Annotated in this window: 92 protein-coding genes, 2 tRNA genes and 13 pseudogenes (2 of these 107 running past the window's edge); 65 read left to right on the top strand and 42 right to left on the bottom strand. The window is 39.1% G+C overall.

The genetic code is table 11. The features are described from left to right. From P4S71_RS19335 to P4S71_RS19300, 8 genes and pseudogenes are all read left to right on the top strand, one after another. Positions 1–1,464 carry the 3' portion of a sugar transferase gene (locus tag P4S71_RS19335; RefSeq protein ID WP_337151317.1) on the top strand. It extends 342 nt beyond the left edge of the window, so 1,464 of the gene's 1,806 nt are visible here — the last part of the coding sequence; the start codon falls outside the window, past its left edge; it ends in the stop codon at positions 1,462–1,464. A gap of 166 nt (positions 1,465–1,630) precedes the next feature. Beyond that, positions 1,631–1,939: an STAS domain-containing protein gene (locus P4S71_RS19330; RefSeq protein WP_337151316.1), complete on the top strand. Its 309-nt coding sequence runs from the start codon at positions 1,631–1,633 to the stop codon at positions 1,937–1,939. A gap of 168 nt (positions 1,940–2,107) precedes the next feature. Further along, the gene (locus tag P4S71_RS19325) at positions 2,108–2,809 is read left to right on the top strand and encodes an OmpA family protein (protein WP_337151315.1); all 702 of its coding nucleotides are present in this window, start codon (positions 2,108–2,110) and stop codon (positions 2,807–2,809) included. A 3-nt stretch (positions 2,810–2,812) separates the two neighbouring features. Then, positions 2,813–4,894: an SLBB domain-containing protein gene (locus P4S71_RS19320; RefSeq protein WP_337151314.1), complete on the top strand. Its 2,082-nt coding sequence runs from the start codon at positions 2,813–2,815 to the stop codon at positions 4,892–4,894. Next, the gene (locus tag P4S71_RS19315) at positions 4,891–5,595 is read left to right on the top strand and encodes a ParA family protein (RefSeq protein WP_007375201.1); all 705 of its coding nucleotides are present in this window, start codon (positions 4,891–4,893) and stop codon (positions 5,593–5,595) included. The genes P4S71_RS19320 and P4S71_RS19315 overlap by 4 nt, the downstream gene beginning before the upstream one ends. After that, positions 5,582–6,004 (top strand): ATP-binding protein, encoded by a 423-nt coding sequence (locus P4S71_RS19310; protein WP_337120480.1) that lies wholly within the window; start codon positions 5,582–5,584, stop codon positions 6,002–6,004. Before P4S71_RS19315 ends, P4S71_RS19310 begins: the two co-directional genes overlap by 14 nt. Positions 6,005–6,066: 62 nt before the next feature. Then, positions 6,067–7,062 (top strand): SpoIIE family protein phosphatase, encoded by a 996-nt coding sequence (locus tag P4S71_RS19305; RefSeq protein WP_337151313.1) that lies wholly within the window; start codon positions 6,067–6,069, stop codon positions 7,060–7,062. A 79-nt stretch (positions 7,063–7,141) separates the two neighbouring features. Beyond that, a pseudogene (locus P4S71_RS19300) lies at positions 7,142–8,540 on the top strand (sigma-54-dependent transcriptional regulator). Between the two features lies 1 nt (position 8,541). On the opposite strand, the gene P4S71_RS19295 reads toward P4S71_RS19300, so the two are convergent. Next, a complete protein-coding gene (locus tag P4S71_RS19295) occupies positions 8,542–9,471 on the bottom strand; it encodes a glycosyltransferase (protein WP_337151651.1) in 930 nt (309 codons plus the stop codon). A gap of 101 nt (positions 9,472–9,572) precedes the next feature. Here P4S71_RS19295 and P4S71_RS19290 point away from each other — a divergent pair, with 101 nt between their 5' ends. Beyond that, positions 9,573–9,923, top strand: a complete 351-nt coding sequence (locus tag P4S71_RS19290) for an Hpt domain-containing protein (protein WP_007375197.1) — start codon at positions 9,573–9,575, stop codon at positions 9,921–9,923. On the opposite strand, the gene P4S71_RS19285 is transcribed toward P4S71_RS19290, so the two are convergent. After that, on the bottom strand, positions 9,902–10,774 hold the full coding sequence (locus P4S71_RS19285) for a gluconeogenesis factor YvcK family protein (protein ID WP_033037793.1): 873 nt from the start codon (positions 10,772–10,774) through the stop codon (positions 9,902–9,904). The genes P4S71_RS19290 and P4S71_RS19285 overlap by 22 nt on opposite strands. Positions 10,775–11,263: 489 nt before the next feature. On the opposite strand from P4S71_RS19285, the gene P4S71_RS19280 reads away from it, so the two are divergent. Next, positions 11,264–12,442 carry an IS4 family transposase gene (locus P4S71_RS19280; protein WP_337151312.1) on the top strand — a complete coding sequence of 393 codons (1,179 nt, stop codon included), beginning with the start codon at positions 11,264–11,266 and terminating at the stop codon, positions 12,440–12,442. A gap of 95 nt (positions 12,443–12,537) precedes the next feature. On the opposite strand, the gene P4S71_RS19275 is transcribed toward P4S71_RS19280, so the two are convergent. Beyond that, positions 12,538–12,699, bottom strand: a complete 162-nt coding sequence (locus P4S71_RS19275; protein ID WP_337151311.1) for a hypothetical protein — start codon at positions 12,697–12,699, stop codon at positions 12,538–12,540. Positions 12,700–13,145: 446 nt separating this feature from the next. Here P4S71_RS19275 and P4S71_RS19270 point away from each other — a divergent pair, with 446 nt between their 5' ends. Together P4S71_RS19270 and P4S71_RS19265 are read left to right on the top strand one after the other, a co-directional pair. Further along, entirely contained in the window at positions 13,146–13,553 is a 408-nt protein-coding gene (locus P4S71_RS19270) for a hypothetical protein (RefSeq protein ID WP_337151310.1), read from the top strand. 44 nt (positions 13,554–13,597) lie between these two features. Then, positions 13,598–13,942, top strand: a complete 345-nt coding sequence (locus tag P4S71_RS19265) for a DUF7305 domain-containing protein (protein ID WP_337151309.1) — start codon at positions 13,598–13,600, stop codon at positions 13,940–13,942. Between the two features lie 90 nt (positions 13,943–14,032). On the opposite strand, the gene P4S71_RS19260 is transcribed toward P4S71_RS19265, so the two are convergent. Further along, on the bottom strand, positions 14,033–14,761 hold the full coding sequence (locus P4S71_RS19260; protein ID WP_096793274.1) for an NUDIX hydrolase: 729 nt from the start codon (positions 14,759–14,761) through the stop codon (positions 14,033–14,035). A 364-nt stretch (positions 14,762–15,125) separates the two neighbouring features. Here P4S71_RS19260 and P4S71_RS19255 point away from each other — a divergent pair, with 364 nt between their 5' ends. The 11 genes from P4S71_RS19255 (at position 15,126) to P4S71_RS19205 (ending at position 27,517) form a co-directional block, all read left to right on the top strand. Continuing rightward, entirely contained in the window at positions 15,126–15,668 is a 543-nt protein-coding gene (locus P4S71_RS19255; protein WP_337151308.1) for an MFS transporter, read from the top strand. A 17-nt stretch (positions 15,669–15,685) separates the two neighbouring features. After that, positions 15,686–16,480: an MFS transporter gene (locus tag P4S71_RS19250; RefSeq protein WP_337151307.1), complete on the top strand. Its 795-nt coding sequence runs from the start codon at positions 15,686–15,688 to the stop codon at positions 16,478–16,480. Between the two features lie 62 nt (positions 16,481–16,542). Beyond that, positions 16,543–17,610, top strand: coding sequence for a glycoside hydrolase family 43 protein (locus tag P4S71_RS19245; RefSeq protein WP_096793272.1), 1,068 nt, complete (start codon positions 16,543–16,545; stop codon positions 17,608–17,610). A gap of 386 nt (positions 17,611–17,996) precedes the next feature. Beyond that, the gene (locus P4S71_RS19240) at positions 17,997–21,026 is read left to right on the top strand and encodes a TonB-dependent receptor (protein ID WP_337151306.1); all 3,030 of its coding nucleotides are present in this window, start codon (positions 17,997–17,999) and stop codon (positions 21,024–21,026) included. A 176-nt stretch (positions 21,027–21,202) separates the two neighbouring features. Beyond that, positions 21,203–21,946 carry a SapC family protein gene (locus P4S71_RS19235; protein WP_337151305.1) on the top strand — a complete coding sequence of 248 codons (744 nt, stop codon included), beginning with the start codon at positions 21,203–21,205 and terminating at the stop codon, positions 21,944–21,946. Positions 21,947–21,956: 10 nt separating this feature from the next. Next, positions 21,957–22,967, top strand: coding sequence for a cupin-like domain-containing protein (locus tag P4S71_RS19230; protein ID WP_337151304.1), 1,011 nt, complete (start codon positions 21,957–21,959; stop codon positions 22,965–22,967). Between the two features lie 22 nt (positions 22,968–22,989). Then, a complete protein-coding gene (locus tag P4S71_RS19225; protein WP_337151303.1) occupies positions 22,990–24,474 on the top strand; it encodes a tryptophan halogenase family protein in 1,485 nt (494 codons plus the stop codon). A 5-nt stretch (positions 24,475–24,479) separates the two neighbouring features. Then, complete coding sequence (locus P4S71_RS19220; protein WP_337151302.1) at positions 24,480–25,190, top strand: DUF6445 family protein; 711 nt, start codon at positions 24,480–24,482, stop codon at positions 25,188–25,190. Positions 25,191–25,197: 7 nt separating this feature from the next. Further along, complete coding sequence (locus P4S71_RS19215; protein WP_337151301.1) at positions 25,198–25,428, top strand: hypothetical protein; 231 nt, start codon at positions 25,198–25,200, stop codon at positions 25,426–25,428. Between the two features lie 56 nt (positions 25,429–25,484). After that, positions 25,485–26,024 carry a ThuA domain-containing protein gene (locus P4S71_RS19210; RefSeq protein ID WP_337151300.1) on the top strand — a complete coding sequence of 180 codons (540 nt, stop codon included), beginning with the start codon at positions 25,485–25,487 and terminating at the stop codon, positions 26,022–26,024. 212 nt (positions 26,025–26,236) lie between these two features. Next, on the top strand, positions 26,237–27,517 hold the full coding sequence (locus P4S71_RS19205) for a glycosyl hydrolase family 8 (RefSeq protein ID WP_337151299.1): 1,281 nt from the start codon (positions 26,237–26,239) through the stop codon (positions 27,515–27,517). A 171-nt stretch (positions 27,518–27,688) separates the two neighbouring features. Here P4S71_RS19205 and P4S71_RS19200 read toward each other — a convergent pair whose 3' ends face one another. Continuing rightward, positions 27,689–28,663, bottom strand: coding sequence for an SMP-30/gluconolactonase/LRE family protein (locus P4S71_RS19200; protein WP_337151298.1), 975 nt, complete (start codon positions 28,661–28,663; stop codon positions 27,689–27,691). A gap of 115 nt (positions 28,664–28,778) precedes the next feature. Between P4S71_RS19200 and P4S71_RS19195 the strand changes: the two genes are divergently transcribed. After that, complete coding sequence (locus tag P4S71_RS19195) at positions 28,779–29,912, top strand: endo-1,4-beta-xylanase (protein ID WP_337151297.1); 1,134 nt, start codon at positions 28,779–28,781, stop codon at positions 29,910–29,912. Between the two features lie 657 nt (positions 29,913–30,569). After that, positions 30,570–32,705 (top strand): endo-1,4-beta-xylanase, encoded by a 2,136-nt coding sequence (locus P4S71_RS19190; protein WP_337151296.1) that lies wholly within the window; start codon positions 30,570–30,572, stop codon positions 32,703–32,705. A gap of 345 nt (positions 32,706–33,050) precedes the next feature. On the opposite strand, the gene P4S71_RS19185 is transcribed toward P4S71_RS19190, so the two are convergent. Further along, entirely contained in the window at positions 33,051–34,148 is a 1,098-nt protein-coding gene (locus P4S71_RS19185; protein WP_096792602.1) for an ISAs1-like element ISPsesp1 family transposase, read from the bottom strand. A gap of 182 nt (positions 34,149–34,330) precedes the next feature. Here P4S71_RS19185 and P4S71_RS19180 point away from each other — a divergent pair, with 182 nt between their 5' ends. Together P4S71_RS19180 and P4S71_RS19175 are read left to right on the top strand one after the other, a co-directional pair. Further along, entirely contained in the window at positions 34,331–34,741 is a 411-nt protein-coding gene (locus P4S71_RS19180) for a restriction endonuclease (protein ID WP_337151295.1), read from the top strand. Beyond that, positions 34,732–35,145 carry a hypothetical protein gene (locus P4S71_RS19175; protein ID WP_337151294.1) on the top strand — a complete coding sequence of 138 codons (414 nt, stop codon included), beginning with the start codon at positions 34,732–34,734 and terminating at the stop codon, positions 35,143–35,145. Before P4S71_RS19180 ends, P4S71_RS19175 begins: the two co-directional genes overlap by 10 nt. Positions 35,146–35,446: 301 nt before the next feature. Here P4S71_RS19175 and P4S71_RS19170 read toward each other — a convergent pair whose 3' ends face one another. Then, entirely contained in the window at positions 35,447–35,884 is a 438-nt protein-coding gene (locus tag P4S71_RS19170; RefSeq protein WP_337151293.1) for a cupin domain-containing protein, read from the bottom strand. A gap of 14 nt (positions 35,885–35,898) precedes the next feature. Further along, positions 35,899–37,746: a DUF5060 domain-containing protein gene (locus P4S71_RS19165; protein ID WP_337151292.1), complete on the bottom strand. Its 1,848-nt coding sequence runs from the start codon at positions 37,744–37,746 to the stop codon at positions 35,899–35,901. A 157-nt stretch (positions 37,747–37,903) separates the two neighbouring features. Here P4S71_RS19165 and P4S71_RS19160 point away from each other — a divergent pair, with 157 nt between their 5' ends. Next, positions 37,904–39,052, top strand: a complete 1,149-nt coding sequence (locus P4S71_RS19160; protein ID WP_337151291.1) for an endo-1,4-beta-xylanase — start codon at positions 37,904–37,906, stop codon at positions 39,050–39,052. A gap of 68 nt (positions 39,053–39,120) precedes the next feature. Here P4S71_RS19160 and P4S71_RS19155 read toward each other — a convergent pair whose 3' ends face one another. The 6 genes and pseudogenes from P4S71_RS19155 to xylB form a co-directional block, all read right to left on the bottom strand. Continuing rightward, on the bottom strand, positions 39,121–40,098 hold the full coding sequence (locus P4S71_RS19155; RefSeq protein ID WP_337151290.1) for an aldose epimerase family protein: 978 nt from the start codon (positions 40,096–40,098) through the stop codon (positions 39,121–39,123). A gap of 13 nt (positions 40,099–40,111) precedes the next feature. Beyond that, positions 40,112–40,495: a hypothetical protein gene (locus P4S71_RS19150; RefSeq protein WP_197111317.1), complete on the bottom strand. Its 384-nt coding sequence runs from the start codon at positions 40,493–40,495 to the stop codon at positions 40,112–40,114. A gap of 107 nt (positions 40,496–40,602) precedes the next feature. Continuing rightward, complete coding sequence (tkt, locus tag P4S71_RS19145) at positions 40,603–42,621, bottom strand: transketolase (protein WP_337151289.1); 2,019 nt, start codon at positions 42,619–42,621, stop codon at positions 40,603–40,605. A 58-nt stretch (positions 42,622–42,679) separates the two neighbouring features. Further along, a complete protein-coding gene (gene tal / locus P4S71_RS19140) occupies positions 42,680–43,618 on the bottom strand; it encodes a transaldolase (protein WP_337151288.1) in 939 nt (312 codons plus the stop codon). A gap of 39 nt (positions 43,619–43,657) precedes the next feature. After that, a pseudogene (xylA, locus tag P4S71_RS19135) lies at positions 43,658–44,976 on the bottom strand (xylose isomerase). A gap of 30 nt (positions 44,977–45,006) precedes the next feature. Further along, a pseudogene (xylB, locus tag P4S71_RS19130) lies at positions 45,007–46,465 on the bottom strand (xylulokinase). Positions 46,466–46,627: 162 nt separating this feature from the next. Between xylB and P4S71_RS19125 the strand changes: the two are divergent. Next, complete coding sequence (locus P4S71_RS19125; protein WP_337151287.1) at positions 46,628–47,584, top strand: Gfo/Idh/MocA family protein; 957 nt, start codon at positions 46,628–46,630, stop codon at positions 47,582–47,584. Between the two features lie 137 nt (positions 47,585–47,721). Here P4S71_RS19125 and P4S71_RS19120 read toward each other — a convergent pair whose 3' ends face one another. Continuing rightward, positions 47,722–49,332, bottom strand: coding sequence for a glycoside hydrolase family 43 protein (locus P4S71_RS19120; protein WP_337151286.1), 1,611 nt, complete (start codon positions 49,330–49,332; stop codon positions 47,722–47,724). Between the two features lie 211 nt (positions 49,333–49,543). Here P4S71_RS19120 and P4S71_RS19115 point away from each other — a divergent pair, with 211 nt between their 5' ends. Both P4S71_RS19115 and P4S71_RS19110 read left to right on the top strand, forming a co-directional pair. Next, positions 49,544–50,584 (top strand): LacI family DNA-binding transcriptional regulator, encoded by a 1,041-nt coding sequence (locus tag P4S71_RS19115; RefSeq protein WP_007585144.1) that lies wholly within the window; start codon positions 49,544–49,546, stop codon positions 50,582–50,584. A gap of 72 nt (positions 50,585–50,656) precedes the next feature. Beyond that, positions 50,657–51,337, top strand: a pseudogene (locus P4S71_RS19110) (MFS transporter); the annotation flags it as partial. Between the two features lie 30 nt (positions 51,338–51,367). Here P4S71_RS19110 and P4S71_RS19105 read toward each other — a convergent pair. The 4 genes from P4S71_RS19105 to P4S71_RS19090 form a co-directional block, all read right to left on the bottom strand. Further along, positions 51,368–52,609 (bottom strand): hypothetical protein, encoded by a 1,242-nt coding sequence (locus tag P4S71_RS19105; RefSeq protein ID WP_290174034.1) that lies wholly within the window; start codon positions 52,607–52,609, stop codon positions 51,368–51,370. A gap of 423 nt (positions 52,610–53,032) precedes the next feature. Continuing rightward, positions 53,033–54,124, bottom strand: coding sequence for an AAA family ATPase (locus P4S71_RS19100; protein ID WP_337151650.1), 1,092 nt, complete (start codon positions 54,122–54,124; stop codon positions 53,033–53,035). A 9-nt stretch (positions 54,125–54,133) separates the two neighbouring features. Next, positions 54,134–55,314 (bottom strand): IS3 family transposase gene (locus P4S71_RS19095; RefSeq protein WP_096794087.1). Its coding sequence is split into 2 segments (ribosomal slippage): positions 54,134–55,056 and positions 55,056–55,314, totalling 1,182 coding nucleotides; the frame shifts between segments, so codons are not numbered across the junction. A 61-nt stretch (positions 55,315–55,375) separates the two neighbouring features. After that, entirely contained in the window at positions 55,376–56,638 is a 1,263-nt protein-coding gene (locus P4S71_RS19090) for an AAA family ATPase (protein ID WP_337151285.1), read from the bottom strand. Positions 56,639–57,393: 755 nt separating this feature from the next. Between P4S71_RS19090 and P4S71_RS19085 the strand changes: the two genes are divergently transcribed. Further along, entirely contained in the window at positions 57,394–58,542 is a 1,149-nt protein-coding gene (locus tag P4S71_RS19085) for a N(5)-(carboxyethyl)ornithine synthase (protein WP_096793245.1), read from the top strand. Between the two features lie 378 nt (positions 58,543–58,920). Here the strand turns inward: P4S71_RS19085 and P4S71_RS19080 are convergent. The 4 genes from P4S71_RS19080 to P4S71_RS19065 form a co-directional block, all read right to left on the bottom strand. Then, positions 58,921–58,997, bottom strand: a tRNA-Val gene (locus P4S71_RS19080). 253 nt (positions 58,998–59,250) lie between these two features. Beyond that, positions 59,251–59,327 (bottom strand) — tRNA-Val (locus P4S71_RS19075). A 113-nt stretch (positions 59,328–59,440) separates the two neighbouring features. Next, a complete protein-coding gene (locus P4S71_RS19070; RefSeq protein ID WP_337120452.1) occupies positions 59,441–60,493 on the bottom strand; it encodes a DUF3080 family protein in 1,053 nt (350 codons plus the stop codon). Then, entirely contained in the window at positions 60,471–61,826 is a 1,356-nt protein-coding gene (locus P4S71_RS19065; protein ID WP_337120451.1) for an MATE family efflux transporter, read from the bottom strand. The genes P4S71_RS19070 and P4S71_RS19065 overlap by 23 nt, the downstream gene beginning before the upstream one ends. A gap of 128 nt (positions 61,827–61,954) precedes the next feature. Between P4S71_RS19065 and P4S71_RS19060 the strand changes: the two genes are divergently transcribed. Next, entirely contained in the window at positions 61,955–62,581 is a 627-nt protein-coding gene (locus tag P4S71_RS19060) for a riboflavin synthase subunit alpha (RefSeq protein ID WP_096794117.1), read from the top strand. Position 62,582: 1 nt separating this feature from the next. On the opposite strand, the gene P4S71_RS19055 is transcribed toward P4S71_RS19060, so the two are convergent. Further along, positions 62,583–62,786: a CPXCG motif-containing cysteine-rich protein gene (locus P4S71_RS19055; protein ID WP_007375655.1), complete on the bottom strand. Its 204-nt coding sequence runs from the start codon at positions 62,784–62,786 to the stop codon at positions 62,583–62,585. Between the two features lie 115 nt (positions 62,787–62,901). Further along, entirely contained in the window at positions 62,902–63,774 is an 873-nt protein-coding gene (locus P4S71_RS19050; protein WP_337151284.1) for a fructosamine kinase family protein, read from the bottom strand. A gap of 124 nt (positions 63,775–63,898) precedes the next feature. Between P4S71_RS19050 and P4S71_RS19045 the strand changes: the two genes are divergently transcribed. Further along, positions 63,899–64,591: a hypothetical protein gene (locus tag P4S71_RS19045; protein ID WP_007375657.1), complete on the top strand. Its 693-nt coding sequence runs from the start codon at positions 63,899–63,901 to the stop codon at positions 64,589–64,591. A gap of 58 nt (positions 64,592–64,649) precedes the next feature. On the opposite strand, the gene P4S71_RS19040 is transcribed toward P4S71_RS19045, so the two are convergent. Beyond that, positions 64,650–65,009, bottom strand: coding sequence for a DUF3718 domain-containing protein (locus P4S71_RS19040; RefSeq protein ID WP_149614494.1), 360 nt, complete (start codon positions 65,007–65,009; stop codon positions 64,650–64,652). 248 nt (positions 65,010–65,257) lie between these two features. Here P4S71_RS19040 and P4S71_RS19035 point away from each other — a divergent pair. The 3 genes and pseudogenes from P4S71_RS19035 (at position 65,258) to P4S71_RS19025 (ending at position 68,780) form a co-directional block, all read left to right on the top strand. Continuing rightward, a pseudogene (locus tag P4S71_RS19035) lies at positions 65,258–66,043 on the top strand (hypothetical protein). Positions 66,044–66,143: 100 nt separating this feature from the next. Further along, positions 66,144–67,526, top strand: a complete 1,383-nt coding sequence (locus P4S71_RS19030; RefSeq protein WP_337151283.1) for an amidohydrolase — start codon at positions 66,144–66,146, stop codon at positions 67,524–67,526. 12 nt (positions 67,527–67,538) lie between these two features. After that, a complete protein-coding gene (locus tag P4S71_RS19025) occupies positions 67,539–68,780 on the top strand; it encodes an amidohydrolase family protein (RefSeq protein ID WP_337151282.1) in 1,242 nt (413 codons plus the stop codon). Positions 68,781–68,897: 117 nt separating this feature from the next. On the opposite strand, the gene P4S71_RS19020 is transcribed toward P4S71_RS19025, so the two are convergent. Together P4S71_RS19020 and cspD are read right to left on the bottom strand one after the other, a co-directional pair. Then, entirely contained in the window at positions 68,898–71,120 is a 2,223-nt protein-coding gene (locus tag P4S71_RS19020; protein WP_337151281.1) for an NADP-dependent isocitrate dehydrogenase, read from the bottom strand. A gap of 509 nt (positions 71,121–71,629) precedes the next feature. After that, entirely contained in the window at positions 71,630–71,848 is a 219-nt protein-coding gene (gene cspD, locus P4S71_RS19015) for a cold shock domain-containing protein CspD (protein ID WP_002962500.1), read from the bottom strand. 208 nt (positions 71,849–72,056) lie between these two features. Between cspD and clpS the strand changes: the two genes are divergently transcribed. Together clpS and clpA are read left to right on the top strand one after the other, a co-directional pair. Further along, positions 72,057–72,365, top strand: a complete 309-nt coding sequence (clpS, locus tag P4S71_RS19010; protein ID WP_002962498.1) for an ATP-dependent Clp protease adapter ClpS — start codon at positions 72,057–72,059, stop codon at positions 72,363–72,365. A gap of 93 nt (positions 72,366–72,458) precedes the next feature. Continuing rightward, positions 72,459–74,720 (top strand): ATP-dependent Clp protease ATP-binding subunit ClpA, encoded by a 2,262-nt coding sequence (clpA, locus tag P4S71_RS19005; protein ID WP_337151280.1) that lies wholly within the window; start codon positions 72,459–72,461, stop codon positions 74,718–74,720. 230 nt (positions 74,721–74,950) lie between these two features. On the opposite strand, the gene infA is transcribed toward clpA, so the two are convergent. The 4 genes and pseudogenes from infA to trxB form a co-directional block, all read right to left on the bottom strand. Continuing rightward, complete coding sequence (infA, locus tag P4S71_RS19000) at positions 74,951–75,169, bottom strand: translation initiation factor IF-1 (protein ID WP_002962494.1); 219 nt, start codon at positions 75,167–75,169, stop codon at positions 74,951–74,953. Positions 75,170–75,259: 90 nt separating this feature from the next. Further along, positions 75,260–75,963 (bottom strand): annotated as a pseudogene (locus tag P4S71_RS18995) (arginyltransferase). Continuing rightward, positions 75,956–76,672, bottom strand: coding sequence for a leucyl/phenylalanyl-tRNA--protein transferase (gene aat, locus P4S71_RS18990; protein WP_024595507.1), 717 nt, complete (start codon positions 76,670–76,672; stop codon positions 75,956–75,958). The pseudogene P4S71_RS18995 and the gene aat overlap by 8 nt, the downstream one beginning before the upstream one ends. 97 nt (positions 76,673–76,769) lie before the next feature. Further along, positions 76,770–77,720 carry a thioredoxin-disulfide reductase gene (trxB, locus tag P4S71_RS18985; RefSeq protein WP_165723628.1) on the bottom strand — a complete coding sequence of 317 codons (951 nt, stop codon included), beginning with the start codon at positions 77,718–77,720 and terminating at the stop codon, positions 76,770–76,772. A 286-nt stretch (positions 77,721–78,006) separates the two neighbouring features. On the opposite strand from trxB, the gene pssA reads away from it, so the two are divergent. Next, positions 78,007–79,332 (top strand): CDP-diacylglycerol--serine O-phosphatidyltransferase, encoded by a 1,326-nt coding sequence (gene pssA / locus P4S71_RS18980; RefSeq protein WP_337151279.1) that lies wholly within the window; start codon positions 78,007–78,009, stop codon positions 79,330–79,332. Positions 79,333–79,440: 108 nt separating this feature from the next. On the opposite strand, the gene ald is transcribed toward pssA, so the two are convergent. After that, complete coding sequence (gene ald / locus P4S71_RS18975) at positions 79,441–80,562, bottom strand: alanine dehydrogenase (RefSeq protein WP_007375670.1); 1,122 nt, start codon at positions 80,560–80,562, stop codon at positions 79,441–79,443. 142 nt (positions 80,563–80,704) lie between these two features. Here ald and lrp point away from each other — a divergent pair, with 142 nt between their 5' ends. The 6 genes and pseudogenes from lrp (at position 80,705) to serS (ending at position 87,767) form a co-directional block, all read left to right on the top strand. After that, positions 80,705–81,184 (top strand): leucine-responsive transcriptional regulator Lrp, encoded by a 480-nt coding sequence (lrp, locus tag P4S71_RS18970; RefSeq protein WP_033014887.1) that lies wholly within the window; start codon positions 80,705–80,707, stop codon positions 81,182–81,184. Between the two features lie 437 nt (positions 81,185–81,621). Further along, positions 81,622–84,122, top strand: a pseudogene (locus P4S71_RS18965) (DNA translocase FtsK 4TM domain-containing protein). Then, positions 84,106–84,744, top strand: a complete 639-nt coding sequence (gene lolA, locus P4S71_RS18960; protein WP_337151278.1) for an outer membrane lipoprotein chaperone LolA — start codon at positions 84,106–84,108, stop codon at positions 84,742–84,744. Before P4S71_RS18965 ends, lolA begins: the two are co-directional and overlap by 17 nt. After that, the gene (locus P4S71_RS18955) at positions 84,737–86,080 is read left to right on the top strand and encodes a replication-associated recombination protein A (RefSeq protein WP_337151277.1); all 1,344 of its coding nucleotides are present in this window, start codon (positions 84,737–84,739) and stop codon (positions 86,078–86,080) included. The genes lolA and P4S71_RS18955 overlap by 8 nt, the downstream gene beginning before the upstream one ends. After that, positions 86,073–86,453: a fluoride efflux transporter CrcB gene (crcB, locus tag P4S71_RS18950; protein ID WP_021032117.1), complete on the top strand. Its 381-nt coding sequence runs from the start codon at positions 86,073–86,075 to the stop codon at positions 86,451–86,453. Before P4S71_RS18955 ends, crcB begins: the two co-directional genes overlap by 8 nt. Positions 86,454–86,462: 9 nt before the next feature. Further along, positions 86,463–87,767 carry a serine--tRNA ligase gene (gene serS, locus P4S71_RS18945; protein ID WP_008133608.1) on the top strand — a complete coding sequence of 435 codons (1,305 nt, stop codon included), beginning with the start codon at positions 86,463–86,465 and terminating at the stop codon, positions 87,765–87,767. Between the two features lie 257 nt (positions 87,768–88,024). On the opposite strand, the gene P4S71_RS18940 is transcribed toward serS, so the two are convergent. Next, a protein-coding gene (locus P4S71_RS18940) for an IS3 family transposase (RefSeq protein ID WP_096794087.1) occupies positions 88,025–89,205 on the bottom strand; the annotation gives its coding sequence in 2 pieces (ribosomal slippage) (positions 88,025–88,947 and positions 88,947–89,205; 1,182 coding nt in all). A gap of 438 nt (positions 89,206–89,643) precedes the next feature. After that, positions 89,644–90,258 carry a hypothetical protein gene (locus tag P4S71_RS18935; protein ID WP_033040169.1) on the bottom strand — a complete coding sequence of 205 codons (615 nt, stop codon included), beginning with the start codon at positions 90,256–90,258 and terminating at the stop codon, positions 89,644–89,646. A 368-nt stretch (positions 90,259–90,626) separates the two neighbouring features. Here P4S71_RS18935 and P4S71_RS18930 point away from each other — a divergent pair. Continuing rightward, a pseudogene (locus P4S71_RS18930) lies at positions 90,627–91,127 on the top strand (aminoacyl--tRNA ligase-related protein); the annotation flags it as partial. A 606-nt stretch (positions 91,128–91,733) separates the two neighbouring features. Next, the gene (locus P4S71_RS18925; protein ID WP_096793227.1) at positions 91,734–92,375 is read left to right on the top strand and encodes a rhomboid family intramembrane serine protease; all 642 of its coding nucleotides are present in this window, start codon (positions 91,734–91,736) and stop codon (positions 92,373–92,375) included. A gap of 275 nt (positions 92,376–92,650) precedes the next feature. On the opposite strand, the gene P4S71_RS18920 is transcribed toward P4S71_RS18925, so the two are convergent. Then, positions 92,651–93,616: an IS30 family transposase gene (locus P4S71_RS18920; protein ID WP_096792504.1), complete on the bottom strand. Its 966-nt coding sequence runs from the start codon at positions 93,614–93,616 to the stop codon at positions 92,651–92,653. Between the two features lie 215 nt (positions 93,617–93,831). On the opposite strand from P4S71_RS18920, the pseudogene P4S71_RS18915 reads away from it, so the two are divergent. The 3 genes and pseudogenes from P4S71_RS18915 to P4S71_RS23200 form a co-directional block, all read left to right on the top strand. Beyond that, positions 93,832–94,146, top strand: a pseudogene (locus P4S71_RS18915) (integrase core domain-containing protein); the annotation flags it as partial. Positions 94,147–94,224: 78 nt separating this feature from the next. Then, positions 94,225–94,935, top strand: a complete 711-nt coding sequence (locus P4S71_RS18910; RefSeq protein WP_337151276.1) for a hypothetical protein — start codon at positions 94,225–94,227, stop codon at positions 94,933–94,935. Continuing rightward, on the top strand, positions 94,818–95,084 hold the full coding sequence (locus tag P4S71_RS23200; RefSeq protein WP_442961722.1) for an HNH endonuclease: 267 nt from the start codon (positions 94,818–94,820) through the stop codon (positions 95,082–95,084). The genes P4S71_RS18910 and P4S71_RS23200 overlap by 118 nt, the downstream gene beginning before the upstream one ends. Here P4S71_RS23200 and P4S71_RS18905 read toward each other — a convergent pair. Next, positions 95,030–95,227 (bottom strand): annotated as a pseudogene (locus P4S71_RS18905) (hypothetical protein); the annotation flags it as partial. The gene P4S71_RS23200 and the pseudogene P4S71_RS18905 sit on opposite strands and share 55 nt — an antisense overlap. 119 nt (positions 95,228–95,346) lie before the next feature. Between P4S71_RS18905 and P4S71_RS18900 the strand changes: the two are divergent. Continuing rightward, a complete protein-coding gene (locus P4S71_RS18900; protein WP_337120439.1) occupies positions 95,347–95,766 on the top strand; it encodes a hypothetical protein in 420 nt (139 codons plus the stop codon). 126 nt (positions 95,767–95,892) lie between these two features. After that, positions 95,893–96,315, top strand: coding sequence for a hypothetical protein (locus tag P4S71_RS18895; protein ID WP_337151275.1), 423 nt, complete (start codon positions 95,893–95,895; stop codon positions 96,313–96,315). A gap of 111 nt (positions 96,316–96,426) precedes the next feature. On the opposite strand, the gene P4S71_RS18890 is transcribed toward P4S71_RS18895, so the two are convergent. Further along, positions 96,427–97,617 (bottom strand): PQQ-dependent sugar dehydrogenase, encoded by a 1,191-nt coding sequence (locus P4S71_RS18890; RefSeq protein ID WP_337151274.1) that lies wholly within the window; start codon positions 97,615–97,617, stop codon positions 96,427–96,429. On the opposite strand from P4S71_RS18890, the gene P4S71_RS18885 reads away from it, so the two are divergent. Further along, on the top strand, positions 97,602–98,072 hold the full coding sequence (locus P4S71_RS18885) for a hypothetical protein (protein WP_096793222.1): 471 nt from the start codon (positions 97,602–97,604) through the stop codon (positions 98,070–98,072). The two genes, P4S71_RS18890 and P4S71_RS18885, sit on opposite strands and share 16 nt — an antisense overlap. A gap of 88 nt (positions 98,073–98,160) precedes the next feature. On the opposite strand, the gene P4S71_RS18880 is transcribed toward P4S71_RS18885, so the two are convergent. The 3 genes and pseudogenes from P4S71_RS18880 to P4S71_RS18870 all read right to left on the bottom strand — a co-directional run bounded on the left by P4S71_RS18880 (position 98,161) and on the right by P4S71_RS18870 (position 102,518). Beyond that, the gene (locus tag P4S71_RS18880) at positions 98,161–99,423 is read right to left on the bottom strand and encodes a valine--pyruvate transaminase (RefSeq protein WP_096793221.1); all 1,263 of its coding nucleotides are present in this window, start codon (positions 99,421–99,423) and stop codon (positions 98,161–98,163) included. Positions 99,424–99,552: 129 nt separating this feature from the next. Next, complete coding sequence (locus tag P4S71_RS18875) at positions 99,553–100,215, bottom strand: glutathione S-transferase (RefSeq protein WP_337151273.1); 663 nt, start codon at positions 100,213–100,215, stop codon at positions 99,553–99,555. Positions 100,216–100,225: 10 nt separating this feature from the next. Then, a pseudogene (locus tag P4S71_RS18870) lies at positions 100,226–102,518 on the bottom strand (peptidase U32 family protein). 305 nt (positions 102,519–102,823) lie between these two features. On the opposite strand from P4S71_RS18870, the gene P4S71_RS18865 reads away from it, so the two are divergent. From P4S71_RS18865 to P4S71_RS18850, 4 genes are all read left to right on the top strand, one after another. Next, a complete protein-coding gene (locus tag P4S71_RS18865) occupies positions 102,824–103,540 on the top strand; it encodes a hypothetical protein (RefSeq protein ID WP_337151272.1) in 717 nt (238 codons plus the stop codon). A gap of 38 nt (positions 103,541–103,578) precedes the next feature. Continuing rightward, positions 103,579–104,061, top strand: a complete 483-nt coding sequence (locus P4S71_RS18860; protein ID WP_337151271.1) for a histidine kinase dimerization/phospho-acceptor domain-containing protein — start codon at positions 103,579–103,581, stop codon at positions 104,059–104,061. After that, positions 104,058–104,378 carry an ATP-binding protein gene (locus P4S71_RS18855; RefSeq protein ID WP_337120431.1) on the top strand — a complete coding sequence of 107 codons (321 nt, stop codon included), beginning with the start codon at positions 104,058–104,060 and terminating at the stop codon, positions 104,376–104,378. Before P4S71_RS18860 ends, P4S71_RS18855 begins: the two co-directional genes overlap by 4 nt. Before the next feature lie 124 nt (positions 104,379–104,502). Next, positions 104,503–105,210 carry a response regulator transcription factor gene (locus tag P4S71_RS18850; RefSeq protein WP_033030387.1) on the top strand — a complete coding sequence of 236 codons (708 nt, stop codon included), beginning with the start codon at positions 104,503–104,505 and terminating at the stop codon, positions 105,208–105,210. A gap of 58 nt (positions 105,211–105,268) precedes the next feature. Here P4S71_RS18850 and P4S71_RS18845 read toward each other — a convergent pair. Continuing rightward, positions 105,269–105,939: pseudogene (locus P4S71_RS18845) on the bottom strand (hypothetical protein). Positions 105,940–106,235: 296 nt separating this feature from the next. On the opposite strand from P4S71_RS18845, the gene P4S71_RS18840 reads away from it, so the two are divergent. The 7 genes and pseudogenes from P4S71_RS18840 to P4S71_RS18810 form a co-directional block, all read left to right on the top strand. After that, complete coding sequence (locus tag P4S71_RS18840; RefSeq protein ID WP_337120429.1) at positions 106,236–107,351, top strand: endonuclease/exonuclease/phosphatase family protein; 1,116 nt, start codon at positions 106,236–106,238, stop codon at positions 107,349–107,351. Positions 107,352–107,397: 46 nt separating this feature from the next. Further along, on the top strand, positions 107,398–108,093 hold the full coding sequence (locus P4S71_RS18835; protein ID WP_337151270.1) for a L,D-transpeptidase family protein: 696 nt from the start codon (positions 107,398–107,400) through the stop codon (positions 108,091–108,093). A 340-nt stretch (positions 108,094–108,433) separates the two neighbouring features. Then, a complete protein-coding gene (locus tag P4S71_RS18830; RefSeq protein ID WP_096793216.1) occupies positions 108,434–109,438 on the top strand; it encodes an HlyD family secretion protein in 1,005 nt (334 codons plus the stop codon). Next, positions 109,438–112,250 (top strand): annotated as a pseudogene (rbbA, locus tag P4S71_RS18825) (ribosome-associated ATPase/putative transporter RbbA). Before P4S71_RS18830 ends, rbbA begins: the two are co-directional and overlap by 1 nt. A 2-nt stretch (positions 112,251–112,252) precedes the next feature. Continuing rightward, positions 112,253–113,374 carry an ABC transporter permease gene (locus P4S71_RS18820; RefSeq protein ID WP_096793214.1) on the top strand — a complete coding sequence of 374 codons (1,122 nt, stop codon included), beginning with the start codon at positions 112,253–112,255 and terminating at the stop codon, positions 113,372–113,374. A gap of 154 nt (positions 113,375–113,528) precedes the next feature. Then, positions 113,529–113,948 carry an MAPEG family protein gene (locus tag P4S71_RS18815; protein ID WP_007375694.1) on the top strand — a complete coding sequence of 140 codons (420 nt, stop codon included), beginning with the start codon at positions 113,529–113,531 and terminating at the stop codon, positions 113,946–113,948. Positions 113,949–114,456: 508 nt separating this feature from the next. Next, a protein-coding gene (locus tag P4S71_RS18810; RefSeq protein ID WP_337151269.1) for a hypothetical protein crosses the window boundary here: on the top strand, positions 114,457–115,343 show its 5' portion. The gene runs 433 nt beyond the window's last position; only the first 887 of its 1,320 coding nucleotides appear in the window; its start codon is at positions 114,457–114,459; its stop codon lies off the right edge, out of view.

The following is a 115,343-nucleotide window of genomic DNA, read 5'->3' as shown; positions in this document are numbered from 1 at the left end:
AATAAACAAAACCAAGGCAAAGCACATGGTATTAACGAGTTAATTACACTAACTAAATCAAATTACGACGTCTTGCTGTTTACCGATGTGAGTGCCTTATTAAGTATTGATGTATTAAATAAAATTGATACTGATTTTAAAGATCCTGATATTAAGGTCATTACAGGTGTTTATGTTCTAGATGAACACGCAACCCCAGAGCAACAACACTATTGGCAATATCAAAATAATGTAAAAAGCATGGAATCATCACTTGGTGCGGTGATTGGTGTGCCAGGAGCCATGTTTGCTATTCGTTCAAAATACACAGATATATTGGATGAAAATACAATAAATGATGATTTTATATTGTCTATGAAAGCCTTAAAAAATGGCGGCAAAGCGATCGTAAATAGCGATATTAACATTATTGAAAGAGAGTGCGATGAGCAAAGCCATGACTATGCTAGAAGAGTGAGATTAGGAGCAGGCAATTGGCAACAAATTAAAATATTATTTGAGCTATTCAATCCTAGATTAGGGTGGGTTAGTTTTAACTTTATTTCACATAAAGTTTTGCGTGGCGTAATGCCAATATTGCTTGCTTTAATTTATATTTTACTGTTTTCAATGGCATTTTTCTCGAACTTATTGTTAGTTAAGTTGTTGTGTTGCGTGATTGTAGCCGTCCATAGTCTCTTTGTGATTAAAAGTACCTTCAACATTAAGGCCAAGATCCCTATCGTTGATAAAGTTAATTATATTCTTAATGCTTATTTTTTAGCGTTATGGGGCATTATTAAATTTGAACGTGGTGATTATAAAAAACACTGGGAAAGGGTTCATGATAGAGAAGCTGAACCAAACGTCAGTATTAAAGTTATAAAACGTATAATTGATATTGTTGGCTCTGTGGTAGGACTAACTTTACTGTCTCCGATCATGCTTTTAGTGGCTGCAACAATTAAAGTAAGTTCACGTGGACCGGTACTGTTTAATCAACTTAGAGTGGGAGAGAGTAATGATAACTTTGTTGCCCTTTTTAATGTCCTTAAATTTCGCTCGATGGTGGTTGATGCTGAAGTAGCAAGTGGCGCGGTATGGGCAAGTAAGGATGACCCTAGAATTACACCTATAGGGCGTTTCATTCGTAAAACGCGTTTAGATGAATTACCTCAATTATGGAATGTGCTGGTAGGCGATATGTCACTCATTGGTCCTCGACCAGAGCGACCTGTATTTTACTCCAAGCTTGAAAAAGATATTCCTTATTTCTCTCAGCGTACCTACGGTATAAAGCCAGGTATATCGGGGCTTGCTCAAGTAATGAATGGATATGATGAAAGTATTGATGATGCAAGGAAAAAAATAGGTTGGGATTATGCTTATATGTTAAGTACATCATCTCCACGTAGTTGGTTTTATATGGAATTGACTATTTTTTTGAAAACACTCGTTGTTGTATTTACTGGAAAAGGGCAATAATTATTTTTGCATAATGCAATCCTACTTTTAAAAGGGAATTGCATTATGCTTTACTATCCTCAAGCGCTCCCACTGCTAAATTAAAAGATATTAATTATCAATACCTTAAAGTTGGTTCGTTTCTTGTAATAGTTATATTGAATTTAATATTTAATAGGTAACTACGATGATAAATTTAACCAGTGGAAATGAACATAAAATAGTATCGCTTCCAAATGACTTTTCAGGTTTTACTGTTGATGGATTTAAAGATGAATTTGAAGAGCTAGTTGATACAGGTACAGACTTTATTATCTTGGATTTTTCAAAGACTGAGTTTATTGACTCTTCGGGTATTGGCGCGATTGTCTTTCTTTATAAAAGAATAGAAAAAAGAAGCCATAAATTGTCATTACTCAATGTAACTGGGCAGCCGTTTAAGCTAATGAATCTTCTAAGAGTGGATAAAACCATTCCATTTATTGATTCGCTTTAACGATAAGGAGAGCGATATGAAAGCACACATTTTTTTCATCATAACCTTGCTTTTAAGTGGGTGTGCTTCTTGGCCTGATGAGGGGCAAGGGGTTGGGCCGAAAAATATCAAAACTATCCATTAAATGATGAGCAAACAGATAATAACTTTACACAACCCGAAGATGTGGTGAGAAGTGAATTTGAACACCTTGTTTTTAAATTAGAACTTTTAAAGTCACAAGATATAAAAGCATGTATGCCTGCACAGCTTTTAAAAGCTCAAATTTACGAAAATCGTATTCGAAGGCTTATAGCTGCGCAAATGTGGGAAGATGCAGAGCATGACTTATTGATTCACTACCATGGGCTCAATCAACTAACAAACCATTTTGATACGGTTCAAAAGCTCACTCATTGTGCAGTTAATACCACTTCAGAAACGACTGTATCTAGTGTTAAAAAACAAGTAGCGGATTTACTAAATAGTGATAATCAATTTGCATTTAATGCGTTTGAAATAACCCCTAAATATGCAGCAAGGCTTGCTCAAGCGGCTGATTTAGCTAAGCAACTAGATAGTATTTCAATTTTGTTAATGGGTCATACTGATTCAGTTGGTGAAGGGAATAATAATTATGAGCTTGCATTAAAAAGAGCCGAAACAGTAAAACATTGGCTCGTCGTTTATGGTGTTAAAACTCAAAGTATTACCACACTTACACAAGGAAGCTTAAAGCCCTATAGCAAGCAATCCCCAACGGAAAGTGTCCGCCATTCTGATAGGCGAGTTGAAGCGATAGTCCTCAATGCAAGCAATAATAATATGCAAGATGATAACGCTAAAGCACTTGTTAATTGGACAAAAATTATTAAAAGCAAAGAGGAGTAAACTATGAAATATATATTCGCGATTGCGGTGTTTATTTTATCATTCAATGTTTACTCAGCTTCTGATGAAAGTAATGCCATAGTGCAAGTGGGTAATAAGCTTTTTCTATATATTCCAGGTGAAGCAGAATTTGATACAACGTTTGAAGTGGATAAAAGAGGACAAATTAACCTCCCAGAAATAGGCCAATTTAATGTGGCTGACAAAACGACTATGCAAATTGAAAGTGAGTTAACCCCCGTACTTGCTGAACTATTTGTTGCAATGGATGATTTTTATGTGGCGATCCACAGCAGAGATATTCTTATTAATGTACTTGGTTATGTAGTGACACCATCGCAAGTGAGTATTCCTGATGATGGCAATATTCAAATGGTTATCTCTAAAGCAAACGGTTTAAAACCCGGTGCTCAGCTAGATAGAATACAGATAAGGCGTGGTAATGAGGTAATTGAATTTGATTATAAATCATATTTAGATACAGGAAATATTAGCCTGTTACCTTCTCTAAAAAGCAAAGATACTGTGTTTGTGCCGGTATCGCCTTTACTTGGTAATGTGCAAATAGACTTTGATGCGCAAACACTCAGTGCAACAGGGGATGCCAGTGATAGCAGCGCGATAACTATTTTAGGTGAAGTACATAATCCAGGGAGTTTTTCCTTTAAAGAAAATATGAGTATTTTAGATGCACTGATGCGCGCAGAAGGGGTCACTCGTTATGCTGATGTAACTAAAATAAGAGTCATTGTTGATAAAACACCTGTTATTTTTGATTTGAAAGGGTACCTAGATAAACCCTCAAATAGCACTATGCAACTGCTAAAACCTGGTTCTACAGTGTATGTGCCTATTATGGTTGATGACGTAAACACAACGTCACGTACGGTTTATATTATGGGAGAAGTGCAAAAACCAGGCGCGTACGAAGCGGCCGATAGCACAAACTTTTTAGATATTTTAGCCAATGCAGGCGGACCAACACGATTTGCTGAAACTCGCCATATCAAAATATTAACACCAGAAGGTGACAGTATTTTATTTGATTTACAGCGTTATAGCGAAGGCAGTGTAACGACCAAAGTACCAGATTTAAACCCTGGCGATGTAATTTTTGTACCTGAAAAAACAGATGTTAACGAAAAAAGCTGGCTTAAAATTCCGACTAAACGAGCTATCAAAATAATTGGTGCCATACATTCTCCAGGTCGATACGAATGGAGTAATGAAATGGATTTTACAGACTTAATAGCTCATGCCGGGGGGCCTACAAAAAGCGCTAATATCAATGATATAAAAATACTGCGTAATGGTGATGTTACACAACGCTTTGATCTTGAAAAGTATACTATTACTAATGGTGACACACCGCTGCCAAGTTTAGTTGCGGGTGATACAGTTATATTTGAAGAGCTACCAGTTGATCCGTCGGATAATAAATCCCAATGGATCCGCCAAGAGTCGAGTAAGTCTATTTATATTATGGGGCAAATAGGTTCGCCAGGTCGTTACTCGTTTAACGAAAACATGCACTTTATTGATATTTTAGCTGCAGCAGACGGCCCAACAGCGACGGCAGATATTCGTAATATTAGAATCACTCACCGTAATGGTAATCGAGCTAAAGTAAGTAAATTAGATCTCGCCATGTACTTTGAAACAGGCGATGAAACTTTGTTTCCTAATGTATTACCAGGAGACACCATATTTGTACCTGAAAAAGACAAAGATTGGCTCCGTACACCTAAAGAACGGGTAGTACGTATAATGGGGGCTGTGCAAAAACCGGGTCGATACAATTTTGACGATACAATGTCCATTTTAGATGTATTAGCTGAAGCAGGCGGCCCTTCTAACTCAGCATTGATAGATAAAATAGTTGTTGTTAATCATTCATGTTGTAAAGAACAGTCTCGTGTATTTGATTTAGAGGCGTTTATTAAATCACCAAATTCAGTAAATATTCCAGTATTAAGAGCGGGGGATACGCTTTACATACCAGAGAAAGGGCAGGATTTACTTAGTCAATTTAAAGATAACTTTCTAGATGTTATTACTATTCTTGCATTAGTGGTGGGCTTATGAAATTGATACCAAAACAGTATTATGAGCTGGAAGTTATATGTAACATGATGATTGATAATTCAGCTCGTTGTATCACTTTTATCTCTTTATCAGGTTCAGAAGGGTCATCTAGTGCATGTGTTAGTGTTGCTAAGCGATTACAAAGCCAACTTAAATCAGTACTAATAATTGATTTAAACCCAATCAATACATTTTGCTCAGATGATAAGTTACCAACAATTTCTAAACCATGGTGCTTTGATGATATTTCTTGTCAATTAGGCGTGACTAATTATGAAGGTATCAGTTTATTAACCATTAAAAACCTAGCTAGGATTGAACCGGCGAAGAACAAACATGTACTAAATGACGCAGTTGATCGGCTAAAGCAAGAATACGATTATATATTAATTGACATGTCACCGGTGTTAAAATTGAACAGGAATAATGTGCCACTGCATTCCTTAAGTTTATGCAGTGAATTAACCTTCGTTACCGTGGGGCTGGGGGTTAACGATGAAGAGTCGCTATGCAAAGGTGTGAGAGAATTAAAGCAAGCAGGGCATAGCAATATCAAAATATTGATAAGCCAACATAATTTTGCGCCATTAGGTGAGCGTATAGTTAAACTTTTAGAAAAGCATACGACAAAGTGGCCAAAGTTATGTACTACTCTTAAAGCAAGAATTAATAAACAAAGATGGTTGTTTGAACATCATTGAGGGTGCAATGGATATATTATTTGAAAGACGCTTTGAACTACTATGGCCAACATTGACTGAGATTCGCCTCATTCTAAAGCACGTTTTAAGAGCGCTCAATGTAAAAAAGGATGAGGTGGATGCCGCAGGCTTAGTTACTACAGAGTATTTAACAAATCTAATTAGACACAACCAAGGTTCTGAGCATCAAATTTTATTACGTATTAGCCAGCCTAGTAGCGACAGCTACATATTAACATTCATTGATGAGCTAGCCCCATATAACCTTTTTAAAAACAACAATTCATCGTGGAAAATAGACTCTGGAAAACTCGTTGAAGGAGGAATGGGAGTTGAGTTAATTCGTTATTATTTTAAGGACGCAGATTATATAACGAAAAATGGCAAAAACTTTTTTCATTCCCTTTAGAGCAAATAGATAGGCGTCCAACGATTATCTATGTTGATGATGATGTTACTCAGCTTGCCCTCATGAGCGCTTATCTAAATGATAAATTTCAAGTGATTGCCTGCGAAAGTATAGAATCAGGATGGCAGGCAATTTTAACCGCTGACGCAAGTATTTTATTACTGGATCATAAATTAAAAAATGGGACATGTGAGCCCTTATTAGAAAAACTTAATAAGTCTAATTTAAAGTCGCAACTATCAGTTGTTATGTTAACTGGCGATGACAGTGATGAAGTGATACATAAAATAAATCGCTTAGGTGTTGACGATTATTTAATTAAACCGATTAAAAAAAATAAGTTACTACAAAGCATCGAACGTGTAACTCATCGTTTTGCTTACTTGTCTTATCAAACTACTTTTGAGTCAGCGCCTTCTAAAATTCATTTACAAGATGAGAAAACCGCTCATATTTTTGGTTCAATTAGTTTGGGTAACGGCGGTGATTTTTTTATGCCCATTAATGATGAATGCAGTGCTTTTATTCTAGGTGATATGATGGGACACGGATTACAAGCATTAAAAGAAAGCTTTGCTATTAAAGGTTTTATAAGTGGCTTTTTGGCAACCGGTCTTCCTTATCAAAAAATGTTAGTGGCTTTAAATAACGCGATCTATAAACAACAGCTATGTAAATCTAGTTTAGTTACGCTTGTCATATTTTTCTTAAAAAATAATAAAATATATTGGTTAAATGCAGGTCATCCTCCACCTGTCGTTTTGCGAAAAACAGGCGAAATTTGTCAATTAAAAGGCACCGGTCCACTGCTTGGTCTCGCTCAAGATCATAGTTATACACTTTATGAAGCAGCGCTTGATAACGTTGAACATATTTTACTATACACGGATGGCTGGACTGAAAACCGCTTTACCGATAAAGATGAAATATGTGAATTAACTAAGATTATACCGTTAGATAAACACGCTCATGCTGAGTTTGCTAACACGTTATGGGAAAACTCACAGGTTACGCTTTCAAAAGAAATTGATGATGCTTCGCTTATTGTAATTAATTGAATTTGCTTTAATTAACCTTTTATAGTTAAATCATTACAGATTCACAGCTTCTTTTTGGCTTGCTAACAAGGAATTAACTATGCCACCAACAGTGTTAATTGTCGAAGATACTCAATCTCTTGCAATGATGTACCAATCATATTTATTACCGACAGGAGTAAATACACTCGTGGCAAGTGATGGTGCAACTGCAATAGCGATTATTAATAAGGTGCAGCCTGATCTAATCGTGCTCGACGTAATGCTACCGGATATGAATGGATTAGACATCCTTGCTACATTTGATCCAGAAAACTGTCCACAAGTTGTTGTATTAACAGGCCATGCTACAAAAGAAATAGCGATTCAGTCAATAAAGCTAGGTGCATGTGACTTCCTAGAAAAACCAATAGAAGCCGACCGTTTTCGGATTACAGTTAATAATGCGTTAAAAATTAAAAACTTAAAACAAACGGTTAGCCAATACAAAAACAAATACGAAAACGGAAAATACTTTGATTTGATTGGTAGTTCAAAACAGATGCAATCTGTTTATCAAATTATAAGTTCTGCTTCGGCCAGTAAAGCCACTGCATTTATTACAGGTGAAAGTGGTACGGGAAAAGAGCTATGTGCTCGTGCAGTTCATCAAGCTTCAAATCGCGCTGATAAACCTTTTGTTGCACTAAACTGCGCGGCTATCCCTAAAGATTTAATTGAGAGTGAAATTTTTGGTCATTTAAAAGGTGCTTTTACGGGGGCAATTGCGAATCGCGTTGGCGCTGCAGGTCAAGCCGATGGTGGAACATTGTTTTTAGATGAACTTTGTGAAATGGACATTAACCTACAAAGTAAATTACTTCGCTTTATACAAACAGGTAGCTATCAACAAGTTGGCAGTGAGAAAGTTGTAAAAGTAGATGTTAGATTTGTGTGTGCAACAAATAGAGATCCATTAGTTGAAGTGGAAAGTGGCCGGTTTAGAGAAGATTTATATTATAGATTACATGTTATACCTATTGAATTACCGCCACTAAGAGGGCGCGGCCAAGATATTATAGAAATTGCTGAAGCTTTATTTGTTAAAATAGCGAAAGACGAAGGTCATCCATATAAAGGCATGGCAGGGGGTTAAGCAATTACTTATGCAATATAGTTGGCCTGGTAATGTAAGGCAGTTAGAAAATGTGATTCGTAATGTATTGGTACTCCATCCTGAGGCATTTATAGATATTGATATGCTTCCCGCTTTACCTGAAAATTCAAAAAAAGCGATTGAACCAGCGCCAATGAGTATTCAAACTAAACCTGCGAATATATTAATTGACGATTTACCAAATACACAAAATGATGTTAAAGCATTATGGTTAGCTGAAAAAGAATATATTGAACGTGTAATAAAAATATGTTCATCAAATATACCTAAAGCCGCTTCACTACTTGATGTTAGCCCATCGACACTTTATCGAAAGATTAAAAGCTGGGAAGAAAATGAATAGTTTATTTTCCTGTATACGCTTGGTGAAGCAATAAAAATTGTTTTTTACCAGAGAAACGCTCCTCTAGCATGTTATATGCGTCATTTAATAAGTTAACTTTTGCTTGGGGAGGGAAATCAATTAATTGCTCTATGCTTTTTTGACAATCTTTAGCATCACCAACACTCATTAAAAAACCAGTTTTGTTATTTTTAATGATACTTGGTATAGCGCCAACAGCACTGCTTATAACCAGTTTATGCTGAGACATTGCTTCTAATAATGTCATAGGCAAGCCTTCTTCTCTAGAACAAATAAGTAAGACATCTATTTGATTCCATATATTATTGCGTTCAGTTAAGCCATGATAATGTAGGTTATTTATAACAGGTATTTTATTTTTTAGAGGGCCGTCACCAAAAATGTGAAATTCAACATTGTTAGACTGTTTCATGTTTTCAGCTAATTGAAAAAATATATCTGGTCCTTTTTCATAAGAAAGCCTGCCAACAAACCCAATCTTGATAGTTGATGTATGAATAACCGGTTTTGAAGGCGCTGGTAAAGAGATAAAATTTTCAAGTAATTTTACATTGCTAATTGTATTTTTTATTTTGTTTGAGACCGCAAAATTTATAGATAACGATGAAAGCCATTGATCTAGTTTATTATAAAATTTAACTTTTCCATTCCCAACTTCGCCAGCATGGTATGTGCTAATACAGCGTTTGTTGATAATGTTACATACTAATCGGCCTAATATACCTGCCTTATAGCCATGCGTATGAACGACAGTGTTGTTATCATAACTGAGTAGTTTATTAGCGAGGTTTTTAATTTTCCCTTGTAAAAAGTCATACCTTATGTTTTCTTTAATCAATAAATCATAAAATTTTTGATTGCCATGATTTTTATAAAATAAAATTGAGCTACGAACATTATTTTTACTCAGTAGTTTTGATAATTCAACGATGTGGGTTTCAATCCCCCCAACATGGAAGAGTCAACAAACAAAATAACTTGGTAATTCATAATAAACTCCAAAAGGTAGATATGATAGATTTAGCGGTAATAGAACAGCTCAAGAATGATATTGGCGACGACACAGCTGTTGAACTACTAAAATTCTTTGTCGACGAATCAAAAAAAACAATGGCGATAATACTTAATTCAAATGAGCGTGATGAGATAGAAATTAACGCACATAGTCTCAAAAGTAGTTGTTATAGCTTTGGTGCGATAGCGCTAGGTGATACATGTAAATATATTGAGGAACTTATAAAAACCGAGCACTCAAAAAAGGATTTACATAATCTTCTAGAAATAGTCGAAGTGCAAAGCAAGCAAACATTCAACGAAATGGCATTTATTATTGCAAGCAATCAAGATTGCTCACAAAGCTGAATTGGTACTTTAAGTAACTCCGAGAATATGTTTTTTAGTTCGTCAATATCGTGCAAATGTTCTCTGGACTGTAGTGCATTTTTATTGTCATTAAAAATCTCTTCAATTGCAGAAGGTGAAATACTTAAATCGTATATTTTAAAACCTAGGTGCTCTTGTAGCCAGTCGATCCCAGTAGTTGACGTGTGTTTCATGACGCTATTTTCTAGTGTTGTGTTCTCAATGAAAATACGACAGGCAGATGTTTCTTGAATAGCTAAAGAGATCTCTTCTACTAAAAAGGCAGGCATAACACTTGTAATAATACTGCCTGGACCAATTATGATTAAATCGGCTTCCAAAATAGCACTTACGCACCCTGGCGCTGCGGGCACATTTTTAGACAAATGCACTTTTGTTGGTAATGTGTCTAACGCATCAATAGCACACTCACCAAAGACCTCTTTATTATTTTTAAGGGTGGCGATTAGATCTGTAGGGATCTCTGTCATAGGCAAAACAGTTTCTGAATTACCAAGTATTGCATTAAAGTAAGCAACAGCTTTGGTGGGAGATTTGGTGAGCTCAGTTAAGCCCAACAACGTTAAGTTGCCTAAACAATGACCATCTAACACACCTTCTGAAAACCGGTGTTCATAAATTGAGTTAAGTGCCTTTCTATTTTCTGCAAGTTGCAGACAACAGCGCCTAATATCACCCAGAGCAATGCATTCTTGAGATTCCCTTATTTTTCCCGTACTTCCCCCGTTATCAGTTGTTGCGACAATTGCTGTTAAATTATTACACATTGGTTTAATTGCGCTTAAAACCTGCGCTAATCCATGACCGCCGCCTATACACACTATTTTCATTGTTATGCCTTTGTGTTTTATTTTCCTAACTTGATATAGCAGGAATTATTCCAAGGCACATAAATTTATAATCTATTGATTTATAATTATTTAATGAGTTCTAAAAGAAAAGGGTCCGGTTGTTATTGCTCTTTTTTGCAAAGTGCAATGCATTTTGATGAGAAAAACTACAATGCAGAGTCATTCAAATATAGGTATAGGAAGGTGTTCAATCTAGGGGCGATTTAATCGCGGCGTGAGGTTTGTAACCTAGTGGGCTCGGTAACTGCTTCTGCGTTACCCTAATGACTTACATCCATGTAAGAATAAGTAAAAACCGAGCAAAGCTTCCGTGTCCTGCTCACGCCCCTTACCTAAATCCATTTAGGTAACACAGAGTAAATTGCACCTAGGCAGAACCCTTCGGGCTGACGAATCCCCAAAACGTGACAGGCACAGCAATTTATGATCTTATGTAAATCACCACAACCCACATAAGTCACAACTGCTATGCCTGACACATCAGTTTGCCATAAGTACTTTAAACATGCATTAGCGCCATTCAATAATGCCAGAGTAAAAACATTACTAAGCTGCAGTAATGCATTAATTTCGGGCAATAAACTTACCTTAACTGAAATCGGCAGAAATTTGTCTGGCGCTGTGGATGTAAAACATAAAATAAAACGCGTTGATCGCTTCTTAAAAAATACTCACCTCTACAATGAAAGGGTCGCTATCTATAAAGCATTAGCTCATCCTATTATCGACTCTTTACCAATGCTTGCAATTGCCGTTGACTGGAGCGGTGCCTGTGGTCACGACTATCACTTACTGCGAGCAAGCTTACTTGTGGATGGGCGCTCTATCGTGATTTATAACATGATTGTTGAGCAGAAGAATTTTGATAGCCCAGCAACCAACAGCCTGTTTTTAGATGAACTTTATGAAGTGCTTGGACGACATCCTAGTGTCTATATTGTAACAGACGGCGGCTTTCTTACGCCTTGGTATAGTAAAGTACGCGAACTTGGTTGGCATATGATAGGTCGATTAAGAGGCTCAATGAAGTGTAAACTAGCCATGCAATCACAATGGCATACATTAAAACAACTTAGGGCTGGTGCCAGCGATATACCAAAGGCGTTAGGTCAAGCAAGACTAACTCAGTCCAGCCCGACAGCATGCGATGCATTTTTACACGTATATCATGGAAAAAATAAAGGAAGAAAAGGAAAAAGCAGATTTACGAAAGATACAAAAATGTATCAAAACTTAGCGAAAGAGCCATGGTTACTCGCGACATCAGACAATACAATGACGAGTAAGCGAGTAGTTGGTTTATATAGTAAAAGAATGCAAATAGAGCAAAATTTCCGCGATGACAAAAGTTTGAGATATGGTTTTTCGTGGCGTTTTAGTAAAAGCACCGGCATAAATAGAATAGGAATATTATGCTTGATAGCCACAATAGCGAGCACTGCGTTATGGTTTATAGGGTGTGAAGCAGAAAAAAGAAAGTGGTATATAAAATTTCAAGCAAATAGTGTTAAGAATCGCCGAGTTCTTTCATTTTTAACCTTAGCCAAGCAAGTCATAAAGCTATGTAAGAGACGTATTACACAAAGCTATATAGAAAAAAGTTTAAAAAACTTTATTTTTAATTATCAAAAAGAGGCCGCTGGATAAAGTGGGGATCCCTCAGCCCAAGGGGTTACAGGGTGCTCTGGTGTTGCAATTACTGGTAGTGGCTTAATTGATAGTTATGATTCGTCTTTAGGGGATTATAACGACACTCTAGATGATGGCAGTAAAAATATTTCAGAAGAGTCTTTCGTTAATACAGTTAACGATACTGGTGATATTACTCTAAATGGTAGCGGTACAATTGAAGGTGATGTTTTATCCTCTAGTAACTTATCAATTAGGCAAGGCGCAGATGTCACAGGCAATATTCATAGTAATGGAAATTTAATACTCTCTGGTGGCGTGGTCATTGGGGGGATGCATCAGCATATTTAAGCTTCACACAAAGTAGTGGTACTGTCTCGGGTAGTATTTCAGCAAACCAATCTATATCAGTAAAGCAAACTCAGGTTGGTGGTGATATTAGTTCATCAGGTCCAATTTCTATTACAGGTAATACCATTCAGGGAACTGTTCGCTCATATGATTTAGTCGCTCTTAATCAAACAACAATACGTAACGGCGTTTATACATCAGGTAATTATGAGCAAACAGGTGGCAGTGTCTACGGTGGAGTGCGTGTTCAAGGCAATGTGACGCTTAAACTGCAGGTAAAGATTTAAGGTATGCAGGTCGTGGCTCTTTTAAAGGTGATACTCCTGAATATGCTTTTTCACCTTACAGGGTATCAAGTACAGAAATATCAATGCCAACTATTGAGCCGGTTGAAAAAATAACACCAGAGAGTGAAAATAATAGAGGGTTAACTGCGTGTGATCCACTTGGTATTGCAACAGCAATTGATGGCGTGTCAGTTAATACAACAAGCCCTGACCTTTTTATAAATAACAATAGCAGAGCTGGTGACTTACTCGAGTTAGAAACTAACACGGCTAACTTTTTAGTAGATTTTGGTAGCACTCCAAATGGTACCATCAATGCTAAAACTGCTACTTTTCTTGATTCAGCAACTCAAATATTTTATTTTGATGATGTGACAATTAAAGGGCGAATGCAGGTAAAAAGTAATCATAATGCAGTTATGTTTGTTGCTGGCGATTTTACAATGAGTGGCGCAAGTTCGCTAACGATCCCTGATAACAGTAGCGCTTAACTATCATAATTAAAGGAAAGCTTAAGATAGGAAATGGGGCACAAGTGTACACCCCCGACAATGGAGTTACGGATCAAGGTAAGCCTGTTTTTAGCATTTATAGTTCATACAATGGAAATGACACTGGGATAGAGTTTTCAGGCGGTACACGAGAGCTTTACGCTGTTATATACGCACCACTTACAAAAGTAAAAGTTACTTCGGCTGTCGGTTTTAAAGGGTCTATTTTAGGAGACACCGTTATTGTAAGCGGCGCCGGTGGTATTCACTTTGACACGGCATTAAATGAAGCAAGCTTTGGTGGTTCTTCATCTGGTGGTAATGGATCTGCAAGTAAGTTAGTTTTCAAAGGGTGGCGCTTTACCCCTGTTGAACAAAGCAATGAATAACAAAGCTATTAGGTCGTTATTCAAAGCTCATTTCCCTAAGAGAATTTATCAAGATTGTTTAATTAATTGCTTTGACTAATATTTGCATACTTAAAACTCAAACGTAAAACCAAACTCTCTTAATTTTTCATACACGTTTATGTCAAAACGATACAAAGTCGCGGCTCTGTGAGCTACATTTGTTTGTTTTTCTTTGCAGTTTATTAGTAAGTTCATTTTTTGAAACTTACGTCTAAAGTTAGGTTTATCGAGTGATTTATTTAAAATCGACTCGTAAATTCCTTGTAGCTCAAGCAGGGTAAATTTTTCTGGGAGTAAGCTAAAACCAATAGGCTCGTGTCTTACTTTGTAGCGTAAGTAGTCTAAGCCACTTTTTAAAATATCGGCATGGTCAAACATTAAAGCGGGTACACTATTTACATCAAACCATTCACACTCTAAAGCATTGTCGCCACTCACAAGGTTGGTTTCTTCAAAGCGAACGAGCGAATAATAAACAATAGTAATAATACGTCTAGCAGGGTAGCGGTCTACGTTACCAAATGCACCTAACTGATCTAAATACAGGTTTTCAACACCGGTTGTACTTTTAACGACACGAAGTGCGGCTGAATCTAGGTTTTCATTCTTTCGAACCCAATGACCAATTAAACCCCACTGGCTTGTTGCAAGGCCGCGGTTATATTTAACCAGCAACACCTTTAACTTACCTTCATGAATAGCAAATACAATATTATCTACGGTTAGATTACTAATGCAGTCATCAGGAATCGATTCTTCGTCGATGTTGTTAGAAATGTTTGATGTTTTATAGTGCATAAATTACTCAGCCAAAGCTATACGTAGATATTGTTATAAAGACTATTAAGGGTATATAAAAGGTGGGTAAAGCGCAAATAAAAAGCTTTTATAATTCCTATTTAAAACAATCACATCTATTTAATTACTCACTTTATAAACTGTACCTGTTTTTACGCGTTCACGCCGATATTCGACTTTGGTTTGGTATTGGTTTTTTATTGAACGGATAATACCTTTGTATGTTAGTAAATTTAACGGCTAATTAGCGTCGTGTATTAAATACATTACTAGCAAATTAAAAATGTAACATAAATGTTTACATGCGCTAAAAATGCATATAGTATTTTTGACTATATCGATTTGCATTGAAAATTGAGCACACATGAACAACACAAAACACACACTCACAATTAAAGAAAAAATAGGGTACGGCCTTGGTGATACAGCCAGTAATATTGTATTTCAAATGGTCGCTAACTTTATGTTGATATTTTATACCGATGTTTACGGTTTATCTGCAGCCGCTGCGGGTACCTTATTATTAGCGGTTCGTTTATTTGATGGTTTTACCGACCCAATAATGGGCAGTATTGCCGATAGAACGCGCAGCCGTTGGGGCTCTTACCGCCCATATATATTATTTTTAGCCGTGCCTTACGGTGTGTTTGCTTGCTTAGCATTCATAACTCCAGATTTTGATTCTACGGGCAAGCTTATATATGCCTACTTTACTTACGGGCTATTAATGACGTGTTATACCGCCATTAATATACCGTACGGCGCACTTGGCGCAGTAATGACAAACGACCCTAAAGAACGTGCATCGCTTCAGTCATACCGATTTGCAATGGCAATGGCTGCACTGCTTGTAATTGTATGGGCACTGCCTAAGCTAGTTGCTTTTTTGGCGACGGTGACGATGTAGTAGGTTACCCGCTAGCAATGGTGTTTTTAGGCGGACTTGCAGCGGCTTGTTTTTTACTGTGTTTTAAAATGACCAAAGAAACCAAACAAGTTAAACCCGCGCAAAGTAAAAAGAATGCCTTCCTTGAATTTTTAAGCTTATTTAAAAACGATCAATGGGTTGTTATAGCCGTTATAAGCCTAGCAACATTAATATTAATTGGCGTTAGAGCCTCAGTAGCACCGCATTATATTAAGTACTACGTAGGAGAAGCCTCACTTACTTCTAACTTTTTAACACTCTCAGCAATTGGCTCAGTACTCGGCGCTGTGTCTACCAACTTTTTAACCAAATTTATTGAAAAGAAAACGCTATTTATAGTCGCTTTAGTTGTCGTAATTATTTCTCACAGCATGTTTTACGTACTTGAGAGCGACGCCATAGTCACCATTTTTATTGTCTACTTTATTGCTAACTTTGCTCACATGATAATTACCCCAATCATGTTCTCAATGGTGGCAGATACGGTTGATTACGGCGCATTAAAAATTGGCCGTAGATTAACCGCTGTTACGTTTTCGGGCCATTTATTAGCAATAAAATTAGGCTTTGCAATCGGCGGTGCGATTGCTGGGTGGATATTATCTGGCTATGCATACGTGCCTAATCAAGAGCAATCAGAACACACGTTATCAGGCATTTTACTCGCCTTTGCTGGCATTCCAGTAATTTGTACCGTGGCATGTTTAATTTTTATAACACGTTACAAACTTACCGAGCCTGAAGTAAAGCGCATTCAAACGCAGCTGGCTGATAACAAAACCATAAACTAATTTAGCAGCCCACTTTGCACCTTTTACAAGTGCAAAGTGGGCAGGCAATACTAGGAGTAAAAATGCAAAATACAGCGCAAGCAGCACCCCCATCTAATGGATTAAGTGACGCTGAACTTAAACAGTTAAAAGACCTACAACGAGCCAACTCGTTAATACAAAATCATAATGTGTTAGTTGATCACATGTATACAGCCGATCCGTCTGCGCATGTGTTTAACGGCAAAGTGTATATTTATCCATCGCACGACATTGAATCAAAAAATGAAATTAATGATAACGGCGACCACTTTGCAATGCGCGACTACCATGTGTTTTCCCTTGACGAAAGCTCAGGCAAAGCCATAGACCATGGCGTAGCACTTTGTGTAGATGACGTAAAATGGGCAAGCAAGCAAATGTGGGCACCCGATGCAGCGCATAAACTTGGTCAGTATTACCTTTATTTTCCGGCGCGCGATCAGCAAGGTATTTTCAGAATTGGCGTTGCAAAAAGTGACAGCCCAACAGGTCCATTCAAAGCCGAAGATGATTACATTCAAGGCACGTTTAGTATCGACCCAGCTGTATTTGAAGATGACGACTCAAGCCATTATTTGTATTTTGGTGGCTTGTGGGGCGGGCAATTACAAAATTGGCAAACGAGCGAATTTAACAAAGAAGACGCGTATCCCAAAAATGGTGAACCTGCAATCCCTGCGCGTGTAGCAAAATTATCTGAAGATATGATCAGCCTAAGCGAAGACGTAAAAGAGGTTGTTGTATTAGATGAGAGCGGCTCGCCAATTACAGTGTGCGATAATAACCGCCGCTTTTTTGAAGGCCCTTGGGTACACAAACACAATGGTGTTTATTATTTTTCGTATTCAACGGGTGATACGCACAAAATTGTATACGCAACAGGCGATAACCCATACGGACCATTTACCTATCAGGGCGTTATTTTAAACCCAGTACTAGGTTGGACCACGCATCACTCAATTGTTAAACACAATGGTGATTGGTTTTTATTTTATCACGACAGCACGTTGTCGGGCGGGCAAACCCATTTACGCAGTATGAAAATGGCTAAGCTCGAACACGACTCAAACGGAAAAATTCAAACAATAAGCCCATATGAACACGCTTAGTAAAAATAGTTACAAACAATGCAAATTATCTGCGTAAGCAAAGCTTAAGCTTTTATTTGCATAAAAAAGATATAGTCAATATGACCATTAATTTTATTGTTAATGGTCAAAATAAGAGGAAGCTGAGGACATATGACAAAATGAAAATATTTTAAAGCAAAAAATTAGCACAAAGAATTAGCATAAACGTACTGTTATTTAACGGTTTTTAGTTAAGTAGCACATGTTTAAAACTGGTTGTGGTCTTTGTAAAACGTTTAAAACATACACACACAATAATTATTTATTGACCGTAAAATGAAACAAATAGTTTACAATTATGTTTCGAGTAATTCTTAAAGTCTTGCAGTACGTCAATAATAATTAAATAAGAAAAAGGCATCATGATGTTTAAGAAAAAGATAATTTCAACAGCCATACTCGCTGCAATGGGTACCGTTACGCTTCCTCACCAAAGCTACGCTGCCGAAACTGTTGCCGATGAAGATGTAGAAATAATACAAGTAACCGGCATTAGAGGTTCATTGCAACGCTCTATGGATGTTAAACGCGATTCTTCTGGTATTGTCGATGCAATTTCGGCTGAGGATATGGGGAAATTTCCTGATACCAATCTTGCTGAATCGTTACAACGTATTACCGGTGTATCAATTGATAGAGCGGGCGGTGAAGGTAGCCGCGTAACAGTCCGTGGATTTGGACCTGCTAATAACTTAATTACTATTAATGGTCGTCAGCTTCCTAATACAACAGGTGACCGCACATTTGATTTTGCAAATGTCGCATCTGAAAGCGTATCGGGCGTGCAAGTTTATAAAACATCAGACGCAAGTGTTACCTCAGGTGGCATTGGCGCAACTATAAACTTAACAACAAATAGACCTTTAAATAGCCCAGGTATAAAAGCATCGTTTGGCGTAAAAGCTGTAGACGATCAATCAACCGACGAGGGCAGTATTACACCAGAGGTAAGCGGTTTATATTCGCAAACATTTGGAGATGACAAGTTTGGTATCTCGATTTCAGGTAGCTACCAAGACCGTGAAAGCGGTATGCAACAGTTTATTCAAGATCAAGGTTACAGAGCATCTGATTACACAAATACAGGGTGGGGCGGTGTACCTGCAGGCGCAGAGGGCGGAGCAAACAGGCCTACATCAGGTATTTACTCAAACCCGCAACAACCACGTTATGTGTTTGAAGAGCGCCAACGTGAACGTGTAAATGGGCAGTTAGTATTTCAATATCAACCTGTTGAAAATATTACAGCAACCCTTGATTACACGGGCTTTAAAACAACCGTTGAAGAGCAGCACACTGACGCCTCAGTTTGGTTTAACTACGCTGGCGACAGAAGTGAATCTGTTTGGGCGGGCGAGCCTAACGCGTACCCACTCATTTACTCAGAAATTTATGACATCCAAAGTGATGCCGATTACCGCGATACGTCGCTTACGGTAGGTTCTTGGGGTCGCGAAGAAAAAACAGATTCATTAGGCTTTAATTTAGAGTGGACAGTGTCTGATCAACTTAACCTAGAGTTTGATCACCACAGTTCAAAAGCCTCAATGAAAGCAACTGATCCACGCCACGGTACACGTAACAATATTCAGTTACCATCGTACACACGTTCACGTACCGGGCTTGATCTAACCGGCGACTTACCCGGTATTGCTATTGGTAACATTGAAAATTTTACCCCAGAAACCATGCGTTTATCGGGTAGCTGGTTTGCAAACGACAAATACGATTCAGAAATCGATCAAACGCAAATTTCAGGTAAGTACTTTTTTGACGACAGTTTAAGTATTGATTTTGGTGTTGCAGTTAATAAAGTAAATAACCATTACCGTCATATACAAGTGCAGCGCCCAGATTGGGGTGGGGTTGGTGTTGAGGGCGACTTTGCTGATATCGATTGGCGCCAAGATACTATTTTAGATAAGTTTCAAGCTAAAGCGGGTAACTTTGAAGGCACTGCAACACAAGGCGAATACGATTTATTTAATACAATCTTTTTTGCCGACTTTGATGCGATTGTAAATGCAGCAGAGTACGCAGATCCTATTGCCAACGTAGATAACCTTTATGGTGATTGTAAAGCAGCCGACGGCGCAGCGGCAGGACCAAACGGCGAAGGACAATTTTGTGCTTCAACCGACTGGGATGCAGCAACAAACCGCTTTACAGAAGAAAAAACGCAATCTGCTTTTGCACAAGTAAACTACAAAGGCGAATTGAGCGGCATGTTCTTCGACCTGCAAATTGGCTTACGCTACGAAAAAACAGACGTATTTTCTAAAGCAACCGCACCAGGTTACAGCCGCGTAGAGTGGAACGAAGATACAGCCACATCAGTAACCGGTGTTACCGGTATTGAAACGCTAAGCCAATCGGCAGATTACAGCCAGTTCCTGCCAAATATTAACTTTAATATTGAAGTTGTTGAAGATGTAATGATCCGTGCAGCAGCGAGTAAAACTATTTCAAGAGCGGGCTACGGTCAGCTGCAAGGCGGTACAACTATTAATACCGGTGGTAGTTTAAGTGGTTATTCGGGTGGCTCTGGTAATCCAGGTCTTAAACCGCTTGAATCAATTAACTACGATTTATCAAGTGAATGGTATTACGACGAAGGAAGCTATATTTCGTTTGGTTACTTTAAAAAAGACGTAACAAATTGGATCACTACAGGCACTATCGACTCAAATATATTTAACTTATATGACCCATTAAATGGTGAAAAATTTAGAGCTGCATCAAGTGCACTAGGTGGTAATGCATCTAACGAAGACATCAGAAATTACATTTTTGAAAACTTTGCTGATGATCCAAATGTGCAGCCTAATTTTGATGAAGATGGTGAATTAGACGGTGGCACAATTGTTGGTGACCCAGACTCAGATGATCCAATTAACTTTAGAATAAACGTGCCTGTAAATGGCGACCAAGAATACACTATTGATGGCTTTGAATTTAATATTCAGCATTTATTTGGTGAGTCAGGTTTTGGCGGTATTTTTAACTACACTATGGTTGACTCAGGCCTTGAATACGACAACGACTCACTAGAGGATACAGAAGCACTAGTAGGGTTAAGTGACACGGCAAACGTGGTGTTCTTTTACGATAAAGAAGGCTTACAAGCGCGTATTGCGTATAACTGGCGCGACTCGTTTTTAAATGAGCGTCGTGTAAATGGCGATTTAACCGCACCAATTTACACTGATGAGTATTACCAAATAGACTTTAACGTAAGTTACGAAGTACCGGCAGTAGAGGGACTTACCGTATTTATTGAAGGTATAAACATTACTGACGAGTACGTAACATCGTACGGGCGTAAGCAAGAGCTGATTTATAACATCACTCAAACTGGCTCTCGTTACGGTTTAGGTGTTCGTTATAATTTTTAATAAATTACCCTTGTAGCAACCTTATAAAAGCCGCATTTTGCGGCTTTTTATTTGCCTAAATTAACCTAGTAATAATAATACCCAGCTGTTATAGTCAATGTGAATTTAACCTATTTGTTACATTTAACTCGTAGCAGTAGGTAAAGGCACACAACAACAATTGGAGCACACAATCCATGGCCAATCATGCATTATTAAATAATGTTGAGCATCAGCATTTAAAAATAAACCCTGCACGCAGCACACACTTAGGTGACGGGGTTTGGTACAGCGATACATTTGTGAGCGAATTTAGAGTCGCTCAAGCACATTACCCAATATTTTTTACCAAAGACGATACAACAAATACATTTTCGCCGGTGTGTTTGTACGGCATAAATAAAGACGAAAATTTATTTTTAGTAAACCAGCAATGGCAAGCACACTACATTCCGTTAAGTATGCAGCGACTGCCTTTTGCTATTGCGACTCAAAATACAATGCAAAACGGTGTAGCAACGCAAGAGCGCATGCTTAGCATTGATTTAGATTCACCAAAAGTATCAACAAAGCAGGGTATTAACTTATTTTTAGAACATGGTGGAAATAGCGATTACCTCGAAAACGTAATAAATGTGCTCGACAACCTGCATCATGGTTTACAACAAAACCAGCCCTTTATTAAAACCTTAATTAAACATGGTTTACTTGAGTCGGTATCCCTAGAGCTTGATTTAGTAAACGGGCTTAAACATAACTTACTCGGTTTTTACACCATAAACGAAGACACGCTTAACCAACTAAGTAGCGATGCAATTGCGCAGCTGCATTCACAAGGGTATTTAGCGTGTATATACATGGTCATTGCCTCGCAAGTACATGTACGTGATTTAGTCGCGCTTAAAAACGAGCAACTTATGCTACAAAAGCACGCTGTGTAAGTGCTTAACTATGGAAAATTTAGAAAATAAAATTCAAACGCTTAATGGCTTAACTCCCAGCACCTTGCCCAAGGAGCTTTTAAACTCGTCTGTGCCTATTGTACTAAAAGGGTTTGTAAGCGATTGGCCCCTCGTTATTGCCGCTAAAAAATCTGATGCAGCTGCGATTGATTATTTAACACCGTTTTACGAAGGTTTTTTAGTTAACACTTGCACGATACCTGCCAGTCAAAGCGGGGTTGTAGGGTATAACCCCGATATGAGCGGTTTTAACTTTACTAATCAACAAGCGGCATTTATTAGTGCGCTTGAACAAATAACGCAAAGTGTAAATAACCCACAAGCCGACACTTTATACATTGGCTCTACTAGCATTGCACAGTGCTTACCTGGTTTGGTTAATCACTGCCAAGTTAACGCATTAAACGAAGGCTGTTTATTTAATGTATGGGCAGGCGGAAAAGTTACCGTACCAGCACATTACGACGTAGCGCAAAATTTAGCATGTTGCGTTGCAGGTAAAAGGCGTTTTACTTTATTTGCCCCCGATCAAATAGACAATTTATACATAGGCCCGCTTGATAAAGCACCCGGCGGTCAGCCAATAAGCTTAACTACCACAACTGCGCCCAACTTCACGCAATACCCTAAGTTTGAGCAGGCAATAAAAGCAGCAATTACCGTTGATCTTGAAGCCGGCGATGCCCTTATATTGCCCAGCATGTGGTGGCACCAAGTAGAGGGGCTTGGCAGTTTAAATATACTGTTTAATTATTGGTTTAAAAATACGCCTGCGGTTTATGGTCAGCCTACTAATGCGTTGCACCTTGCTATTTTAAACATACGTAATTTACCAAAGCATGAGCGCGCAGCATGGCAACGTTTGTTTAATTACTACGTATTTTCCGATAACGAATTTACTCACATCCCAGAGCCCGCACAGGCTATTTTAGCAAAGCCAATGGATGAGCTTGCAGCGCGTAAATTAAGAGCCGAATTACAAAATAAATTAAGACGCTAAGCGTACTTGTAAGGTTTGAAATATGAATCAAAATGCAATTAAAAAAATCGTAATAGCAGGTGGCGGTACCGCCGGTTGGATGTGTAGCGCTGCAATGGCAAAGCTACTAGGTAAAAATATTGAAGTGTGCTTAGTTGAATCCGATTTAATTCCTACCGTGGGGGTCGGGGAGTCAACTATTCCTACGCTGCATATATTTCATGATTTACTAAAAATCAGCGAATCAGAATTTATGGCAGCCACTAGCGCCACGTTCAAATTAGGCATATCGTTTGAGGGCTGGAAACAAAACCAGCAAAGCTACTTTCACTCATTTGGTTATGTTGGGCAAGGCTGTTGGGCTGCAGGTTTTCAGCACTTTTGGCTAAAAGGTATGCAACAAGGTGTTGCAGCCGATATTGGCGACTATTGCACAGAGCACGTAGCAAGTCGCTTGGGTAAATTTGCCGTAGTACCGAATCAAGACCGTAACCATGCTTATCAGTTAGATGCCGGTTTGTACGCTAAATTTTTACGAAATTTTGCAGAGCAAAACGGCGCTAAACGTATAGAAGGCATGATAAGTAAAGTTAATTTAGAGCCCACCAATGGCTTTATAAAATCGCTTACTTTAGGTGACGGGCAAATTATTGAGGGCGATTTATTTATAGATTGCACCGGCTTTAAAGGTTTATTAATAGAGCAAGCGCTACACACCGGATACGAAGATTGGAGCCATTGGCTCCCGTGCGACAGCGCAGTAGCAGTACAAACCGAATTAGTAAGCCCAATAGTGCCATACACACGTGCAATGGCGCATAAATATGGTTGGCAGTGGCAAATACCGCTGCAAAGCCGCCGTGGTAATGGTTTTGTGTTTTGCAGTAAATACATGAGCGATGATGAGGCCAAAACAGCGCTCCTCAATAACGTAGAAGGCAAACCTATTAATGAGCCGCGCGTTATTAAATACCGCACCGGTACACGGCGTAAACATTGGAACAAAAACTGTGTTGCTATTGGCTTGGCAAGTGGTTTTATTGAGCCGCTTGAATCAACCAGTATTCATTTAATTCAGCAAAGCATTATAAGATTAATGCAAAACATGCCAACCAAAGCAATCGAGTCGTGCTATCAAGATGACTTTAATAACAAAATGCGCTTTGAAGCCGAAAACATTCGCGACTTTATTGTGCTGCATTACCATGTGACGCAGCGCACCGACAGCGACTTTTGGCGCTACTGTAAAAACATGCCAATACCAGAGTCACTCGCCAAGCGCATTGAGCTATTTAAGCAAAGCGGGCATGTATATAAAGCAGAGCAAGAGCTATTTGGCGAAGCATCGTGGTTACAAGTGATGTTAGGGCAAGGGCTAATGCCGCAAAATTATCACCCCATTGTAGACAGCATGAGCGATGATGAGCTTAAGCGATTTTTAGAATCAATAAAAAATCATGTGGCTAAAAAAGCAAATAGCTTACCGAGTCACATTGATTTTATTAATCATTATTGCAAGGCTAAGTAAGTATTATGCTAACACTTGGCAATAACTTACAGCCGCAATATGAGTTTATAGGGCAAGAGCAAACGCCAATTATTATAATTGACGACTACCTAAGTGTGCCGCAAAAACTTATAAACCTAGCGCAAAGTGCTGCTCAAAGTAATGGGGAGTTTAAACCCGACGAACTCACTCAATACCCAGGTTTACGCATGCCGCTTCCAAAGCAATGTGTGGTTGATTACTTAAAGCCTCTTATACAGGGGCTTTATAACGTATTTAATATTGGGAAAACACTTACCCCATACCCAAAAGATAATACCTTATCGTTAATTACTAAAACGCAGCAGCAGCTATCACCAATACAAACCTTGCCACACTTTGATACAAACGATCCAAACTTAATTGCCATTATTCATTACCTTGGCGAAGGCGAGCACGGCGGCACTGGATTTTTTAGACATAAAAAAACAGGGTTTGAATCAATAAGCTCAAAGCGCAAAAACACGTATTTAACATATGCTCAGAAATACCTTGAATTAGATAATGCAAAGCCTAGTTATTGCACCACGCAGCACAGTGAATTTGAGTGCTACAAGCACATAGAATATAAGCCAAATAGGCTTATTGTGTTTCCTGGATATTTGCTGCACACCAGTTTACTTAATACATCTACCGATATTTCGTCGTGTCCACAAACAGGGCGGCTAACGGCCAATATGTTTGTTCATTTTAAATAGGATTACTATGTCTTTTTCTTTACCTCGATTCGCATATAAAGGTTGGCTATTAAGCTTTGTTGTATTGGCGCTGAGTATGGCAACAGTGCAAAAAAGTCATGCTACAGGGTTTGATACCCTCCCTAAAAAGCAATTTAATGTGCTGCTATTTACAAAAACTGCAGGGTGGCACCATAAGTCGCAAACCGAAGGCGTTAAAGCGCTAGAAGGCTTAGCCGATAAGCACTTTTTAACTTAATTTGGCACGAAGAAAGCCATTATTTTAACGACGATTACTTAAAAAATGTTGATGTAGTGGTATTTTTATCAACCACGGGCGATATTTTAAACCCAAAAGAGCAAGCCGCGCTTGAGCGATTTGTAAAAGCAGGCAAAGGCTTTGTTGGCATTCATAGCGCATCAGATACCGAATACGATTGGTCTTGGTACCAAAAGCTGGTGGGGCGCACCTTTAATATTCATCCTGTTATTCAAACTGGTGTATTAAGTAAAGTGCCTAATACTAACTTTATTGGCTTAAATCACATGCCGCAGCAGATGCTTTGGACAGACGAGTGGTACGAGTTTGGGCCAGAGCTCACTAAGTTAAACTACTTACTCACCGTTGATGAGCAAAGTTACAACCCAACTGCCGATTGGGGTAATAACAAAACAGGCTCAGGTATGGGGGCGTTTCATCCTATTTCGTGGTATCACAATTACGATGGCGGACGCTCGTTTTATACAGCCCTTGGGCATACTAATGCGGTGTATAAAAGTGAGTTTTTAACCGAGCATATTTATGGCGGAATTTATTGGGCTGCAGCAGGTAAAGGGTTAAAAAGCAGTAATTAATGAATAACTGATAAATGTACTTTTTAGTATTATTTACATCGACTAAGGCCGCTTTTTTAAGGGGCCTTTTGCATTTTAGGCACTGTTTAAACACCTTACTCATTTCATGTAGTTTATAAAACAAACAAATAGTTTTGAGAATTGCTTGATCAAATGGTCAAAAAGACTATATTAAATTGCACGCTGTTATAATTCAAATAAAGAGGATAAACATGAAAGTATTTTTTAAAATAACAACTTTATTGTTAACACTAATAAGCTATCAATCACTTGCTACATTTAATAATAACCCATCGAGTGTAGGCGCTGATAGTTCAGGGGCATACCGTAACCTCGCACAAGAAATGGGTAAAACAAACATACAACAAAAGGTGAATAGTACTTTTGACAATATGTTTGGCTATAACAATACACAACAACTTTACTACCCGTACACCGAAAACGGTGTTTATAAAGCACACTACATAAAAGCAATTAACCCTGACGAGGGTGATGATATAAGAACAGAAGGGCAATCGTGGGGAATGACCGCCGCTGTCATGCTTAATAAACAAGAAGAATTTGATAATCTATGGCGCTTTGCAAAAGCGTATCAAAAAAATCCAGACAACCACCCTGATGTAAAAAAACAAGGCGTTTACGCGTGGAAACTAAAGCTTAATCAAAACGGCTTTGTTTATAAAGTAGATGAAGGCCCCGCTCCTGATGGCGAAGAGTACTTTGCATTTGCACTACTTAATGCCTCTGCTCGTTGGGGTAATTCGGGTGAGTTTAACTACTATAACGATGCTATTATCATGTTAAATACAATTAAAAATAAGCTGATGGAAAACCAAATAATCCGCTTTTCGCCTTATTTAGATAACTTAACAGACCCTTCTTACCATATACCTGCGTTTTACGACTACTTTGCTAATAACGTAACTAACCAAGCAGACAAAAATTACTGGCGACAAGTAGCCACAAAAAGTAGAACCTTACTTAAAAACCATTTTACAAAAGTAAGTGATAATCCGCATTGGAATTTACCTACATTTTTATCGCGCTTAGATGGCAGCCCTGTTATTGGCTACATTTTTAACGGCCAAGCAAACCCAGGTCAATGGTATGAATTTGATGCATGGCGCGTAATTATGAATGTGGGTTTAGATGCGCATTTAATGGGTGCTCAAGCGTGGCATAAAAATGCAGTTAATAAAGCACTTGGCTTTTTAAGTTATGCAAAAACAAACAACAGTAAAAACTGTTACGAGCAAGTGTATTCGTACGGTGGTGCGCAAAACAAAGGCTGTGCAGGCGAAGGTCAAAAGGCCGCGAATGCAGTAGCGTTACTTGCTTCAACAAACGCTGGGCAAGCAAATGAATTTTTTAACGAGTTTTGGTCTTTATCGCAACCAACCGGTAGCTACCGTTACTACAATGGTTCGCTGTATATGTTAGCTATGCTGCATGTATCGGGCAATTTTAAGTTTTATAACAACACGTTTAATTAAAATAACACTACCTAAGTAGCAAAAGCCTAAGCGGCAAAAGCTTAGGTAGCAATAACTTAAATAATAAAAAACCGGTGTAACTAAGTTACACCGGTTTTTGTGCTTAACGAGTGAGCTTAACTTTCTCTTTAATACGTTGCTTAACTAATTTAACTAATTTAACTAATTTAGCTAATTAGCCAAACCCGCTACTTTTACATCAAGCGTAAACAAGCCCTTAGCGGTAGTTATTAATAACGTTTTTCGGTTTTTACCACCAAAGGCAAGGTTGGTTACATTAGGGCCCAGTTCAATTTTATCGATAAGTGAGCCGCGTGGCGTATAAATATTAATAACACCTTTTTTGTGGCTGCTTACGTAAATATTGCCAGCAGAGTCTACTTTTATACCATCTGGTGAGGTTACTTTAATAAAGTCTTCGCGCGGTGAAATATCACCGTTTTCATCAATAGTGTATTTGCTTACGCGGTTGCTAAAGTCGCCAATATAAAGGGTATGCTGATCTGGGGATAGCGCAACACCGTTAGGCTTTTCAAGCGTAGCGTCAATTAAACTAAGTACGCCTGTATTGCTTAACTTATACACACCGGTATAAGACATTTGCTGAGTGCGTTCGCCTAGTTGCCAGTTAGGATCAGTAAAAAATATATCGCCATTTTTATGCATAGTCATATCGTTTGGCGAGCTAAAGCTTAGCCCATCAAATTTATTGACTATTACGGTATTGGTCTTACTTTTTATATTAATTTTAGAAAGCGACTGAGTTTTATGGTTAAGCGTATAGAGGCTCTCTCCTTTGGCATACAAGCCGTTTGTACCACTGTGTTTTAAATAAGTGGTAAGGGTATTGGGCAGCACTAATTTATAAATGGTCGAATCAGGGCCAAGTGCTTGCGAGCTAGCAAAGTTCATTTCTGAAAAATAAAACGCATTGTCTTGGCTTGACCACGTTGGGCCTTCTAAAAATAATAAATTGTCACTAACAAGTGTGGGTGTTACGCCCTTTATTAATGGCGACTGCTCATTGCTTTGGCTGTTTACAGTGTTTAACAAAGGTGTATTTTCAGGTTGTTGTGCCAGCGCTGCTTTATTAAAACAGAGCATTAATACAACTAAGCTTAGCATTTTTTTGTGTGTTTTTAGCATGGACGTTTACTCAGGTTTGTTTAATTTATAATTAATGGTCATTTTGACTATATCATTTATTTTTTTCGTTGTATGATATTTATCGAAAATAATAACGATTCAACGGAGCACACACATGCATAAAACACACACACTCAGCCTGCTTTTACTTACAGGATCATTAAGCGTAAACGCTGCACAAGACCAAGCTCTTAAAAACACCTTTGCAGACTCATTCAAAATGGGGGTTGCTGTAAATCAAGATATAGTGACAGGCAAAAACGCCGCCGCGCAGTCAATTATTGCAAAGCAATTTAATACAGTCACCCTAGAAAACGCCATGAAAGCAGAAGTAATTTACCCACAGCAAGGTAAGGTCGATTTTAGTGGTGCAGATGCGTTTATAGATTTTGCCAAGCAAAATAATATGTTTACCGTAGCCCACACCTTAGTGTGGCATAACCAAACGCCTGATTGGTTTTTTACAAATAGCAAAAATGAGCCAAATACCCCAGCACAGCAGCTTGAGCAAATGCGTAAACACATAGAGCTTGTAGCAGGGCGCTATAAAAACAAAGTAGATGCATGGGATGTAGTTAACGAAGTGATTGCTGATGATGGCTCTTATCGCCCAACTGTGTGGGTTAACCGCGTAGGCGATGGCGATACTATGGTAAAAGCCGCGTTTAAATACGCCCAGCAGTATTCACCTAATACAGAGCTTTACTACAACGACTTTAATGCATGGCGACCAGAAAAAAGAGACGGCATTATACGCATGATCAAAATGCTGCAAAAAGAAGGTATTCGAATCGATGGCATTGGCATACAGGCGCATTGGGGGCTTAACTTTCCTAAAATGCAATACATTGAAAAAGCCATCGATGCATATGCCGCGCTGGGTATAAAAGTGATGATCACCGAGCTTGATATAGACGTGCTGCCTTTAACAAAAGAAGGGCAAATTACCGGCACCGATATGATGAAACCACAGTTTCAGCTAGAAGAGTTTGAAACCTACCTCGACCCTTACAAAAATGGCTTGCCAAGCGACGTAGAGGCGCAACTAAACGCCCGTTATAAAGCCTTGTTTGAATTGTTTTATGCAAAGCGCGACAAGATAGACCGCGTAACCTTTTGGGGATTACACGATGGTATGTCGTGGAAAAACGACTACCCAATCCCAAACAGAACAAACTACCCATTACTATGGGATCGTAATTTAAACCCTAAGCCAGTTATTAAAACCATTGCTGATGTAGTTAAGTAAATCGCATTGTGTAGTCAAAGCCGAGTATTTTTAAATACTCGGCTTTTTTTGTTTGCAAATTTTATATTGAGGCAAATAAAAGTTACGTTTGCTAAGCGAGGAGCTGCAAAACCTGATCTTACCTAAGTAATACAAGCACAAGTATCACTTACACCTTCTCTTTAATTATTTTTATCAAACTCAAAGCATACTCAATATTAAACGGGTCAAATTTTAGCCTTGATCCTTATTGTTAAATAGACTATAACAATGTTGGTTTTAGGTTAATTTTATGATTGCATATTCACACACACGATATAAAACAATAAATTTTAATTTAAACCTTAACTATAACTCAATGATTTTAAGTTTATATTTGTACCCTTGTACAAGGTAAATATTAACGTTTGAAGAGATATTAAAATAATAAATATAAATGACTGTTTGTTTTTCTAATTAGTTGTAGTCATATTGAATAATAGCTTTTGATGATGCAGTAGAAATACTCTTATCATATTTTATTCACTCAAATGGCTTTTACTGCACCTAGTTTAAAAACGACTCATTTATTGCTTTAGTCTAAGGAATAAAAATGAATAAATCGATTTTTCGTAACACCGGATTAGTGACCTTAGTATCACTATTAATGGCGTGCGGGGGAATAGTAAAGATACACCGGTGCCTGAACCTATACCGGAAGTAGTAGCCCCTGATTCTCCAGCGCCTGAAGCGCCAATAGCAGCTGAAATAACAAATGGTGGGTTTGAAGAAGACACTACAGGGCAAACAACGCCTGTCGGAAATTGGGTATTTAGACCAGATCAAGAATCAAGCGCTACTTCTACTATAGAGGTAATTGAATCGCAAGAAGGCGTTAATACTTACAAAGGCACCAAAGCAGCTGAGGTTATTGTTAATACATTGGGTGACAACCCTTGGGGAATTGAAATAGCTTATGAAGACCTTCCTATCACCGGAGGTAAAAATTACGAGTTTAGTGTTTGGGCCAAAGGTGAAGAGGGAACCAGTGCCGATTTTTGGATTCAAACACCTGCGCCAGATTATGGCCAACTTAGCCTAGTAAAAGAAACACTCACAGGCGAGTGGCAAAAAATAACATTAACAGCCGCAACAGCCGAAGCTGACTCTTTAGTTAGGCTGGCAATTCACTTTTCAAAAGAAGAGAACATTAACAAGTCTATATACCTAGACGAATTTTCAGGCTTTATTTTAGACGATGTACCAGCAGAAGAAATACCTGATGTTCAATACAGCGAAGTGACAGCACAAAGTTTAAAAGCATTAGCACCTAATTTTAATATTGGTGTAGCTGTTCCTGCGGGTGGATTTGGTAACAGCATAATAGACAGACCAGAGATTAAAACGATTATTGAACAGCACTTTAATCAGCTCTCTGCTGAAAACATTATGAAGCCTACCTATTTACAACCAACCCAAGGTGAATTTTTTTACGATGATTCTGATGAGCTAGTTAACTACGCCAAAGACAACTCACTCACGGTACATGGCCATGTTTTTGTTTGGCACTCGCAAATTGCGCCTTGGATGCAAAGTTTTCAAGGTGATAAAGCCGCGTGGATAACCATGATGGAAAATCATATCACTCAAGTTGCCACTCATTTTGAAGAAGAAGGTGATAACGATACGGTAGTTAGCTGGGATGTAGTTAACGAAGCGTTTATGGAAAATGGTAAATACCGTGGTGAAAAAACCACAAACGACAGCGCTGACGAATCTGTTTGGTTTGAAAATATAGGCGCTGAATTTTTGTCTTTAGCCTATAAAGCAGCAAGAGCAGCCGATCCTGATGCCGACTTATACTATAACGATTACAACCTAATTTGGAATGCAGATAAATTAGATGCTGTTATCAATATGGTTAACGATTTTCATAACAATGGCGTGCCTATTGATGGTATAGGGTTTCAATCTCATATTTCACTTAACAGCCCTGATATTTCAACCATTCAGGCACATCTTCAAAAAGTGGTCGATATTCGCCCTAAAATCAAAGTGAAAATTACCGAGCTAGATGTTCGTATGAACAACGAAGGCGGCATTCCTCTAACTTACCTAACAAGTGAAAGAGCGGATGAACAAAAGCAGTACTACTACAATATTGTTAAAACATACCTAGAAACGGTACCTGAAGATCAACGCGGTGGCATTACTATTTGGGGCGTAATAGACGAGGATAGCTGGTTACAAAACTGGCCAGAGCCAACAACAGAATGGCCACTGTTATTTTTTAATGACTTTACTGCAAAGCCTGCCTTACAGGGATTTGCTAATGCATTAAAAGAGCTAATTGAAGTAGTACAACCAGCACCTTCATCAGAGCTGCTAACTAATGGCGACTTTGAAGCCGGACTAGATTCATGGCAAGCCCGTGGCAGTGCAAGCATAACTCTTGAAACAACCCAAGCCCACAGTGGCAATAATAGCGCTTTAGTACAAGGTCGAACTGAAACGTGGAATGGCATACAAAAGGATGTAAAAGGCTTATTTACAGCAGATAAAACCTATAATGTATCTGCATGGGTTAAGTTATCTGACGACAGCACAACTGTGTCGCCAGATATAAAACTCACACTACAAATAGAGCACACTAGCACCGAGTACCTTGAGCTTACACCCGTTACTACCGTTAACGCGGGTGACTGGGTACAGCTTTCGGGCACTTACACACATTCAATTACAACGCAGGAAAGCGCCGCTTTACTTTATGTTGAGTCAAGTGAACTCACTGCAGATTTTTATGTAGATGATGTATCGGTCACTTTGGTTGAATAATAAACCTAACTAAAAGTAATTAACCCCGGATTAAATAGTCTGTATTTTTTATATAGACTATTTTTTTGCGCGGGCTTTAATTGTTTATACATGATGCAGCAGGGTAATCAGCATTACCTTTTGAGGTGGCTTAATAGCATGCCTTGATAAACGATTACCTAATACCAAACAAAGCGTCCAATACGATGGGATTGCGATTTAAATTCTCGGCTTTATTAGAACTATCACAAAAAGAAAAAGAGAAGTTCCTCATGAGTTTATTGCATCAGAAAAAGAATGCGGAGTTTAAAGTTAATAACTAGCAATACGTTATAGTCAGGGCGCGAGCATACTTTGTTAAAAATGTTAACCAAAAAGAAGTTCTTCTCTAAAAGCATCATCATAACAAGCTCTTACACACTTACTTCTTATTGACCCCTTGCTTTTCGTATGCTGCTTTATCATGTTCCTAACGACGCGTCTAAATAGTGCCATATGTTGCGCACTTAATGGCTCATTTATTTGACAGGCATCTTCTTTAAATACGACATCCAGTATCCAGTGTTGCTGATTTTCTATCAGCCAATGTTGTCTTATTGCTTTACTTATCAATATATTGTCTGTCAACGATGTTAGGTAGTAATGTGTGTCAATACTCGTTCTATTACCCTTCGTTCGCTCTCGCTGCACCGCAACGATTGTCCTAACTGATGGCCAGCTCTCTTTAATTTCACTCGGTAATAAACGCGCATCAAGACAATCTATCGTGCGTACTTCTTTTCGCCCATGCCCTGCATCTTGTGTTACATGACTAAGTATCTCTGAGTTTTCAGATTCATACTGGTGTGTAAATGCATCTTGAATCGCGCTATAAAGTTTCTTTTGATTACCCTTTGCTTGCACTAGATAATCTGCATGTCTGCTAATTAGCTGTTTTAGCGTTTCTTTTTGGCAGTGCAAAGCATCAAGTGTAATGACGGTGTTATTGATATCGAGTATTTTCAATAAATCCCGAACTGCCGGTATTTCATTCGTCTTACTGCCAACTGTTTGGTGGAATAATGTGAGACCTGCCTCACAATCAAATGCTGAGACGAGGTGTAATTTATCAGCAATGTGTTTACTTGCTCCGCGAATAGTTTTGCCATCGAAGGCAATGACAGGATGCGCTGATTTAACGCGGTTTTGATTGACCCAGCTATACATCGCGAGTAGTAATGAGTCAGTATCAACGGTTCTAAAAATCCGAGCAATACTATGTCGAGTGGGTATGCCATTTTTGAAAGAACGAAATCCTCTTAACCAATTAAGCTTACTTTCGCCATAGACTTCAATATCTTGCCAGTTTTCACACCCTGATGTAACGGCAGTAATAATAAGAAAAAGCACATCAACTAAGTTATGGTGTTGATTTATATGTGAACGATTATCTTTGACGAGTTCTAAATGTGAGAAGAGTGACATAATAAGTTTAAGGTGATTAAATTTATGGTATTAGATCATAAAATTTGTTTATTTACAAAGTGTGATCCCGCCCTGACGTTATAGTGTTTAGTACTAATATATGAAATAGACTAGGATAAGTTGCTATCAATTAGTTATGAAATTGTCCTTTACTAATATTGTTATGTTCAAGGAGATTGCTTTTGGAACTTTGTGAAACATCAAAAGATTATGAACTACTTACCCAAAAGATATATAAATCTATATTGGAGTCAGAAGGTGTTGAGAACCTTGAAGTTAAGCATGATCAGAAAATCAAAGGTAAGTCAGGGGTAGAACATCAAATAGATGTTTTTTGGGAATATAAATATGCAGGCGTTAGTCATAAAGTACTTATAGAGTGTAAATATTATTCTAAACCAATATCACTAATCCATGCTCGAAACATGTTAGGGCTACTTAATGATATCGCAAATAGTCAGGGATTAATTGTTACCACACAGGGATTTCAATCTGGAGTAGTTGATTTCTGTAATCACTATGAGATAAGTCTAAAAAGAATCAGACCCCGGAAGGCTCAGATTGGGATGGATGCATTCAGATTGTGGATATAAGCGGTGAGATTTATCAAAAACAATATTTACATTTAGCTGTTGCTTTTGATGCACGAGATCCTGAAACAAAAGAAATTTTTGAAGCTAATGAAATGGAAGTATCTTTCAATGTATATGATTCAACTATTGAAGATGGTGGTGAGGTATTATTTATTGGTGACTGGCTTGATAAAAATATTATTGATAATTTAATTGAGTGTAATGTTAAGAAAGAAGATGTAATTGAACCTACAGAAGCTCGAGTTATTTTTCCGTTTGGAGAAAAATTAAAACTTCGTAATGTGAAAGTTTTATGGGAGTTAACAAAACAGGATTTATTTGTTTCTGTTGATGCTAAAGATTTTGTACATGCTGTTTTAGAGGATTTTAGTTCTGGTAAAGTTGAATATACATTAAGCAAATAACAACACTAAAATTTAGCATAAGAAAATATAGTTGAAATTTCTCACTTTGTTCAACGTTTAGTTAGTTTTAGAATTTATATACAGACATGAGTTTAAAATTATATTCACCAAAGATCTTTTGACTTCATCATACCTAAATAATATATAGTAATAATCACAAAACAGCCTGATCTAATATCAGGCTGTTTTTTTCTTCTAAAAGCGAAGCGCCTCTTAACCTCTTTGTGCATAATTCACTTAGTCTATTTCACTAAAAAACTAAAAAACTAAAAAACTAAAAAACTAAAAAAGCCATTCAAAACTACTTAGCCTGATACCTCACGACTACAAACTTAAGTGGCACATCGCCATTGTTATAAATGCCATGTACGTCATTAGGCGCTGCAAATAAAATATCCCCAGTATGAGCAGGCTGGCTTTTGCCATTAAGCGTCCACGTGCCAGAGCCCTCAAGAATCATTAAGTATTCTTCATCGGGATGCTGGTGGGCAGGGTGTATTTCGTTATTAGGTTTAATAACCGCAACGCCCGTAATAGCGCCTTTGGTGAGTGGTGTATCGCCATAAAAGTAAGTATGAAAATCACCGCCTTCGTAATGAGTAATGTGCGCGTCTTTTTTACTCACAATAGCTGATGTAAGTTGTGTGGGTTTATCTTCTGCGTTTACAGGTAATGCTAAAGTGGCTGCGGTTGTAAGTAATACGCCGGTTATACAATGTTTAACTGTTAAATGATTCATGTTTGTTATCCTTATTATTTAGCGCTTAGGTTTATTAAATAAACCCAGTCGTTGTTAGGTGTGTAGGGTGGTGTTGCCAGTTGTGTACTCGTTGCGGTATTTACACAAAAGCGCTTGCCGTTTATATAGTTGTTAGTTCGTGGGTTAAACCAATCTAGTGTGTAACACGCATTTGGTAATGTGACCTGAGCTTGGCTTGCGTTACTAAAATAAAATAAGTAAAACGTTGAGTTATCACTTAACGCCCAGCCTGTTTTTGTAAGCTCTGGGGTGGGTGTAAGCTTTGTAAACGGCACGTATTTTTGAAAAAACGCAACAGCGTTGGTCATCGCTAAATAGTAATTTTTGTAAGGCGTTAAATCTTGCTCTGTTAAGTCGCCGCCACCGCCTAAATAAAACTCAATACCTGCGCCACCTGCCATAAATGAGGCCCACACGTTACTTTTACGCCACGTATCTACATTGTTTGCATACTCGTAAATATAGGCTTCGTCCATGGTGATCACCCACGGGTGAGGGTTGCTTTGAGTAAGATGGCGGTACTTTAAAACATCACTGTAAGTGGTGTTTGTTTTAAGTTCACCTTGTAAGCTTGCCCCTGTGTAGGCGGGGTAGCCCAAAATGTTGTCGTTTGGTTTATCGTAAATGTGGTAGTCGAGCGACGGGCCGTTATGGGCCACTATATGCTCAGGGTAGTAGGTGAGTGATTGAAAGTAATCGGCAAATTGCTTTCTTTGTTTTGTGGTATTAGCTTTTTGTTGTTTATCGTCGCCGCTTGGATCTTGCCAGCCGTTTTCTTCGCCTATATTCCACGTGGTTGCTAAATGATAGCCAAAGCGGGCAAATAACTCGCGATAGTAAATTTTGCGACTAACAGCAAAGTCGTTTTTAAGCTGGCTTTCGTTCCATTCAAACAGTGACTCGTTTTCGGTTTCGCTCATTACAAAGTGAGTCATTATGCCTTTTTGCTGCATGTGGCTAAATACAATATCCCACTGAGCTAATTTAGATACATCGTAGCGTGTGGTTTGGGTTTTGCTAAGCCATGGCCAAACTTGGTCGCCATCGCCGTAGGCGTTCATGGTTAAAAAGTAATACGCGTTAATGTTAAGCGACGCTAAATAATTTATTAGCCCAATAATGCCTTTAGAAGATTGATGACTACTGTTATCAGTCTCTGTATTGGTTGTTTGCCATGTAGGGTCGCTATTTTGCCAATGCTTTATGTGCGCTTGGTAGTTACGCTTTGTGGGAGTGGCATCAAACCCTGAAAAGCCAAGCAGCACTTCGGGGCTGTTAGCACCGGCTTTTAAAAAGTACTCTTTTGAGCCATTAAACTGCAAATAGGGTTTATTAACGTATTCAAGCTTACCTTTGCTTTTAAAGTCTTTACTGCTGGATGATTTAGTGGCGGCGGTAACATTAAACTCGCCTGTTTGTTTATCAAAAAATCCGGCTGATTGCTCATTTGTAACAGTATTTAATGGCACGCTTGCGATATTACGGCCTTTAACAAATGAGAGTGTATAGCGCCATTTGCCAAGTTCGTTGGGCGAAAACAAAACCTGCCATTTGTTGCCTGCTGTTGCATGTGTTTGAGCAGTGTTTGCATCGGCTGCATAATATCCAGGTACTGTATATTGCTTATTAGTGGGGCTGGTAAATGTGGCGTCTAAGCGGTAATCGGTAAAAGGGTTAGGCGTGGCAAGCTCGCTGGTGTGCGGGCCTTCAAGGGTTAAGCTTAATTTATGCCAAATAGGCACGTGAGTGCTGGTTTGATCTGCTCGAATTAGGGCGCTGAATATAAATGAGGCGAAAAATGCGCTAATTAGCAGAAGCCGTTTTATTGTTATTTTTTTCATGTGTATCCTTGCTAATTTTGTTGCTAGTAAAGTGTGTGATTAAGGAATGTGTACTGTGTTATTTTTGTTCAGTCTATTTTAATAAAACGTTGTTGTCAAAAAGACTATATGGTGTTAAGTTTACGTTGCACACTAAAAAACACACAACAGGTACATCATGCATAAAAATAAACTTACGATTGCTATTTTATTAGGAATGTCGAGCCTTGCACTTGGCTGTAATGACTCAGCAGAGCAAAGTAAACCGACATTAAAATCGCAAAAAGCGCCGGAGAAATTAACGCTTAAAGCGCAATTTAAAGACCACTTTAAAATTGGCACAGCGATTAGCCGCGACCAAATATTAGGGGCTTTGCCTGAAGATTTAAACGTAGCTAAAGCGCAATTTAATACCTTTACGCCAGAAAACTCAATGAAGTGGGAGCGTATACACCCAGAGCTAGAAACGTATGACTTTGAAGCTGCTGATGCGCTAGTTCAGTACGCACAAGAGAACAACCAAGAGTTAGTTGGGCACACATTAGTGTGGCATTCGCAAACTCCTGACTGGGTTTTTGAAGACGAGCAAGGCGAGCCGCTAACCCGCGATGCATTACTTAAGCGTATGCAAAACCATATTAATGCTGTTGCAGGGCGCTATAAAAACCGCATTTTTGCATGGGACGTGGTAAACGAAGCACTTAACGAAGACGGCACACTGCGTGAATCTAAATGGAGCACCATTATTGGTGACGACTTTATAGAATACGCGTTTAAATACGCTAAGCAGGCAGCGCCTAATGCCAAGCTATACTACAACGATTACAACTTATATAAGCCAGAAAAAAGAGCCGGTGCAATCGCGCTTATTAAAAATTTGCAAAGCAAAGGTATTCAAATTGATGGTATTGGTATGCAAGCGCATTACTCGCTTGATAACCCAGAGCTTTCGTTAATGGAAGACTCTATTTTGGCATACGCAGCCACTGGCATTGATGTGATGATAACCGAGCTTGATATTTCGGTATTACCGTTCCCTGAAGGTGAAGAACATGGGGCTGATATTTCGTTAGATATTGCGCTACAAGAGCGCTTTAACCCATACCCGAATGGTTTACCGAGTGAAGTAAACACCCAGTTAGGCGAGCGCTACAAAGCCGTGTTTGACATACTTAAAAAACATGACGATAAAGTAAGCCGTGTTACTTTTTGGGGTATAAGCGATGCACGTACTTGGCGCAACGATTGGCCAATGCAAGGGCGCACCGATTACCCATTATTAATTGACCGTGAGTTAAAACTTAAAAGCTTTGTAAGCGATTTATAATCGCACTAAACATTTAACCTCCCGCAAAGGATCGCTTAATAGCGATCCTTTTTTGGTTTATAAAATAGCTATTTTTTATTGGTTTTAGTTAAGCAGTAACTAATATGCGTTTGCAAAGGTACTTGTGGTGTTAAATAGCTAAATGGGAAGTGTGGGTTATTAGGGCTGTCGGGGCAAAATTGCGGCTCTAGGCAAATACCGTCAAATTGGTTAAACGGACTTTTTAAATGCTGCCCTGTATACACCTGAATAGCAGGGTAGTTAGAGAATACACTCAGCATTACTTTTTCATCGGCGCTAGTAAGCTCTGCGTGTTGCTTATTGGCTTGCAGATTAAGTACTTGCTCGGTTACAAAGTTATGATCGAGTTTATCGATTTTATTAAGCACGCGCATATTTGTGTAGTCAAAAGTGGTATTTGCTACAGGGGCTATTAAACCTGTGGGAATGGCGTTTGTATCTACGGGGGTATAATACGCGCCAGCCAGTTTTAATGTATGCCCTTGTGCGCTGTTAGTAATGCCATTTAAATTAAAATATGGGTGCGCTGTTGGCCCTGCAATGGTTTTTTTATTACTGGTAATCGTAAATTTAATATCAAGATTACTTTGGTTTTTACTGTTAGTGGTAAAGGTATACAGCACGTTAAATATAGTTTTACCGGGGTAGCCGTTGTAACCATCAGGCAGGGTAATACTTAAACTTAATGCATTTTTTTGATGATAATCGAGCTGCCAAAATAAGTCGCTTAATGCTTTTTGGCCGCCGTGAAGTTGGTTTACTCCTTCGTTTTTATTAAGTACATAGGTTTTATCATCAATGTTTATTTGGGCGTTACTTAGCCTGTTTGCATAAGGGCCGGCTATAGCGCCTAAGTAAAACGTGTCGTTCAAATAGTCATTAATATTAGAATAACCAAGTATAATATTTCGTTTTTTATTATCAATATGGGTAACCCAGCTGGTAAGCCGGGCACCGTAGTTAATAATAGAAATAGTATCGTTTACCTCATTACTTAGCGTGTATTGAACAAGTGAAGTTGTCATGATGGTTACTCTTTTAATTGTTCGCTCTAGCTTTTTTAATTTCTTCTTTTACGATTGGGTACAGATCGTAAGTTGGGTAAAACTCAGTGCTGTAAGCTTTCCAACCATAACGTTCAATCGATAAGTTTACTTTTGGTAACAGCGCTGCCGGAAAGCGCAAAGTGACTACTTGCCCTATGCCCATCATTACTTTCCAAGATTCTACCGTTGCGCCCTCTGGCGGAAAATGTTTGTAAAAGTTAGCGTTGTTGAGTATTTCTTTTATTTCAGAGAGATTTTTTGATTGGTCGTGTTTTAAAAAAATCGTTAGCATTAGTTCATCATTTTGCTCGTCATTTGCCCATGCGTTAAAACTAGTGCTTGCACTAAAAAGCATAATTAATAGTAAGTATTTCATAGTTCACCTTTGTTGGTTAATTGTAAAAATGCGCCGAGCTTTGGGAGGCTTAGCGCATTAATTGGATAAAGTTTGGATTATTTAGCGCATTACGCGTACTAAATATATTAAGCGTTGGCTTTAATTAACGCCTGCGCGGTGCTCACTACATTTTTGGTGGTAAAGCCAAAATGCTCTAATAACACATTACCTGGCGCCGACTCACCAAAAGTGCTCATACCAATTACTTTGCCTTGTAAGCCGACATATTTAAGCCAGTAATCTTGGTGTGATGTTTCAATTGCAATACGGTTTACAACTGAGTTTGGCAGTACACTTTGCTTATAATCGTCTGATTGCAGGTCAAACAATGTGGTGCTTGGCATTGATACCACACGCACTGCAACGCCTTGTGCTGTGAGCTCTTTAGCAGCTTGCATTGCTAAATCTACCTCAGAGCCTGTTGCAATTAAAATAAGCTCAGGTGCTTTATTGCTTTCGCTAAGAATATAGCCGCCTTTTTCTATGTCGCTAATTTGCTGAGCGCTGCGTGGCTGGTGGTTTAGCCCTTGGCGACTAAAAATAAGCGCAGTAGGTTGCTGCTGATTTTGTATCGCGTTTTTCCACGATACTGCAGTTTTTACTGCGTCACATGGGCGCCATGTGACTAGGTTTGGGGTCATACGTAGGTTGGCTAGTTGCTCAATAGGTTGGTGAGTTGGACCGTCTTCACCTTGGCCTATAGAGTCGTGGGTATACACAAATATATTTTGAATACCCATAAGTGCCGACATTCTTACTGCGTTACGGGCGTATTCCATAAACATTAAAAATGTAGCACCGTAATTAATAAAACCACTGTGCAGTGATATACCATTCATAATGCCGCTCATACCAAACTCGCGCACGCCATAAAACAGGTAATTACCGCTGGCGTCATCTGCGCTTATGCCTTTAGAGCCAGACCACAGCGTTAAGTTAGAACCAGCTAAATCGGCAGAGCCACCCAGTAACTCTGGTAAATGCGGGGCAAAGGCTTCAATGGTGTTTTGCGAGGCTTTTCGGCTGGCAATATTAGCAGCGTCTTTGTTGCACTGTGCAATGTAGTCGTTTGCAATAGCTTCAAAACTTTCAGGCAGGGTGCGTTTAATTACGCGGCGTTCAAATTCTTTGGCAAGCTCAGGGTGGCTTTTGGTGTAGTCACTAAACAGTTGTTGCCATTGTTTTTGTTTTTTATCACCGCTTTGTTTAGCGTCCCAATGGGCGTAAATATCATCACTGATACTAAATGCTTCATTTGGGAGGTTTAAAAATTTGCGCGCCGCAGTTATTTCGTCATTACCTAATGGCGAGCCATGGCAGTCGTGCGAGCCTGATTTATTTGGCGAGCCAAAACCAATCACGGTTTTACAACAAAGTAGAGTAGGTTTGTCGCTCACTTGTTTTGCTTGTGCAATGGCGCTGGCAATTTGCTCTGGGTCATGGCCGTCTATATCTTTTATTACATGCCAGCCGTAAGCGTCAAAGCGTTTAGCGGTGTCGTCGGTAAACCAGCCCTCAACGTGTCCGTCGATAGATATGCCGTTATCGTCCCAAAAAGCAATAAGTTTACCCAGGCCTAGTGTGCCTGCAAGCGAACATGCTTCGTGCGATATGCCTTCCATTAAACAGCCATCACCCATAAAACAGTAAGTGTAATGATCTACAATATCAAAACTCTCTTTGTTGAATTGCGCGGCGAGGGCTTTTTCGGCAATGGCCATACCTACAGCGTTTGATAAACCTGCGCCAAGCGGGCCTGTTGTTGTTTCAACACCTGGGGTATAACCGTATTCAGGGTGTCCTGGGGTTTTTGAATGCATTTGTCTAAATTGTTTAAGCTCGCTAAGTGGTAGTTCGTACCCGCTTAAATGCAATAAAGAATAAATAAGCATAGATCCGTGACCGTTACTGAGTACAAAGCGGTCTCGGTTTGCCCAATTTGGATCGTTTGGATTATGGTTTAAAAAATCGTTCCACAGTACTTCGGCTATATCGGCCATACCCATAGGTGCGCCCGGATGCCCTGAATTTGCTTGCTGTACCGCATCCATGCTAAGTGCGCGAATAGCATTTGCAAAAGGCGCACGAGAAGAAAGCTGAGTCATGTATTACCTCAAATAAAATTAAAAAAGCCTGCACATAATATGGCAGGCTTGAGGGAAATTAGTTTAGTAAGTCTTCAACCAATTTAGCCAAAATACGCTGATCTTTGGCAAAGTTACGAATACCTTCACCGAGCTTTTCGCTGGCCATTGGATCTTCGTTGTGCTGCCATAAAAATTGCTCGTGGGTGAGTGGGGTTATGTCGCTTTGCGGTGCTTTGTCAATATTTGCAGCGTCAAGTTTAGTAACCAGAGTACCTTCTTGGCTTTGTAAATCATTGAGTAATGATGGCGAGATAGTCAGTAAATCGCAGCCAGCAAGTTCGATTATTTCCTGAATGTTTCTAAAGCTTGCGCCCATTACCACGGTTTTATAATCGTACTTTTTATAGTACTGATAAATACCTGTAACCGACTGCACACCAGGATCTTCGTTTGGGGTGTATTCTTTATTATCGCGGGCTTTGTACCAATCAAGAATACGACCAACAAACGGAGATATAAGCGTTACGTTAGCTTGTGCGCATGCAATGGCTTGAGCCATCGAAAAAAGCAGGGTTAAGTTACACTTAATACCTTCTTTTTCTAACTGCTCGGCGGCTTTAATGCCTTCCCATGTTGAAGCAAGTTTAATAAGTACGCGGTCTTTTGAAATACCCGCTTGCTCGTAAAGCGAAATAAGCTTACGCCCTTTGGCAATACTTGCTTTGGTGTCAAACGATAAACGCGCATCTACTTCGCTTGATATACGCCCAGGTATTACCTTTAGTATTTCACAGCCAAAGTTAACAATAAGTTGGTCGCAAATAGCGTCAACGTCGTTGCCAGCTTTGCTTATAGCATCACTAATTAAATGTTTATACTGAGGTAATTTTGCAGCTTGTAAAATTAACGAAGGATTGGTTGTTGCATCAACCGGTTGTAGAGCTTTGATTGAATCTACATCGCCACTGTCGGCAACGACCGTGGTTACTTTTTTGAGTTGTTCTAACAAGTTCATAATGATGTACGCCTCGGCTTTAAAACCGAGGCGATGTCCTTATACGTAGCGGTTAACAATATTCTCAAGCAGTTCTTGGCGACCAGAAACTTGCTTAGGATCGATGTTGTTCTCGTGTACTAAGGCTGAAAGGCTCTCAAGTGATTGCTCACCATTTAGAATGCTTTGACCTAGGTCTTCTTTCCAGCCTGCGTAACGTTTTTCAACAAAGTCAGACAGCTCGCCACCTTCAATCATTGCTGCTGCATTGAGTAATGCTTTAGCCATCGTATCCATACCGCCAATGTGACCAATGAATAAGTCATCGCGTTCACACGATTGACGACGAAGTTTAGTGTCAAAGTTAAAGCCGCCCGTTGTAAAACCACCCATTTTTAAAATTTCGTAAACAACAAGTGTGCACTCAGCTACATCGTTAGGAAATTGGTCTGTATCCCAACCGTTTTGCATGTCGCCACGGTTAGCATCAATACTACCCATAATGCCTTCTGCGCAAGCAACTGCAATTTCGTGATGGAAACTATGACCCGCAAGTGTTGCGTGGTTTGCTTCAATGTTTACTTTAATTTCGTCTTGTAAGCCGTGCTTGTATAAAAAGCCTGCAACTGTTGCTGTATCGTAATCGTACTGGTGCTTAGTTGGCTCTTGTGGTTTTGGCTCAATTAATAATGTGCCTTTAAAACCAATTTTTTCTTGTGCTCTACAACCATTTTTAAAAAGCGTGCGTACTGTTCGCTTTCTTGTGCAAGGTCTGTATTTAGTAGCGTGTCGTAACCTTCACGACCACCCCAAAGTACGTAGTTTTCGCCGCCTAAACGATGCGTAATTTCCATTGCATGTTTAACTTGTGCTGCTGCATATGCATACGTATTAGGATTAGGGTTTGTTGCACCACCGGCACAAAAACGTTGATTTGAGAATAAGTTAGCAGTACCCCACAGTAGTTTTACACCTGTACGCTGCATTTCTTTTTCGATAATGTTAGCAATGTGCGTTACGTTATCGTGGCTTTCTTGTAGTGTTTTACCTTCAGGTGCAATATCAACATCATGAAAACAAAAGTAAGGAACGCCTAATTTTTCATAAAATTCAAAGGCTACTTTTACTTTTTGTTCAGCAAGTTCTAATTGATTGCCTACAGGTTGGATCCAAGGACGATCAAATGTACCTTCACCAAAAATATCAAACCCTGTAGAACAAAAGTTATGCCAGTAACAGGCTGCAAAACGTAAATGTTCTTTCATTGTTTTGCCAAGCACTACTTGGTTTTCGTCGTAGTAACGAAATGCAAATGGGTTTTTAGAGTTTTCACCCTCAAATTTAATTTTTTCAACGTTTGTAAAAAATTGCTCGCTCATATTGTGCTCCATTAATTTTATAATAGTGTATTAAAAGTATGTTTTTACACTTTGATAAAGTGCTTTGTATGTTGTGTATTGCTGTGCGTAAAAGTCTTGCATGATTGGGTCTGGCTCAATGGTTTGCGTTACTTTGCCGTTAACACACACTTGTTGTGCAGGGAGTTGTGTTACTGCTATTCGGGCAAGCCTTGCTGCGCCAAATGCGGGACCAACTTCTGAGCCTTCTCGGTAAATTAGGGGGCGGTTAAGTACGCTTGCGATGATTTTTCCCCACAGTGTGCTTTTAGCGCCACCACCAATAACGGTTACATCGTCAATTTGTGCGCCGGCATCAAGCAGTACTTGTTGGCCATCGGCAAAGGCAAAAGCAACGCCCTCAAGTACTGCGCGGCCAAGGGCTGCTGCATCGGTATCACTGTCTAAACCAAAAAACACGCCTTTGGCATCGGGGTTATTATGCGGCGTACGTTCGCCAGTTAAATAAGGCAAAAATATCACTGAGCTTGGTTTGCTAAAGTCGCATTTACTTACTTGTTCAAGCAATGCACCTTCGTTTTCAAAACCAGTTAATTTAGTGACCCAGGTTAAACAGCTTGCTGCGCTTAACACCACTGACATTTGGTGCCAGGTGTTTTCAATGCAATGACAAAAAGTATGTACAGCACCTTCTGGGTTAGGCAGGTATTTTTCGTTGGCAACAAAGTAAACGCCCGAAGTACCTAATGATAAAAACGCTTGTTTTGGCTTTTACTACGCCTACACCGGCAGCGCCTGCGGCATTATCGCCACCGCCTGCAACAACAGGTACTTGCTCCATTCCCCATTTAGCAGCAACTTGGGCTGTTAATTTGCCTGTAATTTGTGTGCCTTCAAAAAGAGTAGGCATGTGTTGCTCTGTTAAGTCGCAAGCACTAAGCATTTTTTGCGACCATGCTCTTTTTTCTACGTCTAGCCATAATGTGCCTGCAGAGTCAGACATATCTGATGCAAAATCGCCGGTCATTAAAAAGCGTAGGTAGTCTTTTGGTAATAATACTTTGGCTACTTTTGCAAAGTTTTCTGGTTCAAACTCTTTTAACCACACCAATTTAGGTGCAGTAAAACCAGGCATTGCTATGTTGCCGGTAATATTACGAGAATTTGGTTCGCGTTTTTCAAGCTCTACACATTGTGCAGCACTACGCCCGTCGTTCCATAAAATGGCTGGACGAATAATATTATTGTTTTTATCAAGCAGCGTAGCGCCATGCATTTGCCCAGAAAGGCCCACAGCCTTTACCGATTTTAGTAATGCAGGGTGAGTATTTTTAAGATCCTCGATTGCACTACATGTAGCAAGCCACCAGTCTGTAGGGTTTTGCTCAGAAAAAAGTGGTGCTGGGCGTGAAACGCTTAAAGATCCACTTGCTTGAGCAAGCAATTGGTCTTGCTCGTCTAAAATAATTACTTTTACACCTGAAGTGCCTAAATCGATACCAAGGAACATAAATGTGATGCTTAATGTTGTTTTAGTGTTAGCGCTAACATTAATGATTTGATATTGTTAAGTCAAGCTAGTTTTAAACTATGTTTAACAATTAATTTGCAAGTTTATTGCTTGGTTGTTGGAGTTCACTTAAATTTCTTTTTAAGATCATAAGGAAACACTATGAAAAAAATAAACTGGGGTATTGTTGGTTGTGGCCGAATTGCTGCACAATTTTGTGAAGACTTAGCACATACCAATAATGGTGTTGCGTACGCGGTTGCAGCAAGAAGTGGGGAAGATGCAAGCGCTTTTGCGAGTAAGTATGGCGCGGCAAATGCCTACGAAGGGTATCAAGCATTATTTGACGATAAAAACGTTGATGTAGTTTACATTGCGACCCCGCATAACTTTCACTTTAAAAATGCCAGTGATGCTATTAAAGCAGGCAAACATGTATTGTGCGAAAAGCCTATTACGGTCTCGGCTGAAGAGTGTAAGTATTTGTCTTTACTGGCTAAAAAGCACGACGTATTTTTAATGGAAGCCATGTGGACGTACTTTTTACCAGCAATACAAAAAGCAAAACAATGGGTGGAGCAAGGGCGAATTGGCACTATTAAACATGTTAAAGCTGACTTTGGCTATCCTGTGCCTTTTAATCCTGATGGGCGCGAATACAACCCAGATTTAGCGGGCGGTTGTTTACTTGATATGGGAATTTATCCGCTTGCCATTGCCAATTACTTTTTAATTAACGACCTTGAAAACTTACACGTAAGAGCAAATATTCGCTACAAAGGCGTGGAAGACGATGTACTTATTACTGCTAATTGTGGCGATGTAATGGTGAGCTTAGCAACGTCATTTCAATGCAGGTTAGGGAATGGTGCGTATATTATTGGTGACAAAGGCTATATAAAAATACCCGATGCATTTAGAGCTTATGAGTGCTCTTTGTATGAGCTTGATGACTTAATTGAGCGTTTTGAAGATGGCAGGCAGTCACAAGGTTACAGTTTTGAAGCGCAAGAAGTAGGGCGCTTACTGAGCGAAAATAAACGAGAGAGTGACATTATGAGCCACTCTCAAAGTTTACTTTTACAATCACAAATGGAACGTATTAAAGCCCTGTTTTAAAATGGTTTAAGAGAACTTTAAAAGAGCTTTAAAAGAGCTTTAAAAGAGCTTTAAATGAGTCTTAAGTGAGTTTTAAAAGGCTTTAAAATGTTTTTATATCAGCTTTTAATCAAATAATAGACTTAACTGGCGGCGATTTATTCGCCGCTAGGTTCGTCATAGTTAAAAAATGAAAAGTGAGCTTCTTTATTTTGTCCCGATAAGTCTTGGCACGCCATACCAATAAAAGCACCGGTAAAACACGGGCGATACCCTTGCGGTGATTGCTGCACGTAATCATCAGATAAAATGCTGCCATCGAGCACTGGGCCAAACTCTATCCAGCGGTTTTTTTCGGTGGCGTAGTAAAACTGCAGCTGAGCGCCATCAAAATCAGCTTTTAAGTAAACAGGTTTGTTTGTTTTAAGCAAAAGCGGTGCAACAGGCGTACTTGTTTGGTATTTATCGCAGCTTATTATATTTAAATAACGCGGTGTGGTTTCATCGCCTATATCGCCGCCGCTTATATGCAAATAGTAGTAATGTGCGGTGTTGTAATAACATACTAGCCCCGCCATTTGTTGAAAACTGCTTGGCGCAAAATCAACGCATGTGCTGCTAACAGTATGATGAGCTTGTACACGCCTGGCAATAAAACTTTGCTGATGCAATGAGCTTAAAGACTCTTTTCCCACTAGGGTGAGCGATGCTTTTTGAGTATTTTTATAGACCCAATTTTTGCACATAGGTATACGCAATGACTGAAAATCAATAGTCAGATCATCGTTACTAAAATCAATATGTGTTGTGGGTTGCGGCTGTGGATTTAGCGTTAAGCCCTCAACGGGTACGTGTATTCTCGGGGCTTTATTTGTGTGTTTTGCATAAGGCCAGCCATCGTCTTTCCAGATTATTTGCTCAATCCCTGTTTCACGCCCTGTAATGCAGCGGCCACGCTCAGATAGTGGTCTTGATGTTAAAAATACCGTGTACCAATCACCGGTTTGTGTTTGAAAAAAATCTCCATGGCCACATTTTTGTAGCGCATTACTCGGCTCGTGGGCTGCTGTAATAACGGGGTTGTACGGGTGTACTTGGTAAGGGCCAAATACGTTTTTAGAGCGCGCAATACTAATGCAGTGTTCATACCCTGTACCACCTTCAGCGGTAATTAAATAGTAGTATTCGCCGCGTTTTAAAATATGCGGGCCTTCAGTGCAACCAAGCTCTGTGCCTGCAAATATAGGTTTAACATCGCCTATTAACTTACTGGTTTTTAGGCAAAGCTCTTGCATTACTATGCCACCAAAGAGTGTGTTGTTGCGGTGATCAACCAGCATGTTTAGCAAATAACTTTTACCGTCATCATCGTGAAAAATAGACGGATCAAAACCGCTAGAGTTTAAGTAAGTCGCTTGTGACCAGTTACCGGTAATATCAGTGGTTGATACAAAATAGTTTGGTGTGTCTTTCCAAGGGCCATCAAAGCTTTTTACATTGGTATATACCAAATAAAAACGGCCATTATTGTAACTAAGTTGCGGTGCCCATACGCCGCAAGAGTCGGGCACTCCTCGCATATCGAGTTGCTCTACGGTGTTAAGTGCTTGGCCTATAAGTCGCCAATTTACTAAATCGGTAGAGTGGTGAATTTGCACACCGCCAAACCATTCAAAAGTTGAGGTGGCTATGTAGTAGTCGTTATTAACTCTGACAATGTTTGGGTCTGGGTTAAAGCCTCTTAGAATTGGGTTTTGCAACATGCTCATAATATAGGCCTTTTTAAGTTTTTTATATTATTGGGTGTGAATACTATAAATTTGTTGTTAGCGCTAACATTTTCGGTGTAGTATAAGACTTTGTCAATAAGTAATCATTTAAAACGCGCTGTAAACAATATCAAGCTTTACAATTATGTATAATGAAAATTAAGAAAGTTAATTATAACAATCCACTGATTGTGAGTAGGTAATAACAGTAATGGCCGATCCTAAAAGAGCAAGAATACAAGATGTAGCCGAGCAGGCTGGTGTATCAATGATGACAGTTTCGCGCGTGCTCAACCAAGACAAAAAAGTAAGCGACAAAACCCGCGAAAAAGTAATGGCGGTTGTTGAGCAGTTAAATTACAGACCAAATGTGTCGGCTAGGCGCCTTGCTAGCACTAAGTCATTCTTTTTAGGACTTTTGTACGATAACCCAAGTGACTCTTACATAAGCCAGTTTTTATTGGCTGCGCTTAAAAAATGCCGCGCATTGGGCTACCACCTTGTTGTTGACGAAGCGCATACCGATATTGACAAAACAATTGAATCGGTAAAGCAACTTATTGATGTTACACAGGTTGATGGCATGATTTTACTGCCTCCTATGTGCGACAACGAACAGGTTTTAGATGTGCTTACTAAAGCACAAGTACCATTTGTAAGAATAACGCCAGATACAAAATTAAATCGATCCCCTTATATATGCATGGACGATTACCAAGCAGCGTTTGATGTTACAGAGCATTTAATAAATCAAGGGCATAGCAAAATTGCACATATTATTGGCGACACTAAACAAGGTGTTAGCCGTTTGCGTTACCAAGGTTATTTAGATGCACTGCGCTCTAATAAAATAATAACGCCACCTGAGTATATAGAGCAGGGCAGTTTTACTTATCAATCGGGCATGGAAGCGGCAATAAAATTACTTTCACTTGATGATAAGCCTACAGCTATTTTTGCAGCTAACGATGACATGGCAGCCGCTGTAATCTCAATAGCTCAAAAACAAGGTATTAATATTCCAAGCGAACTGTCGGTTGTTGGCTTTGATGACACGCAACTTGCAACCATAGTGTGGCCAAATATTTCTACGGTAAAACAGCCCATTAATGAAATGGCTGAGCTTGCCATTACTTTACTAGCATCGGGACAGTATAACGATTTAAGCAATGTAAAAAGCTTAGACTTAAGACATATTTTAGATTTTGAATTAATAGAAAGAGAATCAAGCTCAACCAATAAAAATAACTAAATAAGTGAATACGCACATACTTTTGAGCTTCAAAATCTATATAAAATAACAACACACACAATATGGATACTTATGAACGAGAAAGAAAATGTACTTTTAATAGTACTGGTTTGCTTTGTTGCGACCATTGGCGGTTTTTTATTTGGTTTTGACAGCGGTGTTATTAACGGCACGGTTGATGGACTCCAAACGGCATTTGGCTCCAGTAGTGCGGGTACGGGGTTTAACGTATCGAGCATGCTAATTGGTTGTGCCATTGGTGCGTTTTGCGCAGGTCGATTAGCTGATAAATTTGGACGACGTCCAATTTTACTTTTTGCTGCAGCCTTATTTATTATAAGTGCTTGGGGCTCGGGTGTGTCAGTCACATCGTTTGAATTTGTTATTTATCGCATTTTAGGTGGCTTAGCGGTAGGGGCTGCATCGGTTATGACCCCAGCTTATATTAGCGAAATTGCCCCGGCGCGATACAGAGGCACGCTCTCTACACTTCAACAAGTGGCTATTATTTTTGGTTTGTTTAGCGCATTTGTAAGTAACTATTTTTTAGCCAACACTGCTGGCGGCTCTACGGCTATATTTTGGCTCGACTTTGAAACATGGCGTTGGATGTTTTGGGTTGAGTTATTACCTGCATGCTTGTTTTTAATCGCTTTGTTTTTTATTCCCGAAAGCCCTCGATACTTAATTATGGCTGGTAAAAAAGAGGCCGCCGCGCGTGTTTTATCGTCATTATATGGCGATGAAACTGCCAAGCGTTGCGAATCACTCTTAAATGCTTTGTTATAAATTTTGTCTACCATTGCCCAACGTGTAATCCTTTCTTATGCAATGAATAGCTAACCATCTAACAATTGGTAAAGCTATTTTGACCCGATTCGCTTCTTTTGAGTAAGGTTCAAAGATTGCGACATTTTTCCCTCTCCGAGTTTTTTTGGAGTGGACTATCGCACAGCGCAATTCGTAGAGCCACCTAGTCAGTTCAGCGGTTAAATTGCTGCTATTCACTTTTAAAGCATCAATCACAACACTTGAAGACGTTGTAATATCTTTCGATAACTCAGCGACTTCAGCTTGGGGTAAATTTGCTATATATGCTTTTATATCAGCTTCACAAACAAGGTACTGAACTACGGCTTTAAGTTGATCTCTTTCAACTCGAGCATTGATGTTAAGTAATGTCGGCGCTTCTTCAAAATAGTATTCAAGAACATTGTAATAGCCAACAAAACTACCCAATGGTTTTTTATCATTCAAACCCGAAAAGTAATACGATAGAAGCAGCGGATTATACAGCTTGGTACAAGTTACTTTTTCTATAGGTAAATCCACATCTAGCTCGCTACCATAAGAGCTAGATAAAGTGTGATAGTCAGCATTTTTGTCAAGATTTCTCAGCCAATCAAGGCGTTCGGCTTGGTGCAAATCTAGTAGTCCTTCACCTAACTCAAATATACGCTTCTTGCCAAAGTAGCCATCTCGATGCTCATTTGGCATTACTTGGATCATGACTTTTTTAAACAATAACTCATGCATCTGGTCAACGTAGCTTTCGATAATTGGGGCAGTATAGTTCTTAGGTATACACCAATCGCTCAACCCAACATTTTCGTCGATAGGTTCAACACTTTTTACCGTTGGATCATTCCCTTCATCTAAAATAAGGGCGCCAGTGTTGGCTTGGTCATAGTGATGATATATCTCGTTATAATCATCTTTCCAAAACACCACCTCACTTATCTTCGTGGTCATACGAGAGGTTAGGTTGATAGTACTATACTCGAATAAGTAGTTATCTATGAGGTACTCTACTTGATCATCCGACAACTGAGGAGCTGATATGTCGAACTTAAGAAGTGCGACTGAATCAAGGTTCTTTAGGTAATAAAAAGCTTGGCTTGTTAAAATAGGTTCCCCATGAATTGTAGGGTGAATAATCATCTCATGCTCTAAGCCTTCAAAATAGATGACTTTCTCAATCCCTCTCCCATTGGAAACAGCAAATTTTAAGTTTCTTGATGCCACAGTGGCTAACTCCGATAAATTTATAACAATTTAATATCGACCCAACGGGTCGTTTCCATGACTATAGAGGCAAGTTTCTAGTTATGAAAAAAAGAAGAGGAATTCAAAAACTTCAACGTCCGTTGTTCGCTCACAGCAGGCTTCAGGAAAGTGCCAAAAGCGGACTATGGTACATTACACCATGCACGGTGCAAAACTTGACTCCCTAGAGATATACGTGCCAGTGAGGTTTAACCCTTCAAACCACAGTGATGTGGTTAGTCTTACTTTATCTCAGACCTCAAAAGTGGCAATAGATTGGCCATAAACTGAACCTAGAACATGGAACAAAGAGTATAATGAAAAATAGCCAAACTTGCCATCTGTCCAGTGTAACTAATTGAATGGTATAAAAGCTGAGCATTTGCTCAGCTCTCTTATGCTTTACATGCGGTTATAAATCAAATCCATCATATTAGTTGCGGTATTTCGAACATCTTCAATATTCACCTCCATCAACTCGTGCATTGGTGGGTTTAAAGTTGTTCTAAAAGAATGAATCTCGTTTGCTACTGCCTCAGTTATAATGCCATTGTTCTTAAGGGTATCAATACAAGTTGAAAAATCTGTTTTCAAAGTGGCTCCATTGGCTCTGAGTTGCTCCTTGTATCGATGGCGAAGCTCTGTTTCTAAGAACGGTCTAAGTTTCATTATTTTGTTGTCTTGGGTTTCATGGTTTATAAACGTAGTGATTTCGTTGTATGTGTCATCATGCTCCGTCGCTGTCATCTCGGCTTCTGTAGTAGCAGCAAAGTCCGAACCATTCGTTACTTTTACAATTTTTAGTGCGCTCGTATTAGCGAATTTCTTAATTGCTGTAGCGGCCATTCCACGGTAGTGAGTTGTAATGAACAACTGCTTTATAGTTGGCGAAATCTCATAGAGCTTATTTAAAATGCTAGAGATTCGCTCATTATCAAAGCTGGTCACAGGGTCGTCCATTACCAATATGGCTTTGGCTTTATCCTCATTTGAAAGCTTGTTAATTTTAGCTAGGTAGATGCACAGCGCCAAAGCGCGTCTATCAGACTCGCTGAACAGGCAGGTCATCTTGTTTCTTGGAATAGTTGTGCCGTTGAAACTAACTTCTAAGTCATAGACTATTTTTCTACCACCATTATTTTGCTTTCTACTGATATTAAAGTTTCGAGAGCCAAGGCTTTGGAATAGTAAGTTAATCTCGTCAAAGTAGTTATCTAGAAACTCCTCTTGTGATACTTCTAATGTTTCCTTGTTGTTGTTGTATGTTTCTTGGTCTTGTCCCGCTTGAGTGGCAAGTTGCCTATAAGTTGCACATTTTCCTTCTAACGTATGACGTAGCTTTTTATTTTCAAGTACTTTCTGGTTCGTATTTTCAGCAGTTTTAGTAGCAGTTAGCGCCGCAGAATCAAGACCGTCTTTAAACTCAACAAGCTTTTCATTTATAGATTCGATTACGACCTTATAGGCTTCTTTGGCATCATTAAATGAGTCTATCTGTAGTGGTCAACTAATTTTGGCCACAGTTTTAGAATCTTGATATCTAACCTCAGATTCATTTGGTGCTAAACCGGCATTATAATGATGCGGCCTAACATTGTTGTAATATCCATTTATGTAATCACTCACGCTATATTTAGCGTCTATAAAGTTTCCATATCCAATCTTTGGCATCCATTCCGTCTTAAAGCTTCTAAAAAATCGCTCCATTGGCGCATTATCCCAACAATTTCCACGTCTACTCATACTTTGTGTGATTTTATAGCGCCATAAACGTTGGCGATATTTTAAACTTGTATAATGGCTACCTTGGTCTGAATGGAACATGAGTCCTGTCGGTTTCCCTCTGCTTTCATATGCGAGTTCAAGCGCTTTTAGCGTTAAATTAGTATCTGGTGACAACGACATTGCCCAGCCAACCACTTTGCGTGCAAATAAATCAATAACCACGGCTAAATAAGCCCAGCGATTGCCTGTCCAAATATACGTCACATCACCGCACCACACGGTATCCGGCTCAACAACATCAAACTGTCTATCAAGCAGGTTTGGGATTTCAAGGTGTTCATTACCACCACGTTTATATGAATGTTGAGGTACTTGGCAGCTTTCGAGCTTTAATTTAACCATTAGCTTAGCTGCACGATAACGGCTCAATTCAAAATCATTGTTCGTTGCTATCGCTGCGATTGTCCGTGCCCCTGCTGAACCACCACTCATCGCATGTATTGCTTTTACTTCAGCCTCTAACCTTGCTTGCTCAGGTGTCGGCGCTGTATCCCGTATGGCCCAGTACTTATAGCTGCTGCGATGCACATTGAATACGCTACACAGCAGACTAATTGGATAACGCTCTCGTTGATTTAACTTCTCGATTAACGAGAATTGTTCAGGGAGTCGGACATCAAGAGAGCGGTAGCCTTTTTTAATATATCCTTTTCTAATTCAATGCGTTGGATTTGCTTTTTAAGTTCGCGGATTTCAATTTGTTCGGGCGTCATTGGTGACGCTGATGGTGACTGACCATTGCGTTCTAGCTTTAATTGAGTAACCCACTTACTTACGGTTGATTTACCCACCCCCATCGCTTTTGCTGCGTCTTCTTGCGTATAACCTTGGTCTACTACAAGCTGAGCCGTTTCTAATTTAATTGCCGCTGAATATGTTGCGCGTTTTAATTTCGTCATTTTTTCACCCAAATTTGTATGCTTATTAGCATAACATTTCTTTCTTAATGGGAGGCCAAAATCACTGTACCACTACAATCGCCGACTGTAGAGGCGAGAAATCAATTACTTCAACAGGGTCGTATGCTGTTTCGATTTTAACATTTAGAAGCTCAAAAACTTGAGGCTTTAACTCATTGTGTTTTTTGCTTAACTGTTCAATCGATCCCTTAACTACATCATACATATCTTCGACAAGCGGAATCAGCTCCCCTATTTGCTCAGTCACGGATTGTTCAGGGTATAGCTCAAGTATTCCTTTATTTTCTTCGTGAATCCGATTAATGGCTTGCTCATCAATTGTAATCAATTGCTTAGTCAGTAGTTGTGTAGCACTTGCTTTGGTTTCCTTAAGGAAGTTAGAAAATGCTTCATTGAATGCAACTTTGTAGCTTTCGATTAGTTCTAATGAATCGCCTTGAAGCTCTTGACCGCAAAATGGACAATTTTCATCTAAATGAGTCAGACCACTAGAAGCCCAGCCTTTGAAACCGTTTTGCTCTTTTAGGTGTTCCATGTGTGCTTGCACTAAAACTTTTGCGTCGGTGTGAGCTTCTTCCATGCTAGTAGCTAAGCATTCATTGATTTCATCGCTTGTCGCTGTGATATCAAAAGTAGTAGAAATATCTTTTAAGTTCTTTCGTGCTTTAGATTGAGTGACACTACTAATCTGCACCGTTAATGATTCTTGCTCAGCGATAGATGCGGCAATTGCAATATTCAGCTCTTCAATAGACTCTGTTGGAAGTTCAGAAGCAACGAATGTTGCTACATCGGTGATACCGCACACTTCTAGTGCAGCCTTAGCTGTTCGTAAACTTACATTTATATTAGCCAAAGCCTCTTTCTCTGCTCTGAGGGCTTCAAAACGCTCGGTATTTTCTTCACCTAGAATGAAGTTTGAAATGTTCTCTGAGTTTTCGCGGTTATTAACCGTACCGCTCATTACATTTCGATGAATGAAGTTGTGGTCAAAGATATGCAGTTCGCAATCAGCAGGTAATCCTGGTGCCCAAGTTTCGTCTGCAAACACAGAGATTGGCGCGTTATCGAACTGAAATTCGACTTTCATTGCATTAGCCACTGCTCCTTGCCTTGGTATAGCTTTGCGGTCTTTGATTAGTTCTGGGTTGTTCGACGCTAGAGAATAAAAAATGTCACACAGCGTACTTTTACCATTTCGGTTTTCACCATAGATTATGTTCACGTCAGAAAATTGCGTGTTACCAGCTCTTGCGCTGTGATAGCTACCGATGCCTTCAATTTTTCGTATTCTTCTTAGCATTTTTATACCCATTTAGTGTGTGATGTTTCATGCTACCATAGAGTTATACCTAAGAAACTGTTCCTAAACATGTTCCTAAACATAAATTATCAATTTGAGCTTCCAGCGAAGCCGAGCAAATTCGTACCGTTGTGTAAGACGATTCTGATTTGATAGTAACTAGGTGATTTTTACATTTTACTAAGTGATATTGGCTTACTTACTCTAATCCAATCCTGTAGATTCTTGGTTGAAACTCTAGCTCACTTCTGTCCAAAAATGATTTTGTTCGACTGTCTGCTCTCCCCTCAAAGCCACCCTTAGAGCATTTACGTTAACTCGTTTTGGGGCAGAAATGAGTTAAACCGGAAAGGCAGCTTCTGGCACATAGCCGGAGTTGATGTTAAAGCCAAACGTTCAGCTAACCCAATACAAAGCAGATTAAACCTGCTCTACAGAGTAAATCACTAAGGTAAAACCTCAGTAATTAGCGAGTACTCCTTTTATTTCAGTCTGAGATACCCAAGTTAGCAATACTTATTTCTGATATACTCAGTCAGCACTTTTACTCAAAAGGTAATAGGCTTCAGCTTGCAACTCAATGCAAGTTAACTCACTGCTCTTCATTATTTATTGTCAAAATTACACCTTTGTAAAATAGAGTTGGTTCATCCGAGCCAAAAACGTACAGAAAAAAACACCGCCTAAGTTTATTGGCGAAGTATGATTATTCGCTGATGAACTCAAGCGTACTTACTTTATAAACAGGACTTAGCATGAGTGAATTAACTATCGGCGTTATCGGAACATCCCGCAAGACAGATGAAAGACGGTATCCTATTCACCCAGAGCATTTATTACGAATTCCCGAAAATCTTAGAAAACAAATGGTGTTTGAACAAGGCTATGGCACCGCTTTTAATGTTAGCGATGAATATATTGCAACATTAACGGGTGGCATTGCATCGCGCAGCGAAATACTTACCCATATTGGCACGGCCATTATTGCAAAGCCTGTACTTGCTGACTTAGAAGAAATGCGCGAAGGAGGCACTATTTGGGGTTATGCCCACTGCGTTCAACAGCATGAAATAACACAAGCGGCGATAGAGCGTAAACTTACCTTAATTGCTTTTGAAGATATGTATGTGTGGTCACCAAACGGAAATGTAGGGCGCCATACTTTTTATAAAAACAATGAAATGGCAGGGTATTGCGCTGTAATACATGCATTGCAACTTAAGGGTATTGATGGTCATTATGGCGATCAACGTAAAACGATTATATTTAGTTTTGGTGCAGTGAGTAGAGGCGCTATTTACGCTCTTAAAGCGCATGGCTTTAGAGATATTACAATTTGTATTCAGCGCCCTGATCACGAAGTGCGTGAAGAAATATTAGATTGTCATTATGTTAAGGTACGAGAAGGTGTTGAAGGAGAAGCTCGTATGATGGTTGTTGAGCATGATGGGACTAATCGACCACTTAGCGATCTTATTAGCGAAGCCGATATTATCGTTAACGGGACTTATCAAGAAACAGCTCATCCGGTTAACTTTGTAATTGAATCAGAGGCCGACTGCTTAAAACCAAACAGCTTAATTATTGATGTTAGCTGTGATGAGGGGATGGGATTCTTTTTTGCAAAGCCGACAACGTTTAAAAACCCTTTATTTCGATATAACAACACGGATTATTATGGCGTTGATCATACACCGAGTTATTTATGGGAAAGCGCGACGCGTTCAATTTCTGCGGCGCTCATAGTTTATTTACAAACGATACTTAAAGGTACTTTGCAGTGGCAAAAAGATGAAACCATTCGCCGTGCAATAAACATTGAGCAAGGAATAATTAAAAATACGGCTATTTTGGCATTCCAAAACCGCGAAAATATTTATCCTTATAACGTAATAACACAATGATTAAATCTATCTCTAATCTAATTTTACATAAGATTAATTAGGGGTGTGCACTTCGTCTTAATGTAAGTAATTTTAAGGCGAAGTGTTTGTTGACTGATAGTAAAACTGGAGAACTTAAATCTTAAAAGTTTTGATAAAAAGAACACCCACAATTTATAAGGCTACCTGATATGCTTAACAATTGTGTGGATTCGAACTGCTGATCTTTGGACTGGGTGATCAAGAGTAGGGAGTGCTTTTCTTCGGTTTTTTTAGTTTTTTTGATTACTTTGAAGTGGTACGACTGAGTGGATTCGAACTGCTGACCCTTGGACCGGGTGATCAAGAGTGGGTAGTGCTTTTTCTTTCAAATGTACTTTATTTATTTTACTTAAATGTTGGTACGACTGAGTGGATTCGAACCACCGACCCCTACCATGTCAAGGTAGTGCTCTAACCAACTGAGCTACAGTCGTACAATTTTTGAGGTTTAACTTAAATAGATTTACTCTTTAAGTTAAGAATAAATGTTGGTACGACTGAGTGGATTCGAGTTACTGACCCTTGGACCGGGTGGTCAAGAGTAGGTAGTGCTTTTTCCTTCAGATGTACTTTTATTTATTTTACTTAATCGTTGGTACGACTGAGTGGATTCGAGTTACTGACCCTTGGACCGGGTGGTCAAGAGTAGGTAGTGCTCTTTCCTTCAATTATACGTTTCATTAATGTTGGTACGACTGAGTGGATTCGAACCACCGACCCCTACCATGTCAAGGTAGTGCTCTAACCAACTGAGCTACAGTCGTATTACTTTATTTAAGTAAGTGTTAATTGCTTAACAACGGCGGCTAATATATAGCGTGGCGGGTGGTGAATCAAGCAAGTTTGTTGTTTTTAAGTTTATTTGCCGTTTTTTTATTCATATTGGGCTTATTTCACACGTTTTATAAAATTTTTGCCACCAAACTACATGCTCTACTGCTGAGCCTTTTAATTGATTTAGTAAATTGTTGGGTGAGTTTTCGTCTATTAAATAATTAATTTGCTTAACCGTTATATTTTCTTCAAACCAAAGTCGGTTGTAAAGTGGTTGTAATACTTCAAGGTATCCGGTCAGTTGTGCTTGGTATGGCTGAATTTGTTTTAAATAATATTTTTGAAATACATTACTTATTATTTTAGCTTCTTTTTTATTTTTACCCGTAGGGCAAAGATCGCCGAAGCTTATTGTTTTTACAAACTGTGTTGCGCTGTTGTTGAGTGCTATTTGTTGCCTAGCGGATTGAACAAGCGCTTGGTTAAATCTGTATTTGTTGAGTTGCTCTAATGCATTAAACAGGCTGTCAGTATTAACTTGACTAAATTGCTGAGATTTTATCTGTTTCTTTATAGTAACAAGTTGCGTAAGCGCCTCCACAGTGTCGCTATACCCTGCAGGTTGCATTGAAAGCTCGTTTGAAGTGAGTAACCAAGTACGATTAAGCTCAGGCTCTTTAAATAGCATGGTATTAAAGTAGTGCATTAAGTGTGCTTGCTTTTGATTTTTTGCGTCACTTATTTTGCTATAAATAGCGGTATTGTCATCAAGTGTATTTAAGCAATTATCAGCGCTTTGAATGAAATTAATTTGGTACTTTAGTTGGCTCGCCGCAGTTGCTGTTTTGCCAAGTTGATTATTGTGCTCGCTTATAAGTATATTAAGCCTACAGCGGGTAAGCCCAGCAAGTTCAACTATGCTTAGGGTAATTTTGCTCTCGCTGAGCACTGACGGTCTTGTTAGTTTTAATTGCTCAAGCACTACCGGTGTAATGGGTGAGGTGTTAAGTGTGTCACTTAAACGCGTTATGTAGGTATTATTTATTGAGCTAGGTGCTTTACTGCAACTAGTTAGCGTAAAAACGCTCACTAGCAGCAATATAACGACTGGTAGTGAGCGCTTTATTATTAATTTACTCGGTAATGAATGGTTCACGTTTAAAGCGCTTATTTACTGTGAGTATCAACAATACGGCGGCAACGGTTAGCCCGACTATTATTCCGACCCAAAAACCGTGTGGCCCCATTGCTGGCACTATTATGTCTGTTCTTGCCAATACGTAACCTAAGCTAAAGCCGATTAACCAATACGATATAAAGGTTATATAGGAAATAGGTGCTGTGTATTTTAAACCCCGTAATACACCGTTTGCGGCTACTTGCAGAGCATCAGGTAGTTGATAAACACAGGCTAAAATCATAATTGAGGTAGCAAGGGCAATTACTTCGGGACTATCTGTGTACAACTGGCTAATTAAATCACGACCTGTAAATGTAATAAGTGCTAAAAACAGTGCGATAACAATCGCTAAAATATAACTGGTCGATACGGCGATCCTTAATTGCTTTAAATGATTTTGACCATATAGATTACCAATACGGATACTAATAGCGATAGAAAGGCTTAGCGGCATCATAAACAATAATGTAGTTACACTGGCTGCTATTTGATGCCCCGATACAGCCACAGCGCCTAAATGCGCTATAAATAGAGGAATACAGGCAAATAAGGTTACTTCAAAAAAGGTGGCTAATGAAATTGGAATACCTAATTTTGTAATAGTTGCAATGGTGGCTAGGTTAGGTTTTTCAAATGGAGTAAGCAGGCCTTTAGCGTCTACTTTTTTACTTAGTTGGCAGTAAGTCACTTGTGCAATTGCCATAACAGTTAAAACAATTGCTGTTGCAATACCACAACCCGCGCCGCCGTAGGCAGGTAAACCAAACAAACCATTTATAAAAATATAATTTACCGGAATATTCACAGCTAAACCCAGCAAGCTTATGTAAAAAGCGGGCTTAGTCATGCCCATGCCTTCGGTCATGTTTCTATAAGTGGTAAAAATTAAAAAGCCGAATACACCCCATTTAACAAAATGAATGTAGTCAAAAGCAAGGCTTGCAATTGCTGGGCTGGTATCGAGCCTTAATATAATTATGTCAGCTAGATAAGTGATACCGAACCCTATAGCACTCAATAGTACGGTTAAATAAAGGGCTTGTTGAAAATAATGGCTAATACCTTTTTTGTCATTCGCACCTGCGTACTGTGCAATGATACCGGTGAGCGCTAATAAAATGCCTTGTAATGCAAGTAACAAAGGATTCCAAATACCTGTGGCAATAGACAGTGCCGCTAAATCTGTAGGACTTACTTGACCGGCCATAATAGTGTCGACCACCGACATTAAAACAAGGGTAACTTGAGCTAAAAAAACAGGAAGAGCAAGAGAGAGTAAGCGTTTAGCTTCCCAATTACAAAAGGTCATAAAAACAGCTATTTAATAAAACAGAACACAATTGTAATCTATTGTGTTTCAAATAAAAATCTCAGTAGTGAATGATTTTATTAGTTGATACGTTAAACTATCACTTTGTAATAATTTTAAGTGATTTTATGTTTACAGGAATAGTGCAAACGCAAGCAACAGTGGTTTCTAAAACTCAAACAGCCGGCGTTCTACGTTTAGTTATATCGGTAAGTGATGAATATGCAAGACACCTAGATTTAGGCGCAAGTATAGCTATTAACGGGTGTTGCTTAACTGTTGTGCAAGTTGAATTAAGTAACCATGATGTGGTGGCGCAAGTACATTTTGATGTGATTGACGAAACCCTAAAGCTAACTAATTTAGGGTTGCTTGAGCTAGGCAGCTTAGTTAATTACGAGCGCTCAGTTACGTTTGGTACTGAATTGGGTGGGCATATAGTGTCTGGGCATATTCATTGTACATCATACATATCTCAAATTGTGAAGCTTGAGAATAACTGTAAAATTCAATTAAGCTTGCCAAAAGAGTGGAAAAAGTATGTGTTATATAAAGGCTTTGTTGCTATAAATGGCGCAAGCTTAACCGTGGGTGAAATTGACGAGCAAGGATTTTGGTTACACCTTATTCCCGAAACGCTCGCTATTACAAACATTGGTGCAGCACAAGTAGGTGATAAGCTAAATATTGAAGTAGATCAGCAAACTTATACTATTGTAAACACGGTAGAAAATTACTTACGCCATCAGGTTTAAATTAAAATATTTGTTCGTCGTCGCTGTCTACGTGTAGCTCTAATTTATTGTTAGCATAGTCTATATGCATGTTTAAATGAATTGGGTTACAGCAGGCTGCACAGTCTTCTATATAATCTTGATCGCCCATACTTGCATCTAAGTCTAAATGAATGTGGTGTCCGCAATGTGGGCAGGCGATTCGTTGTGACAAAAAGTCTTTCATAATCACTCCAGTTATAAATAATTAAGTGGTTGCAAATAACTCTAGCAAAAACTTAATGGATCAAAGCTGAACTCCTTACTTTACTAAATATAGTCGGTCTGGAGGATTGTGACACTTATTTTACATTGGTTGCTGTGAGCATTTCTATATGTTGTTTTGCTTCAGTGAGATAGTGTCCAGCAAAAATGTTAGCGTGATTTAAAATTGGGTATAATTGATAAATCAATTTTCGTTTTTGATAGTTTTGCGAAAGCGGATATTGCTGATTGTAGGCAGTATAAAAATTTTCAGGGAGCGGGGCAAACAACTCGCTCATCGCAATATCAACTTCCCGATCACCATAATAACAAGCTGGATTAAATACGGTTGGAAGCATATTGATAAACCCCATGTTTCCGCGCCAAAAATCACCGTGCAGCAATGATGGCTCTACTTGATGGCTATGGAGTTGTTCTTTTACCGTATTTATTAAGCGTTCGGGTTCAACAAAGTTAATGCCTTTTTCAGCGAGTAACTGTAATTGCCAGCCGATACGTTCTTCGGCATAAAATACGTCCCATTTTTTATGCCAGCGGTTAGGTTGTATGGTTGTAGCTAAATAATTGTCTACATCAAAACCAAACATAGCCTGTTCATGTATGGAGTGCATTTTAGCCAAGTTTTTACCCATAGCAGACCACGTATCATGAGGTTGTTTATCAAGTACTAGCCATTCTAAAACGATAAACGAAAATTCTATGTTAGCACCTGTTACAATGCAATCGGGCACCATAAATACACTATTTTGTGCTAAAAGTTCTAAACCGATAGCTTCACTTTCAAAACGTTCCAGTTCATTTTTTAATGCTACTTTTACTAAGTAGTTTTGTGTACCGTTACTTAAATGAAATAGTTTATCGGAGCTGGAACTTTGTAGTTGGCGTTTGTGGGTGTGTTTAAAATCATAATGAATAGCTTGGCTGATGTGCTCGTTTACTGTTTTCCACATAACAATTGCTCACCTTTTAAACAGATAGTTAAACTATGGCAAAAAGGAATTAATTTAACAATCTAAACGTTGTAAAATTAACGGCTATATTGCATAAAACTACATTTACTGTAATGGAGTAAGAATGAACAAAAGTTTAATAACCAATTCGCTAGCAGGTTTATGTGTTGTTGTAGGTTTTGTGTTTAACCAAGCAATTGTGCTATCTGTTGGTTTATTTGCACTTTCTGGCGCGGTAACTAATTTATTGGCTATTCATATGTTATTCGAAAAGGTTCCGTTTTTATATGGCTCAGGCGTTATAGCACTTAAATTTGAAAGTTTTAAAGTGGCCATAAGAAACTTAATATTAACGGAGTTTTTTTCAGAGCAAAAAATTAATAATTTACTAAATAAAGCGCAACCAAATATTGATTTTGAGCCAATAATTAGCAATGTTGATTTAAACCCTGCTTTTGACAATTTGTTAGAAGTAATAGAGCAATCTCAGTTTGGCAGTATGCTAGGAATGTTTGGCGGTACAGCGGCAATAGAGCCAATGCGTGAAAAGTTTATTGAAAAAATGCAACTGTCGCTTGGTGAGATCTCTCAAACTGACGATTTTAAAGCATTAGTAACCCAAACACTTTCACAAGGTAACAGCGCAGAGAGTTTATATAAAACGGTACTTAAATTAGTGGATGAGCGCTTAGATGAGCTTACCCCTAAGATGGTGAAAGAGATTATTCAAACTATGATCCGCGAGCATCTAGGCTGGCTTGTTGTGTGGGGCGGTGTGTTTGGTGGTTTATTTGGCTTAATAGCGGTGATTATCTAACTTAAAATGAATTAAGCAAGTGGTTTAACAGCCTGCTTAATTGCTTTTTAGCTGCCATTTATTTAGGGCTTGTAATAATAGTTACTGTAGGCATGTTTACTTTGGCTAAATCTTTAATTGATGTGCGTGTTGTCGCTTCAATATTTAGATAATTAGCGCTTTTATTTAAATTATAGAGTGATACAAACTCTGTTATTGGTAAGTTATTACATTGCAGTTTGTTGATGGCGGCTTTACTGGTACGTAAATCACGCAGTGTTGCACGCAATTTATAGGCTTTATTAGACGCAACAGCCATACAAGCCTGTGTACCTGGGCTTGTATCTGCAGCAACAAATTTTGCTGCTAAAGTTGGTGTTGTAATAAGTGCCGCGCTTAATACTAAGCCGGTATATAAAGTTGCTTTTAATATGTTCATAATTTATTCCTCATTATTTTCGGGTGCAGGGTAAGTATTAAACGAATTGAATAAAAAAGCTGTTAACCAAATGCAACAAGCTGTAAGCAAGTATGTGATTAATACACACTTATAATTAGATGTATGAATTAATAGCAATTTAAGTATGTTTTTTGACACACTTATATAAATTTTTTTATTACAGCTGATTTATTTTTTCAGGCTGTTATTATCGCCCCCATAATTTAGTCGTGTTTTTAGGAGCAACGGTGAGCAAAACGTTAGCCAGTTATTATCAGCAAGCATACGCTTGCGTTCAGCAGCATTTTAACCAGTGTTTTTATTGTGGTTGTGAAGCAACAGAGCGCGACCATTGTCCGCCATTGCATATGCTACAAAGCATTGTTGATTTAGGTGAAGAGGCTGACTTTATCTCTATCCCTGCGTGTTATGAGTGTCATGCACTTTTACATAACGAAAGACTGATGACGATTGATGAGCGTTTTACCAAGCTTAAAAAAAGCTCTCAAATAAATATGCTAAACCACTGCGCGTTTATAACATGTGGGAAGAAAGCGAACTTGGCGACATGAGCGACGAGTTTGCCCATAGTATTAAAGCGGGTATGAAATTAGGAAAAGAAGCCGCTGAGCGTTTAGCCTTTACGGGTTTTAGCTACGCCACAGAAGATGCCAAAGTAGCAGTGCGTGAAAAAACGAAAGAGTTTGATGTAGAGGGCATGATATTTACCGACTTTAAAGAAGCGCTAAATTACTGCATTAATGATTTAAACGTACAAAAAAGTGACTTTTATAAAATTTTGGTTGAAGACTACCAAGGTGATTTTAATAAAGCATTGAGCCAGTATCGTCACCGTCATGACAAAGTAACTGCAGCTAAAGACGGTAATACACTTATTAAAGATTTTTCAAAGCTACATAAGCAAAACTCTGATTTTGTAACGCGTACGGTAAAGCACTTTATAAGCAAAGACCCCTCGCTTACCACCGAAGGTGCGCTTGAAAAAGTTGTATAACAATTATATAAAGAAATAATTACAGATATTCATCTTAATTAACTGCGTTTTCACCTGTTTTTTTGGCTTTATTCCTTAGCTTTCGCTAAAGTAGCAAAAAAACAGGAGATCCAAACAACATGCAAAAATTTGCACCTTCTTTATTAGCAGTGGGCTTAGCTGCTGCACTTGTAGGTTGCCAAGAAAACGGCCCGCAAGACGATAAAATAACAATTAACAAAAACCCTTACCCAAGTACTTATCAGCCAGTTTCTACATCTAGCACATTAATTACCAATGCCACCGTTTTAACAGGTACTGGTGAGCGTTTAGATGAAACAGATGTATTACTTGTTGACGGCAAAGTACAACAAGTCGGTAAAGACTTAACAGCCACTGCTGATATTACAATTGATGCACAAGGCAAATGGGTAACACCGGGTATTATTGACGTACATTCACATTTAGGCGCATACCCAAGCCCGTCTGTTGAGTCGCATCAAGATGGTAACGAAATGACCAGCCCTAACACTGCAGAAGTGTGGGTTGAGCATTCTGTTTGGCCACAAGATCCAGGCTTTAACCGCGCCCGCGAAGGCGGCATTACTTCTCTGCAAATTTTACCAGGCTCAGCTAACTTATTTGGTGGTCGCGGTGTTACGCTTAAAAATGTCCCTGCACACACTATGCAAGGGATGAAATTTCCAGAGGCGCCGTATGGTTTAAAAATGGCATGTGGTGAAAACCCTAAACGTGTTTATGGTCGCAAAGGCGTGCTGCCTTCAACCCGTATGGGTAATATGGCTGGTTACCGTATGGCGTGGGCTGAAGCCGCTGAATACAAACGCGCGTGGGATAAATACGATGCAGATTATGAAGCCGGTTTAAACCCAGAAGCACCAGTACGTGACATTAAACACGATACACTTCGCGGTGTGCTTGAGGGCGAAGTACGTATTCATAATCATTGTTATAAAGCTGAAGAAATGGCAATGATGATTGACCTGTCAAAAGAATTTGGTTATCACGCCGGTACTTTTCATCACGGTGTAGAGGCATATAAAATCGCTGACTTACTTGCCCAGAATGGTTCGTGTGCTGCACTTTGGCCAGACTGGTGGGGCTTTAAAATGGAAGCCTACGATATGGTACAAGAAAACGTGGCTATTGTTGATGCGGTTAAAAACTCGTGTGCAGTTGTTCACTCAGATTCAGATACTACTATTCAGCGTTTAAACCAAGAAGCGGGCAAGGTTATGTACCGCGCTAACGAAAATGGTTTTGATATTTCTGAGCAACACGCTATTAAATGGATCACGTCTAACGCTGCTAAATCGTTAGGTATTGATGACAAAACAGGTTCACTAGAAGCGGGTAAGCAGGGCGATGTGGTTATTTGGAATCAAAGCCCATTTAGTGTTTATGCTAAAGCTGAACAAGTGTTTGTTGATGGTGCAAAAGTTTACGATAGAAACGACAGCGCATATCAAGCAACAAGTGATTTTATGTTAGGTCAACAATAAGGAGCACCCAGAATGAAAAATTTATCACGTTCGTTTTCGCTTTCTCTGGTTGCTGCAGGATTATTAGCATCTGGTGCTGTAAGCGCACAATCGCTAGCAATTATTAATGCAACATTGCATACGTCTTCTGATCAAGGTGTATTAGAAGCGGCAAGCATTGTAATGACAGATGGCAAAATTACAGCGATTAACCCAACTGAAATTAAAGTAGATGAAATTATTGATGCAAAGGGCCAAATTGTAACCCCAGGCTTTATTGCAAGTATTAATCAACTTGGTTTAGTTGAAGTAAGTGCAGTTGCAGGCTCTCGCGATGCAGGCGAAGAAAAAGCAGGTATTGATTTTGACGTAAGCCTTGCTTACAACGCACATTCAAGCTTAGTTCCTTATGCTCGTAAAGGCGGTGTAACACGCGATGTAATTACCCCTCATGGTGGTGATAGCATCTTTTCGGGCCTAGCGAGTGTTGTTGATTTAAGTGGTAGTTTTGATAGCGACATGCAAAAACAAGCAGCTTTAATTGTTTACTTAGGTGAGCGTAGTAAAGGTTCTCGTGCTTTTACTTTGCAAACACTTATTAATAAGCTTGATGAGCACAAAACTAAAGCCGGTAAAAAAGCTAAAAAAGATGACGACAAGCCAAGTACTGAAGACAAAGTAATGGCAAAAATACTCAGTGGCGAAATGCCATTAGTGGTTGGCGTATCTCGTGCGGCAGATATTATTGAGCTTATTAAAGTAAAAGAGCAATTTGGTATTAACTTGGTACTTAATGGCGCACAAGACGCTGTTGTAGTAAAAGAGCGAGTTGCTAAAGCAAATATCCCAGTGATCGTTAGTGCAATGGATAGCTTACCAGCAAGTTTTGATTCGCTTCATGCGAGTTTAGATAATGCAGGTGTGCTTGAAAAAGCAGGGGTTAAAGTATTATTAACGGTAGGTGGCGATGCAAGCCACAATATTTATCAGCTGCGTTTTGATGCTGGTAATGCTGTATCGTATGGTATGAGCCAAGAAGGTGCGTTAAAAGCGGTTACATCAAACGTTGCAGATGTATTTGGTATCAATGCCGGTAGCCTTGAAGTTGGTAAAGCCGCTGATGTAGTAATGTGGAGTAATGACCCGTTTGAACTAAGCAGCCACGTGAGCAAAATGTTTATAAATGGCGTTGAGGTATCTACACAATCTCGCCAAGATAAACTGCGTGACCGTTATACAACTGATTCAAAAATGCCACGCGCCTATACAAAATAGTATTGCCTACTATTTTTATTTAGGTAAAAGAAAAGGCTGCAACTGCAGCCTTTTTTTATGGTTACAAAAAAGCCGCTTACTTTTACAAGTAAGCGGCTTTTAAATTTAAACCAATATTTATACTAATTTAGCAAGAATATCGTTAAATGTAGTGCTTGGACGCATCGCTTTAAAGGCTGCATCATCGTTAGGCTGGAAGTAACCGCCTAAATCAACTGCAGGGCCTTGCGCATCGTTAAGTTCACTTACGATTTGTTCTTTATTAGACTCAAGGTCGCTAGCAATTTGAGTAAACTGTGCTTTAAGTTCACTGTCATCATTTTGCTTAGCAAGTTCTTGTGCCCAGAATAAAGATAGGAAGAAATGAGAACCACGGTTATCAATTTCTTTCACTTTACGTGAAGGAGACTTGTTTTCTGCAAGGAAAGTACCTGTCGCTTTGTCTAGTGTATCAGCAAGTACTTGTGCCTTGTTGTTACCCGTAGTTACGCTAAGGTGCTCAAGCGATGCAGCAAGTGCTAAAAATTCACCTAAAGAATCCCAACGTAAGTGGTTTTCTTTTTCGAATTGTTGAACATGCTTAGGTGCAGAACCACCTGCGCCAGTTTCAAATAAGCCACCACCGTTCATAAGTGGAACAATTGAAAGCATTTTAGCACTCGTACCCAACTCTAAAATTGGGAATAAGTCTGTAAGGTAATCACGTAATACATTACCTGTTACAGAAATCGTGTCTTTACCTTCTTTAATACGCGCTAATGAGAACAATGTTGCTTCAAGCGGTGCTAAAATTTGAATATCTAGGCCAGCGGTATCGTGATCTGGTAGGTATTTGTTCACTTTTTTGATTAGCTGCGCATCATGTGCACGGTTTTCGTCTAACCAGAAAATAGCTGGAACGCCAGTTGCGCGAGCACGATTTACTGCAAGCTTAACCCAATCTTGGATTGGTGCGTCTTTAACCTGACACATACGCCAGATATCGCCTTGCTCAACACTGTGCTCAAGTAATGTATTACCATTTGCATCAACAACACGGATAGAACCGTCCGCTTTAGCTTCAAATGTTTTGTCGTGTGAACCGTATTCTTCAGCTTTTTGAGCCATAAGGCCAACGTTTGGAACGCTACCCATTGTTGTTGGATCAAACGCACCATTTTCTTTACAAAAATCGATAGTTGCTTGGTAAACACTTGAGTAACAGCGATCAGGAATTACAAAGCTAGTGTCTTGTAATTTACCATCGTTATTCCACATTTGACCGCTTGAACGGATTGCTGCAGGCATAGATGCATCGATGATCACGTCACTTGGTACGTGTAAGTTTGTAATACCACGGTCAGAATCAACCATAGCAATAGCAGGGCGGTTAGCGTAAACAGCTTGAATATCTGCTTCAATTTCTTCGCGCTTAGCATCGTCTAATGTTTGGATTTTAGAATATACGTCGCCTAAACCATTATTTACATCAACACCTAGCTCTTCAAAAAGCTCACCGTGTTTAGCAAATACATCTTTGTAGAATACTTTAACAGCGTGACCGAAGATGATTGGATCAGATACTTTCATCATTGTCGCTTTCATGTGAAGCGAGAACAAAACACCTTTCTCTTTAGCAGCGTCAATTTCTGCAGCTAAGAAAGCTTGAAGCTTAGAAGCGCTAATGCTTGATGCATCAATAACTTCGCCAGCTAAAAGAGGTGTGCTTTGTTTAAGAACAGTAACGTCACCGTTAGTTGCAACATGTTCAATACGCACATCAGTGGCTGTATCAACAGTTACTGATTTTTCTGAACCGAAGAAATCGCCTTCGCTCATACTTGCAACGTAAGACAGAGAATCTTTGCTCCACGCACCCATTGAATGTGGGTTGTTACGTGCATATTCTTTTACAGAGCCTGGCGCGCGACGATCTGAGTTACCTTCACGTAGTACAGGGTTTACTGCACTGCCTTTAATTTTGTCGTAAGCCGCTTGAATTGCTTTTTCTTCATCATTTTTAGGTTCCACAGGGTATTCTGGAAGAGCGTAACCTTTTGCTTGAAGCTCTTTAATTACAGCGCGAAGCTGTGGTACAGATGCACTGATGTTTGGTAATTTGATGATGTTTGCTTCTGGTGTTTTAGCAAGCTCGCCAAGTTCAGCAAGTGCATCACCAATGCGTTGTTCTTCTGTTAAATAATCAGGGAAGCTAGCAATTACACGACCTGCTAATGATATGTCGCGAGTTTCAACTTCAACACCGGCCGCATTTGTATATGCTTGGATGATCGGTAGCAACGAATAAGTTGCTAGTGCCGGAGCTTCGTCCGTTTTTGTATAGATAATTTTTGATGTCATCATCATTCCTAGATAGTCGACCGATAAGGTCTTATTCAACAATGCAAAGAAAATCATTACTTATGAGTGAGTACATATTATTAAACAAGTTAATAAACACGTACGCTCGTAATGAGTAGTTTGTTAGGTGTTGGTACTCAGCGTTGCTCTTTTATAAAAGCAGAATAGTCACACCTGACGAACTGGAATCGTATTTATAGCTAAAAAATTAACAAAAATAAATCAGCCTTTAGCCTAGTACATATAAAAGAGGCGATAAGGTGTTATGCGCAATTTTTAGCACCAAGAGTGTAACAAGCTTAAATAAAAAGGGCTAGAGTTTGAGCATGCCCAATAAGCAGTTAAACAATCAACTCTTAGAACATTGGGGTATATAAAATAAATTCAAGGAAAAGGGTTGAATTTGGGCAAAAAGAGGCAATAAATAAGGATGAAGAGATAAAAAGTATGCTTAAGGAATTAAGCGAGGATCTTAAAAGGTCGCTCGCTTTAGTCGAACAAAACAATCGTCACTCAATAATGTCACCATCTGGGGCAATATTTTTAGCGTGTAGGCCTTTAGGCCCTTGTTCTAATTCGAATGTTACATCTTGACCAGCTTTAAGCGTTTTATAGCCGTCCATTACAATAGTTGAGTAATGAGCGAAAATATCATTCTCGCAGCCGTCTTCTACGATGAAACCAAAACCTTTGGCGTTGTTGAACCATTTAACTTTACCACAAGCCATACTTCTACATCCTTCAATAAGTTGACTAATTTAGTTATTCTAAACCGTATAATTTGCTAGACTGACTAAGGTTTAATCAATCTATGTTTGACTGTAGTTTATTTAGCCAACCAGTCAAGTGTTTTGAGTTATTTTTTAACATTTTATTTATTTTTTATTCAAGTTTGCTTGAGTTACAAAGACAAGACTATATTTAATTATGAGTGGTATGAAAGATTCAGGTGTTATCGACACAGTTCGCGACAGTGAAAAGCAAAAGCTACAGCCGCCGCGAAAATATAAAGTTGTTTTAAATAACGACGACTACACGCCGATGGACTTCGTAATTGAAGTTTTAACGACGTTTTTTAATATGGATAGCGATAGAGCAACCGATGTGATGCTTCAGGTTCATGAAAAAGGTAAGGGTATTTGCGGTGTTTACAGCGCCGATGTTGCCCACACCAAAGTTGAACAAGTTAACCGTTACTCACGGGATAACGAGCATCCACTGCTTTGTAGTTGTGAGCAGGAATAATACCAATTTAATACAATTGGTATAAATACCAATTAGGGTGATCAAACATCCGATTGTTGTGGTATAAATTATTATCTCAGTAAGGGGTTGCCAATGCTAAACAAAGACTTAGAACTTACTTTAAATGCCGCGTTTCGTGAAGCGCGCACTCGTCGTCATGAGTTTATGACCGTAGAGCACCTTTTACTTGCGCTGTTAGATAATCCTTCAGCAGGAGAAGCCCTAAATGCGTGCGGTGTTAATCTTTCTGGCTTAAAAACCGAATTATTAGAATTTATTGACGAAACAACACCCGTCATCCCAGATCTAGAAGAAGAACGTGAAACTCAGCCAACGCTTGGTTTTCAGCGTGTATTACAGCGTGCGGTGTTTCATGTGCAATCGTCAGGTAAAAATGAAGTTACTGGCGTAAACGTGCTAGTTGCTATCTTTTCTGAGCAAGAGAGCCAAGCTGTTTATTTACTTAAAAAGCACGATGTATCGCGTTTAGATATTGTTAACTTTATTTCACACGGTATTTCTAAAGCCGATGATGAGTTAGGGGATGACACCGATGATATTCATGAAGAAGTGCAAGAAGTACAAAACGAAGAAGCAAGCAAGCTAGACAGCTTTACAACAAACTTAAACGTTCAAGCACGTGAAGGTAACATTGACCCACTGATCGGACGCGACAGCGAAGTAGAGCGCACGGTACAAGTATTGTGTCGTCGCAAGAAGAACAACCCATTACTAGTTGGTGAGGCGGGCGTTGGTAAAACAGCCATTGCTGAAGGCTTAGCGTATCGTATTGTTAACGAGCAAGTACCAGAAGTAATTGCTGATGCAGTAGTGTATTCGCTAGATATGGGGGCATTGCTTGCGGGTACTAAATACCGTGGCGATTTTGAAAAGCGCTTTAAAAGCTTATTAAAAGAGCTACAAGCACAACCTGGGTCTATTTTATTTATTGATGAAATACATACCATAATTGGTGCCGGCGCAGCGTCTGGTGGCGTTATGGATGCATCAAACTTGCTTAAACCACTGCTTTCAAGTGGAAAGTTACGTTGTATGGGTTCAACAACTTACAATGAGTATAAAAATATTTTTGAGAAAGATCGTGCACTAGTACGTCGTTTTCAAAAAATAGATGTACTTGAACCAAGTGTTGCCGATACCACCAAAATATTAAATGGCTTAAAAGAGCGTTACGAAGAGCACCATGGTATTCGTTATACTCAAAAAGCATTAAAAGCAGCAGCAGAGCTAAGTGCTAAATACATTAATGAACGCCACTTGCCAGATAAAGCAATTGATGTAATTGATGAAGCCGGTGCAAGTCAGCGCCTGCAACCTAGCTCTAAACGTAAAAAAACCATTGGCGTGGCAGATATAGAACTAATTATATCTAAAATGGCACGTATCCCAGCGCAAAGCGTATCGTCAACAGATAAAGAAACGCTTAAAAATCTAGACCGTAATCTTAAAATGCTTGTGTTTGGGCAAGATCAATCTATTGACGCGCTTACATCAGCTATTCGTTTATCTCGTTCTGGCTTATCGAGTGAAGAAAAACCCGTAGGTTCGTTCTTATTTGCAGGGCCCACTGGAGTAGGTAAAACAGAAGTCACTAAGCAATTGGCTAAGTGTATGGGTGTTGAGTTTATCCGTTTTGATATGTCGGAATATGTTGAACGCCACGCAATAAGCCGTTTAATTGGTGCACCACCAGGTTACGTTGGTTTTGAGCAAGGTGGTTTATTAACTGAAGCCGTTATTAAAAACCCGCATGCAGTTGTTCTTCTTGATGAGATTGAAAAAGCGCATCCTGATATTTACAACATCCTGCTACAGGTAATGGATCACGGTACATTAACCGATAATAACGGTCGTAAGGCTGACTTTAGAAACGTCGTGGTGGTAATGACGACCAATGCGGGCGTGCAAGAAACCACGCGTAAGTCGATTGGCTTTAGTGAGCAAGATCATACTCACGATGCAATGGGCGAAATTAATAAAGTATTCTCGCCAGAATTTAGAAACCGTTTAGATAACATTATTTGGTTTAACCACCTTGAACGTGATGTTATTTTACTTGTTGTAGATAAATTCATTGTGGAGCTTCAAGCGCAGCTTGATAAAAAATCGGTTAACCTTGAGCTTACTTCTAAAGCACGAGAATGGCTGGCAGATAAAGGCTACGACAAAGCAATGGGTGCACGTCCAATGGCACGTGTTATTCAAGAAGAGCTTAAAAAGCAATTAGCTAACGAAATACTCTTTGGTGAACTTGTTGATGGCGGTACGGTAAAAATATCGGTTAAAGATAAGAAAATTCGCTTTGATTATGAAAGCAATTTAACACCGGCTTAGTCACACCCTTTTTGCTCTGTTAAAATTAGTTCAAAAATAAAATGGCCCACTAAACTAATAGTGGGCCATTTTTTATCGCTATATTTTTACGAGCAACAAAAAACCCAGCACAAAGCTGGGTTTTTTGTTTATTAAATGTAATTGCTGGTTAGTATCCATCAATTACATTTAATAAACGCTTAAAGCTAGTTAAATACTAGCCAAAAACTAAATCTCGTTTACGCACTTACTTAGCGAGCACGGAATACGATACGGCCTTTCGATAAATCGTAAGGCGTCATTTCTACCGTTACTTTATCGCCGGTTAAAATACGGATATAGTTTTTGCGCATTTTGCCTGAAATGTGAGCCACAACTACGTGACCATTTTCTAGCTCAACTCGGAACATTGTATTTGGTAAAGTATCAAGGACAGTCCCTTGCATTTCGATTACGTCTTCTTTCGCCATGTTTAGCGTAACACCTCTTTAATAGTTAAACGATGCAGATTTTGCCCAAAATACGCCAATAAGTAAAGGCGCAGGGGCTATATTTGCAAATTAAATAGCCAGCCACTCATCATTGAGCTGTTTTTGAGCTGGTAAAAACTGGGTTTTGTACTTCATTTTATCGCATTCATCAATTTGATAACCTAAATATACATATTGCTTATTTTGCTCTTTTGCAAATTTAAGCTGCTCTAATATCATCACAGAGCCTAAACTATAGTGTTCAAAGTCGGGGTCAAAAAAAGTATAAATTGCAGAAATAGAGCTGTTCATACAATCAGTTACGGCAACTGCGGCTAAAGTATCTTGGTGCCATAGCTCAATAAATGTGATTTTGAGCCAACTGCAAAGTAAAAGCTTTGAAACTGTTCTTTTTCAGGAGGATACATACTTCCATCCTGATGGCGCATCGTTATGTACTTGCTATAAAGCGGATAATACTCAGGGCGTTCTTGCGTCGAGTATTTCACTTCAAACTGGTTTTTTGCTTTGTTTAGTTTACGTTTTTGCGATTTTGAAGGGATAAAGTCTTGTGCTAATACACGTACAGAATTACATGCACTGCATATTGGGCAGTGTGGACGATATATTTGGTTACCACTGCGACGAAACCCTAAGCCTAATAATGACTCAAATTTGTCTGTACTGTAGCAACTAGGATCTAGAATAACTAAAAGTTGCTCTTGTCTGTTGGGTAAATAACTACAGTCAAATTCTTGGGTTAAACCAACACGTGCAGGAAGTTGCTCATTCATAGATTGCGTCAAGTTCTTGTGGCTCCCACATAATAGGATTAATAATATAGTTATGTGCAGCTTTTAGTTTAGTCAAAAATGTTGAGCGGGGGATTACTTGTGCACCTAAGGTCATTAAATAAGGATTTTCTAACTGGCAATCAATAAAATGCGCATTATGACGTTTAAGCCAATTTACCAGTGCCCACATAGCAAGCTTGGAGCAATTGGTTTGATGATGAAACATCGACTCACCACAAAAAACACCATTTTGCATAATACCGTATAAGCCACCTGCAAGCTCTCCGTTGCTCCACACTTCTAAGCTATGGGCAATGCCAGCATTGTGTGCATTAACATAAGCGTTGAGCATGTCAGAGGTGATCCAAGTGCCATCGGTATCAAGGCGTTGATCGCGACAAGCTTCTATTACCTCCTCAAAGGCATTATTAATGGTTACTTTTACAGGGTGCTTTTTTAAATGTTTACGCAGGCTCTTACTTATATGAAAATCATCCAGTTCAAAAATCCCGCGTTCGCTCGGCGACCACCACATAATAGGCTCATCTTCGCTAAACCAAGGGAATATTCCGCTTTTGTAGGCATTACTTAGGCGAGGTAAACTTAAATCTCCGCCAATTGCTAACAAGCCATCAGGGGATTCTAATGCGTATTCCGGATTGGGGAATGCTATATCGGTTTCACTTAATTGGTATAGCTGATTTCTCATACAGTACTTATTTTATAATTGATCGTAAAAGTGTAACTATATTTTAGACATAAAAAAAGGGCTGAATAATCAGCCCTATTATAATTTATTTAATTGCTTATAAATTATCTAAAAAACGTTCTGCATCAAGGGCAGCCATACAGCCTGTACCCGCTGATGTGATTGCTTGACGGTAAATGTGGTCAGACACATCACCTGCAGCAAAAACGCCCTCTACACTTGTTTGAGTTGCGTTACCATTCAATCCAGACTCTACAACTAAGTAGCCGTCTTTCATTTCTAGTTGACCAACAAACATATCTGTATTTGGCTTATGACCAATAGCAATAAATACACCGGCTAAATCTAGCTCTTCTGTTGCATCAGAGTGTGCATCTTTAATACGAATGCCAGTTACGCCCATTTGGTCGCCTAATACTTCGTCAAGCGTACGGTTGTAATGTAAAACAACGTTACCGTTAGCTGCTTTTTCAGCAAGGCGGTCTGCAAGTATTTTTTCACTACGGAAACTATCACGGCGGTGAATAACATGTACTTCGTCAGCAATGTTAGATAAGTATAGCGCTTCTTCAACCGCTGTATTACCACCACCAACAACCGCTACTTTCTGACCTTTATAGAAAAAGCCATCACATGTAGCACAGGCTGAAACGCCACGGCCTTGGAAATTAGTTTCAGACTCTAAGCCTAAGTATTTAGCAGACGCACCTGTTGCAATGATTAACGCATCACATGTGTAAGTACCTTGGTCGCCAGTTAGTGTGAAAGGGCGCTTAGATACATCTACTTTATTGATGTGATCGAATATGATTTCAGTTTCAAAGCGCTCAGCGTGCTCTTTCATACGATCCATTAATGCAGGGCCCGTTAAGCCGTGTGCATCACCAGGCCAGTTTTCAACTTCAGTCGTGGTTGTTAATTGGCCACCTTGTTGAATGCCTGTAATTAAAACAGGGTTTAAATTTGCACGTGCTGCATATACTGCGGCAGTATAACCAGCTGGGCCAGAGCCTAAAATTAGTAGCTTACAATGTTTTGCTTCAGTCATTATTTTTTCCTAAACGTTTAATACGGTCTTTAATGCGCTCGATTCTAAGAAAATCAAGGCGGATGTAAACAAAATCCGCGATTATTTTTTTCGCAAATCGAAAAGCTGTGCAGTATTGTGTACTAGAGCTCAGTACTTTTACAGTTAAAACACCTAAGTAGCTCAATAAATAGACTAACAGGCAACAAAACAGCGTTAATTCATGACCCCTTTGATTTTTTTTGTTATGTTTTACCTAATTTTATTTGTCACTGATAGATTATGTGACCTAAGCGAATAGGCAACTATGTTATTTTGGCAGGAAAAACCCGCATTCGGGTTGACTTCAAAAGACGTTAACGTCTTAACCAATGCGCAAGATTACCGAACGCAATTGCTACGTTTGATAGCTAATGCAAAAAAACGAATTTATATCACAGCGCTTTATTTACAGGATGACGAAGCAGGTCGCGAGATTTTAGAAGCCCTGCATCGAGTATCATATGAGAACCCTGCGCTTGATGTAAAAGTGCTGGTGGATTTTCATCGTGCGCAACGTGGTCTTATTGGTGCAGAGAAGTCTGACGGCAATGCAAGTTTATACTGTGACGATTTAGAAAAGTTTAAATCGAACGTACAAGTTTATGGCGTACCTGTAAAAGCTAAAGAATTATTTGGCGTATTGCATTTAAAGGGGTTTGTCATTGACGATACCTTACTTTACAGCGGCGCAAGCTTAAACAACGTGTATTTGCAGTATAACGAACGCTACAGACTCGATCGCTACTTTTTAATATCGCAGAGCGAACTGTGTGACTCAGTGGTTGATTTTATTGAGACAAAGCTAATTAGCTCCGTTGCTGTGCCACGCATAGACACACGACCGCTTAAACGTTTACACGACTTCAAACTTGACCAAAAGCAATTAATGCGTGATTTAAAGGCCGCCAGTTATAACGCAGCAGAGCAACTAAATACGCAAGCATTAGGTATTCGTTTATTTTTGGGGCTTGGCCGTCGTAATAACGAATTAAATCGTTTAATAAAAGCGTTATTTGATACCACAGAGCAAGAGCTTGTGCTGTATACGCCATACTTTAATTTTCCGGCGCCGCTTATGCGATCACTGCGCCGTTTATTAAAGCAAGGCAAACAAGTGACTATTGTGGTAGGCGATAAAACAGCAAATGACTTTTATTTACCGCCAAGTGAGCCGTTTAGTAAAATAGGGGCACTACCTTATTTATACGAAACTATTTTGCATAAGTTTGTAAAAACGCAAAAACGCCATATCGATAACGGCAATTTAAATGTGTATTTGTGGAAAGATGGAAGTAATTCGTTTCATTTAAAAGGTATTTGTTCAGATAGAACAAAACATTTACTGAGCGGGCATAACTTAAATCCGCGTGCATGGGGCCTTGATATCGAAAATGGTATTTTAATAGAAGATCCAGAGCAAACAATTATGGATGCCATTGATAACGAAAAGCATGAAATTTTACAACACTGTCGCCGTTTAACAGGCCCAGATGATTTAGAAACGATGGATGATTACCCGCAGCCAGTTAAAAAACTACTTGGCCAAGCTAAGCGTGTAAAAGTAGATTTTATAATCAAGCGTTTTATATAAATTCATTTTAAATCAGACACAAAAAAAGCAGCTAATTAGCTGCTTTTTTTATGGGTTGTAGTTAAGTTACTATATTATTTAATACCAACCTAACTACAAAACGCTAAATTATGCGTTTTCTACCGCTGTGCGTGGGTCAACATATTCCATGTTGAACGCTTGTGCTACTTCTTTGTAAGTTACTTGGCCTTTAATTACGTTTAAGCCTTTTAAGAAGTGAGCGTCATCTAGTAGCGCCTTTTTATAACCTTTATTTGCAAGGTTAATGATGAAAGGCAATGTTGCATTGTTAAGTGCAAACGTAGATGTGCGTGGAACAGCACCTGGCATGTTAGCAACACAGTAGTGAACAACTTCATCAACGATGAAAGTAGGATCAGCATGCGTCGTTGCTTTAGAGGTAGCAATACAGCCACCTTGGTCGATTGCAACGTCAACAATTGCAGAGCCAGGTTTCATTGCTTTAATGTGCTCTGCAGTGACTAGTTTAGGTGCAGCTGCACCTGGGATTAGTACGCCACCAATTACTAAATCAGCTTCTAGTACGTGTTTTTCTAGTGCATCAGCAGTTGAGTAAATAGCTTTTACTTTATTACCAAATTGCGCGTCTAGTGCACGTAATACGTCGATGTTACGATCAAGAACCACAACTTCAGCACCAAGGCCAACAGCCATTTGAGCAGCGCTACGACCAACCATGCCGCCGCCAATTACAACAACTTTAGCTGCTTCAACACCTGGTACGCCACCTAATAGCATGCCACGACCGTGGTTAGATTTTTCTAGCGCTTGTGCACCAGCTTGAATAGACATACGACCAGCCACTTCGCTCATAGGCGCAAGAAGCGGTAAACCACCGCGTGAGTCAGTTACAGTTTCGTATGCAATACAAATAGCTTTGCTTTTTACAAGGTCTTCAGTTTGTGGAAGATCAGGTGCAAGGTGTAAGTAAGTGAAAAGGATTTGGTCTTCACGCAACATTGCACGTTCAACAGCTTGTGGCTCTTTTACTTTTACAATCATGTCGGCTTTAGCGAAAACATCAGCAGCAGTTGCTAAAATTTCAGCACCTGCTTGTGTGTAGTCTTCATTAGTAAAACCAATGCCCATGCCTGCATCAGTTTCTACAATCACTTGGTGACCGTGGTTTACTAATTCACGAACACTCGCAGGAACCATACCTACACGGTATTCATGGTTTTTAATTTCTTTAGGTACACCAATAATCATAACATTTGCCTTATTAAGAACGGATTAACATTTTTCACTATTATATTCATCATAAGCCAGTGTGTCTCACCTTTTTTAAAGTGGGTTCTAGTGTTATTATCTAAATAATAAAAATAAACAGCATAAAAAACTAGTTGGTACTATGCATCAGTTATTAGATAGAATTGACCGGAAAATTTTGATGGAATTACAACATGATGGACGCCTTTCCAATGTTGAACTGGCCAGACGAGTTGGCCTAAGCGCCACGCCCTGTCTCGAACGGGTAAAAAAACTAGAACGAGAAGGTTACATATTAGGTTACAAAGCAGTGGTCGACCCTGCTAAGCTTGGGCAAGGTTTATCGGTGTATGTAGAGGTAACAATTACCAAAACATCACCCGATGTATTTGATGAGTTCAGTGCTGCTGTAAAAAAGCATGAAGAAATTATAGAATGCCATTTGGTGTCGGGTAATTTCGACTTTTTACTTAAAACACGCGTAAATGATATGTCAGAATACCGTGGCGTATTAGGCGACATACTATTGAAACTTCCAAATGTAAGTGAAAGCCGTACTTATGTAGTAATGGAAGAAGTAAAAGGTGAAGAAGGTGTAATTATTCGCCCGTATATTGCTTAACAGTATTTATAATAGGCTGACATTTGCTTTTATCTGCCTAAATTATAAAAACGTGTTCATAATCAGGCCATCAAGGCTAGGGCCTGTTGACCTTTCAGGATTAAAATTTGTTCAATCTAGGGGCGATTTAATCGCGGCGCGAGGTTTGTAACCTAGTGGGCTAAGTAAAAACCGAGCAACAAAGAGTTAATTGCCCCTAGGTAGAACCCTTCGGGCAGCGCATGTTTGGCATTTATGCTGCGTTATCGCCTATTTATGGGGAATAACCACACTACATAGGCTCTGCCTTGCCTAAATACCAAACAGTCAGCTGCAAATTTAACCTCGAAAGATAAACAGGCCCTAAGATAAAGTGCAACAAATTGCATTTCCTGCTAAGGTATTTCACTGCTAAGTAAGTGTGAATAAAATAGAATAATAAAGAGGAATAGGGAACTATGCGCCTAAACGGTGTGCAAAGACTATTAGAAACAGGGCTGATTATCAGTACCTTTACAGCAATATTTATTTTATGTGCCTTAATCAGCTTTGATCCAGTTGATCCTTCGTGGTCGCAAACTGGTGAATTTAGAAACGTAAAAAATATTACAGGCACAGCTGGTGCATGGATAGCTGACATTTTATTACTTACTTTTGGTTGGTTGGCTTATTTAGTACCTGCTGCCATTCAATTATTTGGCTACTTGTTATTTAAACAACCTCACCGCATTTTACAGCTTGATTACACTACTTTAGCGCTGCGAGTTATTGGTTTTGCTTTATTTATTACCTCAGCTACCGCTATTAGCAGTATCAACTTTGACGATATTTATAACTTCTCTTCTGGTGGGGTAGTGGGCGATGTTATTGCATCAGCCATGATGCCTGCATTTAACTTTACCGGTACATCTATATTATTGCTGTGTTTCTTTTTGCCGGACTAACTCTATTAACGGGTGTATCGTGGGTTGATTTTGTTGATTATCTTGGCGATTTAATGGTTAGGTTTTATCGTTTTATCGTGTCGTATGCAAAAGGCTGGATGCACCGAGAACACGCTGCAGGTACAGTAAATAATAACGATGAAGTAGACGCCCATTTTGAAGACGATATAAAAGAGCAAATAGAGCTGCCTGCATCGGCTAAAAAAGCAGATAAACAAAAAGCAATTAACGAACCGCAAACGCTATTTAGCGAGCCACAAATTAGTGACGACTTTATGCCGTTTGATGAACTCGACGACATACTCGATCAAGAAATTGGCTTTAGCGCCATAGACGACGAGCCAATGGACACGGCTGCTGCATTAAATGCACTTGATCAAAGCCAAGTTGTAGAACCTGAAAAGCCAGTTACAACGGTTGTATCACCAGCAAGGCCAATGCCTAAGCCAAAAGCAGCCTATCAGCCACCACCAACAGCAAAAGAAAAATTTGAGCAATTATTAACGCAAGAGCCACCACCGGGGCCATTACCGTCACTCGATTTACTCGATAGACCGGACAAAGCTAAAAACCCAATTTCGCAAGAAGAACTCGATACAGTATCGCGCCTAGTAGAGACAAAGCTGCTCGACTTTAACGTACAAGCAACTGTTGTAGCGGTATACCCAGGCCCCGTTGTTACACGTTTTGAACTTGATTTAGCGCCAGGTATAAAAGTGTCTAAAATTACGGGCTTGGCTAAAGATTTAGCCCGTTCGCTTTCGGCAATTAGTGTACGTGTTGTAGAAGTTATTCCGGGTAAAACCTATGTTGGTATTGAACTTCCAAATAAACACCGTGAAATAGTTCGTTTATCAGAAGTTATAAACGCCCCTAAATTTGAGCAAAATCCGTCGCCACTTACCATGGTGCTTGGTAAAGACATTGCCGGTCAGCCGGTATGTGCTGATTTAGGTAAAATGCCACACTTATTGGTGGCCGGTACAACCGGTTCGGGTAAATCAGTGGGCGTTAATGTCATGATAGTAAGCTTGCTGTACAAATCGGGTCCTGACGATGTACGTATGATCATGATTGACCCTAAAATGCTTGAGCTTTCAGTATATGAAGGCATTCCGCATTTATTGTGTGAAGTAGTGACCGACATGAAAGAAGCCGCTAACGCACTGCGTTGGTGTGTTGGCGAAATGGAACGTCGTTATAAATTAATGTCAGCATTGGGTGTGCGTAACTTAAAAGGTTACAACCAAAAAGTGCTTGAAGCCAATGAAGCGGGTTACCCAATTCTTGATCCATTATTTAAAGACACTGATGGCATGAAAGAAGGCCCCGACGAGCTAGGTAAATTACCAAGTATTGTTGTAGTAATAGACGAATTTGCCGACATGATGATGATTGTAGGTAAAAAAGTAGAAGAACTTATTGCACGTATAGCCCAAAAGGCACGTGCGGCAGGCATTCACTTAGTGCTTGCTACGCAGCGTCCGTCGGTTGATGTAATTACCGGCTTAATTAAAGCTAATATTCCAACACGTATGGCGTTTCAGGTATCGAGCAAAATAGATTCACGGACAATACTTGACCAACAAGGCGCCGAAAACTTACTAGGTATGGGCGACATGCTTTATTTACCGCCAGGCACTAGCGTACCAGAGCGTGTGCATGGCGCGTTTGTAGACGACCACGAAGTACACGCCGTAGTAAACGATTGGAAAGCGCGTGCTAAACCAAATTATATTGATGAAATACTCAATGGTGATGCCAGTGAAGATATTTTATTACCAGGTGAAGCTAGCGAAAACGCAGATGAAGAATCAGACCCGTTATACGACGAAGCTGTGTCGTTTGTAATTGAAACCGGCAAAGTATCGGTATCGTCAGTGCAACGTAAATTACGTGTTGGCTATAACCGCGCAGCACGTTTAGTAGAACAAATGGAAACATCGGGTATCGTGAGTTCACCAGGTCATAACGGTGCTCGCGATGTATTAGTGCCTAATGGAGCAAATTCATGAAAAAGTTAACGCCTTATTATTAGTATTAGGCAGCGTACTTGCCGCACCAAGCTTTGCTGACGACAGCCAAGCATTACAAGACAGACTTGCCACTTTAAAAAGTTTCAAAGCGCAGTTTGCACAACAAGTAACAGACAAAGAAGGCCAAGCTGTTATGCAAGGCGAGGGCACAATAGCGCTTCAACAGCCTATGATGATTCGCTGGCAGCAAACAAACCCAGACGATACGTTATTTGTATCAAACGGTGATAAAACTTATTACTTCGACAGCTTTGCTGAGCAAGTAACGATTATGAAAACCAGCGGTTTAATCGATTCAACACCGTTTGTGTTACTTACCTCAAAAGATCCAGCACAATGGGAAAAGTACAGCGTACTTGCAACAAATACAGGTTTTAGCGTAACACCAAATAAAGGCGTAGAAAGCCAAGTTGAGCAACTTGATATAACCTTTGCAGGTAATGAGCAAGGCCTTGCTAAATTAGTAGTTACCGACAATTCAGGGCAGTTATCGTCATTTACATTTAATGATGCACAAGTTAATGCGCCGCTTGATAAAAGCACGTTTGAATTTACCCCTCCCGAAGGTGTTGAAATAGACGATCAGAGTAACGGTGAGTAATTTAGGTTTTAACTTTGGGCCTGATGTACGCCCACTTGCCGCGCGTATGCGCCCTACAACGCTTGATGAATACATTGGTCAGCAGCATTTATTAAGCGCTGATAAACCACTGCATCAAGCCATTGTCGCAGGGCGATGCCATAGTTTAATTTTATGGGGTCCGCCTGGTGTGGGTAAAACAACACTTGCGCAAATAATTGCCAACCATGCTGATGCCTCACTTATTCAAATGTCAGCGGTAACCGCAGGCGTAAAAGATATACGCGATAGCGTAACGCAAGCGCGGGACAACCTAGAAAGCCGTGGCCAACGAACCCTTATGTTTGTTGACGAAGTTCATCGCTTTAATAAATCCCAACAAGATGCCTTTTTACCGCACATAGAAGACGGCACCTTTATATTTGTAGGTGCAACCACAGAAAACCCATCGTTTGCCCTTAACAACGCTATATTGTCGCGTGCACGCGTGTATGTTTTAAAATCGCTTGCCGATACCGACTTATACACCGTAATAGAGCGCGCACTTAAACAAGACGAGCAGCTAAGCCAAAAACACATCACTATTGCCGACAACGCTAAAAAGGCACTGTGCCAAGCAAGTGGCGGCGATGCGCGTAAAGTACTTAATTTACTTGAACAAGCAGTTGATTTAACGTCCGAGCAAAACGGTCAATACAACGTAGATGAGCACGTACTTAGCCAAGTGCTACCAACGCATTTAGCTAAATACGATAAAGGCGGCGATGAATTTTACGATTTAATATCGGCCTTTCACAAATCAGTACGAGGTAGCTCCCCCGACGGTGCACTGTATTGGTATTGCCGAATTTTAGCCGGTGGCGGCGACCCTTTGTATGTAGCAAGGCGTTTACTTGCCATTGCTACAGAAGACATTGGTAACGCCGATCCGCGTGCAATGGAAGTGGCTTTAAATGCGTGGGATATATTTCAACGTGTTGGCCCAAGCGAGGGCGAGCGTGCAATTGCACAAGCTACACTGTATTTAGCCAGCGCACCCAAAAGTAATGCAGTGTATATGGCGTTTAATCAAGCCAAAGCAGATGCTCAAAATGAGCCAAGTTATCCCGTACCAGAGCATTTACGTAATGCCCCAACTAATTTAATGAAAGACTTAGGGTATGGCGCTGAGTACCGTTATGCGCATAACGAAGAAGGCGCATTTGCCGCAGGTGAAAAATATTTACCGCCAGAAATGGACGGCAAAGAGTATTACTTACCGAGCGAACGCGGACTTGAGCAAAAAATTAAACAAAAACTCGATTACCTAAAAGAGCGCGATGCGCAAAGCCCACTTAGACGATACGAAAATGATTAAACTTTATATGATGATCGCCCTTGGCGGAGCCTCAGGTGCGTGTTTACGGTTTTTTATTAGCGAAAGCATGCTAAAACTCCTCGGTAGGGGATTCCCTTTTGGCACGTTGACGGTTAATATTCTGGGTTCATTGTTAATGGGCATTTTGTACGGTTTGATAGATAAAGAAATTATCACCGCAAGCCCCGCTAAAACCCTTATCGGTATTGGCTTTTTAGGTGCATTAACCACCTTTTCAACATTCTCAATGGACTCGTTGTTGTTATTACAACAAGGTCACTTTATTAAAATGGCCCTCAATATCATCTTAAACGTGATGGTGTGTATTTTTATGGCTTGGCTGGGCCTTCAGCTAGTAATGCAAAAAGGTTAAAAAACTAACATGTTAGATTCTAAATTTTTACGTCAAGACATCGAACAAACTGCAGCACGTTTAGCGGCGCGCGGTTACGAACTCGATGTAGCGACGGTAACGGCACTTGAAGAAAAACGCAAAACATTACAAGTAAAAACGCAAGAACTTCAAAGTCAACGTAATGCAAGCGCAAAAGCAATTGGTCAAGCCAAAGCTAAAGGCGAAGACGCACAACCATTACTTGATGCAGTGGCTAACTTAGGCAGTGAGCTAGACGCCGCTAAAACAGAGCAAGATGAAGTATTAGCCGCAATTAACGACATTGCGTTAGCAATCCCAAACTTGCCAGACGAGTCAGTACCCGCCGGTAAAGACGAAGACGACAACGTTGAAATTTTAACGTGGGGCACACCTAAAAAATTCGATTTTGAAGTTAAAGACCACGTAGATGTAGGCCAAGACCTAAACGGTTTAGACTTTGAAATGGGCGTTAAAATTAGTGGTGCACGCTTTACCGTAATGCGCGGCCAAGTTGCGCGTATGCACCGTGCGCTAACGCAATTTATGCTAGATACACACGCTGATAAAAACGGCTACACAGAAATGTATGTACCGTACTTAGTAAATAGCGCAAGCCTTTATGGCACCAGCCAATTACCTAAATTTGCAGGCGATTTGTTCCACACATTAGGCCTTGTAAACGACGACGGCGAACAACAAGCCGGCTTTAGCTTAATTCCTACAGCTGAAGTACCGCTTACAAACAGCGCCCGCGACGAAATTTACGACGAAAGCGATTTACCAATTCGCTTAGTTGCCCACACGCCGTGTTTTAGAAGCGAAGCAGGCAGCTATGGCCGCGATACTCGTGGCTTAATTCGTCAACACCAGTTTGATAAAGTTGAATTAGTACAACTTGTAAAACCAGAAGACTCAATGGCAACGCTTGAAGAGTTAACAGGTCATGCAGAGCAAATACTACAAGCGCTTGAACTTCCGTACCGTAAAGTGATTTTATGTATGGGCGACATGGGCTTTGGCTCAGCTAAAACATACGATTTAGAAGTATGGCTACCTGCTCAAGACACATACCGTGAAATTTCATCATGTTCAAACATGGCAGATTTTCAGGCGCGTAGAATGCAAGCACGTTTTCGTCGTGAAGGTGTTAAAAAGCCAGAGTTACTACATACACTAAATGGTTCAGGCTTAGCTGTTGGGCGTACACTAGTAGCAATACTAGAAAACTACCAGCAAGCCGATGGTTCAGTAGTAGTACCAGAAGTATTACGCCCATACATGGGTGGACTTGAAGTAATTGGTAAGCAATAAAAATCAAGTTTAAGTTAAGCAAGCTTTAAGCTTGTAAATCTTAATTAGAAAGCCGCTGTTTGTAATGAACAGCGGTTTTTTTGTTTTAGGTTAAAAAAGGTAATAATAAGGTTCAGCTAATATGTAGGACGTGCTTTAGCGCGTTGCATTTATTTGACAAAAATATGCGCCAGTCCTTTTTATCAGTTTCTTGCGCTACATTTTGCGAATTTATTAAATGGTTTAAACATAACTTCACTTGAGTATCTCTGTAGTGGTCAACTAATTTTGGCCACAGTTTTAGAATCTTGATATCTAACCTCAGATTCATTTGGTGCTAAACCGGCATTATAATGATGCGGCCTAACATTGTTGTAATATCCATTTATGTAATCACTCACGCTATATTTAGCGTCTATAAAGTTTCCATATCCAATCTTTGGCATCCATTCCGTCTTAAAGCTTCTAAAAAATCGCTCCATTGGCGCATTATCCCAACAATTTCCACGTCTACTCATACTTTGTGTGATTTTATAGCGCCATAAACGTTGGCGATATTTTAAACTTGTATAATGGCTACCTTGGTCTGAATGGAACATGAGTCCTGTCGGTTTCCCTCTGCTTTCATATGCGAGTTCAAGCGCTTTTAGCGTTAAATTAGTATCTGGTGACAACGACATTGCCCAGCCAACCACTTTGCGTGCAAATAAATCAATAACCACGGCTAAATAAGCCCAGCGATTGCCTGTCCAAATATACGTCACATCACCGCACCACACGGTATCCGGCTCAACAACATCAAACTGTCTATCAAGCAGGTTTGGGATTTCAAGGTGTTCATTACCACCACGTTTATATGAATGTTGAGGTACTTGGCAGCTTTCGAGCTTTAATTTAACCATTAGCTTAGCTGCACGATAACGGCTCAATTCAAAATCATTGTTCGTTGCTATCGCTGCGATTGTCCGTGCCCCTGCTGAACCACCACTCATCGCATGTATTGCTTTTACTTCAGCCTCTAACCTTGCTTGCTCAGGTGTCGGCGCTGTATCCCGTATGGCCCAGTACTTATAGCTGCTGCGATGCACATTGAATACGCTACACAGCAGACTAATTGGATAACGCTCTCGTTGATTTAACTTCTCGATTAACGAGAATTGTTCAGGGAGTCGGACATCAAGAGAGCGGTAGCCTTTTTTAATATATCCTTTTCTAATTCAATGCGTTGGATTTGCTTTTTAAGTTCGCGGATTTCAATTTGTTCGGGCGTCATTGGTGACGCTGATGGTGACTGACCATTGCGTTCTAGCTTTAATTGAGTAACCCACTTACTTACGGTTGATTTACCCACCCCCATCGCTTTTGCTGCGTCTTCTTGCGTATAACCTTGGTCTACTACAAGCTGAGCCGTTTCTAATTTAATTGCCGCTGAATATGTTGCGCGTTTTAATTTCGTCATTTTTTCACCCAAATTTGTATGCTTATTAGCATAACATTTCTTTCTTAATGGGTGGCCAAAATCACTGTACCACTACACTCCCATAGAGCCAGGGTGGTAATCCGGCCTCACAAGCAAGTTACTGTGAAAATCTAAACCGGCATCATGCAGTCATTTTCATGCGTGTAATTTAGGTTTAAGAGTGCCAATGATTTATTTAATGAGTCAAATGAAAGTAATTCAGTGGTAGATTTTTATCTGTTCAATTAGAGTAGCTGTCCTGTTTAAATACTGTCTAAATACAAATACGATTGTGCTAGCTATCGACATCATGGGCATGATCCAAACCAGTACCGTATGAGTGACGAAACCATCGAACGCGCCAAAAATGCTACAGGAAGACACTTCGTAGAAGGTTAGAACAAGGGGCGAAATTCCCCTTGTTTAATTAATATATCATTAGAAAATATTTGAAAAGAAATTGCCTATCGACTTCGCAGCAGTTGCAAATTGATCTGTAATCCAGCTCCAAGCTTTACTTAGTGCGTTTATTACTTTGCCAACGACTTCAATTACAATATCTGCTACAAAATTTGCAGCACTCACGATTCCTTGTGTCATAGTGTCTGTTACTGACAATATACCATTTTGAAGGTTTGGGTGCTTTTCACCAAGTTCAGAAGCTTTATCAAATGCTGCATTGATTACTTTTTCACTTGCGGCTAACGCTTTTTTACGACGATCTTCCATTTGTTGTTTGAATCTAGCTTGATCACTTTCAGAGTTATTACTATTAATATATTCCTCTGAGGAAGCGTTAACACTAACTTGTGTTGTGGCTGAAAAGTCACTTGTCATAGCTTGTACATTGGAAACAGTATCTCCCATGACTTCTACTAACTCTTCATTTTCGCCTTCTGATCTTTCTGATGAAGATGCTACTTTTAGTCGAGATAAGCCAAACCCTGTTACCCGTTTCGTGTTGCCTAGCTGGAGTAAATAGTGCTTTCTCATTTCTTCTATAGTTGATTTAAAACTAATGTTTTCAACTTCATTATTTGCTGTGATTTCCATACAATAATCCTTTTAATTTTTGATTAGTTAGCTTTCGAATGACACCTTGTTTTTAAAGTGGTTAATAAATTCCACTGCATTAATTGGTAGCCGCTGTATTATTCAGATTTTTCTATTTTCCTGAACACTGCTCTGTGGCTACGGATAAATAATAGTTTTTTGTTTTGAATTATCTATTACACTGTATTACACGAAATCCTCGTTGTGATATTTAGAAATTCTAGGGTCAGATATTTAGCGAAATAACACAGACACATATGGTCACTCCGCCTGAGTCAAATTTTCGGGGGCTATTCTTTTACAGAACCCAAATAAACTAGATGCACATATAAACTAGACACATATAAACTAGACAACCACCTTGATTTTTTAGAAGTGAAGCAGGCAGTTATGGTCGCGATACACGTGGTCTAATTCGTCAACACCAGTTTGATAAAGTTGAACTTGTACAACTTGTAAAACCAGAAGACTCAATGGCAACACTTGAAGAGTTAACAGGTCACGCAGAGCAAATACTACAAGCGCTTGAACTTCCGTACCGTAAAGTGATTTTATGTATGGGCGACATGGGCTTTGGCTCAGCTAAAACATACGATTTAGAAGTATGGCTACCTGCTCAAGACACATACCGCGAAATTTCATCATGTTCAAACATGGCAGATTTTCAGGCGCGTAGAATGCAAGCACGTTTTCGTCGTGAAGGTGTTAAAAAGCCAGAGTTACTACATACACTAAATGGTTCAGGCTTAGCTGTTGGGCGTACACTAGTAGCAATACTAGAAAACTACCAGCAAGCCGATGGTTCAGTAGTAGTACCAGAAGTATTACGCCCATACATGGGTGGACTTGAAGTAATTGGTAAGCAATAAAAATCAAGTTTAAGTTAAGCAAGCTTTAAGCTTGTAAATCTTAATTAGAAAGCCGCTGTTTGTAATGAACAGCGGTTTTTTTGTTTTAGGTTAAAAAGGTAATAATAAGGTTCAGCTAATATGTAGGACGTGCTTTAGCGCGTTGCATTTATTTGACAAAAATATACGCCTGTCCCTTTTATCAGTTTCTTGCGCTACATTTTGCGAATTTACTAAATGGTTTAAACATAACTTCACTTGAGTATCTCCCATAGATCTAGGGCGTGTTGAATATTATTAAAGCGGATATAGGCAGTTATCCAAAACAGATAAGCTTCAATAGTGCTCTTTGTGCAGTTTGTAACAATAGTGATTGCTATACACATGGCCTTTAATTGTGGTTAGAAAGAGAGATTTCATAAAATAATAACCAACCTTTAAATGCGCTGTGTGCATGGACAGTGTTTGTCCAATGACATTATTAAAAGTCGTTTTGGTGTATTTTAACAACGAGCATTTTATAACATACGTAATTACTTGTTTACATTAGAGTTATTTAGTGGAATTATTGAGCCATGTAATATACGCCGTTTTGGGGTGTTATAAACCCCCGAAGTGGTGTTCTATATGACGTTAGCTTTCGGAAATAGTATGCAGATTAATCACAAACCTGTCGTTACCTTTTTAATATGCATAGTTACTGTTTGCGTATCGTTTTATGTCGCTTATCAAATTAGTGGCTCGGTCCTCGGTAAATCAAGAATAACGGAACTTACTAATTTTGGTGGATTAACTGTAGAGGGTATAAAGCACCTTGAAATATGGAGGCTAGTATCTTCTCAATTAATCCATGTCCATCAAAAGCATATGATCTACAATGTATTATCTATTTTATTCTTGGGTATTATTATTGAGCGAACCGTTGGTTCTAAGTACATGTTAATTATTTGGCTTTTTGCAGGTTCTATTGGAACACTATTTAGTACTCAATTTACACCTCCACCATGGAATGTAGGTACAGGTGCATCACAAGCTGCTTTTGGCTTGGCAGGTTTTGGCTTATTTTTGATTTTTAGTAAAATTCAACGAGGGTATATATTCTTATGTGCTATCGTTTTTGCACTTATACCAGCGTTATATTTAGATTTTAAATCCGTAGGTTATCCAAAAGCAGGGCACTCTCTAAGTTTTGTTATTGGTTTCGGTCTGGCTATCTATTATTTCTATAATGTTAAACAGAAACTCGTTCAAGTGGCACCAGAAAGCTAATCGGGTAGCCGGAGGTCTCTAATCTCCAGCCCCACACCACCCATCATGCGGGTCCGCAATGGGCGGTTCATCTCCCGTAATGAATACCGATCCAAATATCTCTCAATGACACTAAACCTTGTGATGCTAAATAGTCATTGCCTAGCGCAATGTTAATTCCTTTTTTTGAGCTTCGACAAGGCCCTTTACAGCCCGAATTCAGGTTCCAAGTGCACCAAACCTTAAATCACTAATTAACCCGAATTCAGGTTCCAAGTGCACCAAACCTTAAATCACTAATTAATAAAGACCTCTTCAGCTGTCTGATAATTTAGTATTTTCCTTGGGCGAGTATTAATTTTCATTACAACCTCTTGGAGTTGTTCATTAGTTATAGTTGAAAAATCAGTTTTCTTTGGGAAATAACGCCTGATCAGACCGTTTGTATGTTCATTTGTTCCTCGTTGCCACGAACAATAAGGATCAGCAAAGTAAATAATAAAATCTAGTTCTTCTTCCAAAGCTTTAAATTTCGAAAATTCTTTTCCATTATCCAAGGTCAGAGTTAACTGTTTATGCTCTGGAATCTCTTTAAACATCTCTACTGTAGCCGTATTGAATGACTCAGCTTGCTTAGTCTCTATTTTTTGCGCGATTAAATATCGAGAGCTACGGTCAACATGGGTTACAAAAAAACCAGAGCCCTTTTTGCCTTCAATTAAATCACCTTCCCAGTCACCTATTCGGCTTCTGTCTTCGACTATTTTTGGTCGTTCGCTAATACTTACTCTATTCTTAATTTGCCCACGTAAATCGCCATATTTACGTTGTTTACGTCTTTTTTTATGCCTCTTAGCTAAGTCTTTGTATAGCTCTCCACCTGCTTTAAAATCCTTAATCACCCATTGATAGATTGTTTCATGGCTGACATGCATTAATTCATCTGACGGGTTATCCTTCTTAAGCCGACCTGCTATAGCATCTGGAGACCATCCCATTGCTATCTTACTCAACACAAGCTCGTACAGTGCCTTATTGTTTCTTTTTCTTGCATGCCTGGAGACCTTCCTTCTTTCCATCGCTTTTTCGTGCGCTGCCTCATCGAAATAATCATAGTAGGGTGGCTTATTTCGCTTAACTTCACGCATGATAGTTGTATGGTGTCGATTTAATAGTTTACCAATGGATCGGCAGCTTTCGCCACTGTTGAATCGATAGTAGATAGCTTTTCGTTCGAAACTGTTAAGATGTTCATAAGACATTCTGAATTCCCTCGATAATGAGTTTGGTCGCACTTACTACATTAGCAAATACTTCAGAATGTCATATTTATTGGTGGGTTATGGTCAGTGGTGCACTTGCAAAATGAATTCGGGTAGTTTAATGTCCTAGTTTAATGTCCTAGTTTAATGGTTTCGTCTAGTTTAATGGTTTCTAGTTTAATGGTTTCTAGTTTAATGGTTTAGCGTGGTAAGCTATCAGGTGTGACAATGGGCCTGAATATATTAGCCATAAATTAGCAGAGTGGGCGTTAAATAATAATATTGAATTACGATTTATTCAACCAGGTAACCCGCAACAAAATGCTTATGTAGAGCGGTTTAATCGCACGGTTAGGTATGACTGGCTAAGTCATTATATTTACAGTGATATTAGTGAGTTACAAGATAAAGCAACCTATTGGTTATGGACTTATAATAATGAACGCCCTAAAATGGGTATAGGTGGCATAACACCCATACAAAAACTGGAAAAGTTAAACAACGGAAATTCTACAGATAGCCTCCATTAAAAATGGGGGATTATCAATAAAAACAAATAAAAAACGAGTTAATCTACAGGCTCGTTATAAGGCATAATCGAGGTTATAGTGAATCCAGATGTTGCAAAAAAACTATCATTAATTTTAGAAAAAACAACTAAAGAAAGTAATGATTTTCATCTTGTAAATTCGATCGAACAGGGCGTTATCGAAGGTTTTCATACTTTTTCGAATGGTATGAATTCATTTGGTGGTTTTTTAATAAGTAATGGAAGTGAAACGCTCTGGGTTCTAATTATTGATTGGAAGGGTGATAATAATTATTATCTTGTTTTATATCCAGAAAATAATAATCTACCTCCCCTAGCTGAGCTTCATAAAGAAACCACATCACAAGATGGTACTGATTTGACTTGGAGTTATATTCCAAGGAAAAAAGACAAAAAGAATGAAATACGTAAAGAGTTATTTCAAAATGTTTTTGGGGCGCTTAAAGCCGTAGTATCACTTCCAAATGATGACGTGACGTTAGATGATACTCTCAACGACCTATTTCATATTGCTGCTTGTAGAGTTCTTGCTGATAATTTAGAAGAGAACTTGAATTCATTAACACCAGTGTCATTTTCTGAAGGTAAAAGGCTAGAAAAGAAGCATTATTCCAGAGAGCGTTCTCAGGCATTGGTAAATCGGGCTAAAAAATTCACGCAAAGAAGCACAAGGGTGAATTACCCTGTGAAGTTTGTGAGTTTGATTTTAAGAAAAAATATGGTGAAAAAGGAGCTTTATATATTGAAGCTCACCACAAGGTACCTTTGAATGAGCTGGATGAAAATGAATCTAGAGAAACTCTAGTTGAAGATCTTGCCATGGTGTGTGCTAATTGCCATAGAATGTTACATCGTAGCCCTTATCAAACTATCAAAGAGTTGAAACACTGGTTAAATGCCTTTAACAGCAAGCGCTGAAGCTCACTTTCCACCACAAATTTTAATAGCGATGATCCCTTACTTTTCAATACAGTTAAGTAAGTTGGTTGATCGTAAGGCATATGTGTTTTCCAGCACCTAAATAGTATTCGTATCCACTTAAATGCGAGCTTTGATATCACGCGTAAACATTCAACAATCGATTGTACCCAGATAGAAACCCAGCTATGGTTTGTTTATCAAGATAAATAAAGCAGCTAATTTACAGGTTCGCTATGTCTCACGAAGGTTTTATCGCTCTATGAATATTTTTCTAATAATTGCAGGTACATTAAGTGCTGTTGTAGCAACTTTGCATTTGGGTTGTATCTATTTTGGAGGTTCTTGGTATCGGTTCTTCGGTGCAGGAGAGCAAATGGCATTACTTTCTGAGCAAGGAAGTATTAAACCAACTCTTATTACTAGTGTAATTGTTCTGATTCTGTCAACTTGGTCATTGTATGCATTTTCAGCTGCAGGTGTTATTTTTAAACTTCCATTCATCCGCCTAGCTCTTGTATTAATAACTTTTATTTATTTAGCCCGTGGTGTTGCAGGGTTCTTTTTAATAAATAACCCTATGGGGCGTTCGCCTGAATTTTGGGTTTGGAGTTCTATTATTTGTTTATCTTTTGGTATTGTTCACCTTGTTGGTTTAAAACAACAATGGGCAAGCTTGTGAGTAGAGTGTAATCTAATAAAGAATCAAACGAGGGCTATTACAATTGGCTTTTGGTAAAGCATTATATTTATAGTTAACTACTTCTCACCAATAATTGACTGAACAAGGAATATTAAAATGGATAAAATGTCAGTTCACATAAACTCTAAACCTTTAGAAATTTACCCGCAAAAACAAACTTTAAAGGTGGTAGCTGATGAAGTAACCGAAAAAGCGACTGTGCACAAAGTAGCTGTTCAAAGTGACCAAGTGGATATATCCGAAGAAGGAAAAGAAAAAAGTCTGGAAGATCAAAATCGAGAGGCGTTACGTAAGTTATCAGGCAATGAAGATGTAAATCAAGCATCACAATCTGAAGAAGATCCTATTGATGAACAGATTGCTGAAATACAAGAAAAGATAGAAAAACTACTACAGGAAACTGCATTATTACGCAGCAAAGAAGATGAAGAGTCGCAGGCTAAAGTGAAGGTACTAGAAGCCGAAATTACAGGGCTTAGCACTCAACTTATTGAGTTATTGAAACAGAAATTAGAATCGGGTAAATAACAAGCACAGTAAGTATATGGTACGCAGTTGAAAACTTAAAAACGTTATTAAGTACGTAATAAAGCCGCTACCTTACTCTAAAAGCGCAGCGGCTCTTACTCCCTTTGTGAATTAATTTGATGTCATCAACATTAGCTTTGCCTCTTTGCCGTCTGTTAATACCGCGACGTTACCTTTATCAGTTATAAACACATCTCTTAACCGGCCTGCGGCCTCAGGGAAGACGTGAGACTGCGTAAACTTACCACTTACCAGATTAACGCTGTAAAGCTTTTTATCGACTAGCGTTGTGATTAGCACATGTTGTTGTAATGAAGGAAAAGCTGCATGTTTAGAGCCGTAATACGCCATACCTGATGGCGCTATTGATGGCGTCCAATTAACGCTTGGTTTTTGCATGCCTTTATATTCGGTAAATGGTGAAATACGCGCTTGCGAGTAATCTTTGCCATAGGTGATTACCGGCCAGCCGTAATTAGTGCCAGCGTTTAAGTAGTTTAGCTCGTCACCGCCTGCAGGGCCGTGTTCGTGGCTTACAATTTGCTGCGTATCGTAATCATAAACTAAGCCTTGAGGGTTACGATGACCAAGTGAGTAAACAGCATGTGCATTTAGGTTTTTGTGATTAATAAATGGGTTATCTGTTGGAATGGTGCCATCTAGGTTTATACGTAATATTTTACCAAGTTGGCTGATGATAACCTGTGCTTGCTCTCTAAAATCAAACCCATCGCCTGTTGAAACTAATAACGTATTGTCAGGTAGGACAAGGGCGCGTCCTGCGTAATGTTGCGGTGTGTTTTTATCAGTCGCTACTTTATAAATAACGTTAGGCTTTGAAAAGTCAGTACCATTAAACGTGGCTTTGGCAACAACAAGCCTGTTTGCGCTTGCATCACCTTGGGCATAAGTAAAAATAACTTCTTTGGAGTTGTTATAATCTGGTGATAATACAATGTCGAGAAAACCACCTTGGCCTGCAACGTATAAACCTGTTAGGTTTAATTTTACTCTTGATTGCACATTGTTTTTAACTATAACGACGTGACCATCACGCTCTGTAATTAACCACGTGCCGTTTGGTAGTTCAACCATGCTCCACGGAGACTGTAATTGCGTAGCCAGTGTTTTTGTACTGTATTGCTCCTTTGGTAACGCAACATCTGCATTAACAGAAAACGAAAAAAGCGAAAGCAAAGTAAAAAAAGAGATACATTGTTTACGGGGCAAGCCTTTGCTAGCATGGCTAGTATAAGAAAAAAGCTTTATTTTAAGTTGAGATAACCATGTCGTTTTTAACACGTATATTGCCTTCATTTTTAGTTTCTTGGTTACTTACATTCACACTTGCTAGCTTGTTTCATAGCCAATACGTTGTCAATCAATTAGTTAATGTAGGTGTGGTGGTGGGCTTTAGTGATCGTGCTAGTTTAACGCTTGATGATTGGTTAGGCTTATTACCTACCTACGGCGCTATTATTGCCGTAGCACTTGCCATCGCTTTTTTTGTTACCGTAAAGCTTAACAAAAAGGTTCAAAAATACAGTACTCAGCTATTTGTTATTGCTGGCATTGTGGCGTTTGTTATTGTTTTAACTGCCATTGAATCAATTATGAATATTCATATTATAGCGGGCGCAAGAGGCTGGGGTTTTTATGCTCAACTGCTTGCAGGCGCAATAGGGGGCTTTGTGTTTGCGATGCTTACTAAGGCCCTAAAAAATAAGGCAATAAAAGAGCCTCAACCTTCTACTTAATAAAGCTAAGTGGCCTTATAGTAAGTGGGGGGCTTATAAAATGTGATTAAAGCCTACGATAGTAGACTCTTACCACAGCTTTATAAATTCACGCCATAACTGCTTTAATCGCTTCTAAGCCTTTTTTTAGGGTATCTGCATCGGTAGCATAGTTGATACGAATACACTCGTGCTTGTGCGCCCAGCTGTCGTCAATACCAATAAAAAAGTTGTGACCTGGGATCACATACACGTCTTGCTCTTTAAGTTGTTGGTATAACACCTCGCTTGTTATTTTTGCATCTTTAAACCACAGCCACATAAAAAATGCGCCTTCAACTTTGTGTAAATAAACAGGTAGTTCGGCAAATACTTCATCAAACAACTCAATCGCTATGTGTGCTTTATTGCGATAAAAAGGCAGTACAACGTTGCGGCACAGTGGGAGTAGTTCGTTGTCGTTAATTAAGCGTGTCACTAAGCTTGGGCCAATACTATTTGGCGATAAAACCATGCTGCCGTTTACGCGGCCAATTGCTTTAATAATCTCATTATTGGCAACCACAATACCGCTGCGTAAACCCGGTAGGCCCAGTTTTGAAAGTGACATACATAAAATAATGTTTGAGTTCCACGTTAGGTTTGCATCGGTGTAAATACAACCTGGGAACGGATCGCCATATGCGTTATCAATAATGAGTGGAATACCATATTGCTTAGCAAGCAAATCAAGGTGTTTTACTTCATCGTCAGTAATTACATTACCTGTTGGGTTGGTAGGGCGTGATACGCACAGCGCGCTTATGCTGCTGTCGTTTGCTAATGTGTTTTCAACCGCTTTAAAATCAATGACGTATTTAAACTGTTTTGATGTGCTACCTGTATTTAAAATTTCGATATCAGGCTTTATGGCAACAAACATATCAGCCGATAAACCTTGGTCGGCATAACCTATATACTCTGGCGCGAGGGGGAATAAAATCTTTTTGTGGCTGCCATCCGGCATTTCGCCTGCCAACATATTAAACAACACAAAAAAGTTAGCTTGGCTGCCATTGCCAAGTGCTACGTTATCGGCGCTAATATCCCATGCGTACTCTTTACTTAGCTGGCCTGCTAATGCAGCTCTAAACTCGTCGTTACCGGTTGGGCCATCGTAAAGCCCAAACACTTGCGATACCTTATTACTGGCAACAAGTTTTTGTAATTCACTTAAAAAAACCTCATTTACTTGTGGTACTAATGCGGGGTTACCGCCACCTAGCATAACAATATTAGGATTGTTGCTGTTTTTAGCACCACCTAAATCTTCCATTAATTGGGTAATGCCGTTGGGTTGTGTAAATTTAGTGCCAAAGTTGGAGTAGTTCATATTGCATAGCGTTTATTAATAATGGGGAGGGCAGTATAGCGTAAATAAAGGGCTTAAATTCGATGATGAGAATAATTCAATGCTTAGCTTTGTAGCTAGCTATGACAATAAAATTTCTATAAAAAAAGGCTAAGTTAATTTTTTAACGCCGTATAAAAACTCTTCACCACAATCCATCCACAAATCAAATTTGGTCATGACTTTGGTGAACATGGGGGCGTGCAAAAATTCGTTTAACCATGCGCGTACATGCGTGTATTCACTTTGTAAGTACCAATGTTTATCTACGCGAGCAAACTGCCTAATAAATGGCAGCAGGGCATAATCGGCTAGACTTTTTTCATCGCCCATTAAGTATTTATGCGTGGTTAGTTTTGCTTCAAATTGCTTAATAAACTCTTCGCAGAATTTTTGGTAATAAAGGTGTGCCATGTCTTTTGTGCGAGCATAAAATTTGTACTTTTCGAGCACGGGTTTAAATTGCGTGTCGTTTAGCTTAATTAACTCAAGCATGTGCTCAAGTGCTAATGGGTCTTGAGTATGCAGTAAATTATGCGGATCGTTTTGCTTTAAAGCCCACAGCATAATATCTAGGCTTTCATCTATAACTTGATTATTCGGCAGTAATAAAACAGGCACCGTGCCTTTTGGCGATATTTTCAAAAGATGCGGTGGCTTGTTTTTAGTTTTAATAGCGCGAAGTAAAACGTGTTGCTCTGCCATTAAAATACCCATTCGTGCACGCATTGCGTATGGGCAGTGTTGTAATGAATATAATAATGGCAGTGTCATTTTACTTACCTTAGCTATTTAAGCCTTCAACATATTGCTGACGTGTTTTTACTTTTACCATGTGATTTAACTGATCAGCAGCGTGTGTTTGCCCACTAATTAAATCTTGAAAATGCGCAAGTAACACGGCTTTATCTAGTTTTTCTTTATCGCCTGAGCCAATGTCGGTTAAATCAATCATAAACTCGTCAAACTTGTCGGCGTAATCGGTTACGATATCCATGTTTAAAAATTGCTCATGGTTATAAATGCTCGGGTAGCCGCCTTTTTGTTTATCAATGGCAAAGCTAATGCCTTTTACATTGGTAACGGTTGTTTCTTTTTTACAGCTCAGCATACAGCTTGCATCAATACGTGGCTTTTTACAGCCAACGGTTTGCTGGAAAAAACACTGTCGGCTGGTCATCATTAGTATTGGGTGATAAATGCTGTACATCATTTTTAAAGTTGTTAGGGCGTTTAATACTACGCATTTGCTGTTTGTTTATTTCGTTTGAAATAAACGCGCCTTTCGCATTTAAATCTTCTTGTAGTGTTAGTAACGCGTAAGAGTTTGTAGTGTTTAATAATGGGCCGGCAATCCAGTCGATGCCCATTTGCACTGCTTTAAATGCAACGCCTGTGTTATTACTTATAATAAGCCTAGGTTTTACAACCTCGAGTAAACGTACAGCTTCTTCAAAATCTTTACCAATTAACACCGCCGGAAACCACGGAATTAACTGCGGGTGCTCTAAAAATACGTTGATGTATTTATCGTTATCGGTTCTAAAGCTCTCAGGTAATTTAAAGTAAACATCGCCATCTGTTAAATCACAAAGGTGAACGTCTTTTATGTCCGATATTAAAATGGAGAGTGTTGTTTTATTCTCTGCTTTTTCGTGGTTTACTAGTTTTGGTAATTCAACAGGGGCAATTACGTCTTTGCCTTCGTTTAATAAAAACGCGACTTGCTTTTTAATGCGCGCTAGCTCTTTAAACGGAATGCTTAAGTTGTTGCCTAAGTTTGAGTAATCCATATTTTTAATTTCAAAATTGGCATTACTAAAGCTTTTAAAGCGTTTATCAATAGCAGCAATATCAACAACCGATTTATCGGCGGTTTGCATAGGCATTTGCGATTGAACTTCAAAGCGTAGAGGCTCTTTTTCGTTTTTACTCGAAAGCGTAATATCGTTTTTATCTTCAATAACTATGTTTACAGTGAATGGCTGATTTAATTGTCCTGAAAATTCTAATGTAAGCTCGCGTTTTGAAATATCTAAAAATTCAATTTTCTTTTTAACTAACGAATCAATTTCACTTTTTTGGGTAGAAAGCTCTTGCTGTGCATCGTAAATTTGCACGACCGAAATTGCGTTGTTTTTTTCGTTAGCGTGATCAAAACTATGGTCACGCGGGTTATCGGTAAACATGTTTTTGGTCATGTCACCGGTTAAAAATTTATTAGTAAAGTTACGGTTAAATACTTTGTATAAGCTTGAGTCGTCTTCAATTAGGTTACCGGTTTGCACAAAAGTGTCTATCTGTTTGCGCCAGCTATCAATAACCGTATGTACGTAGTTAGCACCTTTAATGCGGCCTTCTACTTTTAGCGAGTCAACGCCTGCGGCTACCAACTCAGGTAAATCAAAATAGGCTGAGTTGTCTTTTAAGTTTAATGGGTGTTTGTTACCCATCGCCGTTGGCTCGTATTCATCACGACACGCTTGCGAGCAGCGACCACGGTTACCCGAGTTACCTACACTCACTGAGCTTGAATAACATTGCCCTGAAAATGCAATACATAATGCGCCGTGCACAAATACTTCGGTTAATACGTCGCATTTATGCGCTACGTCGGTCAGTATTTTAATTTCAGTTAAGTTAAGCTCGCGCGATAAATTTACACGTGTAGCGCCAATGCGCGCTAAAAACTCAACCTGTGATTCGTTATGCGTAGTTAACTGAGTTGATGCGTGAATATGCAAAGTAGGAAAGTGCTTTTTAACTATATTGAATAACCCTAAATCTTGCACAATAATGCCATCAAGGGTTGTATTCAGTAGCTGATTTAATAGCTTAAATAGCGCACCCATTTCGTGCTCTAATATAACTACATTTAGCGTTAAAAATATTTCACAGCCGTATTCATGGGCCAAGCGAAGTGCGCCGTTAAGCTCATCAAACGAAAGATTAGACGCTCGGTTACGTGCATTAAAGGTATCTAACCCACAATAAACCGCATTAGCACCGGCTACAATGGCGGCTTTTACCGCGTTTACATCACCGCCTGGGGCTAATAGTTCAATCTTTCTACTCATGACAACTTCACTTCGCTCATATTTAATTGCCGCGAATTTTATCTGGTTAGTAGCATGAATGCTATTTATTGAGAGATATAATGATTTTAAAATGTAGAATCAAGCTTTTAAACGAGCAGCTTTAAACTTTGCTATAGTAAAGTATGCTTATAGGTACACATTCAGCTAACACTTAACTCAATTGCTCACGTAATCAACAATAGTATTTATATAAATGTATGATAAGGTTTATGTTTACTTATTGACCTCATATAACACATGAAAAAATCGCTACTTTTTTACTAATTATTATTATCTCTTCAGTGGTGAGTATTCAGTTATTTATTATTCCGCAATTTGAAAACAAGGTGAGGCATCCCACTGAAAAATGGGCGTTAGAGTTTTTAACATCGGGTTCTACCGATTTACTTGCCGACCAACTTAAAGGTATACCTAAAAACGACAGATTAGCTTATTTAAACAATATACAGGCTAATTTTGGCTTTGCGCTTTCTTTGCAAGCATATAATCAACGTGATTTTTCGAGCGAGCAAAACACCTTACTTACAGAAAATAAAATTTTAGGCGACCCATTTGCTGATTTAGTTTATCGAAAAATTGATGACAGCCAGCTCTTAGTTATTGTTAAGCCAAACTCTGTGCCTAAGCATTTAGTAAATGAAGCACAGCGTTGGGTGATGGGCACTTTTTATTTACTTAATAATAGGTTAATACAGTACCCTAAAAAAGAGTGGCCGCAGGTTATTGATTCGCTAAGCCATGAATTTGCATATCCCGTGTTGCTCAAAACCTTGAGCGAATTAAATTACACATCGCAGCAAATGGCTGAATTAGAACAGGGCGTGATGGTTTCTATATCATCAAACGATTCTGATTTTATAGGGTATCCCGCCGATATAGTGATGCAACGTATTGGCAATAGCGATCAGGTTATTGTGCTAGGCCCATTTAGCCCTGAGCTAAAAAGTAAAGTTGTGTATATGTTGAGTGTGTTTTATTTTATATTCGGCTTTTTTTACTGATCCCTATTATTATTTGGTTAATTCCTGGGTGGCGTTCTATGCGATCTCTTAACAAGGTTGCTGCGCTGCTTGGGCAAGGTAAGTTTGAAACGCGGGCTAAGCTTATTCGTTTTAGTCATTTAAATAACTTATCTAAAACATTTAATATAATGGCCGAAAAAATACAACGTTTAATTTCTTCACATAAAAATTTGGTTAATGCGGTGTCGCATGAGTTACGCACACCTATTGCGCGTATCGAATTTAACTTAGAATTACTTCGTGGCAGTACAACAAACGACTATCAGGTAGGGCAGTTAGATCGTATTGAAATTTCGCTAAATGAATTGAATTTACTTGTGTCTGAAATGCTTACCCACGCTCGCTTTGATAGAGAAGCCCCAACATTAGCATTAGAAACTGTTGAGCTTAATCAATGGATAAAACAAGAGCTAATTGTTTGGCAAGAAGCAAACCCAAAAAAACAATTACATTACTTGAAAATGCTGAGTGTGAAGCACTGCTTGATAAGTTTTATATGAGCCGAGCTTTAAGTAATTTGATTCGAAATGCGATTGCTTATGGGCGAGATGTTATTCAGATCAGTTATCAAAAAGTGGGGAAAGGTTGGTTAATATATGTAGAGGATGACGGCGATGGCGTTGCTAACTCAGCTCGAAGAAAGATATTTGAGGCATTTTACAGAGAAGATGAAAGTCGTAATTTACAAACAGGCGGAACCGGTTTAGGCCTTGCTATTGTGAAGCAAATATTAGATTGGCATGGTGGTGAGGCGAGTGTTGATGAGTCTTCTTTAGGTGGCGCACGTTTTATTTTGCGTTGGCCTACTAACATGTAAGTCACGGATAGGTTTGCAATTAGTTAAAATGATTAGACACATAACTCTGCTTAGTAAGAGATCAATCTTATAATCGTTAAATAGAGCCTGTATATAAGCCGATAGGTATGACATGGAATACGTTATGAAACCAAAAATTTTAGTTGTAGAAGACGATTTGCCGTTGGCAGAGTCTATTGATGAGTATTTAACGCTTGAAGGGTATGAGGTTAAAATAGCGGCTAATGGGGAGGATGCGGTTACAACTATTCTACAGTGGCAACCTGCATTAGTTATTTTGGATGTTATGTTGCCCAAAAAAGATGGCTTAACGGTGTGTCGTGAGGTTAGGCCTTTGTACAATGGTTATATTGTTATGTTTACCGCACGGGAAGAAGAAATTGATCAAATTGTTGGGCTTGAAATTGGCGCAGATGACTACTTACTCAAACCGGTAAAACCTCGTTTATTACTTGCTAAAATTAAAGCGTTTTTAAGGCGTGAGCAACCTATGCAAGCTGCAGGGATAAACACACAAGCTAAAGGTTTTATAAGCTTTGGAGAACTCGTTATCGCATCCCACAATAGAACGGTTACGTTAGGTGGTTTGCCAGTGCAACTTACCGATGGTGAATACGACCTTTTAATATTGCTGGCTAAAAATGCTGGCACGGTTTTGTCTCGTAATAGTATTGTTGAACAGTTAAAAGGTTATTATTATGACGGTATTGAACGTGGTATAGATAACCATATTAGTCAGTTACGCAAAAAATTGGGCGATGATGCGCGTAATTCTTTAAAAATTAAAACGGTACGCTCAAAAGGGTATTTGTTTGTTGTAAGTGCATGGTAAATAATAGGGTTTGTAGCAGTAGCATATTAAAGCTACTGCATTTAAGGCGCTATAAATGTTATTCCTCAGCCATTACTCGTTTACCGTTTTTATCAACAATAAGTAAATAAGAAGCGCCAAAATCACCAGTGCATAAATCAATAAATTTATCATCAATTTTTAAACCATTAGCGCAGCTGTTAACGCTTAAGTAGTCGGTGACTTTGCCTTTTTCAGTGGTTATTGTTTTAGTATTATCGATTAAAACAGTGTAATTACCGTTAGCAAATAAACGTACATTAAATACGTCTGCATTATTGTTTTGCTTTTTATTAAGCACCGAAACAGTTTGTTCGCCCGATGCTTTCCAAGCAATAACCCATAGGTTATCGTTATTGCTTAAAGTTTTGGTTATACGCTCTTCTTGGTTTGTGGTAATGCTGTTTTTAACACCTAAATTGATCATATTGTTAATTGCTTTATAGCTGTAACGATAAGTTGTGCTTACTGTGTTACTTGCTACATCGGCTGAAATAATAGTATCGTTATCAAATAGGCCGCTATAACCTGTGCTAATGTTCCTTTTTTAAGATGAAGATCGGCCATGTAGTCTAGTGAATTTACAAAAGATACTCTTGCCTCATGAGTTAATTTATCATCTAGCTCATCTGAGCTTTCACCACAGCCACTTAAAATAGTTGCAAAGCCAAACAACAATGAAATACGTAGTCCTTTATTACTGGTGTTCATAATAATCTCCATAATTTTTAGTTTTATTGCATTTAGTAACTGATTCTAGAAATGAGGTATTTAAGTCGTAAATTTATAGCTCAAAGGCTAACATATCAGTAGACATGTAATTCTCAGGGCTTGTCGGGTATTGTCATGAATTGTAAGAAGCTGTTAATTTTTTATGTGTTTATCAATTTCGCAGTGGGTTACTTCTTATTTTTATTAATTTTATACAGGCTAATTTTATCAGTAATCTTCCCCCGTTATGTACGCAAGAAAGTGCAAACTCTATTCCTGCCATTGAGTCAGAAATCATGAACACCCAACTAAAAATAGCCACATTTAACCTGTTTAACTACCTTGAGCCGCCCAATGCATACTATGAATTTGAGAAAATTTATACCGCGCAGCAGTGGGCTAAAAAGCAGCGTTGGGTTGTTGATTACTTAACAGATCATGCCCCTGATGTGATTGGTTTTCAGGAAGTGTTTAGTATTGATTCGTTAAAAGAGCTAGTTGCTGAGCAAGGCTATAATTACTTTGCAGTAGTTGATACGCCAGAGGTGATTGATGATTTTATTTATAAACGGCCAGTAGTAGCGATTGCCTCTAAATATCCCATAGTTGAAGTAGCAGCGGTTGAGCATGACAGCGAGCTTGCAAGTACGCTTGGCCTTAATAGTGAGTTTACTTTTAGTCGTAAGGTATTGAGAGCGACCGTTACTTTGCCGCATATAGGCAATACTGATTGTTACGTGGTGCATTTTAAATCTAAGCGCCCAATGATTAATGTTGATGAGCATAATAAAGAGCTTACACCCGAGCAAAACATAATTGAAATTTTAAAAGCGAACGTAGCGGGTGGGTGGGGCTCAACGATTCAGCGTGGCAGTGAAGCTACATTACTAATGATACAAATGATTACTCGCCGTGAAGCTACGCAACAACCCATGCTATTAATGGGGGACTTTAATAATGAACTTGCGGATGGTGTATTAAGTCATTTACTGACGAGTACGCTACGCTTTGCACCTGCGTTTGACGCTAAAACCTACCTTGCTAAATATTGTTTAAATGATTCATGGGATTTGTTTGTTAAGTCGCAGCTAAGTAATGATGAAGTGATTAGCGATGAAGCAATAACAAACGATGTACAAAGCGATTGTGATAGCAGTAACAGCCAAGTAAAAAATATAAACATAACAAAGGCAGCACCGTTAAGACCGGCAACACATTATTATGGCGCGAGCAGCTCTGTGCTTGATTACATTTTATTGTCGTGTGAGTTTGATGCTAGTTACGATGACAGCTTTTTTGAAGTCAGTGGTTATGACACTTACGACAGGCACTTAATAAATCCCGAGTATGATCGAGACGATCTAAGCACCGACCACGGTGTTGTGTTGATCACACTAAAATTAAGGTCTTAAAGGGTGTTTTTATTATGAAGAAATTAATTACATTCTTGGTTTTTTTATGTTTAATTCTTTTGCTGCAGAATTTCCTACCAGTGCACGTTCTGAAAAAGCGATATCAATGGTTGCACCCACTTTAAAAAAGCAACTATCTGATAAAGGGCTTGAATATGGTGCACCTATATTTATTCGAATATTCAAAGACCCAGGTATTCTTGAAGTCTGGCTGGAGTCGGATGATGGCACATTTATACACTTCAAAAATTATGAAATTTGTACTTTTTCAGGTGATCTTGGCCCTAAATTAAAAGAAGGCGACAACCAAAGCCCTGAAGGCTTTTATTATGTTGATGCTAGTGGGCTTAATCCTTGGAGCAATTATCACTTATCATTTAATTTGGGCTTTCCAAATAAATATGACCGGACACACAACCGAACTGGCAGTGCACTGATGGTGCATGGCAACTGTGTTTCTATTGGGTGTTATGCGATGACTGATGAATATATAAATGAGATTTACGCGTTGGGTGCTGCAGCGTTAAAATCGGGGCAATCTTTTTTAGGGTTCATTCATTTCCGTTTATGCTTGAGGATGAAGTTTTATCAAAGCATAAAGCAAACCAATGGTACCCTTTTTGGTTTAACCTTAAAGAAGGTTACGATTACTTTAACAACTATAAAAAGCCACCAAATGTTGAAGTTTATAAAGGAATGTATACGTTCGAAAATAGATATTAATGGTAAAAAATATACGTAAATAATCGGGCTGTTTAATTATATTTTTTGTCGTTTAAAAATATTAACCGTTTTGATTGGTTGTTAGCTTATTTGAAATCTTTATTATTGAGTTGAATGTTTTTTGATCTACATCAAGCTTATAAGCGGCGGTAATGATAGATTATTAATAGGGATACTGACATTTAAAATTCATTAAAATAATCTACTATCGTGAAGTAACAAAGTAGAGTCACACCTATATTACAATTAACTCATACAGTGATAGTTAATACCAAAAATAGTGCAGTATTAGCCTAATCTTATAAATAGGCCAAGACTGGCTACATTTACCTACTTTTATATACATGGAGTTTTACCGCATGACGATTAAATCGACACTCAAATCTCTCAGTACAATCGCTGCTGTGATCATATTGGGTGGGGGTGGTTGGTATGTTTGGCAAACTCAGCAACCTGCACTGCTATCTGAACAATTGCCAGAGAGCGTAGCCTATGGAAATGGCCGCATTGAAGCGACCGAGTACGATATTGCAACAAAATTGCCGGGGCGCTTGATTGAGGTTTTAGCACAAGAAGGTGACATGGTCGAAGCCGGTCAAACATTGGCGGTTATTGATACTGACGATTTAAATGCACAATTACGTGAGGCTAATGCTGGGTTACGTGTTGCTACTGAGTCACGTAAATATGCTTTGGCAATTGTAGAACAACATAAAAGTGAACTTACTTTTGCAGAAACCGAGTTACGTCGCTCTGTAGCACTGCTCAAACAAGGGCATATTTCAAAAGAAGTAGTTGATCAGCAACGAACAAGCGCTGCAACAGCGCAAGCGGCTTTAAAAGCGGCAAATGTAAAAGTGGTGCAGTCGGATGCAGAAATAGAGGCAGCACAAGCGCGTATTGAGCGATTACAAAGTAATATTGCCGATAGCACCCTTAAAGCGCCTATTAGTGGCCGAATATTATATAGATTAGCAGAGCCAGGTGAAGTGCTTGGCAGTGGTGGTAAGGTTTTTTCTTTGCTTGATTTAACCGATGTGTACATGAGCATTTATTTGCCAACAGCGCAAGCTGGCAAAGTGACAATAGGCTCTGAGGCACGCATTGTAATAGATGCAATTGCGCAATACACGTTACCCGCTAAAGTTACTTTTGTATCAGCGCAAGCACAATTTACGCCTAAATCGGTAGAAACACGTAACGAGCGTGACAAACTGATGTTTAGAGTAAAAGTGAAGCTAGATTCAAAATTATTAAACGATCATATTGAACAAGTTAAAACAGGCGTGCCTGGACTTGCTTATGTTTTATTAGCACCAGAGCAAAATTGGCCTATGCAGTTGCAGGTTAGAGTGCCTGAATAATGGCTGATGAAAACAATGGCAAAAAGCAGAGCAACAAAGCTAAAAAGCCTTTTAGTGTGGTTAAGCTTACTCAGGTTACGCATCGCTATGGCAATAATTTAGCGTTGGATAATATTAATCTGGAGTTACCTGCGGGCAGTATGGTGGGTTTTATAGGCCCTGATGGCGTAGGTAAGTCGAGTTTGCTTGCACTTATTGCAGGAGCACGTGCCGTTCAAAATGGTGACGTTGAAGTGTTAGGGGGCAATATGCGTAGTAGCCGCTTTCGTACTTCAACTTCGCCACGTATTGCTTATATGCCACAAGGATTAGGCAAAAACTTATACCCGACACTCTCTGTTTTTGAAAATATTGATTTTTTTGGTCGGCTTTTTGGGCAAGAAAAAAAGAGCGTCAGCACCGAATCAAAAACTTATTAAAAAGCACTGGACTCACTGAGTTTGCCGATCGTCCTGCAGAAAAACTCTCAGGCGGTATGAAACAAAAACTCGGTTTATGCTGTGCGTTAATTCATGACCCTGAGTTATTAATTTTGGATGAACCAACAACGGGGGTCGATCCGCTTTCTCGTCGCCAATTTTGGCAATTGATTAACCATATTCGCGCTCAGCATAATGGTATGAGTGTGCTCGTTGCGACCGCTTATATGGAAGAGGCAGATGATTTTGATTGGCTAATCGCCATGGACGATGGCAAAGTTATAGGTACTGGTAGCCCAGAGGAGATTAAGGCTCAAACAGGGAAAAAATCCCTTGATGAAGCATTTATATCATTGCTACCTGAAGAAAAGCGTCATGATCATCACGTACTTGTGGTTCCTCCTCGTCAGAATAATCTAAAAACTGATGAAGCCGCTATTCAGGCTACAGCGCTTAGTAAAATATATGGCGATTTTACAGCGGTTAACAATGTTAGTTTACGTATTGAACAAGGCGAGATTTTTGGCTTTTTGGGATCAAATGGTTGTGGTAAAACCACAACTATGAAAATGCTGACAGGCCTTCAACCGGCAAGCAGTGGCGAAGCTAAGTTATTTGGTCAAGTTGTTGATGCTAACAATATAGAAACTCGTAAGCGCGTTGGTTTTATGTCGCAAGCATTTTCACTTTATAATGAATTAACCGTTGAGCAAAATATGGTGTTGCATGCGCGCTTATTTCATTTGCCAACAGAGCAAATTTCGCCGCGTGTTGATGAATTAATTATACGGTTTAACCTTAAAAAATACCGTGATGATTTTCCTGTCGATTTACCGTTAGGTATTCGCCAGCGTTTATCGCTTGCGGTTGCGGTAGTGCATAGCCCTGAAATGCTTATACTTGATGAACCTACCTCGGGCGTAGATCCTGTTGCACGTGATGACTTTTGGGAATTACTTATTGAGTTATCGCGTGAGCAGGGCGTTACTATTTTTATTTCGACTCACTTTATGGATGAAGCCGCACGCTGCGATAGAATTTCGTTGATGCATGCAGGAAAAATACTTGCCAGTGATACACCCGCTGCACTTTGCAAAGCGCGCAGTGCAGATACGCTCGAAGATGCCTTTATTGCTTATTTAGAAGAGGCGGTGCTTGAGTCTCAAGCGAGTTCTGCTTTGTCTACAACGATGGCTAAAGAGCCAGAGTTGTTACCTGAAAGTGAACCTAAAACGGTGCCAATCGGTAAACAAAAAGCGAATACCGCTTTTAGCTTTTTACGCTTGTTTGGCTATGCTCATCGCGAAACGCTGGAGCTATGGCGCGATCCTATTCGTTTAACCTTTGCGCTGTTAGGCTCAATTATTTTAATGTTTATTTTAGGTTATGGGATTACCTTTGATGTTGAAGATTTGAGCTTTGCGGTGATGGACCAAGATCAAACCCCTGAGAGTCGCGATTACGTTCAAAATATTGCCGGATCGCGCTACTTCATACAAAAAGCTGATATTAAAAGCCCTTCAGAGCTAGATAAACGAATGCGCAGCGGCGAGTTAAGTGTGGCCGTTGAGATCCCACCTAATTTTGGCCAGCAATTGAAACGCGAGCGCACGCCAGAAATTGTAGTTTGGATTGATGGTTCAATGCCTTTTAGGGCAGAAACTATATCGGGTTATATGACGAGTTCGTATTACAGTTACCTAACTGACTTATCATTGCGTACTTATGGGGTCATACCCAATTTAGTACCGGCGAATATTGAATCACGCTATCGTTATAATCAAGACTTTAAAAGTATTGAGGCCATGGTGCCTGCTGTTATTCCACTTTTGTTAGTGTTTATTCCTGCAATATTAATGGCGTTGGGTGTTGTACGTGAAAAAGAATTAGGTTCAATCACTAATTTATATGTTACACCGGTTACGCGACTCGAATTTATTATTGGTAAACAACTGCCTTACATTTTAGTTAGTATGGTAAGTTTTTTTGGCTTAGTTGCCCTAGCTGTCACTGTATTTGGTGTTCCGCTAAAAGGAAGTTTATGGGCGTTGAGCTTGGCTGCTTTATTGTATGTAACAGCAACAACTGGTTTAGGGCTGTTAATTTCGGCTTTTACTAAGACACAAATATCGGCATTAGCGGCATCAACTGTGGTTGTATTGATGATTGCTGTTAATTTTTGCGGGTTGATTGACCCCGTTTCATCCTTAGAAGGCTTTCCTGCAATAATCGGAAAACTATTTCCAACTACATACTTTTTAGAAGCATGCCGTGGTGTGTTTAATAAAGCACTTAATTTTTCTGATTTATCGGCGCAGTTTTTACCTTTGCTTACTTTTATACCAGTGCTGACGTTAGCCAGTGTATTTTTACTTCCAAAGCAGGATAAATAGCCATGCAATGCCTTAGTAATATTCTTAATTTAGGTATCAAAGAACTGCGTAGCTTATGGCGCGATAAAGTGCTGTTATTATTTGTGTTTTTTGCTTTTACAGGATTAATTTATGTTGTGTCTTCGGCAACTTCCATTGAGTTAAATAATGCACCTATTGCAGTTGTTGACGGCGATCAATCACAACTATCTAAGCGTATAATTAATGCATTTTACGACCCTTACTTTAAAACGCCTGACGTTATTGCATTAAGTGCAGTGGATCCCTCGCTTGATAACGGAAGTTATACCTTTGTGCTAAATATTCCGCCACACTTTGAGCGTGACGTTCTTGCAGGTAAGCAACCTACATTACAAGTGAATATAGACGCTACACGTATGTCGCAAGCATTTATTGGTGATAATTATATTCAAACAATTATTAGTGCTGAAATTAATGAATTTGTTCAAGGCTATCGATCGGTATACACACTGCCTATTAAGCAATCGGCGCACATAATGTTTAATCCCAATATGACCAGTGTGTGGTTTGGCAGTGTGATGGAATTAATGAACGTTATTACCATGATTTCGATTATTTTAACCGGAGCTGCGGTGATACGTGAGCGTGAACACGGTACGCTGGAGCATTTATTAGTAATGCCATTAACGCCATTTGAAATTGTAATTGCTAAAATTTGGGCCAATGGTTTAGTTATTTTATTACTGACCACTTTTTCACTTTTTATTGTAATTGAAGGCTTTTTACAAGTGCCTATTCATGGCTCAGCAGCGTTGTTTTTATTGGGCGCCGCCATTCATTTATTTGCGACAACATCATTGGGAATATTATTAGGAACGCAGGCGCGTACCATGCCGCAATTAGGCTTACTGATGATCCTTATATTATTGCCATTGCAAATGTTGTCGGGCGGGGTTACCCCTCGCGAAAGCATGCCTGATATAGTACAAAATATTATGTTATTTGCACCTACGACTCATTTTGTAAAGTTTGCTCAAGCCATCTTATATAGAGGAGCGGGGTGGGATGTAGTTTGGCCTTACTTTTTGGCTTTATTCGTAATCGGCAGTGTATTTTTTATATTTGCATTATCGCGGTTTCGTAAATCAGTCGCGTTTGGATAATAAGGTTTATCTAGTCGGTAATTTTTATAAAAAGGTGGAATTACTTACATTCATAAATAATTTTACTAAATTAAACTTATATTTATCAATAAACTAAGTGCGGCCTAAAACTTGCTGGATAATACCAATTAAAAACACAATAAGGGATTTAATAATGACTGAAGTTACACTTTCGGCTTACTTAGCGTTTTACCTGTATTTAATTATGTTGGTTGTACAATGGGCAGTGGCTACGTTTAGTAAAGCAAAAGAGCCTAATGCGGTGCCAGGTAAAATTGATGAAGATTTATCGCACGACAGCTTTATATTCAGGGCGCATCGTACATTTCATAATACGCTTGAAAACAGCGCATTATTTATAGGTACTGTGTTATTTGCATTTGTAATTAATTACCAAAGCCCAATATTTGCAATGTGTATTTGGGTGTACTTAATTGCGCGTTTAATTCACATGGTGCTGTACTACGCTATAGCTACAGAGAAAAACCCAAGCCCGCGTAGTTACTTCTTCTTAATTGGTGTGATTGCAAATGTGGTTATGCTAGTGATGATTGGTTTGAGGTTAATTGTATAGCTTATCTATTAAAGTAATAAATATTGTTCATCACAATATCTATAATCAAAGCGAAGTGATTTTATAATTACTTCGCTTTTTTTGTAAAGGGAGTGGGTCTCATTAAAATGATAGGGCTATTTTTAATCGTGAGCATTTTGATTAGATTTTATTCACCTTTGTTTGTGTGTATTTGGTGTTAATTTAATGTATTTATTATATTAATTGACGCGTGATAAATAGGCAGGCAATATCTAACTATCTTAGTAAATTATTTACACTACCTTTATGTATTATCCAGACAATTTACTTTTTGCTGTTTGGTTTTTACTTAGCCCGCGAGGTTACAAATCTTACGTCGTGATTAAATCGTCTCAGATAGAGCAAATTTAATCTAAAGAGGTGAACAGGGCCTGCATAAGACGTATTATTTACGGTATTAAAATTGGTATAAGGAGGCACTTATTAAAATAGTTTTAGCTTTGTCGATTGCCGCACTATTTGTTTTTTATCTACGTGCCGAGTTTTTTTGCTAAGTCCAGATGCCTCTGATACTGATGACTCACCCGAAAGTGAAGTTACTTTAGAGACAACACGCTTTGTTTCAACTAAGGCGGATCAGCACTTGGTAGTTGTGTTTGATAGCTGTGATACGAAATTAAGCGATATGAAAGTCAATGATGAGTTTTCTATTTGTATTGAACTACTTCTTATTGAATTACGTGATGAAACGGTAGAGATTAAACTTGCAACAACGCAACCTCTTTATTTGGCATGGATTAAGGTAAATTGGCCATCAGCCTTAGAGCATATGCTTGGGCTGGATACCATAATGCGTAATCGCTTACTAAATAGTGTTGTTCCTGTCATTGGTCAATATGATCTACAAAATTTGTCTGAGTGGATTCAAAATAAAGGATTTGATAATAGCACTCAAGTTGATTTAATCACTGTTGCATACTCTTCGCTTATGGATGAGAGCCCCATTACAGCCATTGAAGACGTTAGATTTTCTTTGAGCCCTGCCGTTAAATCTGGTGTGATAGATAAACTGTTAAATCAATGGAGTAGAGAAAATGCTGGCGCAGTGATGGAGTGGTTTAGCCAACAGCCACGCCCAGATATGTATGCGCATTTAATGGGTTTTGTTTTGATGCAATTAATACAGCAGCAACCAAATGATGCTGAAAATATAATTTCAGAATTGCCTAACTCTCAATTAAAATTTGAGACCATTAAATTTTACACAAAAAAACTCGCTTCAGAAAATTTAGAACAGTCTTTGAACTGGGTTAATAGTATTGAAGATGAAGCAAGTAGGCATGTAGGAATAGTGCAACTACTGAAATATATGGCGACTAACGAGGAATATATAGGTCGTTCGTTTGACGTGGCATTAGCGCAAGAAGATCCTTT

The organism is Pseudoalteromonas sp. B62 (assembly GCF_037162565.1).
GTDB classification, from domain to species: domain Bacteria; phylum Pseudomonadota; class Gammaproteobacteria; order Enterobacterales; family Alteromonadaceae; genus Pseudoalteromonas; species Pseudoalteromonas fuliginea.
Note: the sequence above shows the minus strand (reverse complement) of the source record. Positions and strands in the feature narration are given on the sequence as shown.

Bases quoted from the DNA above. Each gene is read 5' to 3' on its own strand.
- P4S71_RS19305 (WP_337151313.1), top strand. From the start codon at position 6,067: ATGAGCGCTTATCTAAATGATAAATTTCAAGTGATTGCCTGCGAAAGT.
- P4S71_RS19215 (WP_337151301.1), top strand. From the start codon at position 25,198: ATGTCTTTTTCTTTACCTCGATTCGCATATAAAGGTTGGCTATTAAGC.
- lrp (WP_033014887.1), top strand. From the start codon at position 80,705: ATGCATCAGTTATTAGATAGAATTGACCGGAAAATTTTGATGGAATTA.
- P4S71_RS18835 (WP_337151270.1), top strand. From the start codon at position 107,398: ATGTTTAATTCTTTTGCTGCAGAATTTCCTACCAGTGCACGTTCTGAA.
- P4S71_RS18935 (WP_033040169.1), bottom strand. From the start codon at position 90,258: ATGGAAATCACAGCAAATAATGAAGTTGAAAACATTAGTTTTAAATCA.
- tal (WP_337151288.1), bottom strand. From the start codon at position 43,618: ATGAACTTGTTAGAACAACTCAAAAAAGTAACCACGGTCGTTGCCGAC.
- P4S71_RS18895 (WP_337151275.1), top strand. From the start codon at position 95,893: ATGTCAGTTCACATAAACTCTAAACCTTTAGAAATTTACCCGCAAAAA.
- P4S71_RS19280 (WP_337151312.1), top strand. From the start codon at position 11,264: ATGCCTGACACATCAGTTTGCCATAAGTACTTTAAACATGCATTAGCG.
- aat (WP_024595507.1), bottom strand. From the start codon at position 76,672: ATGAGAAATCAGCTATACCAATTAAGTGAAACCGATATAGCATTCCCC.
- P4S71_RS19090 (WP_337151285.1), bottom strand. From the start codon at position 56,638: ATGCTAAGAAGAATACGAAAAATTGAAGGCATCGGTAGCTATCACAGC.
- P4S71_RS18860 (WP_337151271.1), top strand. From the start codon at position 103,579: ATGCGATCTCTTAACAAGGTTGCTGCGCTGCTTGGGCAAGGTAAGTTT.
- P4S71_RS19330 (WP_337151316.1), top strand. From the start codon at position 1,631: ATGATAAATTTAACCAGTGGAAATGAACATAAAATAGTATCGCTTCCA.
- clpS (WP_002962498.1), top strand. From the start codon at position 72,057: ATGAAAGATTCAGGTGTTATCGACACAGTTCGCGACAGTGAAAAGCAA.
- ald (WP_007375670.1), bottom strand. From the start codon at position 80,562: ATGATTATTGGTGTACCTAAAGAAATTAAAAACCATGAATACCGTGTA.
- P4S71_RS19115 (WP_007585144.1), top strand. From the start codon at position 49,544: ATGGCCGATCCTAAAAGAGCAAGAATACAAGATGTAGCCGAGCAGGCT.
- P4S71_RS18880 (WP_096793221.1), bottom strand. From the start codon at position 99,423: ATGAACTACTCCAACTTTGGCACTAAATTTACACAACCCAACGGCATT.
- P4S71_RS19290 (WP_007375197.1), top strand. From the start codon at position 9,573: ATGATAGATTTAGCGGTAATAGAACAGCTCAAGAATGATATTGGCGAC.
- P4S71_RS19120 (WP_337151286.1), bottom strand. From the start codon at position 49,332: ATGAGCATGTTGCAAAACCCAATTCTAAGAGGCTTTAACCCAGACCCA.
- cspD (WP_002962500.1), bottom strand. From the start codon at position 71,848: ATGGCTTGTGGTAAAGTTAAATGGTTCAACAACGCCAAAGGTTTTGGT.
- lolA (WP_337151278.1), top strand. From the start codon at position 84,106: ATGGAGCAAATTCATGAAAAAGTTAACGCCTTATTATTAGTATTAGGC.
- P4S71_RS19185 (WP_096792602.1), bottom strand. From the start codon at position 34,148: ATGTCACTCTTCTCACATTTAGAACTCGTCAAAGATAATCGTTCACAT.
- pssA (WP_337151279.1), top strand. From the start codon at position 78,007: ATGTTATTTTGGCAGGAAAAACCCGCATTCGGGTTGACTTCAAAAGAC.
- P4S71_RS19165 (WP_337151292.1), bottom strand. From the start codon at position 37,746: ATGAAAAAAATAACAATAAAACGGCTTCTGCTAATTAGCGCATTTTTC.
- P4S71_RS19220 (WP_337151302.1), top strand. From the start codon at position 24,480: ATGCTAACACTTGGCAATAACTTACAGCCGCAATATGAGTTTATAGGG.
- P4S71_RS19150 (WP_197111317.1), bottom strand. From the start codon at position 40,495: ATGAAATACTTACTATTAATTATGCTTTTTAGTGCAAGCACTAGTTTT.
- P4S71_RS19285 (WP_033037793.1), bottom strand. From the start codon at position 10,774: ATGAAAATAGTGTGTATAGGCGGCGGTCATGGATTAGCGCAGGTTTTA.
- P4S71_RS19205 (WP_337151299.1), top strand. From the start codon at position 26,237: ATGAAAGTATTTTTTAAAATAACAACTTTATTGTTAACACTAATAAGC.
- P4S71_RS19125 (WP_337151287.1), top strand. From the start codon at position 46,628: ATGAAAAAAATAAACTGGGGTATTGTTGGTTGTGGCCGAATTGCTGCA.
- P4S71_RS19240 (WP_337151306.1), top strand. From the start codon at position 17,997: ATGTTTAAGAAAAAGATAATTTCAACAGCCATACTCGCTGCAATGGGT.
- P4S71_RS19060 (WP_096794117.1), top strand. From the start codon at position 61,955: ATGTTTACAGGAATAGTGCAAACGCAAGCAACAGTGGTTTCTAAAACT.
- serS (WP_008133608.1), top strand. From the start codon at position 86,463: ATGTTAGATTCTAAATTTTTACGTCAAGACATCGAACAAACTGCAGCA.
- P4S71_RS18815 (WP_007375694.1), top strand. From the start codon at position 113,529: ATGACTGAAGTTACACTTTCGGCTTACTTAGCGTTTTACCTGTATTTA.
- P4S71_RS19320 (WP_337151314.1), top strand. From the start codon at position 2,813: ATGAAATATATATTCGCGATTGCGGTGTTTATTTTATCATTCAATGTT.
- P4S71_RS18925 (WP_096793227.1), top strand. From the start codon at position 91,734: ATGACGTTAGCTTTCGGAAATAGTATGCAGATTAATCACAAACCTGTC.
- P4S71_RS19170 (WP_337151293.1), bottom strand. From the start codon at position 35,884: ATGAATCATTTAACAGTTAAACATTGTATAACCGGCGTATTACTTACA.
- P4S71_RS19195 (WP_337151297.1), top strand. From the start codon at position 28,779: ATGCATAAAACACACACACTCAGCCTGCTTTTACTTACAGGATCATTA.
- P4S71_RS18900 (WP_337120439.1), top strand. From the start codon at position 95,347: ATGAATATTTTTCTAATAATTGCAGGTACATTAAGTGCTGTTGTAGCA.
- P4S71_RS18850 (WP_033030387.1), top strand. From the start codon at position 104,503: ATGAAACCAAAAATTTTAGTTGTAGAAGACGATTTGCCGTTGGCAGAG.
- P4S71_RS19315 (WP_007375201.1), top strand. From the start codon at position 4,891: ATGAAATTGATACCAAAACAGTATTATGAGCTGGAAGTTATATGTAAC.
- crcB (WP_021032117.1), top strand. From the start codon at position 86,073: ATGATTAAACTTTATATGATGATCGCCCTTGGCGGAGCCTCAGGTGCG.
- trxB (WP_165723628.1), bottom strand. From the start codon at position 77,720: ATGACTGAAGCAAAACATTGTAAGCTACTAATTTTAGGCTCTGGCCCA.
- P4S71_RS19200 (WP_337151298.1), bottom strand. From the start codon at position 28,663: ATGCTAAAAACACACAAAAAAATGCTAAGCTTAGTTGTATTAATGCTC.
- P4S71_RS19030 (WP_337151283.1), top strand. From the start codon at position 66,144: ATGCAAAAATTTGCACCTTCTTTATTAGCAGTGGGCTTAGCTGCTGCA.
- P4S71_RS19085 (WP_096793245.1), top strand. From the start codon at position 57,394: ATGAGTGAATTAACTATCGGCGTTATCGGAACATCCCGCAAGACAGAT.
- P4S71_RS19025 (WP_337151282.1), top strand. From the start codon at position 67,539: ATGAAAAATTTATCACGTTCGTTTTCGCTTTCTCTGGTTGCTGCAGGA.
- tkt (WP_337151289.1), bottom strand. From the start codon at position 42,621: ATGACTCAGCTTTCTTCTCGTGCGCCTTTTGCAAATGCTATTCGCGCA.
- P4S71_RS18820 (WP_096793214.1), top strand. From the start codon at position 112,253: ATGCAATGCCTTAGTAATATTCTTAATTTAGGTATCAAAGAACTGCGT.
- P4S71_RS19055 (WP_007375655.1), bottom strand. From the start codon at position 62,786: ATGAAAGACTTTTTGTCACAACGAATCGCCTGCCCACATTGCGGACAC.
- P4S71_RS19225 (WP_337151303.1), top strand. From the start codon at position 22,990: ATGAATCAAAATGCAATTAAAAAAATCGTAATAGCAGGTGGCGGTACC.
- P4S71_RS19260 (WP_096793274.1), bottom strand. From the start codon at position 14,761: ATGCACTATAAAACATCAAACATTTCTAACAACATCGACGAAGAATCG.
- P4S71_RS18840 (WP_337120429.1), top strand. From the start codon at position 106,236: ATGAACACCCAACTAAAAATAGCCACATTTAACCTGTTTAACTACCTT.
- P4S71_RS19270 (WP_337151310.1), top strand. From the start codon at position 13,146: ATGCCAACTATTGAGCCGGTTGAAAAAATAACACCAGAGAGTGAAAAT.
- infA (WP_002962494.1), bottom strand. From the start codon at position 75,169: ATGGCGAAAGAAGACGTAATCGAAATGCAAGGGACTGTCCTTGATACT.
- P4S71_RS19020 (WP_337151281.1), bottom strand. From the start codon at position 71,120: ATGACATCAAAAATTATCTATACAAAAACGGACGAAGCTCCGGCACTA.
- P4S71_RS19065 (WP_337120451.1), bottom strand. From the start codon at position 61,826: ATGACCTTTTGTAATTGGGAAGCTAAACGCTTACTCTCTCTTGCTCTT.
- P4S71_RS19235 (WP_337151305.1), top strand. From the start codon at position 21,203: ATGGCCAATCATGCATTATTAAATAATGTTGAGCATCAGCATTTAAAA.
- P4S71_RS18830 (WP_096793216.1), top strand. From the start codon at position 108,434: ATGACGATTAAATCGACACTCAAATCTCTCAGTACAATCGCTGCTGTG.
- P4S71_RS19245 (WP_096793272.1), top strand. From the start codon at position 16,543: ATGCAAAATACAGCGCAAGCAGCACCCCCATCTAATGGATTAAGTGAC.
- P4S71_RS19160 (WP_337151291.1), top strand. From the start codon at position 37,904: ATGCATAAAAATAAACTTACGATTGCTATTTTATTAGGAATGTCGAGC.
- P4S71_RS19255 (WP_337151308.1), top strand. From the start codon at position 15,126: ATGAACAACACAAAACACACACTCACAATTAAAGAAAAAATAGGGTAC.
- P4S71_RS19250 (WP_337151307.1), top strand. From the start codon at position 15,686: ATGGTGTTTTTAGGCGGACTTGCAGCGGCTTGTTTTTTACTGTGTTTT.
- P4S71_RS19045 (WP_007375657.1), top strand. From the start codon at position 63,899: ATGAACAAAAGTTTAATAACCAATTCGCTAGCAGGTTTATGTGTTGTT.
- P4S71_RS18875 (WP_337151273.1), bottom strand. From the start codon at position 100,215: ATGACACTGCCATTATTATATTCATTACAACACTGCCCATACGCAATG.
- P4S71_RS18885 (WP_096793222.1), top strand. From the start codon at position 97,602: ATGTCGTTTTTAACACGTATATTGCCTTCATTTTTAGTTTCTTGGTTA.
- P4S71_RS19230 (WP_337151304.1), top strand. From the start codon at position 21,957: ATGGAAAATTTAGAAAATAAAATTCAAACGCTTAATGGCTTAACTCCC.
- clpA (WP_337151280.1), top strand. From the start codon at position 72,459: ATGCTAAACAAAGACTTAGAACTTACTTTAAATGCCGCGTTTCGTGAA.
- P4S71_RS18855 (WP_337120431.1), top strand. From the start codon at position 104,058: ATGAGCCGAGCTTTAAGTAATTTGATTCGAAATGCGATTGCTTATGGG.
- P4S71_RS19050 (WP_337151284.1), bottom strand. From the start codon at position 63,774: ATGTGGAAAACAGTAAACGAGCACATCAGCCAAGCTATTCATTATGAT.
- P4S71_RS19155 (WP_337151290.1), bottom strand. From the start codon at position 40,098: ATGACAACTTCACTTGTTCAATACACGCTAAGTAATGAGGTAAACGAT.
- P4S71_RS18920 (WP_096792504.1), bottom strand. From the start codon at position 93,616: ATGTCTTATGAACATCTTAACAGTTTCGAACGAAAAGCTATCTACTAT.
- P4S71_RS19040 (WP_149614494.1), bottom strand. From the start codon at position 65,009: ATGAACATATTAAAAGCAACTTTATATACCGGCTTAGTATTAAGCGCG.